Source organism: Flavobacterium sp. JLP, from assembly GCF_015350755.1.
GTDB lineage: Bacteria > Bacteroidota > Bacteroidia > Flavobacteriales > Flavobacteriaceae > Flavobacterium.
Genome location: NZ_JADKPS010000002.1, coordinates 1 through 115,343 on the forward strand (window position 1 = coordinate 1; position 115,343 = coordinate 115,343).

General features: G+C 33.7%; 112 protein-coding genes (1 of these 112 running past the window's edge). 48 read left to right on the plus strand and 64 right to left on the minus strand.

Annotated elements, in window-relative coordinates:
- Positions 1–65 precede the first annotated feature (65 nt).
- The 16 genes from IRZ83_RS05430 to IRZ83_RS05505 all read right to left on the minus strand — a co-directional run bounded on the left by IRZ83_RS05430 (position 66) and on the right by IRZ83_RS05505 (position 18,929).
- Positions 66–1,232, minus strand: coding sequence for a beta-ketoacyl synthase N-terminal-like domain-containing protein (locus IRZ83_RS05430; RefSeq protein ID WP_194567360.1), 1,167 nt, complete (start codon positions 1,230–1,232; stop codon positions 66–68).
- A 139-nt stretch (positions 1,233–1,371) separates the two neighbouring features.
- Complete coding sequence (gene bioA, locus IRZ83_RS05435; protein WP_194567362.1) at positions 1,372–2,643, minus strand: adenosylmethionine--8-amino-7-oxononanoate transaminase; 1,272 nt, start codon at positions 2,641–2,643, stop codon at positions 1,372–1,374.
- A 99-nt stretch (positions 2,644–2,742) separates the two neighbouring features.
- Positions 2,743–3,360: a dethiobiotin synthase gene (gene bioD / locus IRZ83_RS05440; protein ID WP_194567363.1), complete on the minus strand. Its 618-nt coding sequence runs from the start codon at positions 3,358–3,360 to the stop codon at positions 2,743–2,745.
- A gap of 157 nt (positions 3,361–3,517) precedes the next feature.
- Positions 3,518–4,132 (minus strand): hypothetical protein, encoded by a 615-nt coding sequence (locus tag IRZ83_RS05445; protein WP_194567364.1) that lies wholly within the window; start codon positions 4,130–4,132, stop codon positions 3,518–3,520.
- A complete protein-coding gene (locus IRZ83_RS05450; protein WP_029271053.1) occupies positions 4,122–4,625 on the minus strand; it encodes an RNA polymerase sigma factor in 504 nt (167 codons plus the stop codon). Before IRZ83_RS05450 ends, IRZ83_RS05445 begins: the two co-directional genes overlap by 11 nt.
- Before the next feature lie 7 nt (positions 4,626–4,632).
- On the minus strand, positions 4,633–5,496 hold the full coding sequence (locus IRZ83_RS05455; protein WP_194567365.1) for a TraB/GumN family protein: 864 nt from the start codon (positions 5,494–5,496) through the stop codon (positions 4,633–4,635).
- A 56-nt stretch (positions 5,497–5,552) separates the two neighbouring features.
- Positions 5,553–5,747 carry a hypothetical protein gene (locus tag IRZ83_RS05460; protein WP_194567366.1) on the minus strand — a complete coding sequence of 65 codons (195 nt, stop codon included), beginning with the start codon at positions 5,745–5,747 and terminating at the stop codon, positions 5,553–5,555.
- 191 nt (positions 5,748–5,938) lie between these two features.
- A complete protein-coding gene (locus IRZ83_RS05465; protein ID WP_194567373.1) occupies positions 5,939–7,075 on the minus strand; it encodes an aminotransferase class I/II-fold pyridoxal phosphate-dependent enzyme in 1,137 nt (378 codons plus the stop codon).
- A gap of 31 nt (positions 7,076–7,106) precedes the next feature.
- Positions 7,107–7,514, minus strand: coding sequence for a hypothetical protein (locus tag IRZ83_RS05470; RefSeq protein WP_194567375.1), 408 nt, complete (start codon positions 7,512–7,514; stop codon positions 7,107–7,109).
- Between the two features lie 170 nt (positions 7,515–7,684).
- On the minus strand, positions 7,685–7,966 hold the full coding sequence (locus IRZ83_RS05475; protein ID WP_029271058.1) for a F0F1 ATP synthase subunit epsilon: 282 nt from the start codon (positions 7,964–7,966) through the stop codon (positions 7,685–7,687).
- Between the two features lie 83 nt (positions 7,967–8,049).
- Positions 8,050–9,561, minus strand: a complete 1,512-nt coding sequence (gene atpD / locus IRZ83_RS05480; protein ID WP_026984148.1) for a F0F1 ATP synthase subunit beta — start codon at positions 9,559–9,561, stop codon at positions 8,050–8,052.
- 236 nt (positions 9,562–9,797) lie between these two features.
- Positions 9,798–11,357 carry a lipase gene (locus IRZ83_RS05485; RefSeq protein ID WP_029271061.1) on the minus strand — a complete coding sequence of 520 codons (1,560 nt, stop codon included), beginning with the start codon at positions 11,355–11,357 and terminating at the stop codon, positions 9,798–9,800.
- A 96-nt stretch (positions 11,358–11,453) separates the two neighbouring features.
- Positions 11,454–14,267: a TonB-dependent receptor gene (locus tag IRZ83_RS05490; RefSeq protein ID WP_194567377.1), complete on the minus strand. Its 2,814-nt coding sequence runs from the start codon at positions 14,265–14,267 to the stop codon at positions 11,454–11,456.
- 303 nt (positions 14,268–14,570) lie between these two features.
- Entirely contained in the window at positions 14,571–16,421 is a 1,851-nt protein-coding gene (glmS, locus tag IRZ83_RS05495; protein WP_029271065.1) for a glutamine--fructose-6-phosphate transaminase (isomerizing), read from the minus strand.
- A gap of 9 nt (positions 16,422–16,430) precedes the next feature.
- Entirely contained in the window at positions 16,431–18,101 is a 1,671-nt protein-coding gene (locus IRZ83_RS05500; RefSeq protein WP_194567379.1) for a DUF4270 domain-containing protein, read from the minus strand.
- Between the two features lie 21 nt (positions 18,102–18,122).
- Positions 18,123–18,929, minus strand: a complete 807-nt coding sequence (locus tag IRZ83_RS05505; RefSeq protein WP_029271069.1) for a glycogen/starch synthase — start codon at positions 18,927–18,929, stop codon at positions 18,123–18,125.
- 78 nt (positions 18,930–19,007) lie between these two features.
- Here IRZ83_RS05505 and panC point away from each other — a divergent pair, with 78 nt between their 5' ends.
- The 5 genes from panC to IRZ83_RS05530 all read left to right on the plus strand — a co-directional run bounded on the left by panC (position 19,008) and on the right by IRZ83_RS05530 (position 24,951).
- On the plus strand, positions 19,008–19,886 hold the full coding sequence (gene panC, locus IRZ83_RS05510) for a pantoate--beta-alanine ligase (RefSeq protein ID WP_194567382.1): 879 nt from the start codon (positions 19,008–19,010) through the stop codon (positions 19,884–19,886).
- A 14-nt stretch (positions 19,887–19,900) separates the two neighbouring features.
- Positions 19,901–20,251, plus strand: coding sequence for an aspartate 1-decarboxylase (gene panD, locus IRZ83_RS05515; RefSeq protein ID WP_029271072.1), 351 nt, complete (start codon positions 19,901–19,903; stop codon positions 20,249–20,251).
- 200 nt (positions 20,252–20,451) lie between these two features.
- Positions 20,452–21,606 (plus strand): alpha/beta hydrolase, encoded by a 1,155-nt coding sequence (locus IRZ83_RS05520; protein ID WP_194567384.1) that lies wholly within the window; start codon positions 20,452–20,454, stop codon positions 21,604–21,606.
- On the plus strand, positions 21,606–22,967 hold the full coding sequence (radA, locus tag IRZ83_RS05525; RefSeq protein ID WP_029271076.1) for a DNA repair protein RadA: 1,362 nt from the start codon (positions 21,606–21,608) through the stop codon (positions 22,965–22,967). Before IRZ83_RS05520 ends, radA begins: the two co-directional genes overlap by 1 nt.
- A 19-nt stretch (positions 22,968–22,986) precedes the next feature.
- On the plus strand, positions 22,987–24,951 hold the full coding sequence (locus IRZ83_RS05530; protein ID WP_194567386.1) for a transglycosylase domain-containing protein: 1,965 nt from the start codon (positions 22,987–22,989) through the stop codon (positions 24,949–24,951).
- A gap of 131 nt (positions 24,952–25,082) precedes the next feature.
- On the opposite strand, the gene IRZ83_RS05535 is transcribed toward IRZ83_RS05530, so the two are convergent.
- The 3 genes from IRZ83_RS05535 to IRZ83_RS05545 form a co-directional block, all read right to left on the minus strand.
- Positions 25,083–26,120: an aldo/keto reductase gene (locus IRZ83_RS05535; protein WP_194567387.1), complete on the minus strand. Its 1,038-nt coding sequence runs from the start codon at positions 26,118–26,120 to the stop codon at positions 25,083–25,085.
- 253 nt (positions 26,121–26,373) lie between these two features.
- Entirely contained in the window at positions 26,374–27,318 is a 945-nt protein-coding gene (locus IRZ83_RS05540; protein WP_029271082.1) for an OmpA family protein, read from the minus strand.
- 76 nt (positions 27,319–27,394) lie between these two features.
- The gene (locus IRZ83_RS05545; protein WP_029271083.1) at positions 27,395–28,156 is read right to left on the minus strand and encodes an exodeoxyribonuclease III; all 762 of its coding nucleotides are present in this window, start codon (positions 28,154–28,156) and stop codon (positions 27,395–27,397) included.
- Between the two features lie 119 nt (positions 28,157–28,275).
- Between IRZ83_RS05545 and IRZ83_RS05550 the strand changes: the two genes are divergently transcribed.
- Positions 28,276–30,078: a GNAT family N-acyltransferase gene (locus tag IRZ83_RS05550; protein ID WP_029271085.1), complete on the plus strand. Its 1,803-nt coding sequence runs from the start codon at positions 28,276–28,278 to the stop codon at positions 30,076–30,078.
- Positions 30,079–30,165: 87 nt separating this feature from the next.
- Here the strand turns inward: IRZ83_RS05550 and IRZ83_RS05555 are convergent, their stop codons facing one another.
- The 6 genes from IRZ83_RS05555 to IRZ83_RS05580 form a co-directional block, all read right to left on the minus strand.
- Positions 30,166–30,588, minus strand: coding sequence for a DUF805 domain-containing protein (locus tag IRZ83_RS05555; protein ID WP_194567388.1), 423 nt, complete (start codon positions 30,586–30,588; stop codon positions 30,166–30,168).
- A gap of 70 nt (positions 30,589–30,658) precedes the next feature.
- Positions 30,659–30,904: a TM2 domain-containing protein gene (locus IRZ83_RS05560; protein ID WP_194567389.1), complete on the minus strand. Its 246-nt coding sequence runs from the start codon at positions 30,902–30,904 to the stop codon at positions 30,659–30,661.
- Positions 30,905–31,108: 204 nt separating this feature from the next.
- Positions 31,109–31,372, minus strand: coding sequence for a TM2 domain-containing protein (locus IRZ83_RS05565; protein WP_194567390.1), 264 nt, complete (start codon positions 31,370–31,372; stop codon positions 31,109–31,111).
- Between the two features lie 86 nt (positions 31,373–31,458).
- Positions 31,459–31,737, minus strand: a complete 279-nt coding sequence (locus tag IRZ83_RS05570) for a TM2 domain-containing protein (protein ID WP_029271093.1) — start codon at positions 31,735–31,737, stop codon at positions 31,459–31,461.
- A gap of 22 nt (positions 31,738–31,759) precedes the next feature.
- Positions 31,760–32,185: a DUF805 domain-containing protein gene (locus IRZ83_RS05575; protein WP_194567391.1), complete on the minus strand. Its 426-nt coding sequence runs from the start codon at positions 32,183–32,185 to the stop codon at positions 31,760–31,762.
- Between the two features lie 190 nt (positions 32,186–32,375).
- Entirely contained in the window at positions 32,376–33,344 is a 969-nt protein-coding gene (locus IRZ83_RS05580; RefSeq protein WP_194567392.1) for a 2-hydroxyacid dehydrogenase, read from the minus strand.
- A gap of 241 nt (positions 33,345–33,585) precedes the next feature.
- Between IRZ83_RS05580 and nhaA the strand changes: the two genes are divergently transcribed.
- From nhaA to IRZ83_RS05595, 3 genes are all read left to right on the plus strand, one after another.
- On the plus strand, positions 33,586–34,737 hold the full coding sequence (gene nhaA / locus IRZ83_RS05585) for a Na+/H+ antiporter NhaA (protein WP_194567394.1): 1,152 nt from the start codon (positions 33,586–33,588) through the stop codon (positions 34,735–34,737).
- Between the two features lie 28 nt (positions 34,738–34,765).
- Positions 34,766–35,299, plus strand: coding sequence for a hypothetical protein (locus tag IRZ83_RS05590; RefSeq protein ID WP_194567396.1), 534 nt, complete (start codon positions 34,766–34,768; stop codon positions 35,297–35,299).
- 88 nt (positions 35,300–35,387) lie between these two features.
- Positions 35,388–35,687: an antibiotic biosynthesis monooxygenase family protein gene (locus IRZ83_RS05595; RefSeq protein ID WP_228515127.1), complete on the plus strand. Its 300-nt coding sequence runs from the start codon at positions 35,388–35,390 to the stop codon at positions 35,685–35,687.
- A gap of 154 nt (positions 35,688–35,841) precedes the next feature.
- On the opposite strand, the gene proC is transcribed toward IRZ83_RS05595, so the two are convergent.
- The 12 genes from proC to IRZ83_RS05655 form a co-directional block, all read right to left on the minus strand.
- Positions 35,842–36,618, minus strand: coding sequence for a pyrroline-5-carboxylate reductase (proC, locus tag IRZ83_RS05600; protein ID WP_194567398.1), 777 nt, complete (start codon positions 36,616–36,618; stop codon positions 35,842–35,844).
- Between the two features lie 112 nt (positions 36,619–36,730).
- Complete coding sequence (mgtE, locus tag IRZ83_RS05605) at positions 36,731–38,080, minus strand: magnesium transporter (protein WP_029271102.1); 1,350 nt, start codon at positions 38,078–38,080, stop codon at positions 36,731–36,733.
- Positions 38,064–38,849 carry a 16S rRNA (adenine(1518)-N(6)/adenine(1519)-N(6))-dimethyltransferase RsmA gene (rsmA, locus tag IRZ83_RS05610; protein WP_194567400.1) on the minus strand — a complete coding sequence of 262 codons (786 nt, stop codon included), beginning with the start codon at positions 38,847–38,849 and terminating at the stop codon, positions 38,064–38,066. Before rsmA ends, mgtE begins: the two co-directional genes overlap by 17 nt.
- A 90-nt stretch (positions 38,850–38,939) precedes the next feature.
- On the minus strand, positions 38,940–39,251 hold the full coding sequence (locus IRZ83_RS05615) for a DUF4286 family protein (protein WP_029271106.1): 312 nt from the start codon (positions 39,249–39,251) through the stop codon (positions 38,940–38,942).
- 77 nt (positions 39,252–39,328) lie between these two features.
- Positions 39,329–41,110, minus strand: a complete 1,782-nt coding sequence (locus IRZ83_RS05620; protein WP_194567402.1) for a tetratricopeptide repeat protein — start codon at positions 41,108–41,110, stop codon at positions 39,329–39,331.
- Positions 41,111–41,216: 106 nt separating this feature from the next.
- Positions 41,217–42,488: a serine--tRNA ligase gene (serS, locus tag IRZ83_RS05625; protein ID WP_029271110.1), complete on the minus strand. Its 1,272-nt coding sequence runs from the start codon at positions 42,486–42,488 to the stop codon at positions 41,217–41,219.
- Between the two features lie 421 nt (positions 42,489–42,909).
- On the minus strand, positions 42,910–43,329 hold the full coding sequence (locus IRZ83_RS05630; protein WP_029271114.1) for a lipocalin family protein: 420 nt from the start codon (positions 43,327–43,329) through the stop codon (positions 42,910–42,912).
- Between the two features lie 179 nt (positions 43,330–43,508).
- Positions 43,509–45,053, minus strand: a complete 1,545-nt coding sequence (locus IRZ83_RS05635; RefSeq protein ID WP_194567404.1) for a patatin-like phospholipase family protein — start codon at positions 45,051–45,053, stop codon at positions 43,509–43,511.
- Positions 45,054–45,153: 100 nt separating this feature from the next.
- Positions 45,154–45,516: a PKD domain-containing protein gene (locus tag IRZ83_RS05640; RefSeq protein WP_194567406.1), complete on the minus strand. Its 363-nt coding sequence runs from the start codon at positions 45,514–45,516 to the stop codon at positions 45,154–45,156.
- Positions 45,517–45,598: 82 nt separating this feature from the next.
- Positions 45,599–46,165: a hypothetical protein gene (locus IRZ83_RS05645; protein ID WP_194567408.1), complete on the minus strand. Its 567-nt coding sequence runs from the start codon at positions 46,163–46,165 to the stop codon at positions 45,599–45,601.
- A 197-nt stretch (positions 46,166–46,362) separates the two neighbouring features.
- Complete coding sequence (locus IRZ83_RS05650) at positions 46,363–46,905, minus strand: DUF4375 domain-containing protein (protein WP_194567410.1); 543 nt, start codon at positions 46,903–46,905, stop codon at positions 46,363–46,365.
- Between the two features lie 52 nt (positions 46,906–46,957).
- Positions 46,958–47,119, minus strand: a complete 162-nt coding sequence (locus IRZ83_RS05655; RefSeq protein WP_194567412.1) for a hypothetical protein — start codon at positions 47,117–47,119, stop codon at positions 46,958–46,960.
- A 397-nt stretch (positions 47,120–47,516) separates the two neighbouring features.
- On the opposite strand from IRZ83_RS05655, the gene IRZ83_RS05660 reads away from it, so the two are divergent.
- From IRZ83_RS05660 to IRZ83_RS05670, 3 genes are all read left to right on the plus strand, one after another.
- Entirely contained in the window at positions 47,517–47,870 is a 354-nt protein-coding gene (locus IRZ83_RS05660; protein ID WP_194567414.1) for a hypothetical protein, read from the plus strand.
- Positions 47,871–48,054: 184 nt separating this feature from the next.
- A complete protein-coding gene (locus IRZ83_RS05665; RefSeq protein ID WP_194567416.1) occupies positions 48,055–48,612 on the plus strand; it encodes a YdeI/OmpD-associated family protein in 558 nt (185 codons plus the stop codon).
- Between the two features lie 62 nt (positions 48,613–48,674).
- Complete coding sequence (locus IRZ83_RS05670) at positions 48,675–49,577, plus strand: PhzF family phenazine biosynthesis protein (protein ID WP_194567418.1); 903 nt, start codon at positions 48,675–48,677, stop codon at positions 49,575–49,577.
- Between the two features lie 41 nt (positions 49,578–49,618).
- Here IRZ83_RS05670 and IRZ83_RS05675 read toward each other — a convergent pair whose 3' ends face one another.
- Both IRZ83_RS05675 and IRZ83_RS05680 read right to left on the minus strand, forming a co-directional pair.
- Positions 49,619–50,755: a DinB family protein gene (locus tag IRZ83_RS05675; RefSeq protein ID WP_029271131.1), complete on the minus strand. Its 1,137-nt coding sequence runs from the start codon at positions 50,753–50,755 to the stop codon at positions 49,619–49,621.
- Positions 50,756–50,888: 133 nt separating this feature from the next.
- On the minus strand, positions 50,889–51,116 hold the full coding sequence (locus IRZ83_RS05680) for a CDGSH iron-sulfur domain-containing protein (protein WP_115844953.1): 228 nt from the start codon (positions 51,114–51,116) through the stop codon (positions 50,889–50,891).
- A 302-nt stretch (positions 51,117–51,418) separates the two neighbouring features.
- Between IRZ83_RS05680 and metG the strand changes: the two genes are divergently transcribed.
- The 11 genes from metG (at position 51,419) to IRZ83_RS05735 (ending at position 63,841) form a co-directional block, all read left to right on the plus strand.
- Entirely contained in the window at positions 51,419–53,476 is a 2,058-nt protein-coding gene (metG, locus tag IRZ83_RS05685; protein ID WP_194567429.1) for a methionine--tRNA ligase, read from the plus strand.
- A 143-nt stretch (positions 53,477–53,619) separates the two neighbouring features.
- Positions 53,620–55,077: a hypothetical protein gene (locus IRZ83_RS05690; protein WP_194567431.1), complete on the plus strand. Its 1,458-nt coding sequence runs from the start codon at positions 53,620–53,622 to the stop codon at positions 55,075–55,077.
- A gap of 232 nt (positions 55,078–55,309) precedes the next feature.
- Entirely contained in the window at positions 55,310–56,203 is an 894-nt protein-coding gene (locus tag IRZ83_RS05695) for a DMT family transporter (RefSeq protein WP_194567433.1), read from the plus strand.
- Positions 56,204–56,294: 91 nt separating this feature from the next.
- Entirely contained in the window at positions 56,295–57,002 is a 708-nt protein-coding gene (locus tag IRZ83_RS05700) for an HAD family hydrolase (protein ID WP_194567435.1), read from the plus strand.
- A complete protein-coding gene (locus IRZ83_RS05705; protein WP_194567437.1) occupies positions 57,002–57,631 on the plus strand; it encodes a chloramphenicol acetyltransferase in 630 nt (209 codons plus the stop codon). The genes IRZ83_RS05700 and IRZ83_RS05705 overlap by 1 nt, the downstream gene beginning before the upstream one ends.
- 111 nt (positions 57,632–57,742) lie before the next feature.
- Positions 57,743–58,879: an OmpA family protein gene (locus IRZ83_RS05710; RefSeq protein WP_194567439.1), complete on the plus strand. Its 1,137-nt coding sequence runs from the start codon at positions 57,743–57,745 to the stop codon at positions 58,877–58,879.
- A 185-nt stretch (positions 58,880–59,064) separates the two neighbouring features.
- Positions 59,065–60,543, plus strand: coding sequence for a hypothetical protein (locus IRZ83_RS05715; protein ID WP_194567441.1), 1,479 nt, complete (start codon positions 59,065–59,067; stop codon positions 60,541–60,543).
- Between the two features lie 214 nt (positions 60,544–60,757).
- Positions 60,758–62,194 carry a hypothetical protein gene (locus tag IRZ83_RS05720; RefSeq protein WP_194567443.1) on the plus strand — a complete coding sequence of 479 codons (1,437 nt, stop codon included), beginning with the start codon at positions 60,758–60,760 and terminating at the stop codon, positions 62,192–62,194.
- Positions 62,195–62,287: 93 nt separating this feature from the next.
- Positions 62,288–62,806, plus strand: coding sequence for a ferritin (locus IRZ83_RS05725; protein ID WP_029271149.1), 519 nt, complete (start codon positions 62,288–62,290; stop codon positions 62,804–62,806).
- Between the two features lie 79 nt (positions 62,807–62,885).
- A complete protein-coding gene (locus IRZ83_RS05730) occupies positions 62,886–63,071 on the plus strand; it encodes a hypothetical protein (protein ID WP_029271150.1) in 186 nt (61 codons plus the stop codon).
- A 77-nt stretch (positions 63,072–63,148) separates the two neighbouring features.
- On the plus strand, positions 63,149–63,841 hold the full coding sequence (locus IRZ83_RS05735) for a DUF2461 domain-containing protein (RefSeq protein WP_194567445.1): 693 nt from the start codon (positions 63,149–63,151) through the stop codon (positions 63,839–63,841).
- Between the two features lie 62 nt (positions 63,842–63,903).
- Here the strand turns inward: IRZ83_RS05735 and IRZ83_RS05740 are convergent, their stop codons facing one another.
- Positions 63,904–64,236, minus strand: a complete 333-nt coding sequence (locus IRZ83_RS05740) for a single-stranded DNA-binding protein (protein WP_194567447.1) — start codon at positions 64,234–64,236, stop codon at positions 63,904–63,906.
- Between the two features lie 176 nt (positions 64,237–64,412).
- Here IRZ83_RS05740 and IRZ83_RS05745 point away from each other — a divergent pair, with 176 nt between their 5' ends.
- From IRZ83_RS05745 to IRZ83_RS05765, 5 genes are read left to right on the plus strand one after another with little or no spacing between them, the layout of a single operon-like run.
- Entirely contained in the window at positions 64,413–65,942 is a 1,530-nt protein-coding gene (locus IRZ83_RS05745) for a bifunctional GNAT family N-acetyltransferase/carbon-nitrogen hydrolase family protein (RefSeq protein ID WP_194567449.1), read from the plus strand.
- Positions 65,939–66,286 (plus strand): hypothetical protein, encoded by a 348-nt coding sequence (locus IRZ83_RS05750; protein WP_029271158.1) that lies wholly within the window; start codon positions 65,939–65,941, stop codon positions 66,284–66,286. Before IRZ83_RS05745 ends, IRZ83_RS05750 begins: the two co-directional genes overlap by 4 nt.
- Positions 66,287–66,296: 10 nt before the next feature.
- Positions 66,297–68,690, plus strand: coding sequence for a M28 family peptidase (locus IRZ83_RS05755; protein ID WP_194567451.1), 2,394 nt, complete (start codon positions 66,297–66,299; stop codon positions 68,688–68,690).
- Between the two features lie 39 nt (positions 68,691–68,729).
- Positions 68,730–69,602 carry a tetratricopeptide repeat protein gene (locus IRZ83_RS05760; protein WP_029271162.1) on the plus strand — a complete coding sequence of 291 codons (873 nt, stop codon included), beginning with the start codon at positions 68,730–68,732 and terminating at the stop codon, positions 69,600–69,602.
- A gap of 1 nt (position 69,603) precedes the next feature.
- Positions 69,604–70,023, plus strand: coding sequence for an SRPBCC family protein (locus IRZ83_RS05765; RefSeq protein ID WP_029271164.1), 420 nt, complete (start codon positions 69,604–69,606; stop codon positions 70,021–70,023).
- A 175-nt stretch (positions 70,024–70,198) separates the two neighbouring features.
- Here IRZ83_RS05765 and IRZ83_RS05770 read toward each other — a convergent pair whose 3' ends face one another.
- A complete protein-coding gene (locus IRZ83_RS05770) occupies positions 70,199–70,594 on the minus strand; it encodes a rhodanese-like domain-containing protein (protein ID WP_194567453.1) in 396 nt (131 codons plus the stop codon).
- 145 nt (positions 70,595–70,739) lie between these two features.
- Here IRZ83_RS05770 and IRZ83_RS05775 point away from each other — a divergent pair, with 145 nt between their 5' ends.
- The 9 genes from IRZ83_RS05775 (at position 70,740) to IRZ83_RS05815 (ending at position 79,225) form a co-directional block, all read left to right on the plus strand.
- Entirely contained in the window at positions 70,740–71,642 is a 903-nt protein-coding gene (locus IRZ83_RS05775) for a LysR family transcriptional regulator (protein WP_194567455.1), read from the plus strand.
- On the plus strand, positions 71,627–72,076 hold the full coding sequence (locus tag IRZ83_RS05780) for a GNAT family N-acetyltransferase (RefSeq protein ID WP_194567457.1): 450 nt from the start codon (positions 71,627–71,629) through the stop codon (positions 72,074–72,076). Before IRZ83_RS05775 ends, IRZ83_RS05780 begins: the two co-directional genes overlap by 16 nt.
- 247 nt (positions 72,077–72,323) lie before the next feature.
- Positions 72,324–73,148 (plus strand): SDR family oxidoreductase, encoded by an 825-nt coding sequence (locus IRZ83_RS05785; RefSeq protein WP_194567459.1) that lies wholly within the window; start codon positions 72,324–72,326, stop codon positions 73,146–73,148.
- Between the two features lie 150 nt (positions 73,149–73,298).
- On the plus strand, positions 73,299–73,775 hold the full coding sequence (locus IRZ83_RS05790) for a methylated-DNA--[protein]-cysteine S-methyltransferase (RefSeq protein ID WP_194567461.1): 477 nt from the start codon (positions 73,299–73,301) through the stop codon (positions 73,773–73,775).
- A gap of 128 nt (positions 73,776–73,903) precedes the next feature.
- On the plus strand, positions 73,904–74,617 hold the full coding sequence (locus IRZ83_RS05795) for a 3'-5' exonuclease (protein WP_194567463.1): 714 nt from the start codon (positions 73,904–73,906) through the stop codon (positions 74,615–74,617).
- Positions 74,618–74,700: 83 nt separating this feature from the next.
- A complete protein-coding gene (locus tag IRZ83_RS05800) occupies positions 74,701–75,774 on the plus strand; it encodes a winged helix DNA-binding domain-containing protein (protein ID WP_194567465.1) in 1,074 nt (357 codons plus the stop codon).
- A 112-nt stretch (positions 75,775–75,886) separates the two neighbouring features.
- Entirely contained in the window at positions 75,887–77,326 is a 1,440-nt protein-coding gene (locus IRZ83_RS05805; protein WP_029271179.1) for a nucleoside recognition domain-containing protein, read from the plus strand.
- Positions 77,327–77,331: 5 nt separating this feature from the next.
- Positions 77,332–77,505 (plus strand): hypothetical protein, encoded by a 174-nt coding sequence (locus IRZ83_RS05810; RefSeq protein ID WP_194567467.1) that lies wholly within the window; start codon positions 77,332–77,334, stop codon positions 77,503–77,505.
- Between the two features lie 115 nt (positions 77,506–77,620).
- Positions 77,621–79,225, plus strand: a complete 1,605-nt coding sequence (locus IRZ83_RS05815; RefSeq protein ID WP_194567469.1) for a fumarate hydratase — start codon at positions 77,621–77,623, stop codon at positions 79,223–79,225.
- A 186-nt stretch (positions 79,226–79,411) separates the two neighbouring features.
- Here IRZ83_RS05815 and IRZ83_RS05820 read toward each other — a convergent pair whose 3' ends face one another.
- The 3 genes from IRZ83_RS05820 to IRZ83_RS05830 form a co-directional block, all read right to left on the minus strand.
- Positions 79,412–79,912, minus strand: a complete 501-nt coding sequence (locus IRZ83_RS05820; RefSeq protein WP_029271183.1) for a PAS domain-containing protein — start codon at positions 79,910–79,912, stop codon at positions 79,412–79,414.
- Positions 79,913–80,008: 96 nt separating this feature from the next.
- Complete coding sequence (gene dinB / locus IRZ83_RS05825; protein WP_029271185.1) at positions 80,009–81,091, minus strand: DNA polymerase IV; 1,083 nt, start codon at positions 81,089–81,091, stop codon at positions 80,009–80,011.
- A gap of 103 nt (positions 81,092–81,194) precedes the next feature.
- A complete protein-coding gene (locus IRZ83_RS05830) occupies positions 81,195–81,695 on the minus strand; it encodes a hypothetical protein (RefSeq protein WP_194567471.1) in 501 nt (166 codons plus the stop codon).
- A 159-nt stretch (positions 81,696–81,854) separates the two neighbouring features.
- Between IRZ83_RS05830 and IRZ83_RS05835 the strand changes: the two genes are divergently transcribed.
- Positions 81,855–82,589 (plus strand): metallophosphoesterase family protein, encoded by a 735-nt coding sequence (locus tag IRZ83_RS05835; protein WP_194567473.1) that lies wholly within the window; start codon positions 81,855–81,857, stop codon positions 82,587–82,589.
- 48 nt (positions 82,590–82,637) lie between these two features.
- Positions 82,638–83,156, plus strand: a complete 519-nt coding sequence (locus IRZ83_RS05840) for a DUF6646 family protein (protein ID WP_029271191.1) — start codon at positions 82,638–82,640, stop codon at positions 83,154–83,156.
- A gap of 75 nt (positions 83,157–83,231) precedes the next feature.
- On the opposite strand, the gene IRZ83_RS05845 is transcribed toward IRZ83_RS05840, so the two are convergent.
- The 12 genes from IRZ83_RS05845 to IRZ83_RS05900 form a co-directional block, all read right to left on the minus strand.
- Complete coding sequence (locus tag IRZ83_RS05845) at positions 83,232–86,012, minus strand: M4 family metallopeptidase (RefSeq protein ID WP_194567475.1); 2,781 nt, start codon at positions 86,010–86,012, stop codon at positions 83,232–83,234.
- Between the two features lie 371 nt (positions 86,013–86,383).
- Positions 86,384–87,037, minus strand: coding sequence for a CoA transferase subunit B (locus IRZ83_RS05850; protein WP_194567477.1), 654 nt, complete (start codon positions 87,035–87,037; stop codon positions 86,384–86,386).
- Between the two features lie 95 nt (positions 87,038–87,132).
- The gene (locus tag IRZ83_RS05855) at positions 87,133–87,834 is read right to left on the minus strand and encodes a CoA transferase subunit A (RefSeq protein WP_029271197.1); all 702 of its coding nucleotides are present in this window, start codon (positions 87,832–87,834) and stop codon (positions 87,133–87,135) included.
- 166 nt (positions 87,835–88,000) lie between these two features.
- Positions 88,001–90,307 carry a penicillin-binding protein 1A gene (locus IRZ83_RS05860; RefSeq protein ID WP_194567479.1) on the minus strand — a complete coding sequence of 769 codons (2,307 nt, stop codon included), beginning with the start codon at positions 90,305–90,307 and terminating at the stop codon, positions 88,001–88,003.
- Between the two features lie 9 nt (positions 90,308–90,316).
- On the minus strand, positions 90,317–90,796 hold the full coding sequence (locus IRZ83_RS05865; protein WP_194567481.1) for a gliding motility lipoprotein GldH: 480 nt from the start codon (positions 90,794–90,796) through the stop codon (positions 90,317–90,319).
- Entirely contained in the window at positions 90,780–92,120 is a 1,341-nt protein-coding gene (locus IRZ83_RS05870; protein WP_029271203.1) for a stage 0 sporulation family protein, read from the minus strand. Before IRZ83_RS05870 ends, IRZ83_RS05865 begins: the two co-directional genes overlap by 17 nt.
- Positions 92,121–92,292: 172 nt before the next feature.
- Positions 92,293–93,651: a rhodanese-related sulfurtransferase gene (locus tag IRZ83_RS05875; protein ID WP_029271205.1), complete on the minus strand. Its 1,359-nt coding sequence runs from the start codon at positions 93,649–93,651 to the stop codon at positions 92,293–92,295.
- Between the two features lie 280 nt (positions 93,652–93,931).
- Entirely contained in the window at positions 93,932–94,342 is a 411-nt protein-coding gene (locus IRZ83_RS05880; RefSeq protein WP_029271207.1) for a BrxA/BrxB family bacilliredoxin, read from the minus strand.
- 148 nt (positions 94,343–94,490) lie between these two features.
- Complete coding sequence (locus tag IRZ83_RS05885; protein ID WP_194567483.1) at positions 94,491–94,907, minus strand: ArsR/SmtB family transcription factor; 417 nt, start codon at positions 94,905–94,907, stop codon at positions 94,491–94,493.
- Between the two features lie 225 nt (positions 94,908–95,132).
- Positions 95,133–96,308, minus strand: coding sequence for a lycopene cyclase family protein (locus tag IRZ83_RS05890; protein ID WP_194567485.1), 1,176 nt, complete (start codon positions 96,306–96,308; stop codon positions 95,133–95,135).
- A gap of 18 nt (positions 96,309–96,326) precedes the next feature.
- Positions 96,327–96,791, minus strand: coding sequence for a thioredoxin family protein (locus IRZ83_RS05895; RefSeq protein ID WP_194567487.1), 465 nt, complete (start codon positions 96,789–96,791; stop codon positions 96,327–96,329).
- A 19-nt stretch (positions 96,792–96,810) separates the two neighbouring features.
- Entirely contained in the window at positions 96,811–99,072 is a 2,262-nt protein-coding gene (locus IRZ83_RS05900) for a TonB-dependent receptor domain-containing protein (protein ID WP_194567489.1), read from the minus strand.
- A gap of 469 nt (positions 99,073–99,541) precedes the next feature.
- Between IRZ83_RS05900 and IRZ83_RS05905 the strand changes: the two genes are divergently transcribed.
- From IRZ83_RS05905 to IRZ83_RS05915, 3 genes are all read left to right on the plus strand, one after another.
- On the plus strand, positions 99,542–99,931 hold the full coding sequence (locus IRZ83_RS05905) for a Fur family transcriptional regulator (RefSeq protein WP_194567491.1): 390 nt from the start codon (positions 99,542–99,544) through the stop codon (positions 99,929–99,931).
- A gap of 75 nt (positions 99,932–100,006) precedes the next feature.
- A complete protein-coding gene (locus tag IRZ83_RS05910) occupies positions 100,007–101,878 on the plus strand; it encodes an Nramp family divalent metal transporter (RefSeq protein WP_194567494.1) in 1,872 nt (623 codons plus the stop codon).
- 89 nt (positions 101,879–101,967) lie between these two features.
- Positions 101,968–102,621: a metal-dependent transcriptional regulator gene (locus IRZ83_RS05915; RefSeq protein ID WP_029271221.1), complete on the plus strand. Its 654-nt coding sequence runs from the start codon at positions 101,968–101,970 to the stop codon at positions 102,619–102,621.
- A gap of 67 nt (positions 102,622–102,688) precedes the next feature.
- Here IRZ83_RS05915 and IRZ83_RS05920 read toward each other — a convergent pair whose 3' ends face one another.
- The 8 genes from IRZ83_RS05920 to IRZ83_RS05955 all read right to left on the minus strand — a co-directional run bounded on the left by IRZ83_RS05920 (position 102,689) and on the right by IRZ83_RS05955 (position 110,274).
- On the minus strand, positions 102,689–103,930 hold the full coding sequence (locus tag IRZ83_RS05920) for a hypothetical protein (protein ID WP_194567496.1): 1,242 nt from the start codon (positions 103,928–103,930) through the stop codon (positions 102,689–102,691).
- A 204-nt stretch (positions 103,931–104,134) separates the two neighbouring features.
- Entirely contained in the window at positions 104,135–104,536 is a 402-nt protein-coding gene (locus IRZ83_RS05925) for a hypothetical protein (protein WP_029271224.1), read from the minus strand.
- 118 nt (positions 104,537–104,654) lie between these two features.
- Entirely contained in the window at positions 104,655–105,437 is a 783-nt protein-coding gene (locus IRZ83_RS05930) for an enoyl-CoA hydratase/isomerase family protein (RefSeq protein WP_029271225.1), read from the minus strand.
- Positions 105,438–105,447: 10 nt separating this feature from the next.
- Positions 105,448–106,863 (minus strand): ATP-binding protein, encoded by a 1,416-nt coding sequence (locus tag IRZ83_RS05935; protein WP_035666932.1) that lies wholly within the window; start codon positions 106,861–106,863, stop codon positions 105,448–105,450.
- Positions 106,864–106,994: 131 nt separating this feature from the next.
- Complete coding sequence (locus IRZ83_RS05940; protein WP_194567498.1) at positions 106,995–107,399, minus strand: hypothetical protein; 405 nt, start codon at positions 107,397–107,399, stop codon at positions 106,995–106,997.
- 126 nt (positions 107,400–107,525) lie between these two features.
- Complete coding sequence (locus IRZ83_RS05945; RefSeq protein ID WP_057115399.1) at positions 107,526–108,074, minus strand: CopD family protein; 549 nt, start codon at positions 108,072–108,074, stop codon at positions 107,526–107,528.
- Between the two features lie 89 nt (positions 108,075–108,163).
- Positions 108,164–109,177 (minus strand): ferrochelatase, encoded by a 1,014-nt coding sequence (gene hemH / locus IRZ83_RS05950; RefSeq protein ID WP_194567501.1) that lies wholly within the window; start codon positions 109,175–109,177, stop codon positions 108,164–108,166.
- A 224-nt stretch (positions 109,178–109,401) separates the two neighbouring features.
- Positions 109,402–110,274, minus strand: a complete 873-nt coding sequence (locus tag IRZ83_RS05955) for a helix-turn-helix domain-containing protein (protein ID WP_029271231.1) — start codon at positions 110,272–110,274, stop codon at positions 109,402–109,404.
- Between the two features lie 227 nt (positions 110,275–110,501).
- On the opposite strand from IRZ83_RS05955, the gene hemA reads away from it, so the two are divergent.
- From hemA to IRZ83_RS05985, 6 genes are all read left to right on the plus strand, one after another.
- Entirely contained in the window at positions 110,502–111,752 is a 1,251-nt protein-coding gene (gene hemA / locus IRZ83_RS05960; RefSeq protein ID WP_029271233.1) for a glutamyl-tRNA reductase, read from the plus strand.
- Positions 111,753–111,828: 76 nt separating this feature from the next.
- Positions 111,829–112,752: a hydroxymethylbilane synthase gene (hemC, locus tag IRZ83_RS05965; RefSeq protein WP_194567503.1), complete on the plus strand. Its 924-nt coding sequence runs from the start codon at positions 111,829–111,831 to the stop codon at positions 112,750–112,752.
- A complete protein-coding gene (locus IRZ83_RS05970; RefSeq protein WP_194567505.1) occupies positions 112,753–113,418 on the plus strand; it encodes a uroporphyrinogen-III synthase in 666 nt (221 codons plus the stop codon).
- 103 nt (positions 113,419–113,521) lie between these two features.
- The gene (gene hemE, locus IRZ83_RS05975; protein WP_194567507.1) at positions 113,522–114,547 is read left to right on the plus strand and encodes a uroporphyrinogen decarboxylase; all 1,026 of its coding nucleotides are present in this window, start codon (positions 113,522–113,524) and stop codon (positions 114,545–114,547) included.
- A gap of 70 nt (positions 114,548–114,617) precedes the next feature.
- On the plus strand, positions 114,618–114,995 hold the full coding sequence (locus IRZ83_RS05980) for a hypothetical protein (protein ID WP_194567509.1): 378 nt from the start codon (positions 114,618–114,620) through the stop codon (positions 114,993–114,995).
- Position 114,996: 1 nt separating this feature from the next.
- On the plus strand, positions 114,997–115,343 hold the 5' portion of the coding sequence (locus tag IRZ83_RS05985) for a GNAT family N-acetyltransferase (protein ID WP_194567511.1). It continues 205 nt past the right edge of the window; only the first 347 of its 552 coding nucleotides appear in the window; its start codon is at positions 114,997–114,999; its stop codon lies beyond the right edge, outside the window.

A 115,343-nucleotide genomic window follows, 5' to 3' on the forward strand; every position in this document is an offset into this window, starting at 1 on the left:
CTTTCAATAAAATAATAAGATTTAAAAAAAATCCATTCTGCAAAACAGAATGGATTTTTTGTTTACTATCGTTTTTCAATCAAAATACTTACTGCGTTTCCACCAAAACCTACAGCGTTTATCAAAACTTTTTTAATCGATTTTGCCTGAGTTTTTACTTCTGAAAAAGGCACTCCAATAAATGTATCATGCTGCATCATAAAAAGTGCTAATTCTAAGCTCAACATTCCAGATGCGCCAAAGGTATGCCCGACTTTCCATTTGTTGGTTGTCAATAACGGCAATTTAGATCCAAAAACTTTTTCTACAGCGCGCAATTCTGTCAAATCACCTTTTATTGTTCCTGGTGCGTGCATGACGATTACATCAATATCTTCTAATTTTTCGTCTTTTAAAGCCATTTTCATGGATTTCTGAAAACAGTCCGCTTCTGCAGAAATAGAAATATTATGCTCTAGGATTTCGGTTGCATAACCAACACCAGTAACATAAGCGATTGCATTGTCTTTTTCTCCTGCTTCTAAACAGCAAACCGCTGCGCCTTCACCCAAAATCATGGTGTTTTGGGTTTTCTGAAAATCAAAAGCGAGATTTGGCCAAGCTTGTTCATCTTGATTAATTTTTGAATATATTTTGAGCGCACGCATCTGGGCAATTGTAAAATCAGTCAAAGGCGCTTCGCTCCCTCCTACTAAAAACTTATCTGCCATTCCTGATTGCAGCCAGGCAATTCCATTTAAAACTGCATGAAGTGCTGTCGAACAAGTTATAGAATGCGATATTTCTGGACCATGATTTTGTAAATCATGTGCAACCCAAGAGGAGATATTTCCTAAAGTAGTTGTTGGAGAAGCCAAAGTCTGTGCTTTTCCCGTATCTATATATTCTTTGTAATGCTTTTCAAATAAATCAGTAGCACCACGTGAAGAACCAATATTGATTCCAAAAACAGCCTTTGAATTCCAGCCTGCCTCTTCAATAGCTTTTCGTGAAACTGCTAATGCAAATAAAACCGAATCATCTAAAAACTTATATTTAGAATCTGATTCCCGAATTGTTTTAATAAGCTCCTTCGATGCAACATCAAGAACAGCAACAGAAGTCTCTTGCTGATCTATAAATTGTTTGGAAAAGCAATGTTGGCCATCAAGATATTTTTTCCAAACTTCATCAGTATTATTTCCTAGAGAAGAAATGGAAGAGAAAGCTGTTATGGAGATTTTTGTTTTCAATGTTACTGATTTTTAAACGTGCAAGTTCGCGAAAAATTAGAACTTTATTATAACCATATAAGAGATATAAGCAAATGTAATAAGACCAACTAGACCAAACTTTTTTATTGAATTTATATCTCTTATATGATTGAAAAACCTATACCATTTCAATCGCTTCTTCAATAGTTTTATATACTTCTTGAAGTTGATCATCGGTTATAATATAAGGTGGCAAAATATAAACAATGTTGCCAACTGGTCTCAAAATTACTCCATTTTCGATAAAGAAATTATAGAGTTTTGTGCGCATTGAGCCGTAGTAACTTTCTTCAGAATCTGATTTGATTTCGACGGCAAAGATAACGCCTAAGGTTCTGGCTGTAATTACTTTTGAATGATTTTCAATTTTCTTTTGAAAATCTAAATGACTCGCATTAATTCTTTTGATGTTCTGCTGCATTTCCGATGTTTGCAATAAATCTATACTTGCCAAAGCCGCTGCACAACCAGTTGGATTCGCCGTGAAGGTGTGCCCATGAAACAAAGCTTTATTAATATCATCATCAAAAAAAGCATCAAAAATGTCTTTAGTAAAAGTTGTAATTGCCATAGGTATTGTTCCTCCAGTCAAAGCTTTCGACAAACAAATCATATCTGCTTCTTCAGAAACATAATCCATTGCAAATGTTTTTCCTGTTTTCCCAAAACCGGTCATAACTTCATCTGCAATAGTTAAAACTTGGTTTTCTTTACAAATCCTAATTAGTTTTGCTAATGCTTCTGGCTCGTACATTACCATTCCGGCTGCACCCTGAACTAAAGGTTCGAAAATAAATCCGGCACAATTATGATTTTGAATTGCATTTTTTAAAGCATCAAAACTAATTTGTTCCTTTCCTTTTACTGGAACAGGAATCCGAACAACATCAATAAACATTCCTTGAAAAGCTTGGGTATAAAATGAAATGCCACTTGCCGCCATTGCTGCAAAAGTATCTCCGTGAAAAGCATTTTCAAAAGCAATTATCTTGGTTCGTTTTTCATTTTTATTAAAGAAATATTGCAAAGCTACTTTTATAGCTACTTCAACTGCTGTCGAACCATTATCAGAAAAGAAGATTTTCTCTTGGTTTTTAGGCAAAATTTCCATGAGTTTTTCTGCAACTTTTATCGCGGGTTCATGTGTAAAACCTCCAAATAAAACATGTTCTAAAGTGGTCAGCTGTTTATAGATCGAATCAGCAATAAATTTATTACTGTGGCCAAACGGATTTACCCACCAAGAGGCAATCGCATCGATGTATACTTTATTATTTTCATCCCACAGCAACGCGCCTTCACCTCTCGATATTACAATTGGCGTTTGAGAAGTTTTGTGCTGCGTATACGGATGCCAAAGATATTGGCTGTCTTTTTCAGATAAAGTCATTTTTTAGGATATAGAAAACAGAGTATAGAGCAAAGACTAAACCACTGTAGTTTTGACAAAGATAGAAAAGTCTGTTTTCTTTATTCTATATTCTTTGCTCTATAAATTAACAAGGTTTTGTCGGAACAAATCGGCGTATTCTTTAATTACATTTTGATCGAAGTACGGTTCTTCGTCAATTCTTCCAATGCATTTTATTCCTGTTTTATTCAAGATTAAACTTTCAGTCGGTTTGTTTTCGCTGCCGCTGAAGATAATTCCGGAAACTTGCAAACCTCGATTCTGAATTGCTTCAACTGTCAATAAAGTATGATTAATGCTGCCAAGATAATGTCTTGAAACAACAATAATTTTATAATCCGGTTTAATCAAATCAATAATAGTTTCTTTTTCGTTCAACGGAACAAAAATCCCTCCAGCTCCTTCAATAACTAAATTATTATCTGTTTCTGGTTCTTGAATTTGACTGACATCAATTGTAATTCCATCAATTTCCGCTGCCCAATGCGGACTCGCTGGCGTATTTAACTGATAAGCATTTTCAAAAATTTTAGATTTTTGATTGGAGATTTTAGATTTGATTTTATGACTGTCAGAATTGCCTAAATCACCAGCCTGAATAGGTTTCCAATAGTCAGCTTCTAAAGCTTCAACCACAATTGTAGCAACTATGGTTTTACCAACATCGGTAGAAATTCCTGTTATAAATATTTTCATGATTTTGTTACGCAGAGATTCACAAAGCTACACAAAGCTACACAAAGAATAAATAATTTTGGGGATCTCTGCATTTTCCCTGTGAGTCTCTGTGTAATATTCTCTGCAAAATACCAATAAAAAAGAAACCCATCATTACAATGGGTTCTATTTTTGTTTATTCTTCTTTTAATTCGTCGATCACTTTTTTGATTTCTTTGGCGTATTTACCGTAAAATTTTTGAACCCACCATTCCAGCATAATTCCCATAAAAAGCATAGTAAAAATAACTACTGAGGCCAATACTGCTAATTGATAATTTGTAATTTCATTTGACAAAAAACCAGGAATTTTAGATAATTGAAAATAAAAAAGGCCGATCAAATATAAAATTAAAAAAGGTGTCAAGGCAAATCCAAAAGTTTTATACAATTCCATATTAAGTCTTATGTCAAAATAAGTTTCATACAAACTGTCTTTCGTTTTTAATTCTATCGAGCCTAATCTCTTATAAAATAAATATAGTTTTATCAAATAATAAAGGCTTACGGCAGTAAAAAGGCTATAAAGCAGATAAAACAAAACGATTCCTTTTTGCGGAAAATTGCATAATATGGGAATAAATCCTATAAAAATAATTGAAAGTATTTGATAAATAAATTCGTTTTTTAAATTCTTTTTGATTTTATCCAGTGGCGTATTTGCCGATTGTATTTTTTCTAAATTATTTGGAAGAACGACATTTTCTGTCTTTTCGTTATTCCATGCATTTTGTATATCGTTAAAATCCATATCCTTGATTTTTAATTATTTCTTTTAATTTTTCTTTTGCTCTGTTCAGTTTTACGCGGGCATTCCCTTCAGAAATTCCAAGGTTTTCTCCAATTTCTTTATGCGAGAAACCTTCTAACTGATAAAAAATAATGGCTTTGTCAATTTTTTCAAGTTTCTGAACTGCTTTATAAAAATGATCAAGCTGACTTTCTTTTATATGCGAATCGCCTTCTTCGTCTTTAATATTTTCAGAAGCAATTTCATACTTATCTACTTTTCGCTTTTCTTTTCTAAGAAAAACAATTGCTGTATTTACTGCGACGCGATACATCCAAGTCGAAAACTGACTTTCATTTCTAAAAGTGTCGTACGATTTCCAAAGCTGACAAACAATTTCTTGAAAAAGATCTTGCTGATCATCAAAATTATCCATGTACATTTTAGAAACCTTGTACAAAATTCCTTTGTGACTTTCTATCCGTTTTAAAAACTCTTGTTCTTTCTCTTTCAAAACTTTTCTAGTTCATTACCGGTTTTACACTATATCCTGCTTTTCTTAACAAATTAATCACTCCAAATTCTCCTCCTAAATGTGCCGCTCCAAAAGCAAAAAACACAGATTCTTTTTTCATTAATATTGGCATTTGATTAATCCAATTGCTGTTTCTGTCATCTAAAATTGTTTTTCTGGTTTTTTCACTTGCAAATCTTTCATCCGTACTAAATTCATGCAATTCATCAATGTTCTCCATTTTATAAGCCGTTACTAATTTAGATGTTTCTTCTGGAGTGGATTCACTTAGCATGGCAATCATTTCGTTATTTGAATAAGCATTTTCAAGTATTGCAAACTGAGATTTAACCGTTTCAAGTCCGCCTATTTCAATATTTCTTTTTTTGGCTTGATCAATAAATTCCATTTCATAAAGTTTTATATCTGTACAGCCAAAAGATTTCATTGAGATTAAACTCATTACTGTCATTAAGCTAAAAGCATCTACTTGTTGCACCGTCATTCCAGTTGTCTTTTTCAAAATCTCATCTAATTTAGACAATTGTTCTGGACTTAACTTTTTGCTTAATGGTTCTTTTCCCATAGCCAGTTTTTGCATCTCTGTCATCTCTTTCGGATCAGCGAAATTGATTTCTAGCACTAATTTATTTGATGCTTCGAATGCTTTTTTTGTTTTTTCAGTAAGAAAATAATCTCCTCCGCAAATCATATGAATGGTTCCGTATAGATAAGAAGGTTTCGATAATCCGTTTCCTGATACTTCCCACAAAAGAGAATTTTCAAGTTTTGTAACTGTTGTCTGTGCTTGAGTTGCTCCACTAAAAATAATGGCGATTGCCACTACTGCTGCTTTAAATAAATTTTTCATTTTGATTGATTTTAAGTTGATTATTGATTGATGATTTTGATGATTGAAACTCCAAATTATAGTTTGCTGTATTTTTCTCTTTTTATAGAAGCATAAGTTGCTATAAGCAGACAAATAATTATTATTGTAAAATCAGGATATGGTTTGCTATAGAAAAAATGATTTACTAAAGAATAAGTTACCTGAATGGAAGTTAAAACAAGCAATAAATTACAAATGATTTTTTTTACAAAAGTGATTATAGTTTTCATAATTATTTGGTTTATTTGATTACGGCTCGTAAGTAATCGAATAATCAAAACGTTACAAAAAAAATTTAAACTTTTTTCAAAAAGTACGGAAATTCAGCTATTACACAGGAATTCAAAAAGAAAAAAACAGAGAAAACACAAAAAATAATTCTTTATTTTCTCAGTCGTTACTCTCTCTGTTGAATAGAAAACTAAAAAATGGAATTTCTTAATAATTCTAGTACTTGATTAATTTCTTCTTCAGAATTATAACTGTGAATACAAAAACGCAGACGTTCCTGACCTTCTGGAACTGTTGGCGACAGAATTGGTTTTACATCGAAACCTCTATCTTGCAACTGTTGCGCTAATCTTTTGACATTTTCATTACCGGGAACAATCGCAGATTGAATGGCAGACTTGCTTCTAACAAACATCGGCTTTAAGCCTAATAAATTTTTCTGCTGATTAAACAAAATTATATTCTGGCGCAGTTTATCTATAGTTTGTGCTTCGATTTCTAATTGTTGATAGGCAATTAAAATTGTGGCTACAGAATGTGGAGACAATCCTGTTGTGTAAATAAAACTTCTGGAGAAGTTTATCAAATATTCCTTAAGTTCTGAACTACCTAAAATTGCAGCGCCGTGACAGCCCAAAGCTTTTCCAAAAGTCATAATTCGGGCAAAAATTCTATTGTGCAAGTGCAGATATTGACTTAAGCCTTCTCCTTTTTCATCAAAAACACCTAGAGTATGTGCTTCATCAACCACTAAATAGCAATTGTATTTTTCTGAAAGCTGCGCTAATTCTTCAAGATTTGGACTATCACCATCCATAGAAAAAACGGTTTCAGTAATGATGTAGATATTTGTGTCTGGAAATTTAAGTATAAGACGTTCTAAATCTTCAAAATCATTATGATTGAATTTATATGATTTGGCATTCGACATTGTAATTCCGTCCCGAATAGAAGCATGACTTAGTTCATCATATAGAATAACATCGTTTCGTTGTGGTACAGCGCTAAAAAAACCAACATTGGCATCATAACCCGAATTAAAAATTAAAGCCGATTCAGCCTCATGAAAATGCGAAATGAAATTTTCCGCAATTTGATATAAAGAATGGTTGCCAGAAATTAATCTTGAACCTGTAGCCCCGTTCTGAATAATCTCATTTTCGACTAAATAATGATGTGTTAATTTAAAAATCGATTCTGATTTCGAAAATCCGATATAATCGTTAGAAGAAAAATCGACAAGATTATTAAAGCTTGGCAATTGTCTCAACGAATTATTTTGCTTCCTGTTTTCAAGCCTTTGAATAAGATTTTCTGGTAATTTCATAAAAACAAAGTTATGAAAATCAAATCAAACATTATTTCAGATTTTCTTTTTCAATCCATTTGAAGTTTCCTTTTTCAGTAGCATCAAGTAAATTTACATCTAATCCAACAGCAATGCAATAGGCTAGTGTAAAAGCCGCTTCCGAATTTAGGTATACTGAAACTGTTTTCTTTTTCGTGTCAGAAAGCCAAATTTTAATTTCAAAATCTCTATCTGAATAATTTTTATAAACCGATACATATTTAACATCCTTAAAAATTATATCCTTGCCTAACTGAATTTTAAACAATGTAAAATTAAATCGAACTGTTTTTAAGTCAGTATTTGTATATACTTTTTTAGTAAAAGTTAATCCAGCTGCACATATAAAAATCACTAAAACAGCAAGTGTGAATCTTAATCCGTATAAAACCTTTCCTAAATAAAAAAGATCTACCATTTCAAGAAACATAAACGATAATAAAAAATAGAAAAAAAAGGTAATTAGATAGTGCCAAAAAGGTCTTTTTGAAATATAAATTAATTCCTCTCTTTGATTTTCTTCCATGCTCTAAAAATAAAAAAAGCCAAACAATAATGTTTGGCTTTTTCATTTATTTTGAAATTGTCTTAATCAACTAAAACAATTACTTTATTATCTTTCATCTCGATAGTACCCGATGTAATCTCTAATGTATAAGTCTGATCGTTTACTTTCTTGAATTTAGTCGCTACCTCTTTAGAAAAATTGAAGTTTGAAGCTGCAATTTTAATAGTTCCTTTTTCTAAAATAGAAACAATAGGAGCGTGATTGTTCAAAATTTGAAAGCTTCCATCAACTCCAGGCAATGTAACAGATGTTACTTCTCCTGAAAATAATTTTGCTTCTGGTGATACTATTTCTAAAATCATTTTTTTTTTTAGTTATGAGTTATAAGTTATGAGTTATAAGTGAGTTGAAACTCATAATTTATAACTCATAATTCATAATTATATTAAGCTTCAGCCAACATTTTTTCTCCAGCTTCGATAGCATCTTGAATAGAACCTTTCAAGTTGAAAGCTGCTTCAGGAAGATGATCTAATTCACCATCGATAATCATGTTGAAACCTTTGATAGTATCTTTAATATCAACCAATACTCCAGGAATACCTGTAAATTGCTCCGCTACGTGGAAAGGCTGAGACAAGAAACGTTGAACACGACGTGCTCTAGATACTGATAATTTATCTTCTTCAGATAATTCTTCCATACCTAAGATCGCGATAATATCTTGCAATTGCTTGTATTTTTGAAGAATTTCTTTTACTCTTTGTGCACAGTCGTAGTGCTCATTTCCTAAAATTTGAGGAGTTAAAATTCTTGAAGTAGAATCTAACGGGTCAACCGCAGGATAAATACCTAACTCAGCAATTTTACGAGACAATACTGTTGTAGCATCTAAGTGAGCAAACGTTGTTGCCGGCGCCGGGTCAGTTAAGTCATCCGCAGGAACGTAAACCGCTTGTACAGATGTAATAGATCCTTTGTTTGTAGATGTAATACGCTCTTGCATAGCTCCCATCTCTGTTGCCAAAGTTGGTTGGTATCCTACTGCAGAAGGCATACGACCTAAAAGTGCTGATACCTCAGAACCTGCTTGTGTAAAACGGAAGATGTTATCAACGAAAAACAATACGTCTTTACCTTGATCAGTTCCAGCTCCATCACGGAAATACTCAGCGATAGATAATCCTGAAAGTGCTACACGAGCACGAGCTCCAGGAGGCTCATTCATTTGTCCGAAAACGAAAGTAGCTTTAGACTCTCTCATTCCTGGCATATCTACTTTAGACAAATCCCATCCTCCATTTTCCATAGAGTGCATGAAATCATCACCATATTTAATAATTCCTGACTCTAACATCTCACGAAGCAAGTCATTTCCTTCACGTGTTCTTTCACCTACTCCTGCGAATACTGAAAGTCCACCGTGACCTTTTGCGATATTGTTGATCAACTCCTGAATCAATACTGTTTTACCAACACCTGCACCACCAAACAATCCAATTTTACCCCCTTTTGCGTAAGGCTCAATCAAATCGATTACTTTAATACCTGTGAATAAAACTTCAGATGAAGTTGATAAATCTTCGAATTTAGGAGCTTGTCTGTGAATAGACAAACCGTTTTCTCCAGTTTTTGGCAAGTTTCCTAAACCATCAATTGCATCTCCAATTACATTGAATAATCTTCCATATACATCTGGACCGATTGGCATTTGGATTGGATTACCAGTTCCAACTACTTCATATCCTCTTGACAAACCATCTGTTGAGTCCATAGAAATGGTACGAACAGTGTTTTCTCCAATATGAGATTGTACTTCTAGAACTAATAATGTTCCATCTTTTTTAGTGACTTCTAGTGAATCATAAATTTTTGGAAGTTCAACATCCTTACCGTTGAAAACTACGTCAACTACTGGTCCAATGATTTGAGCAACTTTTCCTATTACTTTTGACATTACTTATGTATTTATTAAATAGCTATTTAGGTTTATCGAAAATACCTCTTTTTTCAGAGCGCAAAGATAATTTTTTAAAATATAAAATCAATATTTTTTTTATAAAAAATACTACGATTTTGTTTGATTCCTAAAAGTCAGGCTTCAAAAACCGAAAATAGCATTTTTTAGCAAAAATAAAAAAAGCCACTACATTTTAGAAACGCGTGACTTTCTTACTAAAAAAATTGGCTTTATTATAAAGATGCGGGATATTGAATTGGATATAAAGCCAAATCAACATGACGCAAAGTCGAACCGTATTGTTTGTTAATTGCATCTATAAAAATATTTGCGATTAAACCATAACCTCTTGCACTTGGATGAACTCCATCTAAAGAAAAAGCTCCTCCGGTAACATATGTAGAAGTCATACTGAAATTCCCAAATCGAATTCCTCCACTTGATAACTGGGTTAAAGTCGCTCTCGTATCAACAAAAGCCAAACCTTTTTCTTTGGCAACGGCTTCGATTGTTACATTATAAGCGTCTGTTGCTTTTTTAATCTCAGCAATTTCCGTCGGAATTAGTACGTGTTTATCCTGCAAAGGATAAGTTACTCCAAATTTATTTAATGGAGCAGGCGGTGCAATTCCAAGACCAGAATCCTCAGCCACTGGCGCAGCACCAATTGCAGTTCTTGTTGGCAAAACTACAAGATCTGTAGCTTTAGCTTGTCTTGCCTGTCCAAAAACAGCTCCATAAAAAGCCGCAGTCTGAGCTCCTAATGTTGGTGTAAATGCAGCCGTTAACTGAGCTGATAAATTAGTCAGCGATTCATCTTTTATTAAAACCGGATTAGCAGCAGTTTCAGACAACAAATTAATTCTGTCTCCTGCACTAAACGCAGTCAATGCTTGTTTTAATGGTCCATATAATTGTGCATTCAAAGCTTGAATAGTTGCTTTACCCACTGCTTCATTATCACCACCCAGCGATTTAGCCGTAAGCGGATTGTAAGGAACAGTTGTAAAATAAGGCAAAGCTGTAATGTATGGCAAATTAGCCACCACTCCTTTTGCTCCTTTCGAAGTTAGACCTGTAACCAAATTATTGTAAACACTTGCAAAAACTGCTGGATCTGTAATATCGTTTCCTCCATAAGTCGCTGGATTTGCATTTCCTGTTTGGTCTTTTCCAATTCCACCAGAAGTTGCATAAGCTAAAACATCATTTCCACCAATAAATAAAGAGAAAAAAGTCGGATTCTGCGCTACCGCATCAGCCAAAACTGTTGTTGAAGGCGCACTGGCAAATCGAACAAAATAAGGATTTGAAGCTCCTGTTGCCAATCCAGCCACATTACCATAACCTGCGGCTAATAAATGAAAACTCTTAGCACCCGGAACACCTAAATTACCAAACGAACCTGTAAGATGCGCTGTCACTTCAGTAGTTGGTGTACCCGAAACATTTACCGGTCCAACTCCGTTGAAATACAAACGTGTTCCCGCCGCAACCTTTCCTCCTACAAGCAAACCACCAATATTATCATTCATAAACGGAGTTGCAAAAGCACCTCCGCCGGCAGCAACAAATTGCTGTGCCAAAATATTAGTATAAGCTCCTTCTTGGCCTTTTTTAAACAGCGCATTATCACTATAACCCGCAGCAAAAGAATCTCCGAGCGCCACATATTTTGTAAAAACTGCTGATCCAGGAACAACAGGCACCTCTACCGGCGCATCACTTTCATCATTATTACATGCCATAAAGGTTAAAGAAACCAATAAAAGCCATTTTATATTTTTTTTCATGTCATTAAGTTTAAAATTAATACTTCTTTCATTTTACTTTTATTGAATAATAAAAAAAGAAAGAAAAACCTGCTTCATTCAATTAAATGCTTTTAATTATGGATTGATTGTCCAAGAAGCAAACCACATTTGGCCAATTGCTCCAGCTCCAATCACTTGAAGATAATCTGATCCAAAAAGATTAGTTGCCCCAACTTTAAGTACTGATTTAAGTTTTGGAAAAGCATAATTAATTTGAGCATCAAGAACAGTATTTTCTGGAATCATTCCGTCTCCGAAAGAAGATTGCCATAAATATTCTGTATTCCATCTCACATTTACATTAAAACCTAAATTTTTGATCACTTTAGCATTACCAAGTGACGCTTTAATCCTGTGTTTAGGCGTATTAAATCCAGCCACAAAACTTGGATCTTCTGATTGATCAAAGTCAAATTGCGCATAGTTATAATTAACTCCTACCTCAAAATCTTTATACACTTTTTTAGATAAACCAACTCCAAAACCAAAAGAAGAAATTTGAGCTGTGGTATTCGTATAAACTTGATAAACTCTTCTGTCACCAAATGCTAACGCTTGATAAGTTTGCTGTACTGCAGGATTAGAAGAATCTGTACCTACTGTTCCGTAATAAGGAGATATTACTCTCGCCGTATTCATGAAATCATTATAAATATTATAATAAGCATTCAAATCGATTGACAAATCATTTTGAACTACTGACCGATACCCAACTTCAAAAGCTTGAACTTGCTCCGGTTTTACCAATCCAATATTCGCAACTTTAAGATCTGCTGGATTTGCAGAAGCAGCAAAAGCCTGAACAGAAGCCACAGTATAAGCGTTATGATATGCATTTTGACCAGACATCGCGATAGTTGCAGGTTGCCCAGCTACTGCCTGACCTGCAGCACTTACATTTACAGTTTCTTGAAAACGATCTAAATTTTCAGGAGCTGAACCAATCAAAGCAAATGGACCTAAATCTAAACCAATATACTGATCTTGCGTTGTTGGATTACGGAAACCTGTTTGGTAAGACAATCTGAAGTTATGTCTTTTAGACTCTCCAGCAGAATAAACGAATGAAACTCTTGGTGAAATTTTTCCATCAAAGTTTTGACTTTTATCATAACGTAAAGATCCTGTGAATTTCAATCTATCTTCCATGAATTTTTTAGTCAATTGTCCGTAAGCGCCGTATTCTTTATAATCAATAGGACCATCATAATCTGTAAAGATAGTTCCTTCAGAATCCATTATGTATTTTCTCCAAGAACCACCAACTTGAATTTCAGCCCATTTAATAATATCTCTAAAATTATAATTCACATCTGTATGGTATAATTTTGAGTGATCAATAAATTTAGCCCCTTGAGTTAAATCAGGATTAGAAACTACAGTTGATAAAGCAGTTTTAAATTGAGGAGAACCCGGCTCAAATCTCGCCGATCTTGGAGCACTAGGATTATTAGGATCGGTATTTGGCACCAAATTTAAACCTGGCGAAACATTATAATCTGCGAAGTTTCTAGCATAATTTGCGGCGTCATTTGCATTAAGTCCAAGTACAGCAGAAGACAATTGAAAAGATCTTCCATAATCAGTAAACCAGTTTGTATCAGATTTTGCTGCTCTATTAACATTCCATGCTGCGAATCTCATATCGTATGAATTTCCTGCATCTTCATCTGTAGCATATGCTCTAACGAAAAAGTTCTTTCCTTTTACTTCAATTTTTCCTTGTTGCATCATAAAGCCTTTCAGCGCATATCTATTAGCTCCTTGATAGATTGTACTACCTAACCCAATTTTATATTGCAAGATAACTTCTGTCTCACTATCATTAAAAGGTTTGATATGTGCAGAAAAATCGGCTTTGACATTTTTAACCTTGTTATCTGTTAAATCTTGTTCACGGTATCCAGTTCTGCTTACTTGTCCAACATTTGGAATAAAAGTAGTAACCTCGTCTCCGTAAATATTTAATCCATCATAATTTTGATTCATTGCATGCCCAACAGAACCTCCAGTCATACTTCTTGTATCAGCAGCAATCCATTCAGTTGCCTCCATATAAGTAAAGTTGGCTTTTAAGGCAAAATGCTGTGTAAATGCTTTTGCTGCTCTAATTCCAAAATCATTGTAATCATTTGTTCCAGCTGCATTTTGAGTAGTCTGGCCATATTTGTAGTAAACACTAATTCCTTCATTTGTAAAAGGACTTTTACTGTTCATAAACATTATACCGTTAAAAGCATTTGCTCCGTAAAGTGCAGAAGATGCTCCAGGCAAAAGCTCCACATTAGCCACATCAATATCCGATATACCAATTAAGTTACCTAGTACAAAGTTTAGTGCTGGTGACGAGTTATCCATTCCATCAACCAATTGCATAAAACGAGTATTGGCCACAGAAGCAAAACCACGGGTATTAATCGATTTAAATGAAATACTGCTGGTATTAAAATGGACCTCTTTAAGGTTTTCTAATCCATCATAAAAAGTAGCTGCCGTAGTATTTTTAATTTCCTGAATTCCCATCCTCTCAATTGTAACTGGCGATTCAATTACTCTTTCTGGAGTTCTTGAAGCAGAAACTACGATTTCATCCAGTTTTGTTTCTTCATCTTTTAGAATCACATCAACTTTTTGATTCAGCGATGTAATACTAATCGTTTTAGTTTCAAAACCCACTGCCGATACTTTAATTGTAAAAGGCGGCTTCGCGGTAGTACTTAATTTAAATGTGCCATCAAAGTCAGTTGAAGTTCCTGTTGAACTTCCAACTACATTAACATTCGCACCAGGAATAGATTGTTTGTTACTATCGGTAACAGAACCAGTAATTGTGTTCTGCGCAAAGGAAACTCCGCAGAAAAACAACATAATTAGTAAATACACTCTCATTTTGGTTAGTTTTTGGTTAGTTTATCTAGCCAAAATACAAATAATTTTAATATTAATAAAAAAACGTTAAAAAAAATTAATAATACGCATCTTTTTAGTTAGTATTTTAACTTTTTCACATTGACTTTTATTAAACTAACGGCAACAACAAACCTTTTCAAATCTTAAATAGTATGCATACATATAAAATTTAAGAAAAAAAATGAGGATTCAATAAAAATACAGGGGTTAGAAAAAAAATATGACAATAAAAAAAAGCGAGACCTAAATCTCGCTTTTTTAACATTTGTATGTTTACATATATTATTCTACCGTAACAGACTTTGCCAAGTTACGAGGCTGATCTACATTACAACCTCTCATTACAGCAATATAGTAAGAAAGTAATTGCAATGGTATAGTCGTAATTAATGGAGATAAAGCATCTGAAGTTTCTGGAATTTCGATTACATAATCAGCTAATTCACGAACTTGTGTATCTCCTTTAGTAACAACGGCAATAATTTTACCGCTTCTTGATTTAATCTCTTGAATATTACTTACAATTTTATCGTAGTGACCTTGTTTAGGTGCAATTACAATAACGGGCATATGTTCATCAATTAAAGCAATCGGACCGTGTTTCATCTCGGCTGCAGGATAACCTTCAGCGTGAATATATGAAATTTCTTTAAGCTTTAAGGCTCCTTCAAGAGCTACTGGAAAATTATATCCACGACCTAAGTACAAACAGTTTGGCGCATCTTTAAAAGCTGCAGCAATTTCTTTTGCTCTGTCGTTAGTTTCTAATGCCTCAGCTACTTTTTCGGGAATTATCTCTAATTCTTGCAAATAAGTATGAAAATCTGTATTTGATAAAGTTCCTTTTGCTTTTCCTAATCTCAAAGCGATCATAGTCAACACTGTGATTTGAGTTGTAAAAGCTTTAGTTGAAGCTACTCCAATTTCTGGTCCTGCATGTGTGTAAGCACCTGCATGGCTTTCTCTAGAGATAGACGAACCAACAACGTTACAAACTCCAAAAACGAATGCTCCGTTTTCTTTAGCCAATTTAATAGCCGCCATTGTATCTGCAGTTTCTCCTGATTGAGAAATAGCAATTACAACATCGTTTTTATTAATGATTGGGTTTCTGTATCTAAATTCAGAAGCATATTCTACTTCAACAGGAATACGAGTAAACTCCTCAAAAATGTATTCTGCAACTAAACCTGCGTGCCATGAAGTACCACAAGCAACAATAATAATTCTATCAGCGTTAAGAAATTTTTCAAGATTATCCTCAACACCTGCCATCTGAACTATTCCTTCATTTGCATGAAGTCTTCCTCTGTAAGTATCTTTAATTACACTTGGCTGTTCGTAGATTTCTTTTAGCATAAAATGGTCGTAACCGCCTTTTTCAATTTGCTCCAAATTCATTTGAAGCTCTTGGATATAAGGATCTACTAACGAGTCGTCTTTTATTTTTCTAACCTTAAGAGGCTTATGCAATCTAATGTTTGCCATTTCACCATCTTCAAGATAAATTGCATTTGCAGTATATTCAATAAAAGGCGAAGCATCTGAAGCAATAAAATATTCTCCTTCACCAACACCAATAGCTAACGGGCTTCCTAATCTTGCTGCAACAATTTCATTTGGATTTTTTTTATCAAAAACAGCAATTGCATATGCTCCTACAACTTGGTTTAAAGCAATTTGAACCGCTTTACCAAGTTTAATATTTTCTTTTTTCTGAACTTCTTCAATTAAGTTTACTAAAACTTCTGTATCCGTATCAGATTTAAAAGTATAACCTCTTTTTTTTAATTCTTCTTTAAGCGGTGCATAATTCTCAATAATTCCGTTGTGAATAATTACCAATTCACCAGAATTAGAAAGATGAGGATGCGAGTTTACATCATTCGGAACACCATGAGTTGCCCAACGTGTATGTCCAATTCCTATAGTTCCATTTGTTGTAAAATTGTCTTTTGCCTTAGCCTCAAGATCCGAAACTTTACCTTTTGTTTTACAAAGTTTTACCCCAGCTTCGTTGTCAAACAACATAACACCGGCGCTATCATATCCTCTGTACTCGAGTCGCTTTAATCCCTTGATAACAATAGGATACGCCTCTCTATGACCGATATATCCAACAATTCCACACATATATATTTATTAATTTGGTTTCGTGTAGTAAATTTCAAGTTTCAGTTTTTTATCTCCTGCAGAAGATTTTCCTCCATACAAGATTGTCCCTGCCGGACTAATTACTGAGCCTCTTGGCGCTTCAGAAATAACGCTGTTTTTCGCTTTTAATTTATTTGAAGCAATAATACTGATATCTTGCGTAACAGCTAAACCTAGTTTAACATTAACTGCTGTAGCGTCTTTTACAAGATTTCGAACGTGATTTGTTATTCTTACCTTATATGTTTTTCCTCGTTTTGTAGTAGCATCAATATCAATAATACCGCCAAAAACATATTTAGTAGATTTTGGATCTGTTGGAGTTAAAACCCCCGAAGTTCCGTCAGAATAATCTATCAAAGGAAGATTATTAGTTAAATCATACAAATAAACTCTTTTTGGTTCATCAGCTAATAACTTAGTTACTGGATCTGCTTTTGACATATTGTCTGAATCGATATAAAAAACAAGATTAGCTTCGTTAACCAACCATTTTTTAGTTGTAACGTTATTTCTAATTTCATCTAATGCGTCTGAAACACCGTTTGGGGCATTTTGCAACACACCATCGCTGTTGTATCCTATTAAATCTGTTTTATCAAAAAGATCAATAACCGCAACAGAACCTTGACCTCCTTTTAAATAAAGCCTATCATCTCCTTCTGTAACATTTGGATTTTTTATTGCATTATCATAGACAGCATTTTTTGCATCTTGAAGCAAGTTTACCGTACTCCCTGTTAAAGTAAGCACTAAAGTTTTATCCTCCATTGTAGCTTCAGGATCAGTAGTAATTGCCGTTCTAGCTTTATACTTTATTGTAATTTTTCCGCTTTTCGCAAAATCAATCAATGCCATATTGCTTGTATTGCTGCCAGATTTTTCAACTTTAAAATACAATCCTCTAAAATATTCTTGAAAAACATCTGCAGAAGATAATTTTGAAGCAGGCGCATTTAAAATTTTAGCTTGAAAAAATGCATTATTTAAATGCAAACGCATTTCTGGCGCAGAATAGGTTACCGTTACTTTTTTTGTTGTTGCATCTACAGTTGAGTCAATTTTTTGTGCAGCATCAAAGAAAAATTCAGTGTTTTCAGAAGCTTTTCCGTCATTTAATAACGTTTTTTTGAAATTATCAAAATTAGCATTTTCATCAGTATAGTACAATTGCACCAATTGATTACCTGTATCAAAATAACTTGCACGTGTTTGAACACCAGATTCGTAAACACTTAATTTAATCTTCCCTTTTGGATCTCCAAAAATAGAATCTAAGGCATATACACTACCTCCTTTTGGGTCTGCAGCGGTGATATGACTAAAATAAGGCACACTCAAAACTACACTCTCTATTTCTGGTGCATCACCAATTGTTGGAGCATATTCACTTAAAGCTACTTGTGTATTATAATTTGCTGTTGTTGTACCAAAAACAGGATTATCGTATATACCCAAAGCATTAATTGGCAATCCATTTGATTGAATTGGAGTTACTTCTTGATTATATGCAAGCACATCGTAATTTTCTGGCGTTAAACCAAAATGATTATCTCCGATTAAATCATCACCAATCGCATTAAAATCTTTATCGCAAGAATATAAAAGAACAACTGTTGCAACTATTAGAATTTTCTTAATAAAAGAAGTATTATACATGTTTAATAATAAAGTTAAAATTTAAAGACCCATACTTTTATAGAAATTTGTATACGCTTCAGCGAATGCATCTTTCGTGGCGAAAGGTAAAAAAGGTTTTCCTGAAGATTCTATAAATTTTGTTAAACTTGGGGATACGTTTTCAGACGCTATAATCACAGCATCAGAATGTAATATACTAGCCTTGAGGATATTTTCGTAATTAGGCGTTTCTAAATCAGCAATAGAATCATGAGGAACTCCATCAAATTTAACCTTATTTATCATTTCTAAATCTAAATTTTCATCGAAAGACTGACCGTAAACAGACGTCACAATTTTAGTTTCAGAAAATAAAGCTTCATTTTTATAATAGTGTTTCATATAAATTGGCAACATTGCAGCCAGCCAACCGTGAACATGAATTATATCAGGAACCCAATTCAATTTTTTCACTGTTTCAACAACTCCTTTTGCAAAAAATATTGCTCTCTCATCATTATCAGGATATAAAACACCTTCTTCGTCAGCAAAAGTTGCTTTACGCTTAAAATATTCATCATTATCGATAAAGTAAACCTGAATTCTTTCTTTCGGAATTGAAGCTACCTTAATAATCAATGGCATATCTAAGTCATTCACTACCAAATTCATTCCTGAAAGCCTGATCACTTCATGTAACTGGTGTCTTCTTTCGTTGATATTTCCATATCTGGGCATGAAAATTCTTATCTGACCTCCTTGATCGTTAATCATTTTCGGAACGTCATAAGACATTAAAGAAACCTCATTTTCAGCCAAATAAGGCACGACTTCAGATGATACGTATAATATCCTCTTATCTTTCATAATAGTATTTTACTTAATTTTTGGTAATAAAAACGTCGCAAAATTACAAAATTTTATGCAGTTTATAACTAATATATTATGTTTGCACTAAATTTTAATAATACTGCCATGCATATTTTCTACGGTAAAGTAGCTTTGATAGCCTATTTGAAAACTATCAAAACTGCAAATTCCACGATCGGATTTGTACCAACAATGGGCGCTTTACACCAAGGGCATTTGGCTTTAATGCAGCGATCACTTAAAGAAAACGACGATACTGTTGTAAGTATTTTTGTAAATCCAACTCAATTTAACAACCCTGAAGACCTCGAAAAATACCCAAGAACACTTGAAGAAGATGTAAAAAAAATGCGAGGTTTAAGTGACAAAATAATTTTATATGCACCTTCTGTAGAAGATATATATGAAGGGCACACTATTTCGCAATCATTTGATTTTGATGGATTAGAAAACCAAATGGAAGGAAAATTCAGACCAGGACATTTTAACGGCGTTGGCACCATCGTAAAAAGGCTATTTGAAATCGTTACCCCTACAAATGCCTATTTTGGCGAGAAAGATTTTCAACAGCTGCAAATTGTAAAGAAAATGGTTGAGAAAAACCATTTGCCCGTAAATGTTGTTGGATGTCCTATTTATAGAGAAGAAAATCTACTGGCGATGAGTTCTAGAAATGAACGATTAACTCAGGAAGAACGTAAAGAAGCCGCGATAATCTACAAAACATTAACGGAAGCAAAAGAAATATTTCAAACCAAAAGCCCTCAAGAAACGATCGAATTTGTAGAAAATTCTTTTAAAGACAACAAAAAATTTGAGCTCGAATATTTCGTAATTGCTGACGAATCTACATTATTACCTATCGATCATAAAAGTAAAGACAAAAATTACCGTGCGTTTATAGCGGTATTTGTTAATTCTATAAGGTTGATTGATACCATTTCATTAAATTAATTTACCTTTGCAACATGCAAATTCAAGTTATAAAATCAAAAATTCATCGTGTAAAAGTAACTGGAGCTGATTTAAATTATATTGGCAGTATTACTATTGATGAAACTTTACTAGAAGCCTCAAATATTATTGAAGGCGAAAAAGTATCTATTGTTAACATTAATAATGGCGAACGTTTTGAAACTTATGCTATCAAAGGAGAAAAAAATTCAGGTGATATCACACTGAATGGTCCAGCTGCTAGGAAAGTTCAAAAAGACGATATTATTATCATTATCTCATATGCAACCCTTGATTTTGAAGAAGCAAAAACCTTCAAACCATGGATCATTTTTCCTAATGAAGACGATAATTCGTTAACCTAACCTTATTTTTATTTTTAATACTCTTCTAAGATTTGTCAAAATTATTTTTGAACAAAGAACATTGCCTTTGCCTAAAATTAAATAGATTTTAAGTTGAAACTTCATTGCTTTTTAAAATCTCATTGTAAGAAAAAAGCAAATAAAGTATTATATTGCTACACTATTTCAATACTTTTTAATTCACTGAAATGCCACAAATCATGAAAAAAGTTTACCTGCTATTTATTTTAATCTCTATTTCTGCTTTTGCTCAGAAAAAATTCGACAACATCAAATCTGAAAAACTTGGAGAAGAAAGAAGAATAACCATCGGACTTCCTGCGTCTTATGAAGCTAATCCTGAAAAAAAATATCCTGTTATTTATTTATTAGACGGTGATTATTTATTTGATCCTTTTTCTGGAGCTATCAGTTATGGTGCTTATTGGGATGATTTGCCTGAGATGATTATCATTGGAGTTCATCAAAATAAAGATGGAGAACGTTATGATGATACTACTATCGACCAAAATACTGGACTTCCTTTTGAAAAAGGGGCAGCGTTTTTTGAATTTATTGGAGGCGAATTAGTTCCTTATATTGAAAAAAAATACCGCACAACTCCATTTCGCATTATTGCGGGTCATGATATTACCGCGAGTTTTATCAACTTTTATTTATACAAAGAGAAACCTCTTTTTAACGCATACATCTGCTTGAGCCCAGAACTTGCTCCTAAAATGGAAGTTCGAATTCCAGAAAAATTTGCTAAAGTCGAAGAGCCTTTCTTTTACTACCTATCTGTAGGCGATGGCGACATCAAAAAAATAAAAGAACCGATAGAAAAATTAGACAGCAATATTAAAATCGCAAATAATCCGTTAGTGAATTATAAGTATGATGTATTCAAAAACACAACACATTATACAGAGGTTTTACACTCTATTCCGAGTGCTTTGTATCAAATTTTTGAAATTTACAGACCAATTAATTCTGCAGAATACAACGATAAAATTGCGATTCTTGAATCTGGTTATGCAGATTATTTAGAAAATAAATACAATACGATGTCTAAGGTTATGGGAGTTCAGATTCCGGTTCGTATGAGTGATTTCAAAGTAATTGAAAATCTTATTTTGAAGAAAAATGCCTATGACGAATTAGGAAAAATGGCCGAAATTGGAAATATAAACTATCCAAAAGCGATGTTGGGAGAATATGAATTGGGATTGATGTATGAAAAAATGGGTGATCCAAAACATGCTTCAAAAAAATATCAGAATGCTTCTCAAATGGAGCCAATCGGAGATTTGAATAAGGATTTAATGTATGAGAAAATCGACGAAATGAATACACTTTCAAAAAAAACTAAATAATGTCAAAAGTTAAAACTTCCTTTTTTTGTCAAAATTGCGGAACTCAATATGCCAAATGGCAAGGACAGTGCAATGCCTGCAAAGAATGGAATACTATTGCTGAAGAAATTATTCAGAAACAAGAAAAAGTAGCTTGGAAAAGTGAACCAACTCCAGCAAACAAAGCACCAAGACCTTTAAAAATTAACGAAATTGATTCGGCTCAAGAAGTCAGAATGGACACGACCGACGGCGAATTGAATCGTGTTTTAGGAGGCGGTATCGTTCCAGGATCTCTAACACTTTTAGGCGGTGAACCAGGAATTGGAAAAAGTACACTTTTGCTTCAAATTTCATTAAAATTACCTTATAAAACTTTATATGTTTCTGGTGAGGAAAGTCAGAAGCAAATAAAAATGCGTGCCGAAAGAATCACACCAAACAGCGACAACTGCTATATTCTTACGGAGACTAAAACGCAAAATATTTTTAAACAGATTGAAGCAATTCAGCCTGAAATTGTGATCATAGATTCGATTCAGACTTTGCATACTGATTATATCGAATCGACCGCCGGAAGTATTTCTCAAATTAGAGAAACAACTGCTGAATTAATAAAATTTGCTAAAGAAACCAATATTCCTGTTATTTTAATTGGACATATTACGAAAGACGGAAACATCGCCGGACCAAAAATTCTGGAACATATGGTCGATACCGTTTTACAATTTGAAGGCGATCGAAATCACGTTTACCGCATTTTGCGATCGTTAAAAAACCGCTTTGGCTCTACAGCTGAATTGGGAATTTATGAAATGTTAGGAAGCGGTTTACGTGAAGTAAGCAATCCGTCAGAAATATTGATTTCGCATAAAGACGAAGAAATGTCGGGAACTGCAATTGCTACAACCATGGAAGGTATGCGTCCGTTAATGATCGAAATACAGTCCTTAGTAAGTACAGCGGTTTACGGAACGCCACAAAGGAGCACAACTGGCTATAATGCTAAAAGATTAAACATGATTTTGGCTGTTTTAGAAAAAAGAGCTGGTTTTCGTTTAGGTGCAAAAGATGTTTTCCTAAACGTAACAGGCGGGATTTCTGTTGATGATCCAGCGATTGATTTGGCTGTTGTTGCTGCAATTTTATCTTCAAACGAAGATATTCCAGTTACTAAAGGATTTTGCTTTGCGGGCGAAGTCGGACTTTCAGGTGAAATTCGTCCTGTAAACCGAGTTGACCAGCGCATTCAAGAAGCAGAAAAACTAGGATTCACCACTATATTTGTATCTAAGTACAATAAAATTGCCTTAAAAAATACCGGAATCAAAATTGAGCTTGTAGCTAAAATTGAAGATGTTGCCAGTATTTTATTTGGTTAATTTTTTACAAACCTACTTTATGACTTTTCCTAAACAAAAAATATTCAAAGCACTAAAAATATTTGCCCTGATATTTATCTTGCTTTGTGTTGGACTTTACTTTTTTCGTGATTCGCTTTTAAAACAGGCAATTGCTAAAGTAACCCACAAAATGGCTGTAGATTATAACAGTGATTTTTCTGTAAAATCGGCTTCATTTAGTGGTTTATCCGGAATTAAATTGACCGATGTCATACTGGTTCCAAAAAACGCTGATACCCTTTTTCATATTCAAAAAATTGAAACCAGTATCAGCTTAGCAAATTTACTGATTGGCGATGTACAAGTTGGAACTTTAAAAGTTAACAACGGCTACATTCAACTGGTTAAAAAAGGAAAAGTTCGAAATTTTGATGCTTTTTTAAAAAGAGACAAAGCTGATACTGATAGTAATGAAAAACGAAAATACGCCACTTTTGCGTACCGAATTATTTCAAAATTATTGAATTTGGTTCCGACCGATATGAAATTGGAAAACCTAAATTTCAGAATTGATGATAACGGCAAAAAAACGTCTATCGCAGTAAATAAACTTGTTTTAGACAACAAACAGCTCGAAACCAATCTTCATGTTCAGAGCAAAAATTTTGATCAGCGCTGGAACATAAAAGGATTTGCTGACCCAAGAAATAAAAAAGCTGATATTCGTTTCTTTAATTTAGATACTGGCGCAATTCGTGTTCCGTATTTAGATGAACGTTATAACCTAAAAGCAAGTTTTGATTCCATTCGCTTAAATGTCGAAAACATCGAAAAAGACGGAAGCGAACTTCATATAGACGGCTACACTTCTATCGCGAATCTTAAAATCAATCACCCAAAAATTGCAAGTAAAGATGTAGTCATCAAAAATGCACGTTTTGATTATCGATTTTTATTGGGAGATGATTTTATTTCCATCGACAGCACATCAACTGTACAGTTGAACAAGATTAAACTGCATCCATATGTTTCTTACAACACAGAAAAAGACACCGTTTACACTTTAAAAGTCAATATCCCAAAAATGTTGGCGCAGGAATTTATTGTTTCATTGCCAGACGGTTTATTTACTCATTTTCAAGGTATGCAGGCTACCGGAAATTTTGATTATAAATTAGATTTCAAATTCAACAAAAACAAACCGAATAATTTGGTTTTCGATAGCAAATTGAATAAGGAAGATTTAAGAATCACTAAATATGGCGAAGCCGACTTAAATAAATTAAATGGTGAATTTGTTTATCGCGCCATAATTCAAAACGTTTTGCAGCGCCCAATTTTGGTTGGAAATGCAAATCCGAATTACACGCCTTTAGACCAGATCTCACCTTATTTGAGAAAATGTGTTTTAACTACAGAAGACCCTTCGTTCTTTTCGCATCGAGGTTTTATTAATGAAGCTTTTAAACAATCTATTCTTAAGAATATCAGAACCAAAAAATTCTCACGCGGTGCCAGCACAATCAGCATGCAGCTGATTAAAAACGTATTTTTAACGCGTGAAAAAACGCTTTCGCGAAAGCTTGAAGAAATTCTTTTAGTCTACATTTTAGAAAACAACCGAATTGTAAGCAAAGAAAGAATGCTCGAGGTTTATTTCAATATTATCGAATGGGGACCAAATGTGTACGGAATTGGTGAAGCGAGTCATTTTTATTTTCAAAAAAGTCCTTCGGCTTTAAACGTAGATGAATGTTTATTTTTGGCAACGATTATTCCGAAACCGAGAAAATTCATGTATCAGTTTAATGATCAAGGTAATTTGAAAGATTACGCCATCAAGAATCAAAAATTCTTAAGAAACTTAATGTTTCGCCGAGGACTTTTAATTCCTGAAGACACGATTGGGTTATTGCCAGTTTACATTTCTGGAAATGCACGTTCATTAATCAGAATAAAAGCTCCAGATTCAACTGCGGTTAAAAACGATTCTTTGTCTATAGGAGAAGAATTTGATTTGTAAATTTTAATAAAACAGATTTCACTAACTCTTCTATAATTCAGAAAGCAAATCTTTAAATAAAAAAATTCCACAAATTAACACAGATTAGTCCGTGAAAATTTGTGGAATTAATATTTATTCTAAATCTTTAACTACGGCGCTGGATCAGGAATTACTGCTTGTACTTTATTGATTTCAGCTATAATTTCTTTAGAAAGCACAACGTCAATTGTGTCAATATTTTCTTTTAATTGTTCCAAAGTTGTTGCTCCAATAATCGCACTTGTCAAAAACGGTTGCTGTAAAACAAAACCCATTGCCAACTGTGTTAACGTTAATCCGTGTTTATGAGCGATTTCCTGATACAATTTTGTTGCTTCCGTACATTGTTCGCTTGCGTAACGTGTATATTGCGGAAAAAGATTAATTCTCGCATTTGGATGTTCATCGCCAGTTAAAAATTTACCCGTTAAAGTTCCAAAAGCCAAAGGAGAATAAGCCAATAAACCAACATTTTCATATTTTGAAACTTCTGCAGAATTTACTTCAAAAAGACGATTCAATAAATTATACGGATTTTGAACGGTTTTAATTCTCGGAAGATTTTGGTATTTGCTTTCTTCTAAAAAGCGCATCATTCCCCAAGAATTTTCATTTGAAACACCAATATGTTTAATTTTTCCTTCTTTAATCAAGCCGTCGAAAGTTTCAAGAACTTCTCTGAAATTATCTTGCCAAGAATCCTCAAAACCAGTAAAAGCTCTTTGTCCAAAACAATTGGTTTTACGCTCTGGCCAATGCATCTGATATAAGTCGATATAATCTGTTTGAAGGCGTTTTAAGCTGTTTTCAACGGCATATTTAATACTTGTCGGAGAGAAATCCAGTTTTTCGCGCATATAGCCAAAATTAGCATTTGGACCTGCAATTTTAGAAGCCAAAACTATTTTTTCACGATTTCCTGATTTCTTAAACCAAGTTCCTATGATCTTTTCTGTACTTCCATAAGTTGCTTCATTTGCCGGAACAGAGTACATTTCGGCTGTATCAAAAAAGTTTACACCTTTTTCAAGTGCATAATCCATTTGAGCATGACCTTCAGCTTCTGTATTTTGTTGTCCGAAAGTCATAGTTCCAAGACATATTTTACTAACTTTTATATCTGTATTGGGTAAAGTTGTGTATTTCATTTTCTAAGCAGCTAAGTTTCTAAGTGACTAAGATTCTAAGTTTTTTTTCTTTGTTTTATAAGCTTCAAAGATACGATGCTATACTCAAATGAAAATTTGACAAAAGTTAAAAAAACCACAAGTTTTTTTTGAGGTACGAAGTTTCTAAATTGCTAAGACTCTAAGTTTGATTTTTATTAATAAGAAAAGGCGCAAAATAAAACTTTGCGCCTTTTTAAATCTTAGAAACTTGGTATCTCAGAAACTTAGCCTCTTAATTAATACTATTAAGCATCTCAGCGATTTCATCTAATCTTGGTGTTAAGATGATTTCGATTCTGCGGTTTTTGGCTTTTCCTTCTGGAGTTGCATTGCTGGCAAGCGGAGAATATTCGCTTCGTCCTGCTGCAGTTAATTTCTGCTTGTTGATTTTTTTGTTTTCTCCTAAAATATTTACAATCGCTGTAGCTCTTTTAGTTGACAAATCCCAGTTATCAGCAATTGGTCCAGAACCTGCGTACGGATCATCATCTGTATGTCCTTCAATAAGAACTGAAAGATCTGGATTATCACCCAAAACTTTTCCTAATTCTACAACAGCTTTTCTGCCTTCAACACCAACTGCCCAGCTACCTGAATTGAAAAGCAATTTATTTTCCATAGAAACGTATACTTTTCCGTTTTTTTGTTCCACGGTAAGACCTTTTCCTTCAAAACCATTTAAAGCTTTAGATAAAGTTTCTTTTAGTTTGCGCATTGCTTCTTCTTTTGCAGCAATCATAGCTTCAAGTTCGTTTAAGCGGCTTGCTGTTTTATCTAAACGTGCTTGCTCTTCTGCTAATTTTTTAGATTTTGCTTCTAACTGTGCTAACAAATCTCGGTTTTTAGCCATATTGCTTTCTAATGCATCGTTACTGTTTTTCTCTAACGCATTATAAGAATCCTGCAATACTTTGTATTTCTTTTGCTCAGCAGCTAGATCAGCTTTTTGCTTAGCAAGGTCATCTTTTGTACTGGCTAAATCTTTGGTTAATTTATCACGATCTAATTCTAATTGATTTTTTGCTTTATCTAAATCTGCGTTTTGATCAGCAAGCGAACGATTTTCTTTTTTTAGATCTGAATATTTTGTTTCAAGATCGTTGTAAATTTTTTTGGATACGCAAGAAGTCATAGACAAAGCTAAAACTAGCATTCCGATAGAGGCTTTTTTAATCATTTTACTTTTTGGTTTTTATTTGGGGTATAATTTCGAATTTAAATTGATATTCTTTCAGCAAGAACAGTACCAAACTTTACTCAATCTCAACCAAAACCGGACAATGATCTGAATGTACAGCGTCTGGAAGGATAACGGCACGTTTTAATCTGTGCTGCATCGAATCGCTTACTAAATTATAATCGATACGCCACCCTTTATTATTTCCTCTGGCTCCAGCACGGTAACTCCACCAAGAATACTGATGCGGTTCTTTATTAAAATGACGAAAACTGTCGACAAAGCCAGATTTCATAAAACTGTCTAACCAAGCGCGCTCTTGCGGCAAAAACCCAGAAACGGTTTTATTTCGGACCGGATCATGAATATCTATCGCTTCATGGCAGATGTTATAATCACCACAGATAATCAAATTCGGAATTGTTAGTTTCAGTTCGTTAACATATGTCTGAAAATCATCCATAAACATAAATTTATGATCTAATCTTTCAATATTTGTTCCTGACGGAAGGTATAAACTCATTACAGAACAATCATCAAAATCAGCACGAAGATTACGGCCTTCAAAATCCATATGATGAATTCCTGTTCCGTAAACAATGTTGTTCGGTTTTATTTTAGATAAGATAGCCACGCCACTGTAGCCCTTTTTTGTCGCAGGATAATAATATTGGTACGGATATCCGGCAGCAGTAATATCGTCGACAGGAATTTGCTCTTGAGTCGCTTTTATTTCCTGAAGGCAAATTACATCTGGATTTGCATGTTGCAGCCATTCTATAAAACCTTTAGAAATCGCGGCGCGAATTCCGTTCACATTATAAGAAATAATTTTCATTACAGTTTTTTTTTAGGATTCCAAATGTAATAAAAAAGTGGAAAGTTTGTGTTTGAATCAACGAAAAGTAGAGTTTTTTGTTATCTTTGTTCGCTGCTCTAATAAATTAAAAATAGTACATGGGTTTAGTTACCGCGAAAGAAGTTGCAAAGGCAATAAATGTTGATAAGTACGGAGTTTTTGGTACTTTTTCAGGCTGGATTCTTATGAAGGTTCTTAAGATCTCTACCCTTAATAAAATTTACGATCATAATAAACATTTAGAAGACGTCGCTTTTTTAAACGGGATTTTAGATGAAATGGAAATCAAATTTGAAATTCCTGAAGAAGATTTAAAACGTTTACCTAAAGATGGCGCATATATTACCATTTCAAATCATCCACTTGGAGGAATTGATGGTATATTACTTTTGAAATTAATGCTTGAAAGAGAACCCAATTTCAAGATTATTGCTAACTTTTTATTACACCGAATTGTTCCGCTTAAAAAATACATCATGCCTGTTAATCCTTTTGAAAATCATAAGGATGCAAAATCTAGCGTTGTTGGAATTAAAGAAACTTTACGCCATTTAAGTGACGGAAAACCATTGGGAATTTTCCCTGCTGGAGAAGTTTCGACTTATAAAGACGGAAAACTTGTTGTAGATAAACCTTGGGAAGAAGGTGCTTTGAAGCTAATTCGCAAAGCAAAAGTTCCAGTTGTTCCTATTTATTTTCATGCTAAAAACAGCAGATTATTTTATTGGCTTTCTAAAATTGATGATACTTTGCGTACGGCAAAATTACCATCAGAATTACTTACACAAAGAGACCGTGTAATTAAAGTTCGTATTGGAAAACCAATTTCTGTGAACGAGCAAAACGAAATAGAATCATTTGAAGAATATTCAGAGTTTTTAAGAAAGAAAACCTACATGCTGGCAAATCCTTTTGAAAAGGATACCAAGCTAATTGATACAGCAAGCTTAAAAATTCCGAAAGCACCTAAAAAAATTGCAACCCCAGCCAACGAAACACAAATGATTGCTGAAGTTGATGCATTAAGAGGCAGTGATTGCCGTTTATTGCAAAGCAAAAACTATGAAGTATTTTTTGCGGGAGCAAAATCGATTCCAAATGTGTTGCATGAAATTGGCCGTCTACGCGAAATCACTTTTCGTGAAGTTGGTGAAGGGACAAATGAATCTATTGATTTAGATAAATTTGACCAATATTACCACCATATGTTTTTATGGGATGATGAAACCAAAAAAATTGCCGGTGCTTACCGCATGGGATTAGGTTCTGAAATTTATCCAAAATACGGAATCGAAGGTTTCTATTTGAACGATCTTTTTAGATTCGAGCCTGAACTGCATGATATGATGCATAAATCGATCGAAATGGGCCGAGCTTTTATCATCAAGGACTATCAACAAAAACCAATGCCTTTATTCTTGTTATGGAAAGGTATTATTCATACGACTTTACGTTATCCGGAACATAAGTATTTATTAGGCGGTGTTAGTATCAGCAACCAATTTTCTGATTTCTCTAAATCATTGATGATTGAATTCATGAAATCAAATTATTACGATCCGTATATTGCGCAATATATTCATCCGAAAAAAGCCTATAAAGTAAAATTGAAAGATGCAGATAAAGACTTTATCTTCGATGAAGCAGAATCAGACTTAAATAAATTTGACAAAATTATTGACGAATTAGAACCAGGAAATTTACGTTTACCGGTTTTAATCAAAAAGTACATCAAGCAAAATGCGCGTGTTGTAGCTTTTAACGTTGATCCTTTGTTTAATAACGCGATTGACGGTTTAATGTACATTAGAATCGCCGATATTCCCGAAAGCACAATGAAGCCTGTTATTGAAGAATTTCAAATAGAATTAGAGCGTAAATTATCCGAGAAGGAAGATTAAGTAAATGCCTTATATAAAATTAAAAAATCCCATTCTCGTACGAGAATGGGATTTTTTATTACAATTTTTATTTAAAACTAATTGGAGTTATTCGATTCCAATTTCATTAATTTCTTCAAATTGGTTTTTAGGATCTGTACCATATTGATTAGAGCCTCTTGTTCCTTCTGTTGCCAAAAAAACCAAGAGAACAATTGCACCAAAAGGAATAAAAGCAATTAGAAAAAACCAGCCACTTTTACCAATATCGTGTAATCTCCTAACAAGAACTGCTAAATTTGGTATCATAACTGCTAACGAATAAACCGTAAAACAAATATAACCTAAGGCAATTCCGTTGCCAGCTCCAACCTTGCCGTTTAAAATTGCTCCAATTAGGCCTCCAATTACCAAAAAAGAAATCAAAATGCAAAGACCAGCCAGGCCAAAATACCAATATTCACTTCTTCTTGCTCGTCCTTTAAAATTTGCATAGTTTTCAAGAACTACTTTTTTGTACCATTTAATCATAATTATTATTTGCTATTAATTTGACAATATTTTATAAAAAAAATCTCATTTGAAAATGAGATTTTTTGTTTTAGAACCAAGGCTTTTTACCCGCTTGATACGTTTGATAAAATTCATCATCAGATTTAGTCAAATAGATTATTCCTTCAGCTACTCCAACAAGACCTCCAAGCCCGAAAGTTACCATACTTACAATAAGCTGAATAATCCCTTCTTTTTTATACCCTAAATAAAACTTATGAGCTCCAAATGATCCTAATAAAATTCCTAGAACTCCTGCAACTACTTTTTTGTTCTCTGCTTTTCCGTTTTCCATTTTATTGATTTATAAATTTATAATTGTGTTTTAAAGCTTAGTATGCTTTATTCAAGAAATACATCATTGAAATTTCGTGCGAAATTATAAATCTAAAAAACCTTAATATCCCACAATAAGCCAGTGTTATATTAAAAAAAGGCAATTTTAAAACAGATACATTCAAAAAAAAATCCCGCTCTTTCGAATGGGATTTATAATATTTTAAAACCAAGGTTTCCTGCCAACTTGGTAAGTCTCGTAAAACTCTTCATCTGATTTTGTGAGGTAAATAATTCCTTCAATAAGGCCAATAACAGCCCCTATTCCGCAAATAAAACCTAAGATGAGTTGAATAACGCCCTCTTTCGTATAACCTAAATAAAATTTATGAATTCCAAATACGCCTAATAAAATTGCAAAGATTCCGCTAACTACTTTTTTATTTTCTTGCTTGGTATTTCCAAACTCTGATTGTGTATTTTCCATATTCTTATTTTTAAATTAAATTTATAATGGGAAGTAAATAATATTAAAAAAAATCCCGTTCACATGATGAACGGGATTTATATGTTTTAGAACCAGCCTTTTTTACCTACTTGGTATGTTTGGTAGAATTCTTCATCTGATTTTGTCAGATAGATAATTCCTTCAACAAATCCGATTATACCTCCAAGGCCACAAGTAACAATACTTATTACTAATTGAATTATCCCTTCTTGAGTATATCCTAATATAAATTTATGAATTCCTAAGTATCCAAAAATTAAAGCAAGAACTCCTGCTAATACTTTTTTATTCTCTTGTTTTGGTCCTGCTGGGGTGTTCCAAGCTTCTTGTTTGGTAGTTTCCATTTTTAGTTATTTATTAATTTAATTATTGTAATTCAACGTTTCCGATTTCATTAATTTCTTCTATTTCACTTTTTGGATCTGCCCCATAATAGTTTTCACCAGAATCTCCTTCAGTTAAAAGCAAAATCAACAGCCAAATTGGGCCAGCTAATGGAATTAAAGCTACAAGAAATGTCCAGCCGCTTTTACCAATATCGTGCATTCTTCGAACTGTAACAGACAATGATGGAATGAATGTCAAAAGAGAATAAAGAGCTAAAAGTCCAAATCCTAAACCTACAGCCAAAGGACCATTATCAGTAACAGCATATATAATCACTGATAATATGATAAACAAGAAGAAAATAACTGCAGTTGCTAAACGAAAATACCAGTATTCGCTTCTTCTAGCTCTTCCTGTAAAATTTGCATAGTTCTCAAAAAGTGCCGTTTTGTACCATTCAATCATAATTAAGAAAATTATTTAGTTAATCCCTACTCTTTTTAGGATTTTCGGTTGCTCCTTTTATAAAATTTTGTTAAAAAAATCACAACAATATTAAAAAAAAATAATCTTAAAAACTAATTCTCAATGTTACTTTTAAAGAAAAGACTTGTTATTAAAAACTAAATTGCATTACATAAAAAAGGATAACTCTTTAAACCTTAAAATCATTGGCCTTATCGTCATAAAGCGTTTTGATTTTATCTACAATAACCTGAGCTAAACGTTCGTGACTTTCAAAAGTCCATCCTGCTATATGAGGTGTGAGCAAAGCATTTTTAGCTTCCAATAAATATTGAAATGCTTCTGGAGTGTTTTTATCTTGAAAAAGAGTCTCAAAAGATAATTTTTCATACTCTAAAACATCCAGACCAGCACCCAGAATCTTTTTAGCCTTCATTGCATCAACTAAATCAGCTGTGACTATGTTTTTGCCGCGCGAAGTATTTATAATCCAAAATGGCTTCGAAAATGCGTTTATAAAATCAGTATTAACCATTTTATCTGTTTCTGGAGTCCATGGAAGATGCAAACTCAAAACATCGGCTTTTTGCTGCAAATGTTGCAATGAAACTTGCTTGGCATTTTCATCACCCACATTTTCCAAAATATCATAACACAAAACTTCTGTTTCAAAACCGCGAAGTTTTTTTGCAAAGGCTTTCCCCATATTTCCGTATCCGATAATTCCAACCGTTTTTCCATCTAATTCGTGACCCCGATTGCTTTCTCGATTCCAATGTCCAGCTTTTATTTCGGCGTCGGCCTGATTCAAATTATTAAACAAAGACAAAATAACACCCAGAGAGTGTTCTGCAACAGCGTTGCGATTACCTTCTGGAGCCGCAATTAAGCGTATGCCTTTTGTCTCCGCATAATCACAGTCGATACTTTCTAAACCGGCGCCAACTCTGGCAATAAACTGTAAATTGGTCGCTTTATCTAAAAAAGTTTTATCAATTTTAAAACGGCTTCGAATAACAATTCCGTTGTAATCTTGAATTTTGGCTTCAATTTCTTCTTTAGAAGATTTAAAATCGGCGTGGTTTACAAAACCTGCTTCTTCTAACTGTGACCACAGAATTGGGTTATTGCTGTCTATATGCAGAATTTTTATGCTCATTATTTTTGAATTTTATATAGCAAAAATACGTTTAATTCTTTAAGATATGACCCAAATATTAATCTCGAAAGTCTCTTTGTATAAGTCAGATTTTGCATATTTTAAACACATTTTTATTCTTAGGCAATATTTGATGATTGCTTGTCCCTACGGATAAAATTTTTTATTGGTCAGATTTTTTTTAACTTTGGAAATACACCTCAAAAATTCGCTTCCTTTAAATTCTCAGAACTTCATTAAAATGAAATTAACAAAAACTTTTAAATCCTTTTTTGAAAATGAAAAATCAGGAGGTTTGCTCTTGCTGTTTGTTACGATAATTTCACTTTCTCTGGCAAACTCTTCTTTTCAAAACGAATTTATTGGTTTTTGGGAAAAAGATTTAGGCGGACATTCGATCACACATTGGATTAACGATGGTTTGATGACGATTTTCTTTTTATTGATCGGGTTAGAATTAGAGCGCGAAATTTACCATGGCGAATTATCCAGCATAAAAAATGCTTCTTTGCCTATTATGGCTGCCTTTGGCGGCATGCTGGTTCCTGCTGCTATATTTCTCGCTTTAAATTTCGGAACTGACACTCAAAACGGAGCTGGAATTCCGATGGCGACAGATATTGCCTTTGCCATTGGGATATTATCGCTATTAGGCAATAAAGTTCCGGCTTCATTAAAAGTATTTTTAACAGCTTTAGCAGTTATAGACGACTTAGGTGCCATCATTGTTATTGCAGTTTTTTATACTACTTCTATAGCTTTTATAAATCTTGCAATTGCTTTGGGGATTTGGGTTTTCTTATTCATTTTAAACAGAATGAAAATTCATAACTTAATTCCGTATTTAATTGGAGGCGTTGTGATGTGGTATTTCATGCTTAATTCTGGCGTTCATGCTACCATTACTGGTGTTATTTTAGCCTTTGTTATTCCGTTTGGCGATGGAGGCGAAAAATCGTCCTCTTATAAACTCCAGCACTTTTTACATAAACCTGTTGCCTTTGTAATTTTGCCTTTATTCGCGATTGCAAATACATGCATCGCGATTGAATCAGACTGGCATGAAGGTTTGAATCATCCAAATACATTCGGAATTATTCTAGGTCTCGTTCTTGGAAAACCAGTAGGTATTTTGCTTTTTTCATCTATTGGCGTTAGCGCAGGTTTGTGTGCTTTGCCAAAAAGTTTAAAATGGTCTCATATTTTAGGTGCCGGAATGTTGGGTGGTATTGGCTTTACCATGTCCATTTTCATTACAATTTTAGCTTTTAAAGATCCTGAAACCATCGTTTTTTCTAAAATCGCTATTTTAATTGCCTCGATACTTTCTGGAATTTTTGGATTTGTTTATTTGAAATACATCTTGAAAAAAAGAAAAGCAACTAGAAATTAAAGTTTAAAACATATAAATAAATTAAGACATGAAATTAACTTATATCCTTTTTGCTGTTTTATTATTGTGGTCTTGTAATAAAAAAACTGAGTCTGCCTCTGAAGAAATTATTCCTAAAGATACTGTAATTGCTCCGACCACTAAAACGCAAGAATCAATAGAAGGCATTTATAAAACATATTCTGATTCTAACAATTCAGAAGAATGCGGAATTTCTCTTGAAATAAATAAAACAAAAGACGGTTACAGCTATTTTTTAAAAACAAAAACCAGACAGTTAAAAGGAAAAGCAAATTTTACTAAAAGTGAATCTGGTGAAAAATATTTAGTTTTAGAAGGTATAAAATGGGATGAATACGAAGGAGATATCAGCCATGAAGAAGATTCTTTATCAGAATCTGAACCAAAAGAATTAGAGATTCCTGTTGGCATTGACGCAAGTTATGTTAAAGATACACTTACGATTCAGAATTATGGCAATGCTATGAATTCGTATACAAAGCTTTCTGAATGTGGAAGTAAGTACATTCAACTTATAAAGAAAGGAAAATCAAATAAATAAAATTACTTCGACTGTTCGTTAAAACTCGAGTCCAAAAATCCAATTACTCATCGCATTGCCTTAATAATTAACTTTAAAACTTACTATTATGATCGCAAGAATATGGCATGGAAAAACAAGAATTGAAGATTCTGAAGCTTATACCGCTTTTACAAGAAAGACTGCAATTCCGGATTACTCAAAAACAGACGGTTTTATAAAATTATCTTTTTTAAGAAACATCAAAAACGGCGAAGCCCATTTTACACTGATCACATATTGGGAAAACCTGGAAGTTATTAAAAACTTTGCTGGAGAAGATTTTGAAAAAGCAAAATATTATCCTGAAGACAATGATTTTCTTTTGGAGTTTGAAGAAAAAGTAGCGCATTTTGAGGTTTTTGCTTGAAACATTTATGAAGCAACCTCCCAATATTTGTCATTTCGATCCCGAGGCTTCGGGATCGAAATGACACAAAAGCCAGCTCTCTTCAAAAACAAAAATTTCCAAACCTCAACAAAATTGGAATTTGGAATTTTTAAAATATTGGAATTTAAATAATCTACCCTTTTATTTGCTTCAAAGAAGTCTTAATTCCTTTAATTAAAGAGGAACTAAAACCATTATGTTCCATCTCGTTCAAACCAACGATTGTACAGCCCTGTGGTGTTGTTACACGGTCAATTAATTGTTCTGGATGTACTTTTTCTTCTAAAAGCATTTTTGCTGCACCTTTTACAGTTTGAGCAGCAATTGCCAATGCCGTTTGAGAATCAAAACCAATTTCGATTCCGGCCTGCATAGACGCGCGAATGTATCTTAAAGCATACGCCGTTCCGCATGCGCCTAAAACCGTTGCCGCATCCATTAACTTTTCGTCAATAACGGGAGCGGTTCCTAAATCCTGAAATAAATCAACAATTGGCATAGCTTTTTCTCTATCTTTTTCAGGGAAGGAAATACAAGTCGCTGATTCGCCAAACTGCGCCGCAATATTCGGCATAATCCTGATTACCGGATATTCGTTATTTGTTTTAGACTGAAGTGCATCAAGAGACAATCCGCTAACTGCTGAAGCTATTGTTTTGCCTTTAATTACTGGCAAAATTTCAGCAAAAACAGTATCGACTTGATACGGTTTTATAGTTAAAATTACCACATCAGCTTCTTGAATGTTATGTTTATTATCTGAAGAAACCGTGACTCCGTATTCTGATAAATATTGAATACTCTCAATATTTCTTCTTGTAACTGTAACTTGGTTGTTTTTAGAGAATTTAGCAATTCCCAAGGCAATAGAAACCCCAAGATTTCCTCCTCCTATTATGTGTACTTTCATTCTTCTTGGTTTTAATTTGTTTGACGCTAGTTAACAGTCTATTTTCCGCCTACAAATTACATAGATTTTAGAGATCTTAAATCACTGAAATTTATTAATTTGTGGCAAAAATTTAAAATCCAAGAATCATTTTGGCAACTCCAAAATAGAGCATAATTCCGAAAACGTCATTGGTTGTTGTGATAAACGGACCCGTAGCAATTGCAGGGTCAATTTTATTTTTATGAAGAAAAAGAGGCACAAGAGTTCCTAAAGTTGCAGCGAATAAAATTACTACAATCATCGAAATTGAAATTGCCATACCCACTAAATATTGCTGGTACATAACAGAATGGTAGCCTAACAGCAATAAGGAAATAATCGTTCCTGAAATCATAGAAACGCTGATTTCTTTACTAAAATAGCTACGGCTAAATTCTTTCAAAGTTCCGTTAGCCAAACCTTGCACCACGATAGCAGATGCTTGAACACCTATATTTCCTGCAGTTGCCGAAAGCAAAGGCACAAAAATAATTAAGGTTGAATATTTTTGAAATGTAGCTTCGTTACCTTTTAAAACAAAAGATGCTACAATTTCAATAACCATTCCGATTAAAAGCCAAGGCAAACGCGCTTTTGTGAGTTCCAAAACGCTGTCATTTGATTCTACGTCTTGTGTAATACCCGCCGCCAACTGGTAATCCTTATCGGCTTCGTCCTTGATTACGTCTACGATATCATCGATAGTAATTCTTCCCACCAGACGACCTAATTCATCTACAACTGGAATAGCCTCTAAATCGTATTTCTGCATAATACGTGCTACCTCAACATCTTCGGTATCTACGTTTACAAAATTTAACTTTCGAATATAAATATCTCCAATTTGTGTTTTGGTTGATGTCGTCAACAAATCTTTTAATGATAATCTTCCTTTAAGGCGGTTTTCATCATCAACAACATATATCGAATGAACGCGCGAAACATTTTCTGCCTGAATACGCATTTCTTTCACACAAGTTAGTACATTCCAATTTTCATTGACTTTTACTAACTCTTTACCCATTAAACCACCTGCAGAATTTTCGTCGTAACGCAATAAGTCTACAATATCTTTTGCGTGTTCAACGTCAATCATTTCAGAGATTACCTCTGCTTTTATTTCCTGCGAAAGTTCAGCGATAATATCCGCCGCATCATTCGTTTCAAGCTCATCAAGCTCTTCTGCAATTTCTTTAGGCGAAAGTCGGCTTAAGATGTTTTCACGCAAATCATCTTCTAATTCAAGAAGAATCTCTGCAGTTTTATCACTATCTAAAACCTTAAAAATATAGGTCGCTTCGTCGAAATCCAGTTCATCCAGGATTTCGGCGATATCAGCATGGTGCAGATCATTAAGCAAAACTTCAAGTTCTTTGTCGTTTTTGTTAACAATATGCTCTTCTAATTGGTGGATTAATTCTTTACTAACTTTGAACTCCATCGGCTTCTATTTTTTGAGTCAGTTCAATAAATTCTTCTACACTAAGTTGCTCGGGACGTTTATCAAAGATAGTGTCTAATCGCAAATTATCAGTTAAATTTAATGTTTTCAAACTGTTACGTAATGTTTTTCGTCTTTGCTGAAAAGCAGTTTTCACTACCGTAAAGAACAACTTTTCGCCACATGGAAGACTATAATCTTCCTTTCGGGTCATTTTCATCACACCCGATTTCACCTTGGGCGGAGGAATAAAAACATTTTCGTCGACAGTAAATAAATACTCTGTGTCATAGAAAGCCTGAGCTAAAACAGATAAAATTCCGTAAGCCTTTGAGCCTTTTTTCTCGCAGATTCGTTCAGCAACTTCTTTCTGGAACATCCCAGAAAATTCTGGAATCTGATGTTTGAATTCTAAAGTCCTAAAAACAATCTGTGTTGAAATATTATAAGGAAAATTACCGATTATTGCGAATTGTTTGTTTTCGTAAACCTCGTTAATATTGTATTTCAGGAAATCCTGAGAGATAATTTTATCTTTTAATTTTGGATAATTTTCACCCAAATACACTACAGATTCTCCGTCTATCTCAATCACGTGTGTATTAATTGGCTTATCAAGCAAATACTTAGTCAACACACCCATCCCTGGTCCTATTTCTAAAACCTCATTGTATCCTTTTAAGCTCAAAGTATCTGCAATTGCTTTTGCAATACTTTCGTCTTTTAGGAAGTGTTGTCCTAAATGTTTTTTGGCTTTTACTTTTTCCATTTTCTTTTTTAGATTGCAGATTTTTAGACTTCTTAGATTGTTAGATTTTTAGTAAGTTTAAAATCTGAAGTCTAATGATCTAAATCTCTTTTAATGTTCCGAAATAACTTCTAACTCCGTTCTGAAAGAAAGCATTTTATCAGCAAATAACCCTAAAGCTTCTCTATGAAATGCTGGTTCATCTTCGATATAAAACTTCTCTAAAGTTTCTTTGCTGTCGGTAATGTATTGAACTGAATAGGTAATTCCACCCATTTCCTCTTCAATTAAAACTCTGACAATTCGGGCAGAAGAAAATTTCTGCGTAGCTAGAATTTCGGGTATATGTTTTTCCTGCATCCACTTTAACCATTGGTCATGAACGCTTTCATGTATATTTGTGGTAACGTTGTAAATAATCATTTTCTTTTAGATTGTTAGATTTCTTAGATCTTTAGACTACTTAGATTTCAGAAAGTCTAAAGATTTAAGAATCTATTTTATAAATTCTTGTCTCCTCTTAACTCGCGGTATTTTTTTCTGGCATCAACAAAGTAAATACTGTCTTGATGATTAAAAATTACCTTTTCATATAAAGGCTTTGCCTTTTCTGTATCGTGCAATTCGTCATTGTAAATTTCTGCCGAAAAAAACAGCGCTTCATCCATATAAATTCCGTCACTATGATTGTCAATGATTTGCTGGTATTGGCTTAGAGCCGAATTATAATCTTTTAGACTTTCATAGATTTTACCTAAACGCAACATTGTTACAGCTTCAATTTCTTGGCCTTTAAAGGCTTTTAAAATATTCTGAAACTGGGCAATAGCTTCTGGTTTTTTATTCTGATAAATTAAAAAATCGCCCTTTGCAAATTGCTTTAATGCTGTTTGCGTCGAATCAGCTACGGTATTGTCGTTTATCAATAAAAAATATTCCAGCGCATCATTTGCAATCAATTGCGTATTGGCCGACTTCAATTCTTTAAATTGTTTTAAAGCCCATTCAAAATCAGTTTTAAAATAACTTGTTTTCGCCGCTTTTAAACTCGCTTCGTGCGACATGACATCATTCTTTAAATCCAATTGAATTTGAGAATAATAAATTAATGCCTGATTGAATTTCTCCTGCAAAAGCAAGATATCTCCCAACTCCATTTTAGCATCTGCCTCTTGATAATCATTCAAATTGAGTTCTAAAGCTCGTTTGACAATCGTTATTCCTTCTTCAGGCTTTTTTAAATTAAAAGCGACAAAATGCGCCTGAAGTAATTGCAAAGATAAGGTAAAAGGAGTTATATCGTAGGTTGCCAGCAATTGTTGTAGCTCAGTATTGATAATTGGATAATCTTTATCCTGTGCCTTATCAATTTTAATTTCCATTAGATAATAATTCGTCTGAATCAATAAATCTAAGTCTTTGGTATTAAGAAGGATAAAATTCAGAATTTCAGATGCTGTTTCTGTGTCATCTTCATTCAATGCAAATTGACTCAGATTAACAATACTCGAAAGTGACTCTGGATCTCGCTTATAAATTGCTTTTTCTTGAATAAATGCTTTTCCAAATTCTTTTTGCTGTACATAAAACCAACTCAAATAATGATTCCAGAATACATCCTGATCTTTCTGCGTTTTCAGGATTAATGCTTTTCGCATTGCATCTTTAAAAGCAGTATTATCGGTTTCACCGTTCATAAAACGCGATAACTGTGTCTGAATCAAATTGGCATTTTGCGGGTTCTGAAACGATTCTGTCAGCAAAAGATCAATCATTTGATCTGTTTTCCCTAACTGTCCGTACAACATTCCGATTTGGAAATTGAAATTGTAATTCGGCTGAACTTGCATTGCGGTCTGATAAGCTTTTAAAGCATATTCCAACAACACTTTTTTCTCAAAAGAATTTCCAATTCCGTAAACATCATTTGGATTCGTTTTTATTTTTTCTATTGCCTGATCGTAGTAGTTTTTAGCTTTAGCTTCGTTTTTCTGCAATTGAAAATTATAACCCAATTCCACTAAAAAAACACCTTGCTTGTATTTGTTATAACGATCTTGAATCGATTTTTCGGCCAAAGCAAACTGCTGCAGCTGCTGATAACAATCGATCGTTTTTAAAAAATATTGAGTATTCGACGGCACATTACGCAAAAGCTCTTCATAACTTATTTTAGCTTTTTCGAAATCACCTTTATCGTAGTAATATTGAGCAAGTTGCTCATTTTGAGACATTGCAAAAGTTGACCACAACAAAACGATATAGATAAAGATGTTTTTCATATTTCAGTTTTTTAAGTCGCAGTTGAAGTCACAGTGTTCAGTTTTCAGTGGCAGTTTACAGTTACAGTTGAAACTGTAAACTGAAAAACTGCCACTGTAACCTTTTTTAATTTATAATATCAAATCCGCAGTAAGGGCGTAAAACTTCTGGAATTACGATTCCTTCCGGTGTTTGGTAATTTTCTAAAATTCCGGCCAAAACTCTTGGCAAAGCCAATGAACTTCCGTTCAAAGTATGCGCTAATTGATTTTTTCCGTCTTTGTCTTTAAAACGTAACTTCAAGCGGTTAGCCTGAAAAGTTTCGAAGTTAGAAACTGAACTAATTTCTAACCAGCGATCCTGCGCTGTAGAAAACACTTCAAAATCATAAGTCAAAGCAGATGTGAAACCCATATCGCCACCACATAAACGTAAAACACGGTATGGCAATTTTAATTCCTTTAAAATATCTTTTACGTGTTCTACCATTCCGTCAAGTGCTTCATAAGACTTATCAGGATGTTCGATACGTACGATTTCTACTTTATCAAATTGGTGCAAACGGTTTAATCCGCGTACATGCGCTCCATAAGAACCTGCTTCACGACGGAAACACGGTGTGTAAGCCGTGTGTAAAACTGGCAATTCGCTTTCACTTAAAAGTACATCGCGGAATAAATTGGTAACCGGAACTTCAGCAGTCGGAATCAAATATAAATCATCAATTGTTGAATGATACATTTGTCCTTCTTTATCTGGCAATTGTCCTGTTCCGTATCCTGAAGCTTCATTTACCAAATGAGGCACTTGCACTTCGTTGTATCCAGCTGCAGTATTTTTATCTAAAAAATAATTGATTAGGGCACGCTGTAGACGAGCACCTTTTCCTTTATAAACTGGAAAACCTGCACCTGTAATTTTTACACCTAATTCGAAATCGATGATATCGTATTTTTTTACCAATTCCCAGTGAGGCTGAGCACCTTCGTGCAAAACCGGAATATCTCCTTCTTGAAAAACATTCAAATTGTCATCTGGTGTTTTTCCTTCAGGAACAATATCAGCCGGAAGATTTGGCAAAGTGTATAATTTATTGGTCAATTCAGTTGCTAGAGCTTCTGCTTTTTCGCTTAATTCTTTGCTTTTTTCTTTTAATGAAACGGTTTTTTCTTTTAAAATTGCGGCTTTAGATTTCTCTCCCGCTTTCATTAATTCGCCTATATCTTTGGACAATTTATTAGATTCTGATAAAGTATTATCTAACTCAACTTGTGCAGCACGACGATTTTCGTCTAATTGCACTACCTCTTCTACAACACTTTTAGCATCGATATTTCGTTTTGCTAAAGCCTTGATTACTTTCTCTTGATTCTCTCTAATAAATGCGATTTGTAACATAGCTTGGTTTTTATAACTAGTATTTTTATATAAAGGAAGCAAATTTAAGGAAATGTTTGCTAAGAATAAGACAAAGTTTGTGCGGAAAAAGTTATTTCACAGCGTTGGACTGCGATAAAACATCTATTAGCAAAATTTTTTCAAAATTAAACATTATAATTCTTAGTGAATCTTAGTGAATTTGCGTAATTTTCTTTTCCAAAGAATTTTAAAACAAAGTAAAGCAAATTGTTATTTGTCAGAGATGCACTAAAATTACACAGAGATACACAAAGCTTTTTAAAATTTCTTCGTGAAACTTTGCGACTCTTTGTGTATCTCTGCGAAATTATCCTATAAAAAAAACGGAAACAACTTTTAAAAAGCCATTTCCGTTTTTATGCTGCCTCTCAAAAATTGAAATTTAGCAATAAGATCAATATTATCTCGTATAAACCGTGATTGCACCGTTTGCATCTTTTACTTTCAATTCTGAAAGCGTAAGATTTACGATATCTTGAGTTTTACTTACACCATTTATAACCGTAGTTAAATTATTGTGTGATCTTGAATAAATTCCTGATTGTGTTGTTATTGCACAAGCACTAATTGTTGAATCATAATCTCCAACAATTACAGTGTTATCTAATTTAAGTTCCAAGTAATCTTTTTCACATCCACTTTGATTTTGTGGAGCATCAATTAAAGTTTCAGTACCACCTGTAGAAGTACCAACTTTACTTAATTTCCATTTTCCTTCTAATGGTACTAATGTTTCTCCTTCATTGTCATCGCTGCTGCAAGAGGTTGTAAATAAGCCAACGCTTAAGATAAGGGCGAGTAATAAGCTTCTGATTTTCATGTCTGATTTGTTTAAAATTAATAGTGCTAAATTAATTTTAAAGCTGTGGGAAATGTTACACAAATTTCTTGATCATTTACATAATTATTAGAAAATCGTAAGTAAATTCATAAAATTATCCAAAGAACTGTAAGCTTTACGTAAAGATCCGCAAAAGCTGTTTAAAAATTGGTTAATGTTTACTTACGTTCAATAAGCAATTCCTTCAATTCATTTGTTTTTAAAAATGAAGCCAAACGACCAGACAGAAGCAACATTTCTCTTTCTTCAGGAGCTATTCTCAATTTTGTCTGAACGTGAGATGAAAATTCATATAATATAAGAATCTCGCTAGCGGTTAATGATGTGAATTTTTCTTTATTTAAAGTAGCCAAAATCACTTCTCCGTCTTTGTCTTTAGTAAAGCTGAGTTCACCAAATCTTTCGATTAATTCTTTTCTAAAATTAGTGTAGAACTTTAGCCAATTCGAATAATCATCATCAGTGTTTTTTAATTCGGCTACCAGAGCTTCGTATTTTTCATCTTTTTTAAGTTTTAATAAATGATCGCGAAGTGTTGTAAAACCAATTACCTGATAATTAGAAGTCGGGATCTTATAACGTTCCATTAAATTCTCAACATCACGATCAAAAGTCATGTATCGGGTTTGAACGGTATATAAAGAAGCCGTTTCAAACAACGAAATCAGCTTAATTTTCTCATCACTTATATAAGGTTCTTTTTTTCCTTGTCCCAAGCAATCAATAAAAAGCGCTCTTTTGTTTTTGCTATCTACTTTAGTATCATTATAAAGAAGTTCTAAAAGCGTTTTATAGCCCGTATTATCTGAAGCTCCTCCATCAATAATGCATAATATTTTGTTTTGGTTTTTTACTCCAAATTTTACTTTTGGCAGCACACCCGGAAAAGCAGAACTTGCTGTGATTGCATACGTAACCGGAAAATCATAACCATCATTTATAAGATTATGATCAAGCGGAATCGAAGCTTTATTGGGAGCCAAAGACGTATTTAAACTTAAACCGCGAATAATATGCGGCATAAACGGAACTCGTTCTCCGTTATTATAAGCCGTTCCGTTTGCGACTAACATTGGAAGGTCAGGATTCTTTTTGCTTTCTTTCGGAATAAAAAAATCAGACATCAGCATTTGGGTTCCAAATTTATTTGGGTTTTCAGGATTTGAGCTGTCATATTGCAAAATCTCCGAGTCTAATCGCTGCGTCATGGATATTTTATCGCCTTTTTCGTTTCGGCTATTGTTTAGAAGAGATAAGATTGTAGCCGATTTATCTACATAATCTTTATACGCATCGGCCTTGGAGAAATAAAACTCATTGAAGGTACAATTGTCGTAATTGAGTTTGTTTTTCAGAATCGTTAAATAATATGCTGCTGAATAACAGCCTCCAGAAACGGTAGAAAAATAATCGATTTCGTTTAAAAAGTTGCGCTGTAAATTGTTTTCCTGAATTTCTTCTAAGCCTAAAAGAACGCCCATACTAAAAAACTGTGCACGCGACCCGCCTCCTGAAATACCGATTCCTAAAGCAATATTTGGATTCTGAAACCTGATATTTCGCTCCTGAACCGATTTATAATCGTTTAATGATACGGCAGGAATTGAACTATAGTTGATCTCTGAAAAAAGATTGATTTTGTTTTGCGAAACTAGAACTTGGCAAAACAAAAAAAGAATCACTTTAAAACAGTTGCATTTCATTTCAGAATCATTAAAATTTCTTAATTCAAAATATATTTAAGCTTATGCGAAGTTACAAGAAACTAAAATGGGTTTTAAAAATTAATTGCAATTACAACTTTTAATTAACTGTGACACTTTTTGTTGGCGACGAAGTACAGGTTTGTTTATCTTTTTTTATTGTCACATCTGCCTTTACTGCAAATGTTCCTCCGGTGGCGTAAGTATGTGAAACGGTTTTTCCAGAAACGGTTTGAGTTGTACCATCGCCAAACGTCCATTTTACTGATGTCAGCGCATAAGTACCCGTATATTCTATTTCGTAATTGATGATTTTTGTATTTGTTGCGTCTGCTGTATGCTTTAATTTAATAAATGTAGATTCTGCTACACAATCGATTCCTCTTTCAATATCAGACTTGCTGCAAGAAAAACTCAGTACTAAAACTGTGATGACAAATAAGTTGATAGCTTTAATTTTCATGATCCCGATTTATTAGTTAGTACTATGAATGTGTCTAGCAAAAATAACGATTTTTAAAATTAACACACTCAAAAACAAGCATTTATTCCACATTAAACAATCTCAAAATATACGAAAGCTCATAAACGATAAAAGCAATCGCCAAATAGCGATGAAAAACTTTATTGTGCACTTTTATCGCCAAAAGGCAAAGTATAATGTGACTTATAATTCGAATGTAATATTCGGTTTGATTGTATAAAAAATAATCACCTCCTTTTATTGCGGTATCAATTAAGTCCGCGCCAAAACTTATCGCAAGAATACCAAAAAACCAATTTTTCCGTGAATAGAAATAATCTTCGTAACCGGTATAATCAACTAAATCATCTGGATACAGAATGGCACACATTAAATAGAAAATCAGAATATAACAGATAATAAAGAAATAATCGGCAAAATACCATTCCTGAATTAACTTCAAGTTAAACTCCCACCACCAAAAATGAATAATCAGCAAAAAAACATAAAACACCCAAAGCGAGTGCACAAAATAAATTTTCTTCCGACCCGGATGCTGAATAAATAGTACCGAACCTTTAATAAGATGCGTTAAACTTAAACCCAGAATTATACCGATAATCGATTTGACGTGCGTTAGTTCTTCCATAAATAAAAATTTATTTTATAGAACTAAAATTAAGCCAATTAATTAAAAAACAAGTCTTTATGTCGAACTATTTGACCGCAAATAGCGCTAAGGTCACGCAAAGACTCGCAAAGATTTTTATTCTTTTGCTGCCGCCCGATCATGAGAAGCCCGCAAAACCTTTGAACCTTTCCCTCTCTGACCCTTTGTGACTCACATTAAGCTCTTTTAATCTCATGCCCAACAAATTCTTCCAACGCAGCAAACATATCATCTACAGAAAGCACTTCGAAATCGGGGTGATTTTTAAGGAAATTGGCATTTAGGGTCACCAAGTTTTCTTCTAATTCATAAAAAGTATCGTTATTCAAAGAGTCGCGAACCGGATTTACACCTTCAAATTTACCGCTTACAAATTTATTCAGCTTTACGCTGCTCATCAGTTTTACTTTTTTGCTTTGCTGCTGAAACAACTCCAAGTGTTTCTCGGCGCCAATCAAAGCTAAACCTTCTTCCAGCAGTTCGTTTAGTTCTTTGTTCCAACCTGATTTATAGACAAACTGCGCAAAATTTCCTTCAGTATATTGCGACCAATAATAATCGAGATAATAACTCAATAAAGCATCTTCGTGAATAAATTCGTCATCGACGCCTTCTTCGCGCATTAAATTGATTACCGAAATATTTGAGTGAATAATATCATGCAGATTTTCACTATTCATCGCCGTTTCAGAAACTATTATTCTACCAAATTCCTCCATTTTGTTTGTTTTTTGAGATTGTTTTGCAAATTTCAGTTAAATAAAAACAGAATCAAATTCCGTCACTATCCTTTTTTTCATTCATCTTTGCGACCAAGGCTTTCAAACGCAATGCCTGCTCTTTTTTTTCCTCACGAAGCTTAGCCTTTTTCCGATTTAGCAATTTGGTATGCAAAGCCTTATTTTTGGTATTTTTTTCGGGTCCTTTTGCCATGATTTCCTCTTAGTTTGTTTTGCAAATTTCGGCGAAATAATGATACATTAAAAATATTTTTTGGGCGTTTCCCTCTGGGCCGGGCTATTCGCTTCAAGTCCTCGCACTTCCTTCGTCAGGCTGTGGGCTTTCCACTGCTATCCCTAACGCACTCGTTTTCAAAAGAAGATTTGATTTTGTGAGATTTTTAGAAGTTAAAAAAGATTATTTTAGCGTTATTTAATAAATAAACTTACATATGATCAAAAAGAATTTCCTTTCTGTAATAATAGTAATAATATTTTTAAGCTGTCAAAGAACAGAATTACCTGCACCTTAACAAATTAACGAAATTGAATTTATTTATTTAAATAGTAGACGAATTCCTTACAGTGAGCTGAAGGTAAATATTAGAAGAATGCCCACCAAAGATAGTGCAATGGTATTTGTAGAAAGCAGACCCGCAAATAATGATCCTAAATGGAACTATAGAAAAATAGAAAAATTTATAACTATTGATCTTAAAACTTTTCAAAGACTTACTGATGAAGCTATTTCTTTAGACAAAATAAACATTGAAAAAGCCTATTTGGATGGGTTTGATGGAAGCACTTGGGAAATTCAATTTGGTTCAAAAGGAAAAAATAAAGGTTATCGTTTTTGGGCACCTAAATTAGATACACAAAAAAGAGGTTTGTCTGAATTTGTGAACCTTTGTGAACAAATCGTACACGTTTCAGATTTAAAAAAAGAAGAAATTCTTGAAAATTAATTGCTCAACAATTGGCATGGCTTAAAAAAGAGATCAATAATTCAAAAAGTACAAATATAAACGGCAAAAGATAGTGATAATTCAACGATAATAAACAAACCTGATAATTTTATGGGCACTGATTGCAAATCCGCGCTATCAAAATGTTAAATCTAAAGCAAAAAACCAATGAGCCTCCCAAAAAATGAACCCAACCTTCTTCCCAACCCAAGAAAAATTCAGAATATGGCTAGAAAAGCATCACCAAAAAGAAACCGAACTTTTAGTAGGTTTTTATAAAGTGAACAGCAAAAAGCCATCAATGTCCTGGCCAGAATCTGTAGATCAGGCGCTTTGTTTTGGCTGGATCGACAGTATTCGAAGATCTATCGACGAAGAAAGTTATTCGATCCGATTTACACCGAGAAAAAAGTCCAGCATTTGGAGTGCTATCAACATTAAAAAAATAGAGGAACTCACAAAAGCCGGATTGATGAACGAAGCCGGCATAAAAGCTTTCGAATTAAGATCGGAAACGAAATCCAGAATTTATTCGCACGAAAAAGAACCTTCCATTCTTGATGCAGAATTCGAGAAACAATTTAAAGAAAATAAAAAAGCTTGGGAATACTTTAAGAACCAAGCGCCATCCTACAAAAAAGTTATGATTCACTGGATTATGACGGCGAAACAAGAAAAAACCAGAATTTCACGTCTCGAAAAAACAATAAGTATAAGTGCTGAGCAAAAACGAATGTTGTAAGTTTTGATTTAAATTGAGAATAAACAGTAACTTTATTCCGTTAAAAAGCTAAAAGAAGAACAATGACAGAAAGAACAGCCTTACAATATTACGTTTTAGATGTATTTTCAAATGAAAGTTACAAAGGAAATCCGTTGTCTGTCGTTTTTACTGATGGCAATTTAGAATTAGAAACCTATCAAAATATTGCGAAGGAATTTGGTTATTCTGAAACTTCATTTGTTTACTATTCAAAAGAACAAAAAGCACTAAATGTTCGATCGTTCACGCCAATTGGATTTGAAATAGACGGTGCTGGACATAATTTATTAGGTGCAGTCTGTGGCGCTTTGTTAAAAAAAATGCCCATTTTTGATGAGCAGGACGAAAACAATCGTTTTGTGATTATGAAACATTCACCAATTCCGTTGACGGTAAGTTTTGATACTGTTACGCAATATCCGATTGTGCAAATGCATCAAAAACAAGCGGTTATCAAACAGCAAATACCAACTTACAAAATAGCAATTGCGCTGGGTTTTAAAATTGAAGATCTCGAAATCGATATGCTTGTGCCAACAGTTGTTCAGACGGAAGTAGCGCATACTATGGTTCCAGTTCGAAGCAGTCAATTATTAAATGATTGTGTTCCGGACAGCAAACTTTTGATTGAAATTTCGAAAGAATATCAATTTGAAGGGTTTTATTGTTTCTCTATTTCTAATGAAAATCAAAATCATATAGTTGAAGCCCGATTTTTTAATCCAATAATCGGAATTGAAGAAGATCCTGCAACAGGAACTGCTGCTGGGCCTTTAATTGGCTTTTTAACCAAAAACAGATACACGCAATTAAATAAAGAATATAAAATTCTGCAAGGCGTAAAACTCAACCAGGCATCGCTTATAGAAGTAATGTGCAGGCAAAATGATGTTTTAGTTGGCGGTTCTTCTATTATTACAATGCGAGGTGAACTTTATATATAAAAAAAGCTGCATTAAGTGCAGCTTTTTTTATATATAATATTTTAGTTTTTAATCCCTTGTTTAATTGGTTTTGGTGGCTCTTGTTGAGGCGGAATTCGTTTCTTTAAAAACAAAATCTGACCTAAATGACTCGATTGATGCTCCATTACGTGAAACCAGCAATATTGATTGGTCATGTCGTATTTTAACTGAACTTCGGCAAACCAAGCATCGTCCCTTTTCTTTAATTCTTCAATAGTTTTTGCACGAACTTGATTATAAATGTCCAAATAATATTGAATATCGTGACCTTTAAATTCGTCGCGTCCGCCTTGATCTAAATTTAAAGCGTTGTTCCAAATTTTCTTTTCTTCTTCATTAAAATCCCTGTTTTCAAAAGTAAAAACCTGATAATATTTTTCGGCTGCAGCCAAATGCATCACCAAAGCTCCAATTCGATTCGCCTCTTCATCATGGAGATAATCGATTTCATACTGACTCATGTTTTTCACCGTTCTTTCAACACGAGATTTAAGATCTTCCAGCATCGAAATCATGTCGGCGATCTTTGGAGAAGCTCCATCAACATTTCCTATTCTAGCTTGTGGTCTTGGTTTAATACCGCTTCCTTCTAATAATAAACTGCTTTTCCCATCAACGCTTGATTTATCAGATGTAATTTTATATTCCTTTACTTTGACAATGGCTTCTTTTGAAGTTCCTAAACTCCATTTCGGAATGTCTCCATTCTTTACAGCAGTTTCAAAACTTGAATTTAAAACAGTTAAAGGTTCAAAAATACCTTTATCATTTTCAATCCATAATTCGAACTTATCAAAATAGAATTTTCCGTTATTGATACAAAGACCTCCAAAACTCAATGATTTACTATTTTTATCTAAAGTTCCTTCAACGGTATAGGAGTTCCAATCTTTAGATTTTACAGGTCTGTCCTGCATATTATCAAAAAAACCTTCTTCATCATTTTTAGTATCAACTCTTGCCCATACTCCAGCCCAAGCTGTTGGCTCTGTAGTTTCGGCTTTAACAGATGCAATTACCTTGAATTTTTTCGTAACAGCAGTCTGAATATCAATTGTCTGATTGAAAGATGTCCAATCACTTGAAATCGTTTTTTGTGTTTGAGCATAACTGGTGCTGAAAAACAAAAATAACAGTGGTATTATTAGTTTTTTCATTTTTGGAAATTAAAGTTGCAGTAAATGTAATATTTGTTTCTTTAAGTAAAAACTTACTTTTATAAAAAATAATGCACAAAAAAACCGCACTCTAATTAGAATGCGGTTTTAAGATATTTTATCTGAAAGAATATTAATTCGTTTTCATAGGAGGCAAATCAAACGCGATAGAATCGTGCTCGAAATTGTTACGGTGTCCGCCATCGCAAAAAGGTTTGTTTGCAGATAATCCGCAACGGCAAAGTCCAAGTGCAGATCTCCCTTGAAGTCCGTAAACCGTTCCTTCAGCGTCCATAATTTCGAAATCGCCTTCTATTTTTATAGATCCGTTTTTATTGATGATTAATTTTGTCTTGCTCATAACTTGTTTTTGTTTTTTTCAGGCAAAGATTGCGAAATATATTTTGAAGATTTTAATGCTAATGCTAGTTTAAACTGGTTCTATTTTATGACGGTTTTCAACAGAGAGGTTCGCAAAGGTTGTCAGATTAAATTTTCTTTGCGAATCTGTGACTTTCCGAGATTAATTCGCATTCTTTACTAAAAACTTGGTGAATCTCTGTGTTTATTCTCCGCGAATCTCGGCGAAAATCTTGGCGAATCTCGGCGAAATAACAAAATCTCAATTCTATTGCTTATTTTTGCACTCAATAAAATTGACTTATGATACAGAATCCAAAGAGATATACTATTACAGCGGCTCTTCCTTACACCAACGGACCTATTCATATTGGGCATTTGGCGGGGGTTTACGTGCCGGCAGATATATATTCGAGATACTTGCGTTTGCAGGGAAAAGATGTTGCATTTATTTGCGGAAGCGATGAACATGGGGTTGCAATTTCTATGAAAGCAAAAAAAGAAGGAATTACACCACAAGAAGTTATTGATAAATATGACGGAATTATCAGAAAATCATTTGCTGATTTCGGGATTTCTTTTGATAATTATTCTAGAACTTCGGCTAAAATTCATCATGATACGGCTCAGGAATTTTTTAGAAAACTGTATGAGAATGGTGATTTTATTGAAGAAATAACAGAGCAATTGTACGATGCAAAAGCAGATCAGTTTTTAGCTGACCGTTTTGTTGTTGGAACTTGTCCTAGATGCGGTAATGAAGGAGCTTACGGCGATCAGTGCGAAAATTGCGGATCGACTTTGAATGCGACGGATTTAATTAATCCAAAATCGACAATTACCGGAGAAACTCCGATCTTGAAATCTACAAAACACTGGTTTTTACCATTAGACAGATATACTGATTTCTTAACAGAATGGATTTTAGTCGGACATAAAAACGACTGGAAACCAAACGTTTACGGACAAGTAAAGTCTTGGGTTGATGGCGGATTGGAACCTCGTGCGGTAACCCGTGACCTTGACTGGGGAATTGATGTTCCGGTTGAAGGTGCCGAAGGAAAAAAATTATATGTTTGGTTTGATGCGCCAATTGGGTACATTTCATCAACAAAAGAATGGGCGCTGCGCGAAGGAAAAGACTGGGAACCATACTGGAAAGATGAAGATACCAAACTGGTTCACTTTATTGGAAAAGACAATATTGTTTTTCACTGTATCATTTTCCCTGCGATGCTTAAAGCCGAAGGAAGCTATATTTTGCCGGACAATGTTCCTGCAAATGAGTTTTTGAATTTGGAAGGAAACAAACTTTCAACTTCTAAAAACTGGGCGGTTTGGCTGCACGAATATTTAGATGAATTTCCGGAGAAACAAGACGTATTGCGTTATGCATTAACTTCTAACGCTCCTGAAACTAAAGATAACGATTTTACGTGGAAAGATTTCCAGGCGAGAAATAACAACGAATTGGTTGCGATTTTTGGAAACTTTATTAATCGTGTTGTGGTTTTAACCAACAAATATTATGACGGTTATATTCCAACTCCGAATGAATTATCAGAAGTTGACGAAAATACTTTAGCAGAATTAAAAGCGTATCCGGCCGTGATTTCAAGTTCGGTTGAGCGTTACAGATTCCGTGAAGCTTTAGGAGAATTGATGAATGTTGCACGATTAGGAAATAAATATCTTGCCGACGAAGAGCCTTGGAAAGTAATGAAAGACAATCCGGAGCGTGTAAAAACACAAATGTATGTGGCATTGCAAATTGCTGCCGCTTTAAGCATTTTAGCTGAACCGTTCCTGCCTTTTACTGCGGCTAAATTGTCAAGAATATTGAAAAATGAAGGCAAATTGAACTGGAATGACGTTGCTGAAAATTCAGAATTAATTCCTGAAGGTCACCAAATTGGCGAAGCAGAATTGCTTTTCGCAAAAATCGAAGACGAAGAAATACAAAAACAAATAGACAAATTGGAAGCTACAAAAACCGCAAACATCGCTGAAAACAAAAAAGCTGAGCCTCAAAAAGATTTGATTCAATATGAGGATTTCGCTAAAATGGATTTACGTGTAGGAACTATTATTGAAGCTGAAAAAATGCCAAAAGCCAACAAACTTTTGGTTTTAAAAATTGATACCGGAATTGACGTTCGTACAATCGTTTCGGGAATTGCCGAAAGCTTTTCACCAGAAGAAATTATTGGTAAACGCGTTACAGTTCTGGCAAATTTAGCACCAAGAGCGTTACGTGGTGTTGAAAGCCAGGGAATGATCTTAATGACAACAAATGCTGAAGGAAAACTAGTTTTTGTAAATCCAGATGCTGATGCACCGAATGGTGAGACGATAAACTAACGTTTTATAAATACTATAAAATTGCGTGAATCGATTGATGACAATCTATTCACGCTTTTTGTTTTTAAAAAATTTCTTACGCCTAATAAAGTTTGGAAAAAAAATAAGATATTCGCCTAAACTAAACCTTTTAACCATTTGTAATGATAAAAAAAATACTCTTAGCCTCTTTATTTTTAAGCAGTTTAATAGCTTTTTCTCAAGAAATAGTTAGTTCTACACCTCTCGAATTAAAAAAAAACAGAGGTGTTTTCCAAACCATAAACAACGAAAAAAAAGAAGTCACATTATTTGTTAGTGACAAGATAAAAGTAAATGCTATTCATCTTAACGAAAAAATGCAAATTGTAGATAGTATTTCGACAGAAAGACCCAATCCCAAAGTGTATAAAAACATGATTGGTTACAATGTCAACAATGACAACACAAGACTTTTTTGGTCTTCAGATGATTACGAAGACATTTTTACTCAACTTTATGATTTCAATAGCCAAAAAGTCGTTACTCAGCAATATACGCTGGTATTAAAAGAAGAGAAATTTTTACAGAAATTCAGTGAAAATGAAAATTTTTACATTCTAACTGTAGTCAAAAAGAGTAATAATTTAAAACTGCACATTTTTGACAAAGAAGGTGTTTATAAAGAAAAAACATTCAACTTAGACAACTTTCACTTTTTTAAGCAAAAGTTTGTCAAAACAAATCTGTATGGTATTTTAGAAGAGAGTTTTCTTCCTAACGAATGGCCGTTTTCGATGCATAATATGAATGTCGAAAATCCTACTTCGTTGAACGAGGCTACAAAAAAGAGAAAATGTTACTTTAACAAAAAGCAACTTGTACTTACAATTGATACTAATCCAAAATACACACAAGCCATTGTACTCGATTTAGAAAATTTTACCGCTACAGAAAAAATAGTCACATCGCCTTCAATAGTTGATGTCACTGAATCAGGGTATCCTATCAGAGTAAATGCAAATTCATTTTTTATAGACAATAAATTATATCAAATAAAATCATCAAAAGAGATATTTTACTTTACGATAAAAGATTTAGATGGTAATTTGATAAAAGAATATTCTGCTACTCCCGATGCACCAATTGAATTTAAAAACACAGAAATCACACAAAAAGGAAATGATTTTATCGGAGGAGGTGAAAAGGTATTGGAGAACTCTTCGCAATTTATTCGCAAGATTACTAATTTACATGCCGGTGTTGCCTGTTATCGTGTTGGAGAAAATATCCGAATTACTTTCGGAGGCATTTCTGACACCTCTCAGCAACCAACAGGTCAAGTGGTAATGAATCAATTTGGACTTATTGGGGCATTATTGGGCGCCGTAATTTTTAATCCGACGATGGATAGTTTTAACTCTTATAACATTAGAAAGGTAGTCAAAGTAGATGGTTTATTTGACAAAGAAGGCAATCACGTAAAAGGCGAATTACAACCCTTAGCCTTCGATAAAATTCGTGAATTTCTGGATAAAAATGAGAATACCTCTTCGCAAATCATATTCAAAATAGATTCTTATTATTTAGGATATTATGATGCAAAGGCAAAAAATTATATTATTACAAAATTTAATGATTGATATTATTGCCTCTAAAAGGTTCATTTAAATAACAGAAAAAGTAACAAACCAGAATTAATTCAATAGGATATTCTGGTTTTTTCTATTCCAGAAGTGCCTCCAACACTTCAATTAGCAGAAAAATTAGAATAATAATCATCACTCTGTTTATATTATATAAATTGCGTGGATTCTTGATTGACGCAATTTTGTTTTTTAAAAGGCGTTTAAGAGAATCTTATAACGAATAATAATGAAACTCACAAAACCAAGATTAGCTCTAATCTGCGGTATACTCTGCATATCGATTTTTCCAATATTGGTTAAGCTTAAACTAGCGCCAGGATTAATTTCGGCTTTTTATCGAATGTTCTTTGCGGTGATTTTACTTTTGCCGTATGTTTTATTAAGCAAAAATTTTAAAATTCCAACACTAAAATTTATTCTTTTGGCAGCGCTTTGTGGCATATTATTCGCCTCAGATGTTGCGGTCTGGAATATCGCTATTCAGGATTCAAGCGCGACGCAGGCTTCGTTGCTTACAAATTTATCTCCGCTTTGGGTTGGGATTGGTTCTTTCTTGTTTTTAAAATCAAAACCGGCAACTAATTTCTGGATCGGAACGATTGTTTCTTTATTCGGAATGGTGACTTTAGTTGGTTTTAGCTTTTTTATGGAATTGAATTTCAATCAGGCTTTTTTGTTTGCAGTTTTATCCGGAATTCTGTACTCGATCTATCTTTTGGTCAGCAAAAATGTACTTTCAAAGGTGGATGTTTTGTCTTTTATGACTATTAGTTTATTAGCTTCAAGTATTTATTTAGGAATTCTTTGTTATACTTTAAACCAACCTTTTACCGGATTTTCAAATACGGGCTGGTTTGTACTTTTGCTTCAAGCGGTAATTTGTCAATTATGCGCTTGGCTTTCTATTAGTTATGCGACACAACATATGCGCGCAACCCGCGTTTCATTAAGTTTATTGAGCCAGGCTGTAATTACATCTATTTTAGCTTGGTTGTTTTTAGAAGAACAAATAACTTTACAAATGGTTTTCGGCGGAATCGTTTTACTTTTCGGAATCCGAATTACTTTTTACGATAAAACTATTTCTTTAAAAAAGCTTTTTTCTAAGAAATTGATTTAAAATGGTTTCATGCAGATTTGAAAATCATTTTAATTTCAATAATCTGTGTCAAAAAAAACTGAAACAAACAAAAACTTGAAACAAAAAACATATGTTACATAAAAGCAAAATACCAAATTTAAAAGTAATCGCATTTGACGCTGATGACACTTTGTTTGTAAACGAACCATATTTTCAAGAAACCGAACATAAATTTTGTGCCTTGATGGAAGATTATCTTTCGCATCAGGGAATTTCGCAGGAGTTATTTAAGATCGAAATTGCCAACTTGCCATTATACGGCTACGGAATTAAAGGTTATATTCTTTCGATGATTGAAGCGGCGATGAACATTTCAGAAAATACAATTCCGATTGAAGTTATTCAAAAAATTATTCAATACGGAAAAGAACTTCTTGAAAAACCAATCGAATTGCTGGATGGAATCGAAGAAACTTTACAGTCACTGCACGGAAAATACAAATTAGTCGTTGCTACAAAAGGTGATTTGAAAGATCAGCACAGCAAATTACATCGTTCTGGATTGGGGCATTATTTTCATCATATTGAAGTAATGTCAGACAAACAAGAAGTCGATTATGAGAAATTACTAGGACGTCTAGATATTCAAGCTTCTGAATTTTTGATGATCGGAAATTCTTTAAAATCAGATGTTCTTCCAGTTTTGGGAATTGGCGGTTATGCCGTTCACATTCCGTTTCATACCACTTGGGAGCACGAAAAAATTAATCACAAAGTCGAACATGAACATTTTAGTTCCTTCGAAAAAATTACCGAAGTCGTTCACAATTTATTATAATGAAAACACTTTTAGACTTAGAAAACTGGAATAGAAAAGAACACTTTCAGCATTTCAGACAGATGGAAGAACCATTTTTTGGTGCAACTGTCGAAATTGATTGTACCCAAGCTTATCAAACGGCTAAAAATTTGAAAGCTTCCTTCTTTATCTATTATCTTCATAAAACATTAGTCGCGGTAAATTCAGTTGAGAATTTTAAATATAGAATTTCAGAAGACCAAATTTACATTAACGAACGCGTCGATGCTTCTGCAACAATAGGCCGTGAAGACGGCACTTTTGGATTTTCTTTAATTGAATACAATCCCGATTTTAAAATCTTTGAGAAAACAGCTTTAGCAGAAATTGAGCGTATTCAAAACACAAGCGGACTTTTTACAAGATCTTTTGATAACGATAACCTGATTCATTTTTCGGCAATTCCGTGGCTGAATTTTACTTCACTTTCTCACGCAAGAAGTTATACTTTTCCAGATAGCTGTCCTAAAATCTCTTTCGGAAAAATGATCACTTCAGAAACCGGAAAAAGAACTATTGCGATGTCTGTTCATGTTCATCATGGTTTGATGGACGGCTTACACGTTGGCCAGTTTGTAGATATTTTTCAAAATTTAATGAATAGCTGATTTTTTTAAGTTTTACAATTAACCTTATTTTGCTACGTTTTTGGCTTTTATTGGATAATAATTCTTACAAATAATTGTTGGTTTGGGAAAAATTTAAAATCTCAAATTACAATGAAAAAAATTGCATTTATTCTTGCGGTTTCACTAGGTTTAACAAACCTTCATGCACAAACAGAAAAAGAAAAAAACACGGGGAATGACTATAACAAATGGTCTATAGAATTAGATGGAGGGGTAAACAAACCTCAACGCCCTTTCAGTTCTAACTATTTTACTTCGACGCCAAGTCCGTTTGTTGGTGATTTTGGAGTACGTTATATGTTAAACAACAAATTTGGTTTAAAAGCTGATTTTGGATATAACAGCTTTACAGGAAAAAACAATTCTCAAGATTTCGACACTAAGTACTACAGAGTAGATTTACAAGGTGTAGCAAACTTAGGGAGAATCATGAATTTTGAAACTTGGACTAATACATTTGGTTTATTAGGACATGCTGGTTTTGGAGTTGGCCAAATCGAAAATAAAGATTTACATGTAAAAGACAGAGTTGGTAATTTTATTGCTGGTATTACAGGTCAAATCAGATTATCAAACAGAATTGCTTTAACAGGTGATTTTTCTACGATTATGAATGCTTCACAAGATGCAACTTTTGACGGTGTAATTGTTCCAGAAAACAGAGGGTTTTCAGGCTTAGTTTTTAACGGAACAGTTGGACTAAATGTTTACTTAGGAAAAAACACAAAACATGCTGACTGGACTGTAGTTTCTCAAGATACTGATGTTTCTGGACTAGAAAACAAAATTGCTGATTTGGAAGCAATGGTTAAAAATATGCCAGAAAAACAAGTAATCGTAGAAAAACCAGTTAACAATACGGTAGTAAATGACAAAGATCTTATCAAAGAAATGATCAACGAACAATACTACAGTGTTTATTTTGACTTTAACAAAGCAACTCCAATCGAAAATTCTACAGCTGCAATTGATGTAGTTTTAAGTTATTTAAGAAAACATCCATCAGCTTCTTTAGATATTATTGGTTACGCTGATCAAGTTGGAAGTTCTGAGTACAATGAAAAATTATCAACTGCGAGAGCAAATAACGTAAAAACTATTTTCGAAAAAGCGGGTATTTCATCTTCAAGATTAAATGTAGCAGCAAAAGGTGCTGATACATCTATCCAAAAAGATTCAGAAGAAGCTAGAAGATTAGCTAGAAGAGTTACTTTCAGAGTAAAATAATTCTGAACTAAACAAAAAAAAGCCCTAAAGGAAATTCCTTTAGGGCTTTTTTTATATATGTTTTTATATTATCATTAAAACTTATCTTTTTAATATTTAAAAAACAATGTTTAATCTGGATAATTCATAATTTACTAAATCATTAACTATCATAATTTTGGAATGATTTTTGTCCATAAAAACGTATGAAAAAAATATTACTCTGCCTTCTTCTATTCTATAAATCTATATTGTTTAGTCAAACGATATTGAACTCTTATCCATTAGATCTAAAAATATCAGGGATTAATAACGAACTTCTAAATGTAGAGAATGTCAAAACCCATGAGGTTTTTGTATTTGCTTCTGATAATGAAAACATTTCGATTTTAAAATACAATGCTTCTTTATTTCTAACAGATCAATACAAGGCTCCGATAAAAAATCTAGATGATAAGCATTTAATTGGATATAGTTTTAGCGAAGACGGAAACCCAACACTTTATTGGTCCAGACTTGATTTCAGCTACATTTTTGCTATTAAATATTATTTGGAAAGCAAAACCTTTAAGGTCTTGAATTTCAGTTTTCCATCTGCAGATCAATACGTTGTAGATATATTTCAAAAAAACAATTCATTTTACATTCTTTCAAAAGATGTCTCTAAGCCAACATTAAATGTTTACGCTTTTAAAAACGGGACAGTTGAAGAAAAAATATTTGATTTCTCACCCTTTACTTTTCAAGATAAAAGCACACATTTATTAACTTTCACACAGCTTATCAAAGAAAATCCAATTGAAAAAATTGAAGCTGGTGATTACAATTCTTTGTACAAAAGCGCGAAAAAGAGTAAATTTTATGTTCTGGATGACAAATTTATTTTGACCTTAGATTATAATCCTAAAAAAACTCAGGTATTTGAAATTAGTATGGAAAGTGAAGAAATAAAAGAAAAAAACTTTACACAATCAATTATCCAAAACCCCAAAATAGTAAGTAATTCTTTTTATCACCAAAATAAACTCTATCAGATAACTGCTGATAAATCACAAATGTTTCTTGATATAAAAGATTTTAATTCAAATCAGACTATAAAGAGTTTTAAAGTCTCTAAAGATGAAAACATCAATTTTAAAATCTCATCTTTTTTTCTAGAACGAGATGGTGCAAAGCCAAAAGAATTTGAGAAAACCAATGTGTTTCTACAGCATTTATCTAAATTAGATATTGGTTTATCTGTTTTCAAAAATGATCAAAATACTTTTATTATGTTGGGAGGAGCTTCAGAAATAGAAAAACCCTCTTCGATGTTTAATAATTTTTATGATCCTTTCACGCAAGATTTTCCAGAAGCCAATTTTTACCAAGGCGGTTATCCAGCTGAGATACATTCAAAAAGTGTTTATTTTGAAACTGAACTGAATGATAATCATGAATTTGTAAACCCCGAACCACAACCGCTTGCCATTGATAATATTTCCTATTTTTTAGATATAAACAAAAAAGTAACCTTACAAAGCATAATGAAATTTAAAGATTACTACATTTTAGGTTATTATGACAAAGGCACAAAACAATATATAATGCGAAAATTTCAGGATGGATTTGAAACTGACGATGCCATTGACCCGCTCGATACGCCGTCTAGTTTTTCGAAGTCATTCTCAAAAAATAGGCGTTGACTTTACTCGGATTAACTTCAATTCATCAGCACCAATGTATCAATCCAAAACGAGTACTAAAAATTAAAAGCTTAACAAGAAGAGTTTTTTTTTAAAACAAATTAAACTGTTTTTATGATTCCCCAAATAGAAAATTGTTTTTGTGTATTCTTATTTTCCTTTTCAAAAACTCATTTATTTCATTAATTTTGAAAATATATCTGAGCAAATCCTAATGAAAAAACTACTGCTTTTCTTCCTTCTATTCTCGCAATCAATATTGATAAGCCAGACCATATTAAATTCTTCTGTTTTAAATTTGAGCAAGCCAGCAGAAAGTGGCCAGCTTATTAATGCTGAAAACACAAAAACTCATGAAGTTTATGTTTTTGCTTCTGATAATAAAGCCATCAATATTTTAAAGTTTAATAAATCTCTGTTTCTTGCGAACCAATTCAAAGACACGCTCCGAGCTGAAAAAAAGAGGGTTTTGATGGGTTATAGTTTTGGTGAAGATGAAAACCCAACACTTTATTGGGATTCTGAAAACCACAAAAGTATCCGTATAATAAAATATAATCTGGAAACTAAAAAATCAACCTCCTTGAATTTTGATTTTCCGGCAAATACAGGAAACATTATAACATCTTTTCAAAAAAATAATGCCTTTTATGTGCTGTCAAAAGAAAAAGATCAGGAGCATTTGCTATTATTTGAATTCCGAAACGATAAATGTGAAATAAAAATGTTCGATTTCACCTCGTTTTCTTTTAAAAATGAAAAAGCTCAAAATCTTTCGTTTAGCGCACTTGTTCAATATCATTACCCAATCGAAAAAATTGAAACTGACGATTTTTCTACTTTAGATAAAACCGAAAAGAAAAGCAAGATGTATGTGTTCGATGACCGTATTATTCTAACATTTGATTATAACATAAATCATACACAAGTTTTTAATCTAAATCTGCAGACTAGTGAAGTTACGGAGAAAATTTTTGATACCCCTGTTACTCAAACAGCATCAAAAAGTACAAACTCTTTTTATCTAGAAAACAAACTTTATCAACTTAGTGCAAACAGCGAGCAATTTTTGTTCAGCATAAAAGATTTTTATTCCGGTAAAGACATAAAAACCATTTCTGTTACAAAAAATGATACCATCAGTTTTAAAAATTCACCTATGTTTTTACAGATAAACGAAGAAAAACCTCAGAAGTTAAAAACTACCAGTAAGTTTTTGAAACAATTATCGACTGTTAATGCAACTCTCTCGGCTTTTAAAAACAAGCAAATTACGTTTATTACTTTCGGTGGATTTGCTTCTTATCAATCATTTGGCATAAGTTACAATTACGGGCAAAATAATATTCAGGATTCAAGCAAAATGGTGTTTTTTGACGCTGCATTAAACTCCGATTTTGAATTTATAAATAATAGCCAGGCTGAACCGCTGGCAATTGATAATCTTAACTATTTTATGAGCAATAGTAAGAATATTTTAATGGTGAGTATTATTAAATTGACCGATTTTTATATTTTAGGATATTACGACGTAGATACAAAAAGCTATACTATGCGCAAATTTACAGATGGTTTTATGGATCAAGGTTTTGGAAATCCAATTATGAATAAAGCGATATTTTCTAAATCTATTCCGTTAAACAGAAATTAATCTTTATTGAGAATTAATACAAATGTGGCTTGTTTCTAGGTTAAAAAAAATGGTTTGAATTATTTTTTTTAACTTTACAAAAAAGACATCATTATGCTATCAAAAAATATTGAAACAGCTTTAAACAAGCAAATTCGCATAGAAGCAGAATCTTCGCAAACTTATCTTTCTATGGCTTGCTGGGCTGAAGTACACGGATTAGAGGGAATCGCTCAATTTATGTACACACAGTCAGATGAAGAGCGTGCACATATGCTCAAACTAGTAAAATATGTGAACGAACGTGGAGGTCATGCTCAAGTTACAGATCTTAAAGCACCTAAAACTTCTTATTCTACATTTAAAGAAATGTTTGAAGCACTGTACAGTCATGAAATTTTTGTTTCAGAATCTATCAACGAATTGGTACACATTACTTTTGAAGAAAAAGATTATGCAACTCATAATTTCTTGCAATGGTATGTATCTGAACAAATCGAGGAAGAAGCTACAGCTAAATCTATCTTAGATAAAATCAACTTAATTGGCGATGACAAAGGCGGACTTTATTTGTTTGATCGTGATATTCAGCAATTAACAGTTACAAGTTCAATTGCAATTAATCCAAAATAAAAAAGTTAAAGTTTATTTAGAATACTTAAAAATAACTTTTATTCTTTTATATTTGCCTCTGTTTTAATACTGAGGAAAATTGAGCAAGAAAGAAAAAGACAAGGACAAGAAAAAGGATAAAAAGAAAAAGAAAAACAAAGATATCCTTGATAAAATTAAGAAGATTGAAAACTGTAAGTCTTCGTGCTGTGAGAAATATAAAAAAAGCGAAAAAAAACGTTGCTCGCGTTGTCCTATGTTTGACTTATTCAAAAAAACGGCTTAACAAAATATATACAAACCCACCAAGATATTTGGTGGGTTTTTAGTTTCTTCTGATATTTAAAGAATCAATTTTCAATTATGAACAACCCAATTACTATACCTAAATCAAGCCTTGATTTTTTGGTTCTACTTAAAGAAAACAATAACAAACCTTGGTTTGAAGCTAATAAGCCAGAATACTTAAAAGAATTAAATCATATTGAAACTTTTGCTGGTGCGCTGCTTCAAGAACTTTCTAAAACCGATGTTTTAGAAACACCCTCTGGAAAAAAAAGTGTGTACCGAATATATCGTGATATTCGTTTTGCAAAAGACAAAACTCCTTTTAAAACTTTTTGGGGAGGCAGTTTTACACGAGCAACAAGCGCAAGACGCGGCGGCTATTATTTTCATCTCGAAAAAGGAAACAGTTTTTTTGCCGGCGGTTTTTGGGGACCAAATGCTGGAGATTTAAAACGTATTAGAAACGAATTTGCCCAAGATCCTGAATTATTTAGAAAAATATTGCAGTCAAAATCTTTTGTAAACACTTTTGGAACTTTGCAGGGCGAACAGCTTAAAACCACACCAAAGGGTTTTGATGTAAATCATGAAGCTATCGATCTGCTTCGTTACAAACAGTTTTTGATTATTAAGCGTTTTACAGATGAAGAAGTTTTAAGTCCGATTTTTTTAAAACAAGCTTTGGAAACATGTAAAAATATGAGGCCTTTTTTTGATTATATGAGCGAAGTACTTTCAACCGATGTTAATGGCGCTTCGGTTTTATAATTACAACTGATTCAAACAAAAAGCCCGATAACTTCTCAAGTTATCGGGCTTTAATTTTCTGATTATTTACTCAAAAGCAAAATCTCATTGACTACAACTTCTGTAATAAATCTTTTTTCCCCGTTTTTGTCGTCGTAGCTTCTGTGGGTTAATTTTCCATCGATCGCAACATCTTTGCCTTTTACCACATATTTTTCAATAATTTCAACCACTTTTCCCCAAGCAGTAATACGATGCCATTCGGTTTGCTCTATTTTCTCCCCCTTGTCGTTTTTGTAATAATCGTGTGTTGCAATAGTTAATTGTGCTAATTTTTTTCCGTTTTCTAATGTTTTGATTTCTGGATCATTCCCTACTTTTCCAATTAATTGTACTCTGTTTTTCATTGCATTCATGGCGTATATTTTTTAGATGTGCTTATAATTTGAATTCGTTTATCAAATTCAACGGTGCAAAGATGTGAAGGAAGGCAGAAAATATTCGGTTAACATCTATTTACTTTCGGTTGTAACTATTTGTAAACGTTTGTAAATGGAAAAATTTTTCGTATATTTAACACAAATCTTACTACATGCAGACAAAAATTAATAAAGTTGAACTACGAAATCTAGAGTTCGACGATTATCAGCAATTAAAAAATTCAATGGTCGAATCGTATCCAGAAATGGCGAATTCATACTGGAGACCTAACGATATCAAAAAATTACTTTCTATATTTCCTGAAGGCCAACTTGTAATATTGGTCGACGGCATTGTTGTAGGCTCTGCCCTATCCTTAATAGTAGACGAAAAATTAGTAGACAAAAGGCATAATTACAGACAAATTATAGGCGACTATACTTTTTCAACCCATAATCCAAATGGGGAAATTTTGTACGGTATCGATGTTTTTATACATCCAAATTATAGAGGTTTGCGTTTAGGCCGCCGTTTATATGATACGCGTAAAGAACTTTGCGAACAATTAAACCTTAAAGCGATTGTTTTTGCAGGAAGAATTCCAAATTATTCTCAACATGCAAAAAAAATGACTCCAAAAGTTTACATTGATAAAGTAAAACATAAAGAATTGCATGATCCTGTACTTTCTTTTCAGTTGAGCAATGATTTTCACGTTTTAAGAATTATCAAAAATTACCTCGAAGGCGACGAAGAATCAAAAGAATTTGCCGTTTTGCTAGAATGGAACAATGTTTATTATGATGAAAGTCCAAAACTGATTAATCTTGAAAAAAGCGTAATACGCCTAGGCTTAGTGCAGTGGCAAATGCGTCAATTAAACAATTTAGAAGAATTTTTTGAGCAATCTGAATTTTTTATTGATGTTGTTTCTGGTTATGGAGCTGACTTTGCTTTGTTTCCAGAACTTTTCATTGCACCTTTAATGGCCGATTACAATCATTTATCTGAAGCTGAGGCGATTCGTGAATTAGCCCGTTATTCTGACCCGATTAGAAAGCGTTTTCAGGAATTTGCCATTTCATACAACATCAATATTATCACCGGAAGCATGCCTCATTTAGAAAACGGTAATCTTTTCAACGTTGGGTTTTTATGCAAAAGAGACGGGACTTCTGAAATGTATACCAAAATTCACATCACGCCAAACGAAGTTCAACATTGGGGAATGAAAGGCGGATCACAATTTAAGACCTTTGATACTGACTGCGGTAAAATTGGAATCTTAATTTGTTATGATGTCGAGTTTCCAGAACTCTCTCGAATATTGGCCAACGAAGGAATGAATATTTTGTTTGTGCCTTTTTTAACGGATACTCAAAATGCTTATACACGCGTAAAACACTGCTCGCAGGCACGCGCAATCGAAAATGAATGTTATGTAGCAATTGCAGGCTGTGTTGGTAACTTACCAAAAGTAAATAACATGGACATTCAGTATGCACAGGCTTCTGTGTTTACGCCTTCTGATTTTGCTTTTCCAAGTAATGGAATTAAGGCCGAAGCTACTCCAAATACTGAAATGACATTAATTGTAGATGTCGATTTGAATTTATTAAAACAGCTTCACGAACATGGAAGTGTGCGAATATTAAAAGACAGAAGAACTGATTTATATGAAATAAAAAAAATTGAGCAATGAAAACATGCCTGGAATGCTCCGAAAAACTTGTAGGCCGCGAAGACAAGAAATTTTGTTCAGACAGCTGCCGAAATGCCTACAATAATAAAATAAACAAAGACAGCACTAATTTTATGCGCAATGTAAACAATAAATTACGCAAAAATTACCGTATTTTGGCTGAATTAAATACAGAAGGAAAATCGAAAGCAACGAGGGATAAAATGATTAATAAAGGTTTTGATTTTGATTTCTTTACCAATATCTTGCAAACGAAAACAGGAAATACCTACTATTTCCTGTATGACCAAGGATACCGTTCTCTAGACAACGATTATTTTATGCTTGTTAAAAAAGAAATATAGACCATTCATCATGAAAAAAAACCCCACCTCAATTCTTGCTTTCATTTGTGTCTTAGCAATACTCGGCATTATTTATGCCACTATGATGCCTCAATATATTTCTAAAGAAGAAGAAGCACTCGCTGAATTCTCTACAGAAAGGGCATTAAATCAAGTAGAAATTATTGCCCAAAAGCCACATTATGTGGGATCTACCAATCATGAATTAGTTGCAAATTACTTAAAACTTGAGCTAAACCGAATTGGTTTAGAAACCTCAACTCAAGAAGGATTTACTTTAAACGATAAAGGACTTTTAGTAAAATCAAAAAATATTCTGGCCAGAATAAAAGGAACCAATAACTCAAAAGCACTTTTACTGCTTTCTCATTATGACAGTGCTCCGCATTCTTTTTCTAAAGGTGCAAGTGATGATGCTTCTGGAGTTGCTACTATACTCGAAGGTATCCGTGCATTTTTATACGCGAAACAACCTCATAAAAATGACATTATTATTTTGTTTTCTGATGCTGAAGAGTTAGGCTTAAACGGTGCTGCACTTTTCGTAAATAAACATCCTTGGGCAAAAGACGTTGGTTTGGTTATCAATTTTGAAGCAAGAGGTTCTTCTGGGCCAAGCTACATGCTGATGGAAACCAACAAAGGAAATAAAGAGCTCGTTAAAGAATTCAGTAAAGCAAAAGCAGCTTATCCTGTTTCAAATTCGTTGATGTACAGTATTTACAAAATGCTTCCAAACGATACTGATTTGACCGTTTTTAGAAAACAAGGAAACATTCAGGGATTCAATTTTGCCTTTATAGACGGACATTACAATTACCACACACAGCAAGACGACGTACAGCATTTAAACAAAATGACTCTTGCACATCAGGGGACGTATTTAATGCCTTTATTAAAATATTTTTCGAATATCGATTTAAACGCAACAGATTCTACACAAGACGATGTTTATTTTAGTGTTCCGTTTTCTTTTATAAGTTATCCCTTTACATGGGTTATGCCAATGACAATTATTGCGTTAGGATTATTGATTCTTTTCATTTTTATTGGAAAAGCAAAACACATGATCACTTTCAGAGAAATTTTCAGAGGTTTTGTGCCACTTTTAGGTTCTTTGATAATTGCCGGATTGGTTACTTTTTTAGGATGGAAAATAGTTTTAGAAGCTTATCCTCAATATTCTGATTTACTAAACGGATTTACTTATAACGGCCATGCTTATATTGGAGCGTTTGTAACGTTAAGCATTGCTATTTGTTTTGCGTTTTATCATCATTTCTCTGAAACAAGAGCGACAATGAATCATTTTGTATCGCCATTATTGCTTTGGATTGTCATTAATGCTTTTTTAGCGAATAATTTAACAGGAGCTGGTTTCTTAATTATACCTGTTTATTTCGGAGTTATTTTATTCGGAATTTATGTTTTGACTTCACATTACAGTCTTGGCTTAAACTTAATATTAAGTATTCCGGCTTTGGCTATTATAGCGCCATTTATTGTAATGTTCCCTATTGGGTTAGGATTAAAAATACTTTTTGGAAGTGCAATTTTGACGGTTTTGCTCTTCGGATTATTACTTCCAATATTTGGAGCTTTTATTAAAAAGGGAAGTTGGACTATGCTGTTTTTTGCATTTTCCCTAGCCTTTTTCATCTATGCCGGTTACAATTCTGGCTACGAACCTGGCAAAGCAAAATCAAATAGTTTGTTATACGTTTACAATGCAAACACAAACTCTGCAGTTTGGACTACTTATGATGTTAATTTAGACGAATGGACTAGAACTTATTTAGGTGACAAAAATCAAAAAGCAGTTGGTTTAAATAGTCTGCCAATAGCGAGCAAATACAATTCAAGTTTTACGTACAGTGCGATCGCGCCAGTTGTAGATGTTCCTAAGCCGACAATTGCTTTCTTAAAAGACAGCGTAATAGGAAATAATAGATATCTAAAAATAAAAATTACGCCAAATCGAAAAGTTAATCGTTACGACATTTTTGCCAATCCTAAAATGACGTTTTTCAACTTTAAGGCAAACGGCGTTTCAACTTCAGGCGAAAAAGGAAATCGCCTGGAACGAGAAGGAATGAAAATTCTATGCTATTATGTAGTTGGAAATGAGCCTTTGGTCCTAGATTTCTACATCAACAAATCATCTGTTTTTGATATGGATTTAATCGAAAGTTCTTTCGATTTGATGACTAATCCATTGTTTCAAATCAAACCAAGAAGCGACTGGATGATGCCAACGCCATTTGTTTTGAATGATGCTGTTTTAATTCATCAAAAAATAAAAAAATATACAGCGCCAGTAACGCCGCTTGCACCAGCAGCAGTGGCAAAAGACAGTGCTATTATTGCAAAAGACAGCTTGATATCACCTGTTAAGCCTCAATAAATTTAATTTCATTGAATAATAAACGTTTATAATTTTAATATGAAGAATAAATTCCTGCTTTTTATAGCAATTGCAAGCTTTCCAACCTTATATGCGCAAGCTGTCGAAGAGAAAATAGCAACTAAATCGTGCGATTGCTTAAGTAAAAGTTCAGGAATAATTACCGAAAATGCTTTTAGAGATTGTCTAACCGCTTCAATGTCGGAAATCATATTGAATGACAAAGATCCAAAAGTGAGAGAATCGCTTAATACAGTTGAGGGAATTCAGGGCATGATTCAAAAAGTACAAGATTTAGTAATTAAAAACTGTCCGAAATTTGTACCTGAAGCACCAAAAGACAAAAGCGCCGCTTTTTATGTGAATTCTAAAAATAAAAATGCACAGAATTCGTATACAATTGCCAAAGATTTAATGCGCAACAAGAATTACAAAATGGCGATTGAAAGTTTACAGCTTTCCTTAAAAGAAGATCCAAATTTTGTTTTGGCGCTTGATGATATCGCGGTTTGCTATAGACAATTAGATGATTTTGATAATGCCATAAAATATTATAAAAAATCGCTGGAAATTTTTCCAGAAGGTGATATGGCCTTAATGAATATTGGAACAGCGTATAGCTTAAAATCAGATTTTAAAACTGCTGTTGGTTATTACGAAAAACTAATTCAATATCAGCCAAATAATGCTGAGGGTTACTTTGGTGCCGGAAAAAATTATTTTCTTCTAAATGATGACGAAAAGGCGCTTGACAATATTTTTATTGCTCACATTATCTATACAAGTGAAAAATCAGAATATGTAAAAGATTCTGAACAGCTTTTGGGAGCCATTTATCAAAAAATGAAATCTGAAAATAAAGAAGAGCTGTTCAAAAAAATAGCAGAAAAGAACAACATTAAACTAGAATGATATGGCAACTAATATTTCTACAATCGTCCTGAATGCATCCAGTGAAAAAGTTTGGAAAACTTTGACACAGCCAGATCTGGTTAAACAATGGCAATATGGAAGTGATTTGATTACTGATTGGAAAGTTGGCAATGAAATCAGGTTTAGAAATGAATGGGAAGGTCAGGTTTTCGAACAATGGGGAACCGTTTTAGAAGTTGTTCCGAATCAGAAAATCAAATATTCTTTGTTTTTTCCGAGACCGGAATTAGAAGACAAACCAGAAAATTATTTTATTATGAGCTATGTTTTATCTGAAGAAAATCAGAAAACCAAGCTCGAAATAATTCAGGAAGACAATCGTCCGGGCGCAGTTCAAGAAGAACCGCAAGGCGAAGAAAACCCGATTCTTCAAAGTTTAAAAGCTTTAATAGAATCTTAAATTTAGGTACAGAGGTTCAAAGGTACAAAGGGACAGAGGTTGAGGTACAAAGGTTCAAAGTTGCAAAGGTTTTTCGGCTTGTCTTAAAAAATTAAAAGCACTATGAATAATGCTTTTTTAATCTTTGTAACTCTGAACCTCTGTACCTTTGCAACTTTGCAACTTTGAACCTTTATTAACAAGCACATTCTATTTTTAAACCAGATTTAACCCCTTTTGTTCCTTCGGTTGCATAACCATCAAACTTCCACCACTCTATTCCGCCAATTAATTCTTTGACTTTAAAACCTAATTTTGTCATGTTCAACGCCGCTTTTGTTGAAGCGTTACAGCCAATTCCGTCGCAATAGGTTACATACAAAACTTCTTTATCAAGGTGTTGTGTACTTTCAGCCGTCATTTCGCGATGCGGCATATTAATCGCTGTTGGAATATGCTCAGCTTCAAATCCAAATACTTTTCTTGCATCTAAAGCAATTACTTTTTCTCCGTTATTCAAGGCATCAAACAAATCTGACGGATCCATTTCAAATGCCAATTTGTTTTCATAATGTTTAATTTGTGCTTCCATGTTTTTAGTTTTTATGATTTTGTTTTTTCAAAAGTAATGCAGCCATAACTCCCATAAAAACGAAAAGAATTCATCAACTTGATTACTTTTTTTCATAGAAAAGCCATTCTAAAATTTTGTTCCTTTGTATACTAATTCTCAAAAAATGGAAATACGTCATTTACGATTAATAAAAGCAATTGTTGAAGAAGGTAGCATTACCAAAGCGATTGACAAATTGCATTTGACGCAATCGGCTTTGAGTCATCAGCTTAAAGAAGCTGAATATCAATTGGGAACTGCTGTTTTTTTGAGAACCAATAAAAAGCTGGTTTTGACAAAAGCTGGCGAAAAAATCTATGAATTGGCTAATGAAATTCTAGACAAACTTTCGCAAACTGAAACTCAGATTAAACAAATGGTTTTTGGAGAACATGGCGAAATCAGAATTAGTACCGAATGTTTTTCAAGTTATCATTGGCTTCCTTCGGTTATGAAGCAGTTTCATTTGCTGTATCCGAATGTTGATTTAAAAATTGTGACCGAAGCCACTCATATGCCGCTGCAAAAATTACTTGAAAACACAATTGATATTGCGATTATCAGCGATCAGATTAATGATAATAACATCAAATATTTAGAACTTTTTCAGGACGAAGTTGTTATGGTCGTTTCTGAAAATCATGCTTGGACGAACAAAAAGTATGTCGTTGCTGAAGATTTTATAAACGAACATTTGCTAATTCACTCACTTCCGATGGAAACCGTAACAATTCATCAGTTTGTTTTGGCTCCAGCCAAAGTAACTCCCAAAAAAATAACGGCATTACCGCTGACCGAAGCTTCACTAGAAATGGTTAAGGCTGATATGGGGGTAATGTCGATGGCCAAATGGGCATTGTTGCCACATTTAAAAAACAATCCCATAAAAGCGATTAAAATTGGCAAAAACGGTTTAAAAAGAAAGCATTTTATTGCAGTTAGAGACAATCAGGAATATCCGGCTTATTTTCATCATTTTATAACTTTTTTACAAACCGAAATCAACTTGCAATGGAATATTCAATAAGAAACTGCGAAGTGGCTGATTTGCCTAAGCTCGTTGTTTTATGCCAAAAACATGCTGCATACGAAAAAGCTTCTTTTTCTCCAGAAGGAAAACAAGAACTTTTAGAAAAAGCATTATTTGATGAACATCCGAAATTATATTGCTTGGTTGTTGCCAAAGGTAAAGAGATTGTAGGCTACGTTTCATATACTTTTGACTTTTCAACGTGGGACGCTGTAACTTTTATTTACATGGATTGTCTGTTTTTGGAAGAAAGTGCCAGAAGTTTTGGAATTGGGGAAGTTTTAATTGAAAAACTAAAACAAATTGGCATTGCCAAAAATTGTATCAACATACAATGGCAAACGCCTGAATTTAACGAAAGAGCCATTAAATTTTATAATAGAATTGGTGCAAAAGGAAAAGACAAAGTTCGGTTTACTTTGAATTTGTGATATAACTAAAACAAGAGTTATTTAATCTCGCAAAGTAGCAGAGTTTTTTGTCATCCTGAGGAACGAAGGATCGCACTTGAAACTCGACAACGATTGGCGATTTAGTATGCGGAGCTACTTGTGTGATCCTTCGTTCCTCAGGATGACAAGTTTGTGTACATAATCTTAACTTTGCTCCTTCACCTTTGTACCTTTGTACCTTTGTATGTTTTGTATCTTTTGTATCTTTTCACCTAAAAAACAAAAAATGAGCAAAATAAGCATATTAGGATGTGGTTGGCTAGGTTTGCCTTTAGCAAAAAAATTAATTGAAAATGGACATTCGGTAAACGGATCAACTACTTCGGAAAATAAACTTTCTGTTTTAAAAGACGCTGGAATAAATCCATTTTTGGTTGTGCTTGAAAGTGAATCTGTTTCAGAAAACATAAATGATTTTTTAGGTGAAAACGAAATTTTAATCATTGATATTCCACCGAAATTGCGCGGAAATAATGCCGATTCTTCAAGTTCATTACAAAAAATCTTTGTAGAAAAAATTCAAACCTTGATTCCATTTATTGAGCAATCAAGTATAAAAAAAGTGCTTTTTGTTAGTTCGACTTCTGTTTATGGAGATGACAACGAATGGGTTACAGAAAAAACGATTCCGAATCCAGAAACTGAAAGTGGCAAGCAATTGCTTTTGGCAGAAGCTATTCTTCAAAAAAATAAAAATTTTGAAACTACAATTCTTCGTTTTGGCGGATTGATTGGTGAAGACCGTCATCCTGTAAAGTTCTTAGCCGGCAAAGAAAATCTTGAAAATCCAGATGCGCCTGTCAACTTAATTCATCAAAATGATTGTGTCAGAATCATTGAAGAAATCATCAACCAAGCAAAGTGGAATGAAGTTTTTAATGCTGTTGCGCCTTTTCATCCCACAAGAGAGGACTATTATACGCAAAAAGCGAAATTGCAAAATCTTGATTTACCGAGATTCAACTCTGAAAAATCGAATGTCAAAAAAACCATTTCAAGCGAAAAGTTAGAATCTGATTTAAATTTTCAATTTACGTTAGATAAGTATTAAACCATATAATTGATATAAGTTCATTTAAATCTAACATTGCGGGATTAACAGTAAATTCCGAAACCTTAAATTTACATACACGACTTTTATGGTTTAAAACAAAAACTTTGCGAACTTTGCGATAAACCTTAGTGCCTTTGCGGTTAAAAAATGGAAACAGTTTACATCAATTCACCTTTAGGAATCACCAAAATCATTGGAGACGAAAACGGTATTGCTGTTATTTCTGTTTCAGATGTTGGTTTAAACGAAGTTTCTAAAGAAATTCCAGAAGTTTTAAAAGAAGCTGTTTCCCAGTTAAATGAATATTTCGAAGGCAAAAGAACCGATTTCGATTTAAGGCTAAATCCAAAAGGCACAGAATTCCAGCAGAAAGTATGGAAATCTTTATTGGAGATTCCGTACGGGAAAACGGTAAGTTATATGGACCAAACCAAAAAACTGGGCGATATAAAAGCAATTCGCGCGGTTGCTTCCGCAAATGGAAAAAATCCGCTTTGGATTGTAGTTCCGTGTCATCGTGTTATTGGTACAAACGGATCCTTAACAGGTTACGCCGGTGGCTTGTTCCGCAAAAAATGGCTGCTCGAGCATGAAAATCCAAGTACACAACAGAGTTTGTTTTAAAACACAAATTTCACAGATTTGCACGAATTAAAATTATAGCTTTATATTTACAAAATAGAAGATTCTATATAATTGTTTTACTCAAAACAGCTGTGCTAATTAGTGTAATCTGTGTTTAAATTAAAAATATGATTGAAAAAATAAATCTTAATAATATCCTGTTCTTAGATATTGAAACCGTTCCCGAAGAAGAAAATTTCAATTTGCTTGACGCGGAAATGCAATCGCTTTGGGATCATAAAACACAATATCAGCGAAAAGACGATTTTACGCCAGAAGAATTCTATGACCGCGCCGGAATTTGGGCAGAGTTCGGAAAAATTATTTGTATTTCTGTTGGGTATTTCACCATCAAAGGTGATATTCGAAATTTTAGAGTTACTTCCTTTTTTGGAGAAGAAAAAAAGATTTTAAAAGACTTTAATAATCTGCTGAATAATCATTTTAATCAACCTCAACATTTGTTGTGCGGGCATAATGCGAAAGAATTTGATATTCCGTTTATTGCACGCCGTATGATTATCAACCAAATTGCCATTCCAGACAAACTGAATTTATTCGGCAAAAAACCTTGGGAAATTCCGCATTTGGATACTTTAGAGTTATGGAAGTTTGGCGATTACAAACATTTTACTTCTTTAAAACTCCTGACTAAGATTCTCGGCATCCCATCGCCAAAAGGCGATATTGACGGAAGTCAGGTTGCACATGTTTTTTACGTCGAAAAAGATATTGACCGAATTGTAACCTATTGTGAAAAAGATACAATTGCTGTGGCACAGATTTTTCTTCGCTTGCGCAGAGAAGATTTACTGATTGATGAGGAGATTATTCATGTATGAGTTTTTTTAAGTTACAAAGCGAAAAGATGCAGAGGTACAAAGGTTAGCTCCTTATAAATTCCAGAATTTAAATTGTTTAGAAAATGACGCATCAGGAAATTTCATATTATCGACTTGCAGCACAAAAACTTCTTGAAAAGAATCACAATTCTCCACAACAAATCGTACATCATTTAGGTGCCATGCAGGCTCAGGATTATGCGATGGCAAAATGGGCAATTGGTTCCCGTTGTAACGCTACTGAAAAAGAGATTGAAGAAGCTGTAAATTCCGCAAAGATAATCCGAACTCATATTCTGCGTCCAACTTGGCATTTTGTTTCTGCTGAGGATATTTACTGGATGCTGGATATTTCTGCTCCGCAAGTGAAAAAATTCACGGCTGCTGCGGGCAAAAAATACGGTTATGATGCCAAAAAACTCGATCAGGCAAATTCTAAAATTGCAAAGCTTTTAGCCCGAAACAATCATTTGACACGAGACGAGATTATGCAGGAACTCGATATTAAAAAAACGTCCTCTGCAGATTTTTTAAGTGCTGCAATTATGATGAATGCAGAACTTGACGGTTTGGTTTGTAATGGAAGAATGAAAGGCAAACAAATTACATATGCTTTACTCGAAGAGCGAGTTTTAAAACCAAAATCTAAATTAACTAAAGAAGAAGGTCTTGCAAAATTAGCTCTCAAATATTTCGAAAGTCACGGCCCTGCTACACTTCTTGACTTTTCGTGGTGGTCCGGATTTCCGCCTACAACCTGCAAAAATGCAGTTAATGCAATTGAGTTGCAATTGAATTCTGTTGCAATTGAAAATCAAACTTATTACTTTGGAAATCAACTTTCTGATGAAGACAACTTCCGCGAAAGCGTACACTTTCTACCCGCATTTGATGAGATTTTAATTTCTTATAAAACTCGTGAAGCTTCAATTTTAGTTGAGTATCAAGCTAAAGCTTTTACTAATAACGGCATTTTCAAACCCATTATTCTTGAAAATGGAAAAGTTATTGGAACTTGGAAAAGAACCATCAAAAAAGAGTACGCAAAAATAGAAACCGATTTTTTTAACGAAACCCAAAAACATAAAAAAGAAGTTTTGTTTAAAGGAATCAAAGCTTTTGAAAATTATCTGGAAACCAAAATCATTATTGAATAAATCGGTTTTTCATTAAAATGTTGTGTTTTCTAATAGATACTTCTAGTTTGATCAATAAAATCTTTGCGCATACTATCGCTAAATAATTATATTTACAAAAAATATTAGCATTATGGTATTAAGCAGATTTTGGTTAGTGATTTTTATATCTTCAATTTTCTTTATTGCTGTCAGTTTATTTACTGCCAACACTTATACTATTGATTCTGTACTAAATGGCAAGAAAGATGATCCTGTTTTAGTCTCAGAAAAATACATTGATCAGCTTCCTGCTTTTATTAAAGACAGTATTAAAAAAGCACCAGATCAGAGCATGACTATCAATCGTGATACTCTTAATGCTGACACAACTTATGTTTTTAAAAACAAAACCGTAAAAGTTTACAGCGGGCTTCAAAAATCTGACGGCTTATTGCCTACCTGCAAAACTACTTTACTCGATTTAATTTTACCGCTTATTGCGTATTTGGCTTTTTTCTGCGGTTTAATGGAACTTTTAATTATCTCTGGAGCATCTGGAAAATTAGCTAAAGCTTTGAGTCCGGTATTTGTAAAAGTTTTTCCAACTATTCCAGAAAATCATCCTTCGATATCGTACATGACTTTAAACTTTGCTGCCAATTTCTTGGGATTGGATTCGGCTGCAACGCCATTTGGACTAAAAGCTATGGAAAGTTTGCAGGAAATAAATCCAGACAAAGACAGGGCAAGTGATGCGCAAATTATGTTTATGTGTCTTCATGCCTCTGGTTTAACCCTAATCGCAACTTCAATTATTGGATATCGCGCGGCTGCAAACGCAAGTAATCCTGCTGATGTTATGCTTCCATGTATCATTACTTCTTTTATTGGTACTATTGCTGCGTTTTTAATTGTGGGAATTAAACAAAAAATCAACTTCAAAAGTGCTTCTCTTCTTATCGTTTTAATGGGATTAATAGCTGCAATTGTTGGGCTTTTGATGTATGTAAATCATTTGGATTTAATTGGAAAAAATTACTTTACCTCTAATCTTTCTGGACTAATATTAATTGGAATTATTGCCTTCACCTTGATTTTTTCATTCATAAACGAAAAGAAATTTACTGAGGCAAATACGACAGTTTTTGAAACATTTGTGGTAGGCGCTAATAACGGAGTAAAAACCGGAGTTACTATTTTTCCTTATGTATTGGGAATGTTAGTTGCTATTTCGCTCTTCAGAAACAGCGGTTTATTCGAAATTATCAGCGATGGAATTGCTTTCGTTTTTTCGAATTTGGGAGTAAATAAAGAAATTACAAATGCGTTGCCGGTTGCTATGCTTCGTCCTTTTAGTTCTGCCGGATCCCGCGGATTTTTAATCGATTCGATGAATACGTTTGGAGCAGATTCTTTAACGGCAAGATTAAGCAGTATTTTTCAATGCAGCGCCGAAAGTACTTTTTATGTAATTGCGGTTTATTTTGGTTCGATTAATATCAAAAATACGCGTTATGCACTGGGAACAATGCTTTTGGTAGATCTTATTTGTGTGATAACGGCAATTTTTGTGGCGACTTGGTTTTTTTAAATTATGTGGCACGTATCAAAATTAATTTGTCTTTTATTGGGAATATCGCTAAATGGATCTATTATGGAGGAAAAAAACCGATGGATGATGTATTAAAAGAAGACAATGAAATAATTGGCTTTGTAATTCTAGCCTTAATTTTTTTCTTTTTATATTCATTTAACAGATCAGCAGCGTAATTGATTATTTAGATGAGTTTTGATGACTTTTACAAACAAAATTAAACCCTTTTAATAGCCCTTATTCAAATTCTTTCTTAGGTAAATAATTTTTAACTTTGCCAAAAACAAAGAAATGATTGATTTTATATACCAAGACCCTTATCCTATTCTAAAGGATGATACGCAGTACCGCAAAATCACCTCTGATTTTGTAAAAGTGGAGCAATTTGGAGAACGTGAAGTTTTAACCGTTGATCCTAAAGGTTTAGAATTATTAGCTGAAGAAGCTTTAACAGATGTTTCGTTTATGCTAAGAACATCACATTTGCAAAAACTACGAAAGATTCTTGACGATCCAGAAGCAACAGACAACGATCGTTTTGTGGCTTACAATTTACTTCAAAATGCTTCGGTCGCAGCCGAAGGACAATTACCAAGCTGTCAGGATACCGGAACAGCGATTGTAATGGCAAAAAAAGGCGAAAGTATATTTACAGGTGTTGATGATGCAGAATGGCTTAGCAGAGGAATTTTTAATACCTATCAAAAACGTAATTTAAGATATTCGCAAATTGTTCCGATTTCGATGTTTGAAGAAAAAAATTCAGGTTCGAATCTTCCGGCTCAAATTGATATTTATGCTAAAAAAGGAAGTTCGTACGAGTTCTTATTTATGGCAAAAGGCGGTGGATCTGCAAACAAAACCTATTTATACCAGCAGACAAAATCGTTGCTGAATGAAAAATCTATGGATGCTTTCGTTCGTGCAAAAATCAAAGATTTAGGCACTTCGGCTTGTCCTCCTTATCATTTGGCTTTAGTAATTGGCGGAACTTCTGCGGAAGCGAACTTAAGCGCCGTTAAAAAAGCGTCTGCCGGATATTACGATCATTTGCCAACTACTGGAAATATGTCTGGTCAGGCTTTCCGTGATATCGAATGGGAACAGCGCGTACAGCAAATTTGCCAGGAAAGTGCTATTGGAGCTCAGTTTGGCGGAAAATATTTCACGCATGATGTTCGTGTAATTCGTTTGCCACGCCATGCAGCTTCTTGCCCGGTTGGACTGGGAGTTTCTTGTTCTGCAGACAGAAATATTAAAGGAAAAATTACGAAAGATGGAATTTTCGTTGAGCAGTTAGAAGTAAATCCAAAACAATTTTTACCAGAAACCGCACCGCATTTAGAAGCGCCAGTTGAAATTGATTTGAACATGCCAATGGCTGATATTTTAGCTAAATTAACGCAATATCCTATTAAAACACGTTTAAAATTGAACGGAACTGTGATTGTTGCCCGCGATATTGCGCATGCAAAAATCATGGAATTATTAGAAGCAGGCAAACCAATGCCGGAATACTTTAAAAATCACCCTGTTTATTACGCAGGTCCAGCAAAAACGCCAGAGGGAATGGCTTCAGGAAGTTTTGGACCAACAACTGCTGGACGTATGGATGTTTATGTAGATGAATTTCAAAAACATGGCGGCAGTATGATTATGCTTGCCAAAGGAAACCGTACCAAACAAGTTACCGATGCCTGCAACAAATATGGCGGATTTTATTTAGGTTCTATTGGTGGTCCTGCAGCAATTTTAGCCCAAGACAACATCCTGAAAGTTGAAGTTGTAGATTTTGAAGAATTAGGAATGGAAGCTGTGCGCAAAATCACGGTTAAAGATTTCCCTGCGTTTATTATTACAGACGATAAAGGAAATGACTTTTTCGAAAATTTATAATTTGAGTTTCTAGTTTCTAAGTTTCTAAGTTTCTAAGTTTCTAAGTTTCTAAGTTTCTAAGTTTCTAAGTTTCTAAGTTTCTAAGTTTCTAAGTTTCTAAGTTTCTAAGTTTCTAAGTTTTATATACAAAAAACCGCCCAAAAGGGCGGTTTTTTGTATATAAAACTTGTTTACTGCCGCCGTTAATTAAGCGCTTAGGGCATTTTGCTCAAAAGCTATAAAATGCGACACTTCTCCTTTTAAATTATAAATAGGAAAACCATTGATTTTACAACTGTACGGTTTGCCATTTTTTTTATAATTTTCGATTATTTTTTCAAACGGAACTTGGCTTTTTATTGCTTCTCTTATCTCTTTTAAAACAGTCTGACATGTTGTGGGTCCTTGAAATATTCTTGGGGTTTTCCCTAATATTTCAGCTTCTGTATAACCTGTCATGCTTTTAATTCGGTTAGAGGCAAAAACGATTTTGAGATTCAAATCTGTAACTACAACAACCTCGGCTTTAATTCTTTCCTCAATTTTCAAATCTTCTTCATCCCAGGAAAACTGGCTTGAAATTTTATTTACTTTTTTCAAATCAGCAAAAACAGCTTTCAATTCATTTACATATTCATAATGAAAATCCCAGGCCATAATTGGTACTGAATTACGAAACAAAGCTTCTTCAGAGTTAGTATTTTTCATTTTGAAAGAGTTTAAAAGACTGCAGTTATCTCAAAGATAGCGAGAAAATTGCAAACTTAATTACGTAAACCCTCATTTAACGTATGTTGAAGTTTATTAAAACGAAAATTTCAGCTGTACAACAACCGCTTTTTTTTCTTCTGTATTCAAATTATTTAATGAAATTCCGAGTAACCGAACAGAATCCTTCATTTTTTCTTGATACAATAATTCTTCAACCGTTTCTAAAATCAAGCTTTTATCTGAAATAAAATAAGGCAAAGTTTTACTTCTAGTCTGTTGGGTAAAATCGCTGTATTTGATTTTTAGTGTCACTGTCTTTCCCGATATTTTATGCTTTTGCAGTCGTTTTTCTAGTGATGTTGCAATTCTTTCAAGTTGTTCTAGCATAAAAATTTCTGAAGATAAATTCACGTCAAAAGTATGTTCTGCTGCAACTGATTTGGTGATTCGGTGCGATTTTACTTCGCTGTTGTGAATACCTCGAACCACTTTGTAATAAAAAGCGCCCGATTTTCCAAAGTGTTTTTCTAGAAATTCTAAAGATTTGCTTTTTAAATCTGTTCCAGTAAATATTCCGAGCTGATACATTTTTTCAGTAGTTACTTTTCCAACGCCATAAAACTTTCGAATAGGCAATTCTTCTAAAAAAGCTTCAACTTCATCTGGATTTACCGTTTTTTGTCCGTTGGGTTTATTGATGTCGCTCGCAATTTTAGCGACAAATTTATTGACAGAAATTCCCGCAGAAGCCGTCAACCCAACTTCATTCAATATACGGAGCCTAATTTCCTGTGCAAGCAAACTGGCACTTGGGTTTCCTTTTTTATTTTGCGTGACATCGAGATACGCTTCGTCTAGCGAAAGCGGTTCAACCAAATCAGTATAGTCGTGAAAGATTTTATGAATTTTAGACGAAATCTCTTTATAGCGATCAAAACGCGGACGCACAAAAATAATTTCTGGGCAGTATTTTTTGGCCAATGTTCCGCTCAAAGCACTGCGAACACCAAACTTTCTTGCTTCATAACTCGCCGCCGAAACTACTCCTCTGTTTTCTGAACCTCCAACAGCAACAGGTTTTCCGCGTAACTCAGGATTGTCCATCTGTTCTACAGACGCGTAAAAAGCATCCATATCAATATGGATAATTTTTCGATATGTAGGCGATTCAGACATGTTACAAATTTAAATAGGAAAACACCAAAATGGGATCAAAATAGTCATAAAAAAAGCTACAATTTTACAATTATAGCTTTCTGTTTTTTATCTTTTGAAATTCTTAAAATTCAACTCTAAAACCAATTTGATTTGCACTTGCAACCAAAGTTGTTTTAGGCGCTGGCTTATAAGTAGTGGCCAAACCGCTGTTGTATTTTTCCAGAGCCGATTTGATTTTCTTTGGATATCCTATTTTTATTGGTATTGAAGCGATAATTAAAGCGCCACCAATAATTGCAGCTGTCATATTTGTTTTTTCAGAAGGATTCGGATTATAGCCTCCTGATGAATAATTGGGGTCACTATTCATTCCAAAAAGTAAATTAGCTGTTACAAGTCCCAAACCACCATAAAAGAAAACATTTCCAAAAGTTTTTTTACTTCTTCCTGCATTATAAAGTGCTAACGCTTCAGAATTATTGGCTAGCAAACTTCGAACTTCATTAGAATTAAGTCGTTTGTTTTCAGCATTATAAACTGTTCTGCCACTTTTATAAGAGAGTTGTTGCGAATAGCCCGCCAGCGTAAGAATTAAAAATAAAATAGTAAAATTTTTTTTCATGTTAACTTGGTTTTTTGGTTTTGATTTAGTTAATACAATTGATTTGCTCTAAAGATCTTCAAAACAAAAACGATCTTCAGTTTCGCAAAGATTAGCAACTTAATGATCTCAAACAAATCATTTTCTTTATTTTTGTACTTCTACTCGAAATAAAATAAAATGCGAACATTTGTTATAGGCGACATACACGGCGGATTACTCGCGCTTGAACAAGTGATGAAAAAAGCCGAAATTACTACAAAAGATACTCTTATATTTTTAGGCGATTACGTTGACGGCTGGAGTCAGTCTGCAGAAGTTATCGATTACCTTATTGATTTAAAAAGCAAACAAAACTGTATTTGCATTAGAGGAAATCATGATCAGCTTGCCTTAGATTGGCTTGAGAACAGACATGAAAATTTTGACGAAGAAATGTGGTACAAACATGGCGGACGCGCTACTGTTGAAGGATATTCAAAACTTTCTGAAGAGAAAAAGAAAACGCATATTGCCTTTCTAGAATCTTTGCAGGATTATCATCTTGATGATGAAAACCGACTTTTTGTTCACGCAGGTTTTACCAATTTAAGTGGTGTAATGTGGGAATATTTTCCGAAACTGTTTTATTGGGACAGAACACTTTGGGAAACCGCTCTTTCTTTAGATCCAAATTTAAGTGTAGATAATCCTTATTACCCAAAACGTTTTACATTGTATAAAGAAATCTATATTGGGCATACTCCGGTTACAAGAATTGGAAAAACGGTTCCGGTTCAAAAAGCATGTGTCTGGAATGTCGATACAGGCGCAGCATTCAAAGGTCCTTTGACGATTTTGAATGTTGACACCAAGGAATTCTGGCAAAGTGATCCTTTAAACGAATTATATGCCAACGAAAAAGGTAGGAATTAATGTATAAAAATATATTTTTGCATTTTAAAACAATTAATATTTAAGTTTATGAAAAAAGTAATTACGCTTTTGTTTTTAGTATCATTTGGATTCACTCATGCACAGCATGCCTATACAGGAAAAGGAGATGTCAAAGTTAATATTGGTGCTAATATACAAGATGGTGGTTCAGGAATTCAAGGTTCTGTAGATTTTGGTTTGGGAGAAAATTTCTCTTTCGGATTTGTTTCAAATTATTTATTAGGAGTAGAAGACCGTAATGTTTTTGTTAATAACCAAATTAGAACAGTATCTCCGGATTTTGGTGACCGTTTTGATGCCAAAGCCAGAATCAATGCTAACTTAAGCAGTGTTATTGGTGTTGATCAATTAGATATTTATCCTGGTTTGAGTTTAGGATTACGCAATTTTGGCGGTCACGTTGGCGGTCGTTATTTTTTTACTGAAGGATTTGGTGTTTTTACAGAAATTGGTTTTCCAATTGCAAAATACAGTGACAAAAATGATTATTTTGACCACCTAAACAATCAGGCGACTTTTAGTTTGGGAGCTTCTTTTAATTTGTAAATTTTATAAATTCTCATAAATTCTCATAAAAAAAGCCTTGCAATTGCAAGGCTTTTCCTTTTCTAAAATTACAATTTATTTTTTAACGAATTTCTTGATAATCTTTTTGTTCCCGTTATTTAATTCAATAATATAAAATCCTGTAGCCAACTTGCTTACATCGATAGCACTTCCAGAGATTTCTCCAGAAATAAGCTGCTGACCTAATGTATTTGTAATTTTATACGAATAACCGCTGCTGTTAGAAAAAGAAACATTTAATTCATTTTCTACTGGATTTGGATATAATGCAAAACTTGAAGTTTCAGTAGTTTCAACTAATCCTGCTACAATTTCCTCATCGACAACTGCGCCAGAAGCCGTTATATTTATAGAATAATCCTCCACTTGACCGTATGAGAAAGTCTCACAAGATGTTGGAGTTCCGTTATACTTCATAGAAACCCTTAACCTGGTTGTTCCAAGTGTTGCAGTTGATGGAATTGTAATTGTACCTGTTGCTGGAGTTGCAGTTGATGTGGCTTTTGTAAATACAGTTTCACCAGAATCTGCAAAATCGCCATCTTGATTGTAATCTATAAAAACAGCATATCCTTCACTGTAAACAGAAGAAGTCCAACTTGGCGTAATTGTAATTGTATACGCTGTTCCTCTTGTTGCATTTGTAGAAATTGAAGTATAATTTTCGTACCCAGTAGTTCCAGTAGAAGTATTATTAATTGTACCCAAAACTACTTTGCCAATTCTTTCGTCTGCTGCACTATTTCCTTTAGAAGTACAATACGTTATTGTAGTCGCAGTAGTGGTAACATTTACAGCATTACTAGCTGCAGAAACATTTCCTGCTGCATCTTTAGCCTTTACCGTAAAAGTATAGGCAGTTGAAGCAGTTAATCCAGTAACCGTGTAACTTGTAGTTGTAGATGAACCTTTTAAAGTTGTTCCTTGGTAAATATCATATCCTGTTACTGCCACATTATCTGTAGAGGCCGTCCACGATAAATTTGTTGTTGTTCCTGTTGTTCCAGAAGCAGCAAGTGCGGTTGGTGCTGATGGTGCCACTGCATCTGTAGATCCTGAATAAGCGGCTCCAATACCAACGGCATAAAATGCATTTGTTGTAGCAATAACTTCTGCAGAACCAGCGCCATATAAGTCAATAGCAGACTGTATACCTGAAGTTCTCGCATTTGCATAAGTCGAGTTTGAAGTTAAATAAACGCTTTCTAAACGGAAAGCAATTTTAGCCGCTTTATCTATTGTAATTCCTGTAACGTTATAAACACTTCCTATGTCGTTTGTTCCTGATTTACCAACTGATAAAATATAAAACCAATGATTTAATACTCCTGAATTGGTGTGAACACCGCAATAATCATTGTTGCTTGTTGGTGTACAGCTTACATTTACCCAATACGTTCCTCCATAAGTATCTGGCTGACCCTCAGAGTTTGGATCGCTCATAGAGCGTAAAGCCAAATGTCCAGTTCTTCTTTCAATATCTTCACCTACTAACCATGTTGATTTTGTTGGTGCTGCGCGATATTCAATACAGGCTGCCCAAATATCCGAAAAAGCTTCGTTCATCGCTCCAGATTCTTTTTGGTATGCTAAATTTGCTGTGTATGTACATACTGCATGCCCAATCTCGTGTCCTGCAACATCTATAGAAGTTAAGATATCAAAACCTCCAGTTCCGCTTCCGTCTCCATAAGTCATAACACTTCCGTTCCAGAAAGCATTATTATTACTTGAATATCCGGCTGCAATTAAATTATAATGCACATAACTTTTGATTTTTGCTCCAGCATTATCATAGCTGTTTCTGCCGTGAACAGCTGACCAATAATCATACGTCATTTCAGCTCCCCAATGTGCATCAAGTGCTCCGTTATCTTTATTTGTATTATTATATTCAGCAGCAGTCCAGTTGTTATCAGCATCGGTAAAATTTGTTGTTGGATAAGTTGCCGTTCTTGCAGAATTATAAGTTTGAACTCCATTTCCACGAGTAACATCTGACAAAATATACGATGAGCCACTTAAACTAGTTTGAATAGTTTGAGTGCCGCTGTAACGAGTTGCTGCGTTTGCTGCTACAACTGCCATTTTTGAAGACACATTATTTTTTTGCTCTTCAATTGCATCAGCATTCGATTTGCCGTGACTGTATTCTCCAAGATGTTTAATTGTGGCATTGTAAAACAAGACTTTTCCAGTTTCAGCATCAATATAAAGATCGCCGCGACTTAAAGGTACCGTAGCATAAATATCAAATTTATACGCCAATCGTACTTTATCACTTTTTCTTAATTGCCCTTGCTCTTCCATCGCTGGCAATAAAACCAGTTCGCCTGTTGGTTTTTCATAATCCATTGCAGCTGCATCTGCTGGTTTTTCCCATAAATATTGTTTTGCTCCTGTGTAGGCTATTGCTTTATCAAATGCAGCTTGACTTGATAATTTTGGAGTTACATTGACATTCTCAAGAGCATAAAACTCTCCATTCATCGAAACTAATTTCCCGCCTTTTGAGTGTAAGGTGTAATTGGCAAACTCCACTTTAATTCCTTGTTCGTACAATTGAAATTTTTCATGAGTAAAACCTTCCTTATCCGATTCTATTTTAATTTTTGAAAAAGACTGATTGTCTTTTAAGCCTAATTGTTCTTTAAAAACTTTTTGTGAATCAGAACCCTTGTAGGCTGATTTATCATTAAAAGTAATTAAACTAGGCAAACCATTTTCAGAGAGATCTTTCTTGCTTACTCTTTTGTCTGTTTCTTGTGCAGACACATTGAGCGAAATAAGGATAACAGTTGTGGCCAATAAAATTTTAGGTAATTTTCTTTTCATAATAAGTTTGGTTTAAGATTGGTTAAATTGGATTACAAACAAAGTATTTAAAAGTAAGTAAATACTTTATTTTTAGATAAAAGTATTTTAAATTTGTTAGATAGTCGATGAAATTTGCCTTTAATCGATAAAATGCAACACTTTTTATTCTAAATTCACTTTTATTTAACAAATTGTAATAATCCTACAATAAATACTACACAAAACCAATTATACTATTGATATTTAATATTTTAAACTTATTTTATACTTACAAATAAAACTATCACTTAAAAATCTTCCAAAAGCACGATCTGGATTTATCTTACAAAAAAAAGGCTGGCTTTAAAAAGCCAGCCTAAAGACGTGTTGTGAGTTAAAAAAGAAACTAACTATATATTCATTTCTGGAATTTCTCCTTCAATTATTAGATCAGCTTCAGTTGAAGCTATGATATGCTCAACAGAAACACCTGGCGCACGTTCTAAGAGCTTAAAGCCGTTTTCTGTCACTTCCAGAACTGCTAACTCCGTTACAACCTTTTTTACGCATCCTACACCTGTTAAAGGCAAGGTACATTTTTTAAGAATTTTAGATTCTCCTGCTTTATTAACATGCATCATCGCAACAATGATATTTTCAGCGGAAGCCACTAAATCCATTGCGCCTCCCATTCCTTTAACCATTTTACCTGGAATTTTCCAGTTGGCGATATCTCCATTTTCTGAAACTTCCATTGCACCCAAAATCGTCAAATCTACTTTTTGACTTCGGATCATTCCGAAACTAAAAGCCGAATCAAAAAAACTTGCACCCGGAAGTGTAGTAATGGTTTGCTTTCCTGCGTTAATAATATCGGCATCTTCTTCTCCGGCAAAAGGAAAAGGCCCCATGCCTAAAACTCCGTTTTCACTTTGAAACTCTACCGCAATATCTTCTCTCACGTAATTCGCAACCAAAGTCGGTATCCCGATTCCAAGATTGACAAAGTATCGGTCTTTAACTTCTTTAGCAATTCGTTTTGCTATATCTTCTTTTGTTAACATATTTATAATGTGTCAATTTGGAAATTAGATAATTAGATAATGCTTCATCACAATCTAAATTAATTATCTAATTATCACATTTTCTACTTATCTACTTACGCTCTCTGTCTTACTGTTCGTTGCTCGATTCTCTTTTCGAATTTCTCTCCTTGAAAAATTCGCTGCACCATAATTCCCGGAATGTGAATTTGATTTGGATCTAAAGTGCCAACCGGAACTAATTCTTCGACCTCAGCAATTGTAATTTTTGCTGCGCCTGCCATACATGCATTAAAGTTTCTGGCGGTTCCTTTAAAAATAAGATTTCCCGCTTCGTCCCCTTTCCACGCTTTGACAATAGCAAAATCAGCTTTGAAAGCATGTTCCATAATATGCATTTTCCCATTGAATTCACGAGCTTCTTTTCCTTCAGCAACTTCAGTTCCGTAACCGGCTGGCGTGAAGAAAGCAGGAATTCCCGCTTGAGCCGCACGGCAGCGTTCTGCTAAAGTTCCTTGTGGCGTTAACTCTACTTCTAATTCTCCTGAAAGCATTTGGCGTTCAAATTCGGCATTTTCACCCACATAAGATGAAATCATTTTTCTTATTTGTTTTTTCTTCAACAGCAATCCCAAACCAAAATCATCAACACCTGCATTATTTGAGATACAAGTTAAATCTGAAATTGAGGTATTTACCAATGCCGCAATCGTATTTTCAGGAATACCGCATAATCCGAAACCGCCAAACATAATAGTCATGCTGTTTTCGATTCCGTTAATCGCTTCCTGAACGTTATTTACTTTTTTTGTTATCATAACAAACTGTCTTTATTACCGTATAATTTTGATAAAAATAAGATTTTTAGATTAAATTATAACGATTTCGTAAAAAATAAAATTGACTTCAAAAAAATATCCCTTTATGACTTCATAATAGAGAAGTGCATAAAGGGATATTTTTAATTTAAACCTGAATTAAGTATTATAACTCGAATTCGTCTGTATTTTGTTCTGTTTGAGTAGTATCTTTTACAACAGCTGGTCGACTGTAACAATCTACCTTGATAGAAAGATTTGCCGGACGCTCAAATTCTGATTTAGAAACTTGAAGTCCTGGATCTCCATAACATAGTTTCATAAAATAAGCCCAAACTGGCAATGCTGCCGTAGCTCCCTGTCCGTAAGTTAAACTTTTAAAACGAGCTGAACGGTCTTCACAACCAACCCAAACTCCTGTAACTAAATTTGGAACCATTCCCATAAACCAACCGTCTGACTGGTTTTGTGTTGTTCCTGTTTTACCCGCAATCGGATTTTTGAACATGTATGGATATCCTGTCCAACGGTTATCACCGCTTCCTCCGCCCTGCGTACGCAAACGTGCACCAGAACCAGTTTCTGTAACTCCTTCTAATAATTTGATTACAGCAAAAGCAATATCTTTATTTAAAACGTCGTGCGATTCTGGAATTGGTTCGTAAATAACCTCTCCGCTTTTATTCTCGATACGGCTTAAAAATTGCGGTTTTACATAAACTCCTTGATTTGCAAAAGTGCTGTAAGCAGCAACCATATCTTCAACTGTAATATCAACAGCTCCTAAAGCAATTGATGGCTGAACCGGAATTTCAGTTTTAACTCCTAACTTTTGCGTTAACTCTACAACAGCTTCTGGACCAGTTCTGTCAATTAATTTAGCCGAAACTGTATTAATAGAGTTTGCCAAACCTTGTTTTAATGTTACCATTCCGCGGTATCTGTTATCAGAGTTTCTTGGTTCCCAATCTTCCGTAACGTGGTGACGTCCTTTATGAATCATGAAAGGTCCATCTAAAATTGAATCACAAGGAGACATATTTAGTTGTTCGATAGCAGTTGCATAAACAAAAGGCTTGAAGGTAGAACCTACTTGTCTTGCTCCCTGGCCTACGTGATCGTACTGAAAGTATTTGTAATTAATTCCTCCAACCCAAGCTTTAATATTTCCGGTTTGAGGCTCCATTGCCATTAAACCTGACTGCAAAAAGTGCTTGTAATAACGGATAGAATCTAACGGCGTCATAATGGTATCGCGTTCCCCTTTCCAAGTAAATACACGCATTTGTGTTTTTACCTTGAATGAAGCAATAATCTCATCTTCGCTTTTATCTAAATCTTTCATGATTGCCCAGCGCGTAGAATTTTTCATGGCTTGCATCATAATTCTTTCTGTCTCAGCTTGAGTAATATTTACGAAAGGTGCATTTTTATTGGTTTTCATTTCAATGAAAAACTGTTGCTGTAAGTTTTTCATGTGTTCTGAAACTGCTTCTTCTGCATATTGCTGCATTCTAGAATCGATAGTAGTGTAAATCTTCAAACCATCTTTGTAGATATCATAATCAGAACCGTCTGGTTTTTTGTTTTCTGCTACCCATTTTTTCATGTAATCACGAAGATATTCTCTGAAATAGGTTGCAGTTCCTTCGCGGTGACTTTCTAATTTAAATTTCAAAGCAATTGGCAAAGCCTGTAATCTTAATTTCTCTGCAGTAGAAATCATCTTTGCTTTTTCCATTTGAGAAAGCACGACATTTCTACGGTTTTTAACTCCCTCCGGATTACGAACTGGATTGTATAAACCTGAATTTTTGAACATCCCGACTAAAATAGCCGATTCGTCCATTGTTAAATCCTTTGGATCTTTAGAGAAATATGTCTGAGCAGCAGAACTTACTCCAACAGAATAATTTCCGAAATCATAAACGTTGCAATACATTGCCAAAATTTCATTTTTCGTATATTGTCTTTCGAGTCGAATGGCGATAATCCATTCTTTTATTTTTTGTACAATTCTGAAAGGAAGGAATTTAGAACCTTCTCCGTGAAATAATTGTTTTGCTAATTGCTGTGTTAATGTACTTGCTCCACCGTTGGTTCCTAAAGTAAAAACAGCTCTTAGAGTTCCGCGTCCGTCAATTCCTGAATGTTCGTAAAAACGGGCATCTTCGGTGGCAACCAAAGCTTCTACCAAACTTTTTGGCAAATCTGAATATTTAAGCTGCGATCTATTAGTCTTAAAATATTTACCAATAACTACTCCATCAGAAGAAATAATTTCGGTAGCTAAGTTAGAATCCGGATTTTCTAAATCTTCAAAAGAAGGCATTGAACCGAATAACCCCCAAGAGGCGAATAAAAAGAAAGCTAAAATACCTAGCAGTGTGTACGCAAAAACACGCCAGAACTTCTTTTTATAGTAATTAATATCTTTAACGCTATTTGTTTGATTGTTTTTTTTAGCAGCCATAACTATTTTCTAATCTTTTTGTTCTATTCTAAAACCAACGTCTGTAATACCTTCTAAAGCCTCGACACCAGGAATTTTACCTGTTTCTCTAACGGCTTGTTTTATGTGTACTTTGTATTTTCCTTTAAACTTAACGTCTTCTTTATAATACAATTTACTTTCTTTAATATCTGTAAAACCGTTTCCTAATAAAGTCCCGTCAGGATTTGCCATTTGGTATTCTAAAGTATCCACTTTCGTGAAACCGCTTGGCGTTTCAATAGCAACAATTAAAAACAAATTATTGAAAGGATAATTGTTATTGTCTCTCAAATTTACAAATAAATTGTATTTTTTGGTAGAATCTAAAACTGGCAGATCAAAGGTTACAACACTGTCTTTGTGCCAAGCACTTCCAACAGATTTGTACTCATCAAATACTCTTTTTTTATCACAAGAAAAAAGAAGTATTGCCACCAAAAGAAGAATCCCGCTATTTTTTATTCTCATTTTTAGTAATAATTATAGGTTTTCTTGGTTCAGCTGGTTTGTTTTCATTCGAATTATTTGGTTTATTCGATTGATTTTGCTTGTTGTTCGGTTTATTCGATTTATTCGGATTTCCTCCAGCTGGTTTATTATTATTGTTATTTCCTTGTTGCGGTTTATTTGGAGCCGGAGCTGCGACAACCGCGCCCTCTGCATTTGGTTTGCGTTTGCGGTTTGGTTTTTTCTTTCTTTTAGGCTGATCAAAACGAGTTAAGCTCTCTTGACCCATTGCATTATTAAAGTCTTTTTCAGGTTCTGAAACTACTTCAATAGCAAAATCTTCAAGTGAAGACACTTTGTTTTTCTGTTTATTTTCGGCAATAATTTCTTTTACCTGATCAATTTTTAAAACGTGCCAGTTTGCAAAATTATTTGTGTATGCAAACCACATTAAACCTTTAAAAATATCTTGTTTCTGGCAGATTGCATCACCTTTTTCAGTTACTAATTTAGTATCGTAATCTGGAAAATCTTTCAATGCATCCATGTAGGTGTCAAGCTCGTAGTTTAAGCAGCACTTTAATTTTCCGCATTGTCCTGCTAATTTTTGTGGATTCAGCGAAAGCTGTTGGTAACGAGCTGCCGAAGTATTTACACTTCTAAAATCGGTAAGCCAAGTCGAACAGCAAAGTTCTCTTCCGCACGAACCAATGCCGCCTAAACGAGCTGCTTCCTGACGGAAACCAACTTGTTTCATTTCGACTCTTGTACTGAATTCTTTAGCAAAATCTTTAATTAAAAGCCTAAAATCGACTCTGTCATTTGCCGTGTAGTAAAACGTAGCTTTTGACCCGTCTCCTTGAAATTCAATATCCGAAATTTTCATTTCTAATTTATGCTGAATCGCTAATTCACGAGCTCGAACTTTCATTGGTTCTTCGCGATCGCGCGCTACAGACCAAATATCGATATCTTTTTGAGATGCTTTTCTGTAAATTTTTGGCACTTCATTGCTTTCGTGATTTACACCTTTTTTCTTCATTTGAATTTTTACCAATTCTCCTGTCAAAGTTACGATTCCAATATCATGCCCTGGCGATGCAACAGTTGCTACAATATCGCCAATACTTAAAGTTAATTTCTCTGAATTTCTAAAAAATTCCTTGCGCCCGTTTTTAAAACGAACCTCAACACAATCAAAAATTGCTTCTCCATTAGACGGACTCATGTTCGCAAGCCAGTCAAAAACCGTCAATTTATTGCAGCTATCGGTGCCGCAAGTCCCATTATTTTTACAACCTTTTGGTGCACCACCATCTGAGGTTGAACAACTTGTACATGCCATAATTATATATGTAGTGTTGCATAAAAGCAACTTAAGTTCATAAACGTTTGATCGGTAAAGATAGTATTTTTTTTAGTTTGCTTTTTATGGATTAAAACTAAAGGCTTGTTAAATAAAAAAAGCAGATTTTGTTTGACACAAAATCTGCTTTTTTAACTTTATTTAAAAGGTTTTATCCCAAAATTTTATAAATTTTATCAGACAATCTTATTCTAAAAGGCACTTCAAAAGTAACTTTATCGCCAATTTTTGCTGTTGCAGTTTCTGCTCCGTCTACAATCATTTTATCTAAAACCAATTCTTGCTCGCCTGTTGTTGGTCCGGAGATCAAGATTTTATCGCCAATGGATAACTCTTGATTTTCAACAGTAAATTGCCCCACTTTTGCTTTTACATAGTAGTGCTCTGCTTTTCCAAGCAATGCTTTTTTTACTTTTATTTTTTGACGGATATCAGCTGATTTTTCGGCTGTAGCCAAAGCACTGTTTGGCAGTTCTCCAGAATGTTTGAATTTCAAACTATCTGATTTTCCTTTTCTAAACACTTTGTTTCCAACTTGTTTTCCGGTTCTTAATCTTACCTGATCAACCAAAGGCATGTGTACTATTTCCAGACATTCAGTAGAACAGCAGTTTTCCATAGCTGCCTTACATTCATCACATTGAATAAACAACAAATGGCATCCGTCATTTTCGCAGTTGGTATGATTGTCACAAGGTTTGCCACATTGGTGACATTGCGAAATAATATCTTCGGTAATTCTTTCGCCCAGGCGATTGTCGAATACGAAGTTTTTACCAATGAATTTACTTTCTAAACCTTCTTCTTTCAATTGTTTCGCATAATTAATAATACCGCCTTCTAATTGAAAAACATTTTTAAAGCCTTGATGTTTGAAATAAGCACTTGCTTTTTCGCAGCGAATTCCGCCGGTGCAGTACATTACCAGGTTTTTATCTTCTTTATGATTTTGAAGCTGTTCGTTGATAATTGGCAAACTTTCTCTAAACGTTTCAACGTCTGGAGTAATCGCATTTTTAAAGTGCCCCACTTCACTTTCGTAGTGATTTCTAAAATCAACCACAATCGTATTCGGATCATCTAATATTTCATTAAACTCTTTGGCTTTTAAGTGAACACCGATATCTGTTACATCAAAAGTATCATCGTTTAAACCATCAGCAACGATTTTGTGACGTACTTTAATTGTTAATTTTAAAAAGGAATGGTCATCATGTTCTACGGCTTCATTCAAACGAATGCCTTTCATGAAATCATAAACTTCAAGAGTTGCTCTAAAAGCCTCCAAATTTTCTTCAGGAATACTCATTTGAGCATTTATTCCTTCGTTAGCAACATAAATTCGGCCTAAAGCATCGAGCTTATTCCAGGCTACAAATAAATCATCGCGAAATTTTTTGGGATCTTGAATTTTGGCATACGCATAGAAAGACAACGTTAGTCGTTGTTTACCGGCATCATCGATCATGATGGCTCTTTCTTCTGCGCTTAAAGTGTTATACAGTTGCATGCTATAAACAGTTTTTAAGTTTAGAAATAAATGGGTATTGAATTCTTTTATCTTACTGAATTCGGGCGCAAAGATAAGTTTTTCTATTCAATTTTAAAAATGATAAAAATCATGAAATATTAAATTATATAAGCAGTATCGTATGATTTTAAATTTAATTTTCTACAGAAGATGTTCCACCGGAACATAGAATATAAAAAATAAAAAGAGGGCTGTTTCAAAAAAATGAAATAGCCCTCTTAATCTTTGTACCTCTGTACCTTTGCTTCTTTGAACCTAATTAACAATACTCGTTAAACGCATCTTGCAAATTCTCAGCGATTAATTCAGCTGGGCGCCCTTCGATATGGTGACGCTCAAGCATGTGAACCAATTCTCCGTTTTTGAACAAAGCCATAGATGGCGATGATGGAGGAAAAGGAAACATATGTTGTCTTGCGGCATCAACAGCTTCTTTGTCAACACCTGCGAAAACTGTAATTAAGTGATCTGGTTTTTTAGCGCCTTCTAAACTCATTTTAGCTCCCGGACGTGCATTTCTAGCAGCACAACCGCAAACTGAATTTACAACAACTAAAGTGGTACCTTCAGCTTTGATAGCATTATCTACAGCGTCAGCACTATGTAAATCTTGAAAACCTGCAGCAGTCAATTCAGCTTGCATTGGTTTTACCATTTCTTCTGGATACATATTGTTTATTTTTAAATTTTACTTTTGAACTGCAAAGTTACAAAGTTTACTCGCAACAACTTAATTTGAAGTATAAAGTTTTGTTATAGTTCGATATAAAATTTTGAACCAAACAGAAAAGCAATCTTTAAAAATAATTTGCAAAACTTTAAACTGCCATTTTTTTATCTGGAAATTGATAATTGTATTTTTTCAAATGACTATTTCTTCCTCCTGCTTTATGCTTGGTTGTTAAAACAGTTGACTTGCTTTGTTCTGAAATTTCAATGGTTGAAAGATAACTTGTCAAATATTTTTTAAGTATTTGTATGTTGTCAACATCAATAGAGTAAATTGTTTTTTTTCCTTCGTTTTTAATATTGACCAAATTTGCTTTTTTTAATTCTAATAAATGCTTAGAGATTGTTGATTGTGCCAACGGAATTAATTCGACAATTTCCCCACAAGTTCTATTGTCTCTCTTCCATAAAAGCGTCATAATCTCAATTCGTGTAGGATGTCCGAGAGCTTTGCAAATTTTTCCTATTGCTTCAGTTTCTGTATCAAAATTTAAACGTTTTGTCATTCCCATAAATTTGCCAATTAATTATTATCGTAAAAGATCGATTATAGCAGGCAAATCTAAATATTGCAACATCTTTCTAACTGCCGCAAAAAATTATTAAAATAAAAGAATAAGACATTTTAATAGTAAAATTGATTAGCATCTGATCGCAAAATGAACATTGCCCACAGACTATGTGGATTCGGCAGATGTTCAAGATTTAAATAATAGCGATCAAAATATAATTTAATTGAATAAAGCTCGAAACAATGCTTTAATAAATGGCATTTTCGGACATTTTAAAATCACTTGGAGATCTTCAAGCAAATTTGTTTCTTCATCTAAAAATTTGAAAATCAAAGCAGGATTTCCTTTTTTGAATAATGAAGAAAAAATAGAACTTCCCAATTCATTATGACGATGAAGAATGTCTAGAAGAAGTAAATCATAAAACCAAAATCGGCTTTTTTTATGAAAAGAAGACATACTGAGCAATTTAGAATTTTCAGAAGAAGAGTGAAGAAACTCAACTAATTTAGAAGATTTTTTATTCGAGCTTTTAAAAGTATAACCCGTACTTGCTTTTGTCCATCCTCCGGCAGTGCCAATATTTAAAACTCTTTTCGTGTTTTTTTTCCAAAAAGGATAGCATGTCATCGGGATACTTCCCTGTTCTTTTTCGATAATTTCATACTGATCTGCTCCTAAATTTTTAAGGTAAATTTGAATTTCATTTTCGTATTCTTCTTTTGTGAGCAGATTTTCAGAAAAGAGTGTGTATTCAACCAATGCTTCAGTTTTAGAAGTTGGCAAAACATACATAAATCTTGTGTTGCCTCTCTGTTCTATCGAAAAATCCATGAAAGTTGCCTGTTCTGGATTGAAGATTTCATTTGTTGTTTTTACAAACCAACCGATAAAATGCTGTTGCAAAACAGGATATTTGGTTTGCCTTTCGGCTAAAGCTTTCGTGTAAATACTATTTAACAAATAATCTCCAGTATATCGATTCGACTCTGTTCCCACAAAAACATGGGTTTCTAATTCATTGATATCTGTTACTTTTTCATTTAAAAAAGTAATATTTTGATGCTTTGAAATTTCTGCGAAAACAAAATTGTAAAACTCTACTCCGCGAATTTGATTGTATTGATAAGGCTTCAACGCCAAATCGCGTTTAAAGTTTTCGTTGGCAAACAAAGCCGAATCCCATTTTTTTGAGATTACAGAATTCCATATTGATTCTTCTATTCCCCAAAAACACCAAGTTCTGTCGTTTGTTTTTTTTGAATTCTCATCTAACAGCAAAATGGTTTTGTCTGAAAATTTTCCAGACAACAACATCTTATAAACGGTCATTAAAGATGCTAAACCTGTTCCGGTAAAAATGTAATCGAAGTGTTTTATTTGTGCAGAATTCATTCTCAAAAATAATGAATTTTATTCTTTCAATTTTTCTAAAAGCAGTTTAAAATCCTTTGGACTCAAATAACTGCTGTACTGAAGAATGATTTCGTTCTTTTCATTCAAAACACATAAAACCGGATACACAATTTGATTGTTCAATGTTCCCAATTGCAAAGCCAATTCATGAACACCAACATTATTTCCAGAAGGCTGATATTTAAAAACCTGATTATTAAACGCAATATCACGTTTTTCTTCTGCATTCAAATCTAAAAAATAGAAATCAGAGTTCAATTTTTCGATGATTTCTTGGCTTTTGAAAGTTGTATTTTTCATGCTTTGGCAAAACTGACACCAATCGGTATGAATAAAAATGATGATTTTTCGTTTTTGAATTTGCTGTAAACTATAGATTTCTTCAAAAGAAATTCCTTTCAACTGAGAAAATCCGGTTGAAGTTATTAAGAAGAAGAAGAAAATTAGAATTAGCTTTTTCATTTTAATTTTAGTTGGGTTATTATCTCAAAGTGTATCTCAACCCAAAAAATCCACGAATAGTTTGATTTTGCCCATAAACGTAAGTCGTATCAAAAGTCAAACCATACGGATTATCAGGCGTTACCAAGACTTTTCCAGCCGAATCGTATTGCACATTTTTATCAAAGGGATCATTTGTTCTCGAAATCAAAAACGGATTATTTTGCTTAGGCGTAAAATTCAAAAGATTCTTGATTCCGCCGTAAAGCTCAAAATTCTTCCATCCGAGATAAGTAAATTGAATATTCTGAATACTGTGCCAAGGCGATTTCGGACTTCTCGGGTCTAAATCGCTCAATAAAGGAAGTTTCATCGGACTGTAAACATTTCCCGTGTAATCCAAAACTAAATTTAGTGCTTCTATTTTATAAGAAATACTCCAGGTTGCGGTAAAATTTTCTGTTAGAAAAGGTCTTTCTGAAATTCCGTTTTCAACATTTTTATTATCTAAGAAAGTCGCACCTAAAATCATTTTTAATCCGTTTGTGAAATTAACGTCAATATTTGTACTGATTCCTTGACTTATAGCATAACCGTTGATATTGTCGTAAATGATTTTGTTTGGATCCGTTTCGTAATCAGAGATGATTTTATTACTGAAACGAGTATAAAAAGCCGTTGTTTCAATTCCGATAAAAGTGCCATTTGTAAAGTTTATCTTTTGAATGTAATTCAGATTCGCATTTACAGATTGTTCTGGTTTCAAATCGTTTTTGATTACAACATCTCGCGAACCTGTAAGCGCCGCGTGATCTTCGGTAAATAAATTTACAACTCGAAATCCGGTTCCGGCATTCAAACGGAAAATCGTGTTTTCATTTTTCTTCCATCGATACGCCACGCGCGGTGTATAAATTGAGCCGTGAATCGAGTTATAATCGTATCGCATTCCCAGCAAAACCTGACTTTTAGGCGAAAGCGTTATCTCATCCTGAACAAAAATTCCAGGCAACCAAGTACTTTCAGCTTCTTTTGTTGCGGTTGTATTGTCGTCGTAATACGAATATCGATTGGCAATTCCTGCTAGCAAATCATTTCGACCAAGTTTCTTATCCCAAGTCAGTTGCAGAAAACCAATTTTTTGATTGGCGATATACGATGTTGTCCCGTAACGGCTGTCTTGATAATGCACATTTCCAGAAAACGAAACCATTAATTTTTCTTCAAAAGGCAATTGATAACTTCCAATTAATTCGCCTCTTTTGGTATAAATACTTTCACCATAAATTTCATCGCCTCCGCGGAATTTTTTCTCCCAGCGCAAATCTCCGCCCCAACGATCTTCATACATACCACGCGCTGCGATCGTAAAGAGACGATTATTATTTCGTTTGAAATTCCATTTATTAAAAATTGAAATTCGTTCAGAAAGTGTAACATCCGTAAAATTATCTTTGTCTTTATCGATAACTTGATTGTAATTAAAATAATTCAGACCCAAAAGTGTTGTTGCCTTTTTACTCGGATTAAATTTCATTCCCAAATCGACATTGGTTTCTAAATACGAAGTCATAAAAATGTCTGCAGAAAACAAAGGTGCGTTCGTTGGATTTTTAGTAATAATATTGATCAAACCGCCAACTGCCTCGCTTCCGTAAAGAGAAGAAGCCGGACCTTTTACGATTTCAATTCGCTCAACAAGAGAATTTGGAATTCCAGATAAACCGTAAACTGTAGAAAGACTACTGACAATTGGCATTCCGTCAATTAAAACCAAAGTGTATGGACCTTCTAAACCGTTAATATGAATATCACCCGTATTGCAAACCCCGCAATTCAGCTGAGGCCGAACGCCATTTATATTTTGCAGTGCCTCATAAATACTGGCAGTTGGATTCTTTTTGAAGAAAACTGGTGAATAAACCTCAACCGGAACAGCGCTTTCTAATCGTTTTACTGCTTTTAAAGTTCCAGAAACCACCACTTCGTTCAATTGGTTTTCATTGTCTTCCAAATCAAAATCAAGATTTAGATTTTGTCCTTTTATAATGGAAAATCTTTGGGTTACAGGTTTGAATCCAGTCAAGGTCACTTGAATTCTTCCATTTTCTATTTCGACATTTTCAAAACTGTAGTAACCTAAACTATCAGAAATTGTTTTTTGGTTTGTCCCTAATAAATGAACGTTTGCGGCTTGTATTTTTCTTCCTTCAACAGAAATAAAACCTGAGATTTTAGTGATTTCCTGCGCAAAGGAAAATTGTAAATTAAATAATATCAATATCCAAATTAAATTTTTCATCATTATAAAATTAAATTTAGACAAATCTAAAAATTAAATTTGACAAATAATGATTGTAAAACTAAAAATTTTCACACTCATTAAATTCAATATGTTAGACTTTATTAAACACAAGAGTGAATAGCGTTCAGCTTTATCTGGATGAACATAGGGAAAAACTAATATTTAATAATAAAAATGCAGCTATTAAAAAAGACTCGATTTTTTAATAATTTTAAAAATTTCAAAAAGACTAAGAAGTGCAAAAGGCAAATCAATATAGATTATTACTTAACTAAAAGCATCATCTTCAATAAGGGAAAATATAAAATACACCAGACAAACAGCCTTGATAGAAATTCTAAAATATCGTAAAAAGATGTTGTTGTTGTTTAATTTCTTGTATATTTGCTTAATGCACTTTTGTTGCAAATACACATTTAAATTTCAATTGCAACATTGTTGCTTTAATATTTTTTATTTAAAAAAAATGAAAACATCACGAAACACTACAGCAAAGACAGCCGTTTTAGAGGTTTTTGAGAAATCAAGAACAGCACTTTCACACACCGAAATTCAAAAGCAATTGCAAGATGTTTGTGACCGTGTCACCATTTACAGAATACTTGATCGCTTATTAAATGATGATATAATTCACAAAATTTCAAATCTTAACGGAACAGTTAAGTACGCAAAATGCCATCATGTGAATCGAGTTCATATACATAATCATGCGCATTTCAGCTGTGAAAATTGTCATGAAATTACTTGTCTCGAAAATGTAAAGCCAAGTTATATTATGCCACATAATTATAAAGTGAAGGAAATAAATTTTACATTATCAGGATTATGTCCGAAATGTTTAAATTCTAACATTTAAGATTTAGACTTGCCTAAAAATATTGTTGTGCGAATATGATTTATCGCTATATTTGTTAAAACAACATTTTTTACAATGACCAAATCTTTAGAAGAAGTTCATCAATCGGTTGCTACAGAGCATAAAAAAACAGGATTCAGAAAAATATTAGCCTTTTTAGGTCCCGCGTATTTAGTCAGCGTTGGTTACATGGATCCCGGAAATTGGGCAACAGATATCGCTGGTGGAAGTCAATTTGGATATTCTTTGCTTTGGGTTTTGCTTATGAGCAACTTAATGGCTTTGCTGCTTCAAAGCTTGAGTGCGCGCCTTGGGATCGTAACACAACGCGATTTGGCGCAGGCTTCGAGAGAAACCTATTCTAAATACATCAATTACGTTTTATATTTTTTGGCAGAGATTGCTATCGCCGCTTGTGATTTAGCCGAAGTTTTGGGAATGGCAATTGGGATTAATCTTCTTTTTGATATTCCGTTAATTGAAGGCGTTTTAATTACTGTTTTAGATACTTTTCTTTTGCTTTTCTTAATCAATAAAGGCATTCGCAAAATGGAAGCTTTTATTATTGTATTGGTAGCCATTATCGGTTTTTCTTTTATTTTTGAAATGATTTTTGCAGAACCAGAACTTGATAAAGTCATTTACGGATTGGTTCCGTCTATACCGAGTTCTGCAGCATTATACATCGCAATCGGAATTATTGGTGCTACGGTAATGCCTCACAATTTGTATTTACATTCTTCTTTAGTACAAACTAGAAAATTCGACAGAACTCCAGCTGGCATTAAACAAGCATTAAAATACAATTTTATAGATTCAACAATTGCCTTAAATCTAGCATTTTTTGTAAATGCAGCCATTTTAATTTTAGCAGCAGCCACGTTTTACAGAAACGGAATGTTTGAAGTTGCTGAAATTCAAGATGCTCACAAATTTTTAGAACCATTACTAGGAACCAAATGGGCACCAGTTCTCTTTGCCGTTGCCCTTATTGCTGCAGGACAGAGTTCGACAGTAACGGGAACTCTTGCAGGACAGATCGTTATGGAAGGTTATTTGAACTTAAGAATTCAACCTTGGGTTCGTCGCATCATAACACGATTGATCGCGATTATTCCAGCCGTGGTTGTAATTTTAATTTACGGAGAAAGCGTAACAGGAAAGCTATTGATTTTAAGTCAGGTTATTTTGAGCCTGCAATTGGGATTTGCCATTATCCCGCTAATTCATTTTGTAAGTGATAAAACCAAAATGAAGGGATTTCATATTTCAAAAACCACTCAAGTCGTTGCTTGGATTATCGCTTTGATCATTGTTTCACTTAACGCTAAATTGGTTTATGACGAAATCACTTCCTGGCTAGTAAGCTCTAGTCATCCTATCTTTCTTTGGGTTACCGTGGTTCCCATTGCTTTTGGCTTTTTAGGTTTATTGCTTTATATCGTATTCAAGCCCTTTATTGCAAGAGCAAAATCGCATATTGAAAATCATTCACCTCATCATTTAAAATTACAATATGCCCCAAAGGAAACATACAGCAAGAAAAACATAGCGATTTCTGTCGATTTTTCTAAAGCCGATGAAGCTGCATTAAATAATGCCTTCGAATTGGGCGGAATTGAAGCGCAATACACCTTAATTCACATTGTTGAAACCGTTGGCGCATTAATGTACGGAGGTCATGTAGATGATCATGAAACAACTATCGACGAAAAATTATTATTAGAATATAAAGAAATGCTTTCGCAGAAGGGATTCAATATAGAAACTGAACTTGGGTTTGGAAAACCAAACACCGTGATCCCAAAGATTATCAACACAGGGAAATTCGATATTCTCGTAATGGGAACCCACGGCCATACTGGATTAAAAGATCTTCTTTTTGGCACAACCGTAGATAAATTGAGACATAAAATTTCGATACCTTTGTTGATTGTTAAAAAATAGGGACAAAGGTTCAGAGATACAAAGGGACAAAGTTTTGATAACCCTAAACCTTTGTCACTTTCTACCTTCGAGCCTCAAAAAATAAAAAAATGACTTTTTCAGAAGAAAACTATCTTAAATCAATATATCATCTTACAGCTTCTTTGGAAACTGAAGTAAGCACTAACGCTATTGCTGAAATGATGGAGACCAAAGCTTCTTCCGTAACGGATATGCTAAAAAAGCTGGCAGACAAAGATTTGGTGAATTATAAAAAATATCAAGGTGTTTCATTGACTGAAAATGGAAAACTTGCCGCAAAAATGATTGTTCGCAAGCATCGATTGTGGGAAGTTTTTTTAGTAGAAAAACTAAATTTCAGCTGGGATGAGGTTCACGATATTGCCGAGCAGTTAGAACACATCAAATCTGAACAGTTAATTAACCGTTTAGATGACTTTTTGGGAAATCCTACAGAAGACCCTCACGGCGATCCAATTCCGGATGCAAATGGCCGAATTATTAAAATCGAAAAATATTTACTTTCTGAATTAACAGAAAATCAAATTGGGGTTTGCGTGGGCGTAAAAGATACTTCTTCAGAGTTTCTGAAATATCTAGACAAACAAGAAATCGCTTTGGGTTCAAGAATTGAATTTCTATCCAAAGAGTCTTTTGATTTATCTGTTAAGATTAAAATTGATGGCAGAGAATTATCTATTTCTAATAAAATTGCGTCTAATTTGTTTGTGAAGCTGGTTTAGAAATTATTAACCTAAAAAAAACATCCACTAAGTGCATTGCATTTAGCGGATGTTTTATCTACAATAGTTAATTCGGATAATCAACAACAACCCAAGGAATATCGAATCTTCCTTTAAATCGATAAACTGAAACTTCATCACCAACTTGAACATTATTATATAAATCACTTTCAACGGTAATTTTTTTCGCTTCTTTGTTTTTTCCCCATGAAGATAAATTTAAATTATAAAATTTGCCTTTACTGCCTCCACTTATAGATTTACTCAAAACCTCTGAAGCAAAGATTTCTGGTTTTGAATTATCAAATACGCAATTTGTCGCCACAACGGTACTATATCCATAAATAAATCCAAAAACGACATAACTTACTATTTCAAAATAGTCTTTAGCTTTTTTTACAGTCTTTTTTTTGCTTAATGCTATTATTACACCAACAAAAATCACTGAGATCAATATTGCAGGCAGCCATATATTAGAATAGTCATCTATTGAAAAATCTATAATTCCTCTTAAAAAAAGTATCATGCCGGGAAACATTAGAGGAAATACTGCTGTTGGATATACACTCTCTTTTTCAGCATCAACTTTAATTAAACCTTTCGAAAGTTTTACTGTTAAAAGACCAATTAAAGGCAGACAAACACAAGTAATTACTAAATATTTATAAGGCCTTGGATAAAAAAACAACCAGGCAATAACAACAGCTGTTACACCATTTAATAGTTTGGCAAATAATTGTGCTTTTTTTAATTTATCTTCCCGTTCTTCAATTGTAAATCCAAAATTAGTATTTTTTAAAATTTCATTTTTTTCTTGCGTGATCTTCTCTTCAATTACTTTTATCTTTTCAGCATTTAGATCTGCGACTTTAAAACTTAACTGAGATCTTATTTCGTCAAATTTTTCAAATAAATTACTAACAACAATCGCTTTTTCCCCTTTGGTTTTGGATTCGACGCCTAAAAATTTCTGTAAATTAAGTTTTGGATTGGTGCTTACCTCAAAACCTTTTATATCCTTAAACTTTAGTTCTTTTTTTTTAAACACGCCTATGAGCTGAAAACTATCTTGTGTAATTACAATTCTTGTTTTATATGTTTTAAAAATTAAAAATACCATACACGGTACTACAAAAAGAAATAGTACTGCCAACAAATTATTCACTAATGGTTCCTCATTGTTTTGAAAGGGCGCTAATTCTGCGGGAAGAAGTAATATTATTCCAAATATTCCATAAAACAAAGAAGTGAATGAGCAAATACTATAAATAATTATCCTCCATGTCTTAGATATTCTATACACTTTCATTTTAAGCTAATTTTTTTTACTATAAAGTGTAAAAGTACTATAGCTCTTTAAAAGAAACATACCAGAAAAGAACTTAAAAGCAACAAGATAAGACAAAAGAACAAAATTTTATAGCTTAAATTTATTGACTATATTGAGTTTTTAAAACATAATCACAAAATTAAAGTGCTTCACAAAAAATAAAAATGATAAATTTTAACAATTTTACAGCAATCCTTTCTCTATCATTTCCAGCATTACTGGAGAAGCATTTTTAAACGTTGGTTCTTGTTCGATAATACTTCCTGCATTTTTCTTGTTTACTTTAAAAGTTACATCATTATCTGTTGTAAACAAAAGTGCTGTTAAAAAAGGATTTTTGATATAAGTTCCTAAAACCATCAAAGCTTCATCAAGAGTGTGAATGCTTTCTATTTCTTCGGTTTTATAACGTGAAGTTAATGAAATCGAAAAGGTATTATCTTCATTCAAAACCAAACGAAAATAAATGTTTTTAATTTCAGTATCGCCAATGGTTTTGGCCAAAGTCAATTTTGCGAAAGTTCCAGCTTGAATACTTTCTTTAACTCGTTCACAAAAAAGGGCAAATATTGGTTCGTAGGACATGATGTTTGTATTATAATTTAACCGCAAAGTTCGCAAAGATTTACGCAAGGTTCACAAAATTTCTCAACTTTCCTTGTGTGCTTTGCGCAATCCCTTGCGAACTTTGCGGTTAAGAAAATTATTTCCCTGTAAATTCAGCTTTACGTTTTTCTAAAAATGCTGTTGTCCCTTCTTTAAAATCCTGAGTTCCGAAACATTTTCCGAACGATTTTATCTCAGTATCAAATCCGTTTTTACCGTCTTCGAAGTTGGCATTGATCGCTTTTATAGCTTTACCGATTGCAAATGGCGCATTTTTGATTATTTTTTGAGCAATTACATTCGTGAATGACATAAGTTCTGTTTGTGGCACAACATGATTTACTAAACCATATTCTTTTGCTTCTTCTGCAGAAATCATTGCTGCGGTCATGATCATTTCCATTGCACGGCCTTTACCCACTAATTGCGGCAGACGCTGTGTTCCTCCATAACCCGGAATCAATCCTAAAGTTACTTCTGGCAAACCCATTTTAGCATTATCCGAAGCTACTCTAAAATGACACGCCATTGCCAATTCTAATCCACCGCCAAGTGCAAAACCGTTAACGGCCGCAATAACGGGTTTCTTTAAATTTTCGATATAATCAAATACTGTTTCTTGACCTTCGGCTGCTAATTGTGCGCCTTCGACAATAGTATAATTTGCAAATTCCGAAATATCGGCTCCAGCCACAAAAGCTTTCTCACCGCTGCCGGTCAGAATAATAACGCGTACATCGTCATTTTTACCTAATAATTTAATTGCTTTATTAAGATCACTGATGGTTGCTTTGTTTAACGCATTCAGTTTTGTAGGTCGGTTTATGGTTACGGTTGCAATTTTTTCTTCAATCGAGATTAAAAGATTTTCGTAGTTCATGACGCTGGTTTTATGAGTTTGTGATAGGCAAAGAAACTCTAAAAGTGGTTCCTTTTCCGTAAGTTGATTCAAAGGTAATTGTTCCTTTGTAATTTTCGATGATGTTTTTTATAATTCCGAGGCCAAGTCCCATTCCACTTGTTTTTGTAGTAAATTTTGGCTCGAAGATTCGTCCGATATCTAGTTTCTGAATCCCGATTCCGTTGTCTTTTACAGCAATCTCAACATTATTGTTTCGTCTCTTTACCGTAACGACAATTGATTTTTGAAACTGGCTTTCCGGAATGGCCTGAGTTGCATTTTTAACCAAGTTGGTAATGACTCGGATCAACTGCGTACGGTCCATTTTCGAAATGATTTCTTCTTCGTCTTTTTCAAAAACAATATAATCTTCGTTGAAAATATCCAACGCTAATTCTACAACCTCAACAACATTCAACGTTTCATTTTGCTGTGCCGGCATCGAAGCAAAATTCGAAAATGCCGAAGCCACGGCTGTCATTGTATCAATTTGCTGAATTAAAGTTTCAGAATAATCATTTAATTTCTGTTTAACATCCGGCGCTGTCGGGTCAAACTTTCGCTGAAAACTTTGCACCGTCAATCGCATCGGCGTCAGCGGGTTTTTAATTTCGTGTGCTACTTGTTTTGCCATTTCGCGCCAAGCTTCTTCACGCTCACTTTGAGCCAGTTTTATGGCGCTGGTTTCGAGCTTGTCTACCATTCCGTTATACGCTTTTATCAGGAAGTTGACTTCTTTACTGTTGGCTTCTAAAACAATTTTCTCGTTCTTCTGATCTAAATTGGTTTCTTCTAATCGGTCTGAAATGGTTTTTAGCGATTTCGTAATATAAGTTGACAGAAAATAAGCCAAAGCAAAAGCCACAACCAGCATAAATGAGTAAACTTGGCTTAACCGAATCAAAAAAGTATTCAACTCGTTGTCATAATAGCCGTCGTCTTCTAAATATGGGAGATTTAAAACACCAAGAGGTTTGAATTTTTCATCTTTTATTAAACTGTAAGACGATCTGTTTTTAACGCCATCGATCGTTTTAATATCTACGAAGCGCTTTTCGATTGAAGACCGAACCAATTTCAAAATGTATTCCGGAATTGGCGGTGCAACCTTATCAACTGCAAAAGATTCTTTTGAAGATTTTAATAATTTACCGTCAAGACCGTAAATATTGATTTCGATTTTATGAATTTGTGCCAGCTCGTGGATTTTGTCTTTAAAAATCAGGTCAAGATTTGCTGTTTTTAAAGGATAAGTTGTAGTTGAAAGCACATAATTGATGTGCTCTTTTACCGCGTTTTCTTTTCGTTCTAAACGTTCCTGATGATATTCTTTGGCCTCCGTTTTAAACTGAATAATCGAAATCGAAGCTAATAAAAATGATGCTACAACAATCAATACAATCATCGACAGGAAAATCCTGGTACGAAGTGAAAGCATTGACATTTTGAAGTTCTGCATCTGTTTTTTGTTTTGTTTCTTTTGTTTCAGGTTTTAAGTTTCAGGTTACTTTGCGCATTTCAACTTCAAACAAAAAACTATTTTTCCTTTATAGAATTCATAATTTCTTGAAGATCGTTATTAAATTTATTTAAAATAACTTCTTTATTCAATTCTTGGGCATAATGTGATTTTATACGACAAAATACTTTTCCTGAATCCTCATAAAAGTCAAAAGATAGCCTCTCGAAATCCGGTTTCATTTTGTATAAAACAATTTCAGTATAAAATAAATTATCAGAATAGTTTATAGTTAAATTGTAGATTCCAGCTTCATTTGGAAATGCACTTTCAATTAATTTATTATTTTGAAATATCGGATATAAATCTATTTTCCAAGTTCCTTGAGATAAATTTACAGATACTTTTTTACTATCAATATTCTTATCAAAAGATATTTCCACTTTTTCATTTTCAAATTTTGATTGTCCAAACTGTGTCATTGATATTAAAATAAAAAATATTGTAAATTTATTACGCATGGGATTTTGTTTTATTTCTTTCAGATTTCAAGTTTCAGGTTAGGTTGCGTTTGGCAACTTGAAACTTGAAACCTGAAACTAAAAAAACTATTTTTTTTCTCTAATTCTTTTATAAAAACGAAATCCCAGCATTATTAAAACCGAGAATAAAATAATTCCGATTACACCGAAAATCCAGTTGATAGCACTTTTTAAAACTACTAAAAAGACAACTGCAAACAAAATAATCGTTGCGCCTTCATTCCACAAACGCATAAAATTATTGGTATATTTTACCTCATCGTTTTGTAATTGTTTAAAAATTTGATGGCATTTTCCGTGATATAAATATAAAAGGAAAACGAAGCATAATTTTACGTGCATCCATGGCATTTTCATCCATACATGACCTGCATCTGTAAAAAACAGCATCCAAAAAGCAAAAATACTCGCCAAAACCGCCGACGGCCATGTAATGATGTACCACAAACGGTAGGCCATTATTTTGTATTGCGCCTGTAAAATCTCTTTTTCCGGGGAAGGTTTTTCGTTGGCTTCTATTTGATACACAAACAAACGCACAATATAAAACAAACCAGCAAACCAGGTTATTACAAAGATAAGATGCAGTGATTTTAAGTAGTTATAATATTCCATTAATATTTAGTTTCAGGTTTCAGGTTTCAGGTTTCAGGTTATTTCTCACAGTGGAACATAACTTGAAACTTTAAACCTGAAACAAAAATTTATTTAGCCCAATCATTAATCCAATTAGAAACTGTCTGGCACCATTCATCATCGTCATTCAAACATGGAATGGCTAAAAACTCTTCTCCTCCATTTTTTTCGAAATCTTCTTTGGCGCGCATCGCGATTTCCTCTAAAGTTTCTAAACAGTCAGAAACGAAAGCTGGCGTTACAACCGCTAATTTCTTGATTCCTTTTGCAGGCATGTTGTCAATTTCAACATCAGTATAAGGCTCTAACCATTTATCACCTGCTAAACGTGATTGAAAAGTCAAACTGTATTTATCTTCTGGAAGTCCTAATAATTTTACGACTTGTTTTGTAGTTTCATAACATTGGTGACGGTAGCAAAAATCGTGCGCCGCAGAAGGCGTGTTACAGCAAGAACCGTCAATTTTACAATGTGATTTGGTTACATCGGTTTTGCGAATATGACGCTCTGGAATTCCGTGATAAGAGAACAATAAATGATCGTAATCAAATCCAACTAAATGTTTCTGAATCGAATCTGCTAAATTCTTGATGTAATCTGGTTTGTTGTAAAATGCCGGAACATCTGTAAATTTCATGTTTGGAAATTTCTTTTTACGGATTTCTTCAGCTTTTACTAAAATCGTCAAAGTCGAAGCCATTGCATATTGGGGATATAAAGGAAAAAGCATTACTTCATCTACACCTTTATCGTGCAATTCCTGAAGTCCTTTTTCGATTGTCATGCTTCCGTAACGCATTGCTAACGCAACCGGAACATTTACCAAAGGCTGTACTTTTTTCTGCATTCTTTCAGAAAGAACTACTAATGGAGAACCTTCATCCCACCAAATTTTCGCGTAAGCGTGTGCTGATTCTTCTGGTCTCTTTCTTAAAATGATTCCACGAACCAATAACGCTCTTAATAAATACGGAACGTCGATCACGTATTTATCCATTAAAAATTCGTCTAAATAGGGTTTTACATCTTTTGGTGTTGGACTTTCTGGAGATCCTAAGTTTACTAATAATACGCCTTTCATTATTGTTTTTTGCTTTAGGCTTTAAGCTTTAGGCTTTAAGCATTTTGTTTATTTTAATTTTCGTCAAAAGTAGAATTTACTGCTTTTTAGAAATATGATAATTATTACTTTTTATTTATTGCTGAATATCGAAAATTGATTTGCAAACATCTCTTTTAAAATTCTCCCGCAGATTTTGCAGATCTAGCAGATTTTTAATTGGTGTTAATTTGTGAAATTTGTGTTTAAACATTCGTATTAATTGACATCAAATACTTTTTCGGAGTTGTAGCAAATTTCTTTTTGAATGCCGCGATAAAGTGACTTCCGGTGCTGTAGCCAATTTTCAATCCCACTTCGTTTACATTATAAGAACCGCTGTCTAGAAGTTTTCGGGCGAAATCCATTTTGTAGTCGAAAAGAAAACCATAAACCGTGTCGCCGTAAATTTGTTTGAAACCCATTTTGAGTTTCTTCAAATTCAAACCAATTTCATCTGCCAGTTCTTGTAATCCTGGCGGTTCAGCCATATTAGCGATGATAATTTCTTTTGCTTTTCGGATCTTTAAAACGTTATCTTCATCAATCAAAAACGGACATTGTTCTGCATTTGGATCTTCGGTTCTGTTAAAATACAAACTCAATAATTCGTATCCTTTTCCTTTATAATAAAGGTTTTTTATGGATGGATGAAGATTGTAATGAAACAACTGACTCAAAACAATCGCCATTGACGGACTAATATTTCCTTCGTTATAATACTTTTTATCCTTATTATCAGGACTTAAAAACGTAATATAATCGGCTTCTGCAGAAAATAACGCGTGAAATTTTTTAATGGAAACAATTACAGAAATCACCCACGAATTTGGAGCCAACTCTAAATTGAGCGGTAATTCTTTTTGCGGATTGTACAAAAGCAGTGATTTTTCTTCCTTCAAATCTAAGGCATAAGTACCCTGATTAAACAGAAATTTTGCATTGCCTTTTATTCCGAAGTGAAACTGTATCAGGCCACTACCTACTTCATGTTGCGCATAAAAAGATTCTGAACTGTCGTTTTGAAAACGGATTAGCGTAAAGTCGTCTTCAATTTTTATAATTTCTTGAGAACTCATAGCGATGTTTTTTTAAAAATAAAATCGATGCAAATTGGAAATGTTATTTAGAATGACTCTAAACAAATAGTTTCTAACGAGTTGATTTTGCTACAAAAGTACTTCTTTTTGCATAAAAACAGCTCTTTAGAATCAAAAAAACATGCAGCGATACAAAAAGTACTTTGAGCGTTACTTTTATAAACACTATAATGATAATTTTGTTCCACTTTTATGAAAGTGAATTTATGGAAAACAATAACGTACCGAAACACCTTTATTTTTACTCAGTTGGTCTGAGTTATAAAAAAGCTGATGCTGAGGTAAGAGGTCAATTTAGTTTGGATGCAATTGCCAAAACGCGTTTGCTGGAACAAGCTAAAACTGAAGGAATAGAAAGTTTGATTGTCACTTCGACATGCAACAGAACTGAGATCTACGGTTTTGCAGAACACCCATTTCAATTAATAAAACTAATTTGTGATAACAGCAACGGTTCAGTCGATGCTTTTCAGAAAGTTGGTTTCGTGTATAAAAATCAAGAAGCAATTAATCATTTGTTTCGTGTAGGAACAGGTTTAGATAGCCAAATTTTAGGCGATTTTGAAATTATTTCTCAAATCAAAACCAGTTTTATCCATTCAAAATCAATGAATTTAGCCAATACTTTTATGGAAAGATTGGTGAATGCAGTGATTCAGGCGAGCAAAAAAATCAAAAACGAAACAGAAATCAGTTCTGGGGCGACTTCAGTTTCTTTTGCATCGGTACAATACATTCTTAAAAATGTAGAAGACATCAGCAATAAAAATATTTTGCTTTTCGGAACAGGAAAAATCGGAAGAAACACATGTGAGAATTTAGTAAAACATACTAAAAATGAACATATTACTTTAATCAACCGAACTAAGGATAAAGCTGAAAAATTAGCAGGAAAACTGAATTTAATTGTTAAAGATTATTCAGAATTACACTTAGAACTTCAGAAAGCGGATGTTGTGGTTGTTGCAACTGGCGCACAAAACCCAACGGTAGACAAAGCGATTTTAAATCTAAAAAAACCTTTATTGATTTTAGATTTATCGATTCCGAAAAACGTTCACGAAAACGTAGAAGAATTAGAAGGCGTAACTTTAATTCACATGGATTATTTGTCTCAGTTGACAGATGAAACCTTGGAAAATAGAAAACTGCATATTCCAGCAGCTGAAGCTATCATCGAAGAAATCAAAGAAGAATTTTTAGTTTGGATGAAAGGCCGAAAATTTGCACCGACAATTAATGCTTTAAAAGAAAAACTGAATGCCATTAAAATTTCAGAATTGGATTTTCAAAGCAGAAAAATTGCAGATTTTAATGAAGCTCAAGCTGAAATCATCAGCAACAGAATTATTCAAAAAATCACTACACATTTTGCTAATCACTTAAAAGACGACGACACCATGGTAGATGAAAGCATCGAATGGATCGAAAAAGTCTTCAAAATAAAAGCATCCTAAATTTATTTTACCATTAAGATATTAAGCTAATTAAGCTTAATGGTAAAAAACAAAAACCTTGGTTTTAAAACAAAACATGGCTGAAAAAACAATCAGAATTGGAACTCGCGATAGCGAACTAGCACTTTGGCAAGCACATAATGTAGAAAAAAAACTCAATGATTTAGGTTACAAAACTGAAATTGTTGCAGTAAAATCTCAAGGTGATATTATTTTGGACAAACCACTTTACGAATTGGGAATTACCGGAATTTTTACCAAAACCTTAGACATTGCCATGATTAATGGCGATGTTGACATTGCGGTTCATTCGATGAAAGATGTTCCAACAGCATTGCCAAAAGGAATTGTTCAGGCTGCTGTTTTAGAAAGAGCAAATGTTTTAGATATTTTAGTTCATAAAGGAAATCCAGATTTTGCGAATCCAAGCACCATTGCAACCGGAAGTTTACGACGCCAGGCACTTTGGTTTAATAAATATCCAAATCATACTGTGGTTGACTTACGTGGAAATGTAAACACACGCATGCAAAAATTACAAGACAATAATTGGGACGGAGCTGTTTTTGCCGCGGCAGGTTTGGAGCGCATTAACATAAAACCAGAAAATTACATTAATTTAGACTGGATGATTCCCGCCCCGGCACAAGGAGCAATGCTTGTTGTAGCAATGGAAAATGACAATTATACACTTGACGCACTTTCGCAGCTAAATCATATTGAGACTGAAATTTGTACTTATATAGAACGCCAGTTTTTAAGAACACTCGAAGGCGGTTGTACTGCACCAATTGGAGCTTTAGTAACATATAATGAAGACGAAGACACTTTGCATTTTCAGGGTGTTTTGCTTTCTGTTGATGGAAAACAAAAACTAGAAATCAATAAAACTGTTGATATTTCAGAATGGAAAAAATTAGGTTTTCATTCGGCTCAGGAAATTCTGAACAACGGCGGAACGGAATTGATGGCATCTATTAAAGAATCTTTAAAAAAATAAATGGCAAAATCAATTCAAATATTATCTACAAAAAAGCTTTCAGGCGAACAAAAACAAGCATTGGTAAAATCCAACATTGAAGTTCTTGAAGCAGATTTTATCCAAACTCAAAATAAATCTTTCGAATTAAAAGATATTAACGAGAATCTAATTTTTACGAGCCAAAATGCCGTTCACAGCGTTTTAGCAGATCCAAAATCAGAGGAGCTGAAAAGCAAGAATGTTTTTTGTGTTGGCTTAAAAACTAAAATCCTTTTATCTGAAAGCGGTTTTAATGTTGTGGCTTACACTGGTTACGCTTCAGATTTGGCAGAAATTATCACTTTGATTTACCGTAACGAAAACTATACTTTTTTTAGCGGAAATCTTCGTAGAGAAACTTTGCCAAAAGCCCTAAAAGATGCCAATATAAAATTCAACGAAATTCAGGTTTACAATACTTCATTAACACCTCAAAAAATAAAAACTGCAGTTGATGCAATACTATTTTTTAGTCCGTCTGGCGTTGAAAGTTATTTAAAAGAGAACACTATTAAGAAAGAAAAATGCTTTTGCATTGGAGAAACCACTGCCGAAGTTTTACATAAAATTACAAAAAACATACTCATTGCAGATCAGCCAACGGTTGAAGATGTTTTAGAAGCTGTTTTAGAAGAATATAAATAATAAGAAACGTTTCCTGCAAAGTTTCAAAAACCTTGTAGGTATATATTAATCAACAACAATACCTACAAGGTTTTTGAAACTTTGCAGGATAAACAAATAAGAAATGTTAAAAAACGACCTATTTTTAAAAGCATTAAAAGGAGAAACTGTTCAACGTCCGCCAGTATGGATGATGCGCCAAGCCGGAAGATATTTGCCAGAATTTATCGCTTTACGTGATAAATACGATTTCTTCACACGTTGTCAAACGCCAGAATTGGCAGCAGAAATTACTGTTCAGCCAATTCGCAGAATTGCTCCAGATGCAGCGATTTTGTTCTCAGACATTTTAGTTGTGCCTCAAGCAATGGGAATCGAAGTTTTAATGAAAGAGAATTTTGGCCCGTTTTTACCAAATCCGATTCGTTCATTAGAAGATGTTGAGCGCGTTTATGTTCCGGATATTCAGGAAAGTCTTGGTTATGTAATGGATGCTATTAAATTAACCAAAGAAATGCTGAACGACGAAGTACCGTTAATAGGTTTCGCCGGTTCGCCATGGACAATTTTTTGTTATGCTGTTGAAGGAAAAGGTTCTAAGAGTTTTGATACCGCAAAAGGCTTCTGTTTTTCAAATCCTGTTACAGCACATACATTATTACAAAAAATCACAGATACTACTATTTTATATTTAAAAGAAAAAGTAAAAGCTGGAGTTGATGCTGTTCAGATTTTTGATTCTTGGGGCGGAATGCTTTCACCGGTTGATTATCAGGAGTTTTCATGGAAATACATCAACCAAATCGTTGAAGCTTTAGCAGATCACGCTCCGGTTATTGTCTTCGGAAAAGGATGTTGGTTTGCTTTAGGTGAAATGGGTAAAAGTAGGGCTTCTGCTTTAGGTGTAGACTGGACTTGTTCGGCTAGAAATGCACGTTATTTGTCTGGCGGAAATATTACTTTACAAGGAAATTTCGATCCGTCAAGATTGCTTTCTCCAATTCCAACCATCAAAAAAATGGTTCACGAAATGATAAACGAGTTCGGAAAAGATAAATATGTTGTAAATTTAGGTCACGGAATTTTGCCAAATATCCCTGTAGATCACGCAAAAGCGTTTATTGACGCGGTTAAGGAATACGGACAATAGTATACAAGCATTCAGTCTTAGTTTTCAGTCACTTTAAAACTGAAAACTGGGACTCAAAACTCAAAAAATAATGCTAAACAAAGGCTTAAGAGACGAGGAAAGCATCAGAATTGACAATGTACTGAAAACATTGCGCTCGCTTGACTTTGTACCTCATCCCTTGACAGATGATACAAAATTAGATATTGAAAATCAGTTAAAAGAATTTGGTTTAAATATTCAAACTCTCGTTGATTATCAAAATGAAGAATTGATAACATTATTAATTCGATGTCATTTAGATTTTAATCAATTGGAACAATTTGCTGATTTTTTAATGGATTTTTCCCATGTCGAAAATTATAATTTTAAAAATAAAGCTTTGGCCATTTACCAATATATTCAACAGGAAAGCAAGGTTTTTTCATTTGGAATAAACGCAAAAATTGCTTCAGCCAAAAACAGATAACATGAGTTTTACAGCTTGGAAAATAGACCGAATTGAACATGTTCATCCCGAAGCGTTTTATAAACTAGTCAATAAGAATAGGAATCATATTGGAAAAACTTTCCCAGTAACACTTGCCAATTCCGATTCATTAAAGAAAGCTGAAGATTTTCTGGCAGTGAGTCTTGATAAAGAAAAAAACAATGAAGGATTTTATTTTTATGCAAGAGACATTAAAACCAACGATTTAATTGGTTATTTGTGTGTAAAAACGATTGATTACCGCATTTTAAAATGTGAATTGGGCTATTTTGCAGATGAAGATTATCAGGGAAAAGGCGTAACATCAAAAATGGTTTCTGATGCGCT

Coding starts and splice junctions, on each gene's coding strand:
- bioA (WP_194567362.1), bottom strand. CDS start 2,643: ATGACTTTATCTGAAAAAGACAGCCAATATCTTTGGCATCCGTATACG.
- IRZ83_RS05955 (WP_029271231.1), bottom strand. CDS start 110,274: ATGAGTTCTCAAGAAATTATAAAAATTGAAGACGACTTTACGCTAATC.
- metG (WP_194567429.1), top strand. CDS start 51,419: ATGATACAGAATCCAAAGAGATATACTATTACAGCGGCTCTTCCTTAC.
- nhaA (WP_194567394.1), top strand. CDS start 33,586: ATGAAATTAACAAAAACTTTTAAATCCTTTTTTGAAAATGAAAAATCA.
- glmS (WP_029271065.1), bottom strand. CDS start 16,421: ATGTGTGGAATTGTTGGATATATCGGTCATAGAGAGGCGTATCCTATT.
- IRZ83_RS05550 (WP_029271085.1), top strand. CDS start 28,276: ATGGGTTTAGTTACCGCGAAAGAAGTTGCAAAGGCAATAAATGTTGAT.
- IRZ83_RS05970 (WP_194567505.1), top strand. CDS start 112,753: ATGGCAAAATCAATTCAAATATTATCTACAAAAAAGCTTTCAGGCGAA.
- IRZ83_RS05725 (WP_029271149.1), top strand. CDS start 62,288: ATGCTATCAAAAAATATTGAAACAGCTTTAAACAAGCAAATTCGCATA.
- IRZ83_RS05595 (WP_228515127.1), top strand. CDS start 35,388: ATGATCGCAAGAATATGGCATGGAAAAACAAGAATTGAAGATTCTGAA.
- IRZ83_RS05750 (WP_029271158.1), top strand. CDS start 65,939: ATGAAAACATGCCTGGAATGCTCCGAAAAACTTGTAGGCCGCGAAGAC.
- hemH (WP_194567501.1), bottom strand. CDS start 109,177: ATGAAAGGCGTATTATTAGTAAACTTAGGATCTCCAGAAAGTCCAACA.
- IRZ83_RS05880 (WP_029271207.1), bottom strand. CDS start 94,342: ATGTATCCAGAAGAAATGGTAAAACCAATGCAAGCTGAATTGACTGCT.
- IRZ83_RS05875 (WP_029271205.1), bottom strand. CDS start 93,651: ATGCAACTGTATAACACTTTAAGCGCAGAAGAAAGAGCCATCATGATC.
- IRZ83_RS05905 (WP_194567491.1), top strand. CDS start 99,542: ATGAAAACATCACGAAACACTACAGCAAAGACAGCCGTTTTAGAGGTT.
- IRZ83_RS05555 (WP_194567388.1), bottom strand. CDS start 30,588: ATGATTAAATGGTACAAAAAAGTAGTTCTTGAAAACTATGCAAATTTT.
- IRZ83_RS05640 (WP_194567406.1), bottom strand. CDS start 45,516: ATGAAAATTAAAGCTATCAACTTATTTGTCATCACAGTTTTAGTACTG.
- IRZ83_RS05575 (WP_194567391.1), bottom strand. CDS start 32,185: ATGATTGAATGGTACAAAACGGCACTTTTTGAGAACTATGCAAATTTT.
- IRZ83_RS05830 (WP_194567471.1), bottom strand. CDS start 81,695: ATGAAAAAAAATTTTACTATTTTATTTTTAATTCTTACGCTGGCGGGC.
- IRZ83_RS05655 (WP_194567412.1), bottom strand. CDS start 47,119: ATGGCAAAAGGACCCGAAAAAAATACCAAAAATAAGGCTTTGCATACC.
- IRZ83_RS05930 (WP_029271225.1), bottom strand. CDS start 105,437: ATGAACTACGAAAATCTTTTAATCTCGATTGAAGAAAAAATTGCAACC.
- IRZ83_RS05835 (WP_194567473.1), top strand. CDS start 81,855: ATGCGAACATTTGTTATAGGCGACATACACGGCGGATTACTCGCGCTT.
- proC (WP_194567398.1), bottom strand. CDS start 36,618: ATGAAAGTACACATAATAGGAGGAGGAAATCTTGGGGTTTCTATTGCC.
- IRZ83_RS05900 (WP_194567489.1), bottom strand. CDS start 99,072: ATGAAAAATTTAATTTGGATATTGATATTATTTAATTTACAATTTTCC.
- IRZ83_RS05945 (WP_057115399.1), bottom strand. CDS start 108,074: ATGGAATATTATAACTACTTAAAATCACTGCATCTTATCTTTGTAATA.
- IRZ83_RS05505 (WP_029271069.1), bottom strand. CDS start 18,929: ATGAAAGATAAGAGGATATTATACGTATCATCTGAAGTCGTGCCTTAT.
- IRZ83_RS05815 (WP_194567469.1), top strand. CDS start 77,621: ATGATTGATTTTATATACCAAGACCCTTATCCTATTCTAAAGGATGAT.
- IRZ83_RS05790 (WP_194567461.1), top strand. CDS start 73,299: ATGGAAACAGTTTACATCAATTCACCTTTAGGAATCACCAAAATCATT.
- IRZ83_RS05520 (WP_194567384.1), top strand. CDS start 20,452: ATGAAAAAAGTTTACCTGCTATTTATTTTAATCTCTATTTCTGCTTTT.
- IRZ83_RS05705 (WP_194567437.1), top strand. CDS start 57,002: ATGAAAACACTTTTAGACTTAGAAAACTGGAATAGAAAAGAACACTTT.
- IRZ83_RS05635 (WP_194567404.1), bottom strand. CDS start 45,053: ATGAAATGCAACTGTTTTAAAGTGATTCTTTTTTTGTTTTGCCAAGTT.
- IRZ83_RS05775 (WP_194567455.1), top strand. CDS start 70,740: ATGGAAATACGTCATTTACGATTAATAAAAGCAATTGTTGAAGAAGGT.
- IRZ83_RS05800 (WP_194567465.1), top strand. CDS start 74,701: ATGACGCATCAGGAAATTTCATATTATCGACTTGCAGCACAAAAACTT.
- IRZ83_RS05840 (WP_029271191.1), top strand. CDS start 82,638: ATGAAAAAAGTAATTACGCTTTTGTTTTTAGTATCATTTGGATTCACT.
- IRZ83_RS05460 (WP_194567366.1), bottom strand. CDS start 5,747: ATGAAAACTATAATCACTTTTGTAAAAAAAATCATTTGTAATTTATTG.
- IRZ83_RS05660 (WP_194567414.1), top strand. CDS start 47,517: ATGCCCACCAAAGATAGTGCAATGGTATTTGTAGAAAGCAGACCCGCA.
- IRZ83_RS05795 (WP_194567463.1), top strand. CDS start 73,904: ATGATTGAAAAAATAAATCTTAATAATATCCTGTTCTTAGATATTGAA.
- IRZ83_RS05620 (WP_194567402.1), bottom strand. CDS start 41,110: ATGAAAAACATCTTTATCTATATCGTTTTGTTGTGGTCAACTTTTGCA.
- IRZ83_RS05910 (WP_194567494.1), top strand. CDS start 100,007: ATGACCAAATCTTTAGAAGAAGTTCATCAATCGGTTGCTACAGAGCAT.
- IRZ83_RS05615 (WP_029271106.1), bottom strand. CDS start 39,251: ATGATTATTTACAACGTTACCACAAATATACATGAAAGCGTTCATGAC.
- IRZ83_RS05885 (WP_194567483.1), bottom strand. CDS start 94,907: ATGACAAAACGTTTAAATTTTGATACAGAAACTGAAGCAATAGGAAAA.
- IRZ83_RS05455 (WP_194567365.1), bottom strand. CDS start 5,496: ATGAAAAATTTATTTAAAGCAGCAGTAGTGGCAATCGCCATTATTTTT.
- IRZ83_RS05465 (WP_194567373.1), bottom strand. CDS start 7,075: ATGAAATTACCAGAAAATCTTATTCAAAGGCTTGAAAACAGGAAGCAA.
- IRZ83_RS05710 (WP_194567439.1), top strand. CDS start 57,743: ATGAAAAAAATTGCATTTATTCTTGCGGTTTCACTAGGTTTAACAAAC.
- IRZ83_RS05870 (WP_029271203.1), bottom strand. CDS start 92,120: ATGGCATGTACAAGTTGTTCAACCTCAGATGGTGGTGCACCAAAAGGT.
- IRZ83_RS05545 (WP_029271083.1), bottom strand. CDS start 28,156: ATGAAAATTATTTCTTATAATGTGAACGGAATTCGCGCCGCGATTTCT.
- IRZ83_RS05485 (WP_029271061.1), bottom strand. CDS start 11,357: ATGAAAAAAAATATAAAATGGCTTTTATTGGTTTCTTTAACCTTTATG.
- rsmA (WP_194567400.1), bottom strand. CDS start 38,849: ATGGAAAAAGTAAAAGCCAAAAAACATTTAGGACAACACTTCCTAAAA.
- IRZ83_RS05915 (WP_029271221.1), top strand. CDS start 101,968: ATGACTTTTTCAGAAGAAAACTATCTTAAATCAATATATCATCTTACA.
- IRZ83_RS05680 (WP_115844953.1), bottom strand. CDS start 51,116: ATGAGCAAGACAAAATTAATCATCAATAAAAACGGATCTATAAAAATA.
- IRZ83_RS05535 (WP_194567387.1), bottom strand. CDS start 26,120: ATGAAATACACAACTTTACCCAATACAGATATAAAAGTTAGTAAAATA.
- IRZ83_RS05765 (WP_029271164.1), top strand. CDS start 69,604: ATGGCAACTAATATTTCTACAATCGTCCTGAATGCATCCAGTGAAAAA.
- IRZ83_RS05475 (WP_029271058.1), bottom strand. CDS start 7,966: ATGATTTTAGAAATAGTATCACCAGAAGCAAAATTATTTTCAGGAGAA.
- IRZ83_RS05745 (WP_194567449.1), top strand. CDS start 64,413: ATGCAGACAAAAATTAATAAAGTTGAACTACGAAATCTAGAGTTCGAC.
- IRZ83_RS05755 (WP_194567451.1), top strand. CDS start 66,297: ATGAAAAAAAACCCCACCTCAATTCTTGCTTTCATTTGTGTCTTAGCA.
- IRZ83_RS05500 (WP_194567379.1), bottom strand. CDS start 18,101: ATGTATAATACTTCTTTTATTAAGAAAATTCTAATAGTTGCAACAGTT.
- atpD (WP_026984148.1), bottom strand. CDS start 9,561: ATGTCAAAAGTAATAGGAAAAGTTGCTCAAATCATTGGACCAGTAGTT.
- IRZ83_RS05445 (WP_194567364.1), bottom strand. CDS start 4,132: ATGGATTTTAACGATATACAAAATGCATGGAATAACGAAAAGACAGAA.
- dinB (WP_029271185.1), bottom strand. CDS start 81,091: ATGTCTGAATCGCCTACATATCGAAAAATTATCCATATTGATATGGAT.
- IRZ83_RS05820 (WP_029271183.1), bottom strand. CDS start 79,912: ATGAAAAATACTAACTCTGAAGAAGCTTTGTTTCGTAATTCAGTACCA.
- IRZ83_RS05700 (WP_194567435.1), top strand. CDS start 56,295: ATGTTACATAAAAGCAAAATACCAAATTTAAAAGTAATCGCATTTGAC.
- IRZ83_RS05590 (WP_194567396.1), top strand. CDS start 34,766: ATGAAATTAACTTATATCCTTTTTGCTGTTTTATTATTGTGGTCTTGT.
- IRZ83_RS05670 (WP_194567418.1), top strand. CDS start 48,675: ATGACAGAAAGAACAGCCTTACAATATTACGTTTTAGATGTATTTTCA.
- IRZ83_RS05845 (WP_194567475.1), bottom strand. CDS start 86,012: ATGAAAAGAAAATTACCTAAAATTTTATTGGCCACAACTGTTATCCTT.
- hemA (WP_029271233.1), top strand. CDS start 110,502: ATGGAAAACAATAACGTACCGAAACACCTTTATTTTTACTCAGTTGGT.
- IRZ83_RS05650 (WP_194567410.1), bottom strand. CDS start 46,905: ATGGAGGAATTTGGTAGAATAATAGTTTCTGAAACGGCGATGAATAGT.
- IRZ83_RS05770 (WP_194567453.1), bottom strand. CDS start 70,594: ATGGAAGCACAAATTAAACATTATGAAAACAAATTGGCATTTGAAATG.
- IRZ83_RS05570 (WP_029271093.1), bottom strand. CDS start 31,737: ATGGAAACTACCAAACAAGAAGCTTGGAACACCCCAGCAGGACCAAAA.
- IRZ83_RS05580 (WP_194567392.1), bottom strand. CDS start 33,344: ATGAGCATAAAAATTCTGCATATAGACAGCAATAACCCAATTCTGTGG.
- bioD (WP_194567363.1), bottom strand. CDS start 3,360: ATGAAAATATTTATAACAGGAATTTCTACCGATGTTGGTAAAACCATA.
- IRZ83_RS05540 (WP_029271082.1), bottom strand. CDS start 27,318: ATGATTAAAAAAGCCTCTATCGGAATGCTAGTTTTAGCTTTGTCTATG.
- IRZ83_RS05920 (WP_194567496.1), bottom strand. CDS start 103,930: ATGAAAGTGTATAGAATATCTAAGACATGGAGGATAATTATTTATAGT.
- IRZ83_RS05890 (WP_194567485.1), bottom strand. CDS start 96,308: ATGAATTCTGCACAAATAAAACACTTCGATTACATTTTTACCGGAACA.
- IRZ83_RS05980 (WP_194567509.1), top strand. CDS start 114,618: ATGCTAAACAAAGGCTTAAGAGACGAGGAAAGCATCAGAATTGACAAT.
- IRZ83_RS05785 (WP_194567459.1), top strand. CDS start 72,324: ATGAGCAAAATAAGCATATTAGGATGTGGTTGGCTAGGTTTGCCTTTA.
- panD (WP_029271072.1), top strand. CDS start 19,901: ATGCAAATTCAAGTTATAAAATCAAAAATTCATCGTGTAAAAGTAACT.
- IRZ83_RS05735 (WP_194567445.1), top strand. CDS start 63,149: ATGAACAACCCAATTACTATACCTAAATCAAGCCTTGATTTTTTGGTT.
- IRZ83_RS05895 (WP_194567487.1), bottom strand. CDS start 96,791: ATGAAAAAGCTAATTCTAATTTTCTTCTTCTTCTTAATAACTTCAACC.
- IRZ83_RS05675 (WP_029271131.1), bottom strand. CDS start 50,755: ATGAAAAAACTAATAATACCACTGTTATTTTTGTTTTTCAGCACCAGT.
- IRZ83_RS05805 (WP_029271179.1), top strand. CDS start 75,887: ATGGTATTAAGCAGATTTTGGTTAGTGATTTTTATATCTTCAATTTTC.
- hemC (WP_194567503.1), top strand. CDS start 111,829: ATGGCTGAAAAAACAATCAGAATTGGAACTCGCGATAGCGAACTAGCA.
- IRZ83_RS05565 (WP_194567390.1), bottom strand. CDS start 31,372: ATGGAAAATACACAATCAGAGTTTGGAAATACCAAGCAAGAAAATAAA.
- IRZ83_RS05530 (WP_194567386.1), top strand. CDS start 22,987: ATGACTTTTCCTAAACAAAAAATATTCAAAGCACTAAAAATATTTGCC.
- IRZ83_RS05720 (WP_194567443.1), top strand. CDS start 60,758: ATGAAAAAACTACTGCTTTTCTTCCTTCTATTCTCGCAATCAATATTG.
- IRZ83_RS05690 (WP_194567431.1), top strand. CDS start 53,620: ATGATAAAAAAAATACTCTTAGCCTCTTTATTTTTAAGCAGTTTAATA.
- mgtE (WP_029271102.1), bottom strand. CDS start 38,080: ATGGAGTTCAAAGTTAGTAAAGAATTAATCCACCAATTAGAAGAGCAT.
- radA (WP_029271076.1), top strand. CDS start 21,606: ATGTCAAAAGTTAAAACTTCCTTTTTTTGTCAAAATTGCGGAACTCAA.
- IRZ83_RS05715 (WP_194567441.1), top strand. CDS start 59,065: ATGAAAAAAATATTACTCTGCCTTCTTCTATTCTATAAATCTATATTG.
- IRZ83_RS05940 (WP_194567498.1), bottom strand. CDS start 107,399: ATGACACAGTTTGGACAATCAAAATTTGAAAATGAAAAAGTGGAAATA.
- IRZ83_RS05740 (WP_194567447.1), bottom strand. CDS start 64,236: ATGAATGCAATGAAAAACAGAGTACAATTAATTGGAAAAGTAGGGAAT.
- panC (WP_194567382.1), top strand. CDS start 19,008: ATGTTTGCACTAAATTTTAATAATACTGCCATGCATATTTTCTACGGT.
- IRZ83_RS05925 (WP_029271224.1), bottom strand. CDS start 104,536: ATGTCCTACGAACCAATATTTGCCCTTTTTTGTGAACGAGTTAAAGAA.
- IRZ83_RS05470 (WP_194567375.1), bottom strand. CDS start 7,514: ATGGTAGATCTTTTTTATTTAGGAAAGGTTTTATACGGATTAAGATTC.
- IRZ83_RS05695 (WP_194567433.1), top strand. CDS start 55,310: ATGAAACTCACAAAACCAAGATTAGCTCTAATCTGCGGTATACTCTGC.
- IRZ83_RS05630 (WP_029271114.1), bottom strand. CDS start 43,329: ATGAAAATCAGAAGCTTATTACTCGCCCTTATCTTAAGCGTTGGCTTA.
- IRZ83_RS05665 (WP_194567416.1), top strand. CDS start 48,055: ATGAACCCAACCTTCTTCCCAACCCAAGAAAAATTCAGAATATGGCTA.
- hemE (WP_194567507.1), top strand. CDS start 113,522: ATGTTAAAAAACGACCTATTTTTAAAAGCATTAAAAGGAGAAACTGTT.
- IRZ83_RS05935 (WP_035666932.1), bottom strand. CDS start 106,863: ATGATTGTATTGATTGTTGTAGCATCATTTTTATTAGCTTCGATTTCG.
- IRZ83_RS05560 (WP_194567389.1), bottom strand. CDS start 30,904: ATGGAAAACGGAAAAGCAGAGAACAAAAAAGTAGTTGCAGGAGTTCTA.
- IRZ83_RS05860 (WP_194567479.1), bottom strand. CDS start 90,307: ATGGCTGCTAAAAAAAACAATCAAACAAATAGCGTTAAAGATATTAAT.
- IRZ83_RS05850 (WP_194567477.1), bottom strand. CDS start 87,037: ATGTTAACAAAAGAAGATATAGCAAAACGAATTGCTAAAGAAGTTAAA.
- IRZ83_RS05855 (WP_029271197.1), bottom strand. CDS start 87,834: ATGATAACAAAAAAAGTAAATAACGTTCAGGAAGCGATTAACGGAATC.
- IRZ83_RS05780 (WP_194567457.1), top strand. CDS start 71,627: ATGGAATATTCAATAAGAAACTGCGAAGTGGCTGATTTGCCTAAGCTC.
- IRZ83_RS05490 (WP_194567377.1), bottom strand. CDS start 14,267: ATGAGAGTGTATTTACTAATTATGTTGTTTTTCTGCGGAGTTTCCTTT.
- IRZ83_RS05865 (WP_194567481.1), bottom strand. CDS start 90,796: ATGAGAATAAAAAATAGCGGGATTCTTCTTTTGGTGGCAATACTTCTT.
- serS (WP_029271110.1), bottom strand. CDS start 42,488: ATGTTACAAATCGCATTTATTAGAGAGAATCAAGAGAAAGTAATCAAG.
- IRZ83_RS05760 (WP_029271162.1), top strand. CDS start 68,730: ATGAAGAATAAATTCCTGCTTTTTATAGCAATTGCAAGCTTTCCAACC.
- IRZ83_RS05645 (WP_194567408.1), bottom strand. CDS start 46,165: ATGGAAGAACTAACGCACGTCAAATCGATTATCGGTATAATTCTGGGT.